The organism is Candidatus Paceibacterota bacterium (assembly GCA_035652395.1).
In the GTDB taxonomy this organism is placed as follows: Bacteria; Patescibacteriota; Minisyncoccia; order Phycocordibacterales; family CAJBRS01; genus JADGRH01.
This window is the reverse complement of record DASRDX010000013.1, coordinates 1-92404: the sequence shown is the minus strand read 5'-3', so window position 1 is coordinate 92404 and position 92404 is coordinate 1. Positions and strand designations below refer to the sequence as shown.

Below are 92404 nucleotides of genomic sequence, written 5' to 3'. Positions count from 1 at the left end.
AGCCCTGTCTTCACCGCAAACAGAAAAAGAAGCTAAAGACATAGCATCAGGAATAAATTGGAGATTGCAACAGCAAAAATCGGTGAAGTAGAGAAGGTAAACAATGCCTTTGGCGGGATTAGAAAAAGGTAAAAATAATTTTATTAATAAGCGTATAAACGACCAAAAAAGTTTTTGGCCAGGATACGTTAAAAAATGGGATGAAGAAAACGGCGGAAAAAGATTTCGTTCAGAGATAATGTCTTTGTCGGAACTTTGGAAGCTTTATTTGACGGGAGTTAGTACGGAGCTTTCAGCGGAAGAAGAAGCTCGTGGTAAAAAACCCGACAAGATAGACAGAATAAGTCAAGTTGTTCCTATAAAAGCATTTGAGTTACCGGGCCGATTTCACGAGCCATACATAACCGAAGACGGGACTAGAATTCACAAGGAAGGTTGGGGATACCTTCATTTCGACCAATGGTTATATGCGCGAGACCAAGCCAGAAAGGATTTGTTTTGGCTGTGTAAAGAAGTCTTCAGTATGGACTTGTATGAAGATGTACATAGGGTTGTATGCAATCAGTTTGTGAGTAAAAATTTCGACGGTGTTTATGAAGAAAATTACTCTCTAAGGGACTTTCATCGCGCTTTGTCTAATCAGAGTCGCGTTCCTACGATTTGGGCGGAAACGAAGCCATATGTGAATGGATATTTTCCTGAAAAAACTCTTGACGATTATGGAAATTATATAAGAGACCCAATAGAAGAAACGAAACAAACAAATTTTGCTAAAACGATGATTCTTTTAGACCCTCGTGGGTTTTTTAAATCATCTATAGACGTTGCTGATTGTATTCAGTGGATTATTAATTGCCCCGACATAAGAATTTTGATTGTTAGCGGAGTTAATAAACTAGCGGCTCAATTTATGGTGGGCGTTAAGCAAGGGCCGAAAGGAAAGTCATTCTATCTTCCGAGAGGGGTTCCGCCGTCTCCGTTTCATTATTTATTTCCTGAATTTGTAGTTCGCGGAGTGGATGGAACTTCAAAAGAAGATTTCCGCGTTAACGAAAATATAAAAAAACATCTAAGTTTGGACCCAACTCTCGGAATTATTTCAGTGGGTTCGTCTTTATCGGGTTTTCACTGCGACGTTTTGAAGTTTGACGATATAGTTACAGACGATAACTGTCTAACAGAAGATGCGCGAGAAGCCATTCTTTTGAAAGCAGACGGCGCGGTCAATTTGTTAATGGATTGGGGTTGGCACGATATTATCGGAACTAGATATTATCCCGATGATTATTACGGCCAAACAGAGGCAACTCACAAGAAAGACCCTGAGATGTTCAATCTTAAATTCTTTCAAAGGGCCTGTTGGACCGTCAAGGAAGAGTTTAAGGACGTAGAAGCTAGAAGTTTATATGACCTTACGGAAGATATGGTCACGTTGACTTTTCCTCAGAAGCACCCTAAAGGTCCGCATTATTCTTGGTTGGAGCTAAGAGCCAAACTTAAGAATGAAAAAAGTTTTAGATGTTTTCCTGCTGGGTCAAAAGTTCTCATGGGTGATTGGACTGAGAAAGCAATAGAGGATATTAGGCCCGGTGACGAAATAATAGGTTTTGATAGCGGCTTAAAGAAGGCTGTTGTTACTCATGTTCACGAGAAGCGAGATTTAGTTTCCAAGTTTCTAACAGAACAGGGGCGTACTATCTTCTCGACAAGAGACCATAAATTTCTTCGACCTAATACAGGAAAAAAGAAAGTTTATGGACCTTTGAAAATAGGAACTAAAGTTGTTTCTGTTTATAGCCCGTCAGGAGAATTGCTTTCCAAACAATGCAGTCGAGATATGGATTGGCTTAGAGGCGGCTCATCTATAGATAAAATTATTTCTATAGAAGATTTGAACGAGCAGCCTGTTTACACTCTCACGACAACTACAGGAAATTATGTTTGCCAAGGTTTTGCTGTGGCTAATTGTCAGCAGCTTAATCAGCCTGTTTGGGGCGAAGAATCCACAATTAGTTTCGACAGGCCGTTATTGGAATCTAGGAAAACTAAAACTTTATCGGAAGTTTTGTCTGTGCCCGGATATGTTTACGGCGCCATTGATTTGGCAAAAGAGAATAAACAGTTTTCCGATTATACCGCTCTAGCTATAGGAAAAGTGTACCAAGAAGGAGTCGGTATAATTCGTCCGGATGAAAACGGTAATCTTCCAGAAAGACCCGACGGAAAATGGGTCATGGTCATATTGGACGTGGAATTCGGAAAGTGGTCTCAAACTGAGATAGCTAACCGAATTGCTAAAATGAACGATAAATGGCGACCTAAAAGATGGTACGGAGAAGACCTTGGCGGATTGCAGACCTTCAAAGAAAAAATAATAGAAGTGTCAAAAACAACTTATGGTCATTGGCCGTATATTCCGTGGGTTACACCCGATAACAACGAAAATTCAAAGAGAAATAGAATTAAGGGCGTTGAAATTCTTCTTAGAGCGTCAAGACTATATTTTCTAATTGCGCCTTGGAATGTGGATGTTTTTGAACAGCTTGAAAATTACAAAGGTCAAAAAAGCACTCGTTATTCTAAAGACGATGTGCCCGATGTAATTTCCCTTCTAACGAAGTTTATTCCGTCTTTGGTCCCTCTATCGAAAAGAGAGATGGAGCAAGTGGCAATTCAAAGAGAGACGGAATACAAAGAATTGCTTAGAAGAGAAATAAAGAAAGTTGTTTTCGGGGACGACGGCGGGGGTTTCGGAGTGAATAATATTAATAGAATATGGACAGAAGTGGAGTCTCCCAAAGAAGACACTAATCGGGGTCCGATGGCGGACATTAGCCGAAAATTTTTCGGCGGTAATGGAATGCGAGCATGACAGAACCGTTAAACGAGCACGCGCATAATGTATTAGAACAAAGAGTGATTACACCTGTAGCAGATATTACTTCTGCGGAAATACACAAAGATAAAGAAACAGGAACGTATCAGTTTTCAGATAGGGCCGCATTAAAATTGGTTCTAGATGATGCTTCTTTGGCTGATAATTATGCGAATATCAATCAGTGGGCATCGCAATGGGCGCAATCATTAATTCTCCTTCAGAGTCCGCAATCAGCGGCGGCTTTCGATGGAGTATTTATGAGTTCCGTTCCGAAGTTTACTCTATCGAATCATATAAGCAGTATTGTGCCTAAAATTATGGAGGGTTTGTTTTATGAAGACCCTCCTTTTTTACTTAGACCCAGACCAGGAACTAAACAGGAACTAGTAAGAGCTAAAACTGCCTTATTTTCCGCCCAATTGTGGGACATGAAGTTTGAGGAAGAGGTTGAGGCGGGTTTAGAGCAAATGGCCCTATTCGGAACTTGCATATTTAAATGGGGATATTTAGAGCGAGATGACACTGTTAAAAAATACAGGAGAAAATCGGAAAAAGTTCCCCTTACTAGTGGTTTATTAAATGATTTAATTGATACTCCAGATAGTGACGATTATGAGATATTGACCGAGGTCGTTAAGATAAGTCGCCCATGGTTTAAATGTACTGACATTCGTACAGTTTTGGTTGACCCCGGCTGTCGTGTTGGAGATATACGAAAGGCGAAGTGGGTAATTTATCGTGACTACGCCACATTTGATGATTTAAATGCTCTTAGAGAAGTTCCCGGCTACGACATCCCCGATGAAGAAGCTTTGAAATCATTCTTTCTATCGAATGAAATGTCGGGGCCGGATAATATTACCATGACAATTCCAGAAGGCATGCGTGGATATTTACAGCAAGCCTTGCCTAGGAATTTCAGAACTTCTGCCGACCATTTACAGAACCCAATGGAAATTTTAGAGCGTTGGGATGCTGATAAAGTTATTGTCGTATTGTCATTCGGCGGAAAAAATATTCTTATCCGAAACGAGCCTAATCCTTACGGAAAAATTCCGTTTTATAGTGCAAATTGGCGTAATTTAGTTGATTCTTTTTACGGTCAGGGATTGGGACAATTAATAGGAGCCGAGCAAGTTGTAGAACAGGGTGTGACAAATCTTTCTCTTGATTTACTAGCTTATGGTTTGCAGCCAACGGCGGTTAGAAAGAAAGGGTTCAATGTTCCTACCCAAATGGTTAGATGGAAGCAGGGTGGAATTATTGACGTTGATGACGACGTAGATAAAGCATTTAAGTTCTTGCAAATGCCGAATGTCCCTGGTGAGGCTTGGGCATTTATTCAGCAAGCTCAGGGTACCGCTCAACAAACATCGGGCGCAAACGAACAGGTTATGATGGGCGCAGGCAGCGCAGGAATTAAAACAACAGGAATGCGTACTGCGACAGGAGCTTCGGCCATCATTCAGGCTAATGCGTCTAGATTGGATGGTCCTAGCGGTCGTTTTGTAAGACAAGTATTTGTTCCTTGGTTGTATCAGATGGATGAACTTAATAATGACCTTCTTCCTACGTCTGTTTTAAGAAGAGTTTTAGGCGAAGAGTTGGGCAATGAATACATGGTTGACCATGTAGAATTTAGAAACGCTAGATTTGAATATGAAGTTTTGGCTGGCGGTCATTTGGGGGCTAAAAAAGAAATGGCCCAATTTTTGCCGATTGTCGTTCAGCTTTTGAACAATCCTACATTTGTGAAAAACGTAAACGATGCGGGTTATCAATTTAATGCGGCGGCAATCTTTAAGGCTTTTGCTGATGCGGCAGGATGGAAGTTTAGTCAGGACTTCTTAGAAAAGATGACGCCGGAGCAACAGCAGAAATATGAAGCAAATTCTCCTGCTGCTTTGCAAGTAGCACAAGCGCAGATAGCGCAACAATTACAGACTCAGAAATTTGAGCAAGAAAAAGAACTAGAAGACCAACGTCAGCTTGGCAAGGCGGGAGCCGAAGTTCTTCGTCAAGCCACCGAACACAGTCTTCAAAGTGAAATAGGCAGAGAACCGCCGCCGGGGAGCTACGGTTTTGAAACAGCACTTTAAAAAAGGATTAAACAATGAATCAAACCCCGTTATTAGCCGATGAACTTACGGCTGCTCAACGTGCTGCATTAGCATCGCTGATACAACATCCTGGATGGGCTGTTGTGGAAGAAATGCACATGGCTGCGTGTAGGAGAGCGACGGAAGATGTTTTAAAGCAAGACCCCGGATTGGAGGGCGCGGAAAAGAAAATTGTCGCCCTTCAACTACGGGCTAGAGAACGAAATGAATTTTCTCTTTTAATTCTTGGCTCTGTTAATTGGCACGCGAAAGCGTTAGCCGTATTAGAGCAAGAGAAAGAGATAAAGATGGACAATCCAATAATAAAAGGACTCAAATAAATGACAGAACAACTTGCTCTTGTCCCAGAGAATATAACTTGGGATATGGTGAACGCATGGGACGGAAAAACCATGCGAAAATATATGTCTATTCCTGAGTACAGAGACGCAATTACCAAAGTAGTTGCATCTAGGTCGTATCAAGAAATTCAAGATTTGGCCGTTAAACAAGAGGAAACGGCATCAGAAGTGAATATTGAAAATTCGGATATTTCTACTAAAGATGCTTTGGCGGCTCCCGCAGCATTGGAAGATGCTGCTTCTAGTAAAACTACTACAGACTCAGCCCCAATTGCCGTGCCTGAACCTCCAAAAAAGATTATAGTGGAGTATCAGGTCAGAGATGAAGATGGAAATCCTATTGGTAGGCCCACGCACTTAGAAGCCTACACCGAAGAAGAAATGCGAAAAAAGATAATCGAGGCGCATGTTCAGGCGACTCGCGCATTTCATCGTTTAAAGAAACAGAAAGTACAAAGCATTCAAGAAATATCTAAACAAGACGAACCGTCTTCTACTTCCCCTCGAACTATGACTGACGAAGAGTTGATGGCCACGTTAAAAGATTTAAGGTCAGACGACCCTCAAATTCAATTGGCGGCCCATAAAAAGTTGATGCAATCTTATGAAGAAAAGGCCAAAGCAGAACGGGAAGCCAAGGAAGCCGAGCAGCGCGAATTTGAAAGGCAGAAGCAAGTAAGTATTGAGTTTTTGAAAAGACACAAACACGATTTTAATAATTGTCAAGCCAACGTGGATTTAATAGGCGAGTATTTTAAGGAAAATAAACTTCCTTGGACGCTTGATAATTTGGAAGTAGCTTTTATAGCTCTTGAAGATAGGCTGGCACCTGTAGCGACGCCAGCGGTAGAGGTATTACCAGAGCCTAATCCGCCTGTTCCTCAACCAACAGCTACGACAACAGCGGCGGCGGTTGTGCAGCCGACACCGACTGTGCCTGTCGCTCCTCCGCAGCCAATTAATTCGGTTGCGGTTCCGAGACCAGGAGTCAATGGGGGTATTGTTCCGGGACAAACTTCAGCACCGCGCCCGTCGCAAAAACCTCAAGGACTAACGATGGAAGAAATCCTTTCTTGGGATGCTCAAACCATGCGAGCGAAAATGCGTTCGCCGCTACGTGCAGAAATAGAGCGCGTAACAATGGAAGCGCGACTAAGAAGAGGACGGTAATCCTAAGCGGCGCGTAACGCCGACTATAGCACGAGGGAACTTCACATGGCTGGAGGCCCAAACCCGGCAATTGCTAATGTCGGGAATATATTAACGGCTCAAAGCATCCTCAAGTAAGGGGCTGTTTCGAGGGAAACAGAAATCTTCTCTGATTGACTTGGAACCTGAAATGGCGACAAGGCGGAAGCGCAAGCACCGTGAGAGACTAAGCGAGAAGACACCTAAAAGGTGATACGATAGTCCGTTCTAATAGGAAAGAAAACTGTTAGGGAAAAACGCTTTGATAAGGAGCTAATCCCGAACTTATTTTTATAGAGTGAAATGCCGAAATTTGATAATCTTACTGGAGTGAAATTCGGACGCCTGACGGTTATAAGCAGAGCACCAGACGCCGTTTCTAAATCTGGTTTCGTATATACAAGATGGAATTGTTTGTGCGATTGCGGAAAAGAGAAAACGATATATGCTGGTTCTTTAAAAAGAGGAGTAACCGTTTCTTGCGGTTGCCAACTTAAACAAGTTTGGCGACGAATAGGTCTTTCCAGTATCAAACACGGCGGCAGTTCAAAAGATGCGTCGGTAGATAAAAAAATACAATTTCAAATTTTACAACATATCCGTCAGCGAGCCAGAGCCAACGGATATGAAACTGATTTAGAATTATCGGATATACCTGAAGTTCCTGATGTTTGTCCGGTTCTCGGAATTAAACTTAAAAAAGGAAAAGGTCCTCTATCTGATTTTTCTGTATCTATTGATAAAATCAATCCTAATTTACCGTATCTTAAAAAATACAAAAATAATTTGCGATTGATTTCATATAGAGCTAATCGTATTAAAAACGACGCTACTATTGATGAATTGGAAAAAATCATTCTATATATAAAAATGAGCCGCTCTGAAGAGAGCGAGAATCTTCTCTGATTGACTTGAAACCTGAAATGGCAACAAGGCGGAAACCGAAAAGGTGCCGTGAGAGACTAAGCGAGAAGACGCCGAAACGGCGATGCGATAGTCCGCTCTAACAAGAATAAAATTGTTAGTTAACAACAGGAAAGGGAGAAACGGATGCATTTGTTGTTGCCGCCGAGCGTCGTGTTCAACCGAATAACACTGGTATTAACCGCCAGTTTTTTCAGTACAATACGCTTGTAGGTGACACAACCCAAGCTGGTGATGGTGTTATCGGAGCACCAGAGTTCATTGGTCAGATTTCATCTCCGGCTCAACTGGGCGAATGGAATAACTATACCAACTTTAGCGCGTTTGTTGTTGCGAGCGCACTAGATGATTTGGTTGGAAACAGCGCAGTTGAACTTGGGTAAAACTTGATGCCCAAGTAAAATCACGTTATATCAGATTAGGTCTTTTTCTAAAAAGATGAGTCTGAGACATTGTATATTGCCTTAAGGCAGAAGAGGAACTAGAAGTGCAAAGAAAATCTTGGCCGTATGTGGCCGGAATATTGGATGCCGAAGGAACTATTGTTATTGGCGAAACAAACGGTGGTTTTTATTCTAAAATAAAAATTTCCAACACCAACAAAAAGTTAATGAAGTGGTTGGTTCAAAATTTTGGAAATGTTTTTTATAAAAACCTAAATTCAAGAAGTAATAGAAGTGTTTTATATGAATGGAATTGTTTAGCCAATCAACAAGAGGCTTTTCTTTTAGGCGTTTTGCCGTTTTTATTGGTTAAGAAACCTCAAGCTTTGACTTTGCTTGAGTTCAGAAGAACCGAATCGTTGGAAGAAAAAAAGAAGTTGTGCGACAGAATAAAACAGCAGAATCAGCGTCTTATTGAGAATAAAACTTCTTTTATTAATTCTCATAACAAAGACCGTTTTAAATATGCTGCCGGATATATGGATGGAGACGGTGGTTTTTATTTCGGAGATTCGAGCCATACAAGAATATATCTAACGAGCATAGATTTTATAATTATAAAATGGTTTTTAGCTAATTTTGGCGGTAAATTCTATAAATACAATTCTTCTAATGAAAATCATTCTGACTACTTTAGGTGGGTTCTTAGCGGACGGAAAAATAAAAAGTTGTTTTTGCTTGGAACTATCCCGTACATGATTTTGAAGAGGGAGCAAGCAAAAAATCTTTTACAAATTATAGATTCTAGTTCTGTTCAAACGACTAATACACGTGAGATTTCCTCGTCGGAAATCAAGAAAGAGTCTTAACTTATTGGTGACAATAAGAGCTTAATTTCTGTGAAGAAAATTAACTAAAAACATTTAATCAGGCTGGCCAAAGCATCTCTCAGTTATACGCTGCCGTTGCAGACAGCGCAGCAACTGTAGATTCTCAGGTAAACCAAAGCAGCTTGTTAACCTCTCCATTTGTTTTGGATTTGGCTACGTTACGTGAATTGAAACAGCAGTTAGTTTCAAAGAACGTACTACCAAACCGAAATGGAAGGTTCGCAGGAGTTATTTCGCCTAACGTTTTGGGCGATATTTTCAACTCGACCACAGTGAACAACTCCATCAACTAAGGTGGACATTTAACGAAAGTTAAATTGAATAAATCAGTTCTAATTGACTCGAACCCTGGGATGGGAACGAGGGCCAAGCGAGACGACGCAGGCTGAGAGAACAAACGAACTGACTCCCAATAGGGAGATGCAATGTTCCGTTCTTGTGAGAATCATTCTTTTGATTGGAGAAAAATTCGGTCGTTTACTAGTTATCAAAAAAGCGTTTTCCAAACATGGACGCTCTCGTTGGATTTGTCAGTGCGATTGTGGTAAAACTTATAACGTTTTAGGTCACAACCTTCGCAAGGGAAAAACTAAAAGTTGTGGATGCTTGCGAAAAGAGTCGGCACGTAATTTAATCAGTTTCGCCAAGGAAAAAAACTTTTTAAGTCCTGGCGAAGCGGCCTTTAACGTTATGTATTATACGTACAAACAGCACGCAAATGAACGAGGATTGGATTTTAGTTTGGAAAAAGATAGTTTTCGGCATTTAACACAAATGAATTGTTATTATTGCGGAGACGAGCCGAAGGATTTTTTCAAGCCTAAAGCTCCTAATGGCGGATACCTAAGTAACGGAATAGACCGAAAAGATAACGCGATGGGATATACAATTGAAAATTGTGTTCCATGTTGTCGAATCTGCAATCAAATGAAAAGTAATAAATCATACGAAGATTTTATTACTCGTTGTTGGAAAATCACAAGAGGCCACAAGCCCTCTACTTTGGTAGAGTAACAACAAGCGTTGACCTGTGGAAATATGCAAATATGGATAAGTTCGATAAAATCGCTGGCGCAGACCAGAAGATGGACATCGAACTTCCCGGCACTTCTATCGTATTACGACAGACGCCTTTCGTAACTACGACGCCTAATTATTCTGGAACGACAAGCACCGCATATCGTACCTATATCTTCGGACAGTACGCAATGATTGGTGTTTGGCAGAATGTACCAGGCGATACCGATTTGGGAGACGGAGATTGGCGCACTATTGACTGCAAGGTAGTTGAGAATGCACCAGCGTCTGCGTTTGACCCGGTTGGTACAATCGGAAGCTGGTGTTCTTATAGATTCCACCAGACGGTAACTCTACCGCCTGCTCGTGGGGCAAACACTCAGCGCCTTCGCTTCATAGATAGCGTACCTGCTATTCAGTAGTAACTTCTTTTTTTTCAATAACTTACAGACGAGTTAGTTACTCGTCTTAGTCGAGGGGCGCTCTTATGACGCGCTCCTCGGCGTTTTTCATAGGGAATAATAATGCAATTACCCGATTCTCTTAGTTTAGCTGGGTTAAAGCCGGGAACCAAGGAATATGCTCGAATGACGGGTCGTAGATATTACTATCGTCACCGTGACAAGGAAAAGGCCCGCACTAAAATTTGGCGATTGTCTAATCCCGATAAATATAAAAAATGGGTTGAGAAAAACAGAATTAAATTAATACAAGCGGCTCGGCGACATGACCATCAAGTTACCTCTGAATGGTTTGAATTAAAATTGAAACAACAAAACGGTCGGTGTGCCATTTGTAATAAAATTCCAAAAAGATTTGATATAGACCACAACCATTCCTGTTGTCAAGGAAGGAAAAGTTGTCATAAATGTAATCGTGGTTTGCTATGTCGAAGTTGTAATACTTTTATAGGGTTGGCAAAAGAATCTACAGATTTTCTTTTGTCCGCTATTAATTATCTACAACAGTATAATAAGGATTGATATGGCTTATATAAAGCCCCCACTGCAAAATTTGCCTAATCCTTGGGAAGGAAGGCACGATTTCAAGGTCACGCGAGAAACAATAAGAAAACTTCTCGCGGGCGGCACCCCCAATTGGGTGAAGTGGCCGAAAGACTATAGAGCAATGGCTCAGGAGGCGTACTTAGCTGATAAAGAAGTATCAGATAAGATGATGTCTCAGTTCAAGATGGAAGACCAAGAGCTTCTGTTGAATGAACAGGCGCGTAAGGTCAATCCAATACGTACTAGAGATTTCATTGATAAGTTACGCAGAAACGGAGTCAAGTGCTACACCATTGATAACGGCTTCCCACCGTCAACAGTGGCACTATGGGCTTTCAAACCAGGAACTGATTGTGTCGTACCAGTGTGCTATCTCCAAGTGCCCGCCATGTACGAATGGTCAGTCCTGCGACTCGACAAACGCGGATTGCCTAATGGAGAGGCATTTCGCGGTTGGCGAACAGTCGAATCCGAACTTATCAAGAAAGGAATCATCTCGGAAGAAAAAGCTAACGAGATTTTTGGTAGGGTGGTTGATGGAGAAGTCAGCCATAGATTCCGAAGAACTATGTACTATTTTCGTAATAGGCGAGAATTAGCATACAGTTCTTAAAGGTCCGTGACCTATATTTTTGGGCCGTGCCCAAGAGGAAAAATCAATGAGTGATAATCAAAATAAAGCCCCTCAATCACCCGACAAGGCAGTATCGTCGGATTTGCTTCAAAGTCTTGTTCAGCTTCTTCTAGAGGAACGACGCGAAGCATTAGAAAGAAGAGAGGAGGCCAAAAAAGCGTTTGAGGCTAGGCGAAAGCAAAGGGAAATAAACGCCGCGCAGAACTTAGCCGATTTAAATCGCATACAATCAATTTGTAGTCATAGAAAAGGCGGAAAAGGGCTAAAAGGACCTAAAGTAGATTATGCCGTCTCATTCCATACTTTTATCAATGGCGAGAGTTACATTCGTTGTCTGATTTGTGGTATGAAGTGGAAGAACCGAGACACCCAAGAGTTTTTGTATCGTCGCGGTAAGAAGATTCCTAATCATACGGGAATGGGTTGGCGCGAGGCATATAACATGGTTCTAGATAGTTCTAACACCGCAACATCATCTGAAGTACAATTGACAGCAACAACGGAACCTTATGAAATTCCAGATTTTGAAAAGAGTCCGCATGCGGTTGAAATCTAAAACATGGGGGCTGATTTACGTCAGCCCCATATTTCACAGATAAATTTTAAGTCGAGTTGGCTAAAAATGGAAATTACGGATTTGGAAAAAAGAGTGGCTCTTTTAGAGCAGAAAGTAAAGAGCTATGAAAAAGATTCTCGTCGCGGTTTGGCAGGTCCTATTGGACCTCGCGGACCTCAGGGACCTCAGGGACCTCAAGGCGAGCGAGGAATCCAAGGAGATAAAGGCGACACAGGTCCGCAAGGTCCGCAAGGTCCGAAAGGTGACACAGGTCCGCAAGGTCCGAAAGGCGACACAGGTCCGCAAGGTCCGCAAGGTCCGAAAGGCGATAAAGGCGATAGAGGCGACATAGGTCCACAAGGTCCGAAAGGCGATAAGGGAGAACCAGGAAGGGACGGCAAAGACGGACTTTCGGGGCCGAGAGGGCCAGCGGGAAACATTGAAGCCGCAGTTCAGGCGGCGATTGATGCCGTTATGAAACTTTTGAAAGAAAAAGGGTTGATAAATGGCTAATTCTCAGAGCACGTTGACGCTACAACAGATGTTGGATAAAATTTTGCCGCTAGGTGATATAAAACCAGTTTTGGCGGATGTTGCTGCGTATCAACTAGAACCATTTGTTACAATTTGTTCTGACGTATACGCAGAAATAGTAGGATTGCCGTTTCCTCATAAATGGAATGAAATAAAACTTCCTCAGTTTTATACAAACAGTTTTCAGCAAGATTATGCTCTTGTTAATTTAGACGGTTCTAGCGTATATAATATTGAATGGCTCGCTCAAGGAATAGCCGTAGAAATTAGTTCTTCCGCTCAACCGAAACCGTGGGGATATGTGGAATGTGGAAGAAGCCAAAGCCAAGCAACTGGAAGTTTATTACAGCCGATGAATTGGTCTTGGCCAACGTTTACTGCTAATTTACTTTATAACTATATGCAGTATTATGGAACTTGGGGTGCGGCGAACACCGGAAATAAAACTTTTGGAAACAACCCAGGTCCAAACTCTGTTTATACGTCGCCGCTTGCTGGAACAACGCAACAAGCCAATCCAATAACTCAAATCCAAGATACAAATGGAAATTTTCAGGTAGTTACTGTATATGGAACATGTGGAAGTACTCAACCTATTTGGCCAGCACCTAACGCTGCGCCAGGAACGCAAACTGTTGATGGAACTACTGTTTGGACAGTTGTTGACCCGAACGGCCTCGGTGTAAGGATTTTGCCAGTTCCATCTCAGACGGGCGTAGTGTTTCAGTTTAATTTAATCGGCCAGAAGCCAGCAATTCAGTTTACAAGTCTCGACCAAACATTCGACCCATTTCCCGACAAATACCAAAGTTATTTGAGGCAGGGAATTATTGCTCAGTGTTATAGATACAGCAGCGACCCTAAGGTTCAGGCTAAGTTTGAAAAAAATTATCAACTTTGGCAAAAGAGTTTATTAGACCTTAGAGAACTTGAAGACCGAGAACTCGAAGAGTATAGATTTGTTCCCGAAAGAACTATATTTGGCGCTGGAACAACTGGTCGAGTAAGTTATGTAGGTCCGGCGTATCCGTTCAATTATCCGTGGAGATAAACAGTGGCAAATCTTCTTAGCGATACTATTAATTATATTCGCCCGTTTTGTCGCTATCAAGAGGCGAATATCGGTACAAATAACATGCCTATTATAGGCATTGCGAATATAGTTCGGAACGTCATATTAGCTGCGCCGATGAGATGGAATTTTAATCGTTCGGAAAATTCATCTTATACTTTATCTACAGGTGTTCAAGATTATACTTTAGCTATATCAGATTTTGGATATTTGGAAAGAGCGTCGGTAAAAGACCCAGATGATGGGAAGTTTTATGAAATACCCGACGTTTTAAATAACGCTTCTTTGGCGCGGTCTAGTTTGCCCACTGGCCGTCCTCAGACAGTTTCTATACATAACATATCCGGCCCAATTTTAAGGTTTTCTGCGGTTCCAAATAAAAATTATTCGTTGTATTTAGTTTATCAGAAAGTTGCATCACAATTTGTAGCAATATCAGACCAATGGTCTCCGATTCCCGATACGCTTTCGGATGTTTATAACAATTTGTGTTTAGGTTATTACATGGACAGTTGTCAAGACCCAAGAGCGCCACAATATATAAGCAAAGGTATTGCCAGTTTATTGGCGCGTCAGAGCGGTTTATCAGAAATGGATAAGGCCATATTTGCCCAAAGTTATATGAATTTGAATTCAGCTTTTATAACTCAGGGCTTGGAAACACAACAAGGTCGTCAAGCACAGGCGGTTAGATAATGGTTGGATTATTTGAAAGCGCGGGAGCACAGCCACGTAATCCATCTCGTGGAAAGCCAATTCATGTTGCGAGAATGGAAACGGGTTTATTCACAAACAGAAATGCCCTTCATGACCCTGCCCAATATGTTATTTCAAAATTTTATGGCGGTTACATTGACGCTTTAATTGACGGAAGTAACATGGAAGTTTCAAATCAATTAAGTTTGATTCGACGCCCAGGCTTATCAAGATGGTCTAGTGTGGCAATACCAGACCAAGTGAATTGGTTCTATAATTGGAGAACCTTAACTCAAGGTTTGAAGGTTATAGTAGACACTGCAACCGCTACCTATCTTCAAACTCCTACAACACAGCTACAATTGTTTACTAAATCTGCGGGCGCGGGGCAGGGATATTATCAAGGCGTCGCAGATACTCTTTATTATGGCGACGGCATAGACCTTCAGAAAGTTCAAGTTAACGGAAATAACAAGATAGGTCCGTATAATTGGGGAATTGCAGCCCCTACGTCTGCGCCCACAGTAACTGAAAAAACCGTAACGGCTGGAACGACGTGGGTAGCCAACACTGTTTGGTCAACGATGGGTATTATTTTTGACGCTACATCTGGAACTTTACAGCAGCTAATTTCCGTTAATGCGTCAGGAACAAATACTACTCAATTCGGAACGTCTGGAACAGGCGAACCCGCGTGGAATTTGACTCCCGGAAATACTACGTCTGATGGAACAGTAACTTGGACTAATTTTGGTCCCGTTAGATTGTGGAAAGCTAATCAACTTTATAATAACTTTAATGTGGGCGGAACTCTTACAAATCCTTGTATGATTTACGACCCTACCACAAACACTTTACAAGGAAATACAAACGCCGGAAACGCTCAAGGAACTTCTGGAACATCCAAACCTGCTTTTAATGCAACTGCTGGTGGAAACACATACGACCCAATTGGGGATGCTCCACCAGGTGTAAAATGGGTTGCCATACCGCCCAATGTGCCTCGAACTATTGATGGTGTCGGAAAATGGGCTAAGAATACTGCATATACTAAATGGGGCGTTTCGGGTTCGACAGCATTTTCTGCGGTTCTCGTTCCTTATACGCTCCCGCCGCCGAACGGGGACGGCTCTCTAGGAAAATCCGACATATTTTTAATGGTTTGTACGACCGCTGGAACGTCTTCTAACACTCCCGTTCAACCACATTTTTCATCGGTTGCCGGAACGCCGACTCCAGACGGTGATTTGATTTGGATGAGCTTGGGTTCGGCTACTTATCAAAGTTCTCATGCTTATACCGCATGGACAGTTCAAGGAGCCGTATTTTCTGCGATAAAAGATTCTAATAATAATATCCAAGTATGTACAACGTCGGGAACGACGGACGTTGCGGCCAATGCGCCAGGAACAACAATAAGCGGAACTATAACAGTGGCCAATGCTGTTGGAGGCAACACGGTTTATACGCTTCCTTCTTCTCAAAGTTTTACAACAGGCCGTCCTGTAGTTATTTCTGGTTTTACAAATGCTGCGAACAACGGTACGTTCAATGTTGTAAGTTCTTCGGGAACCTCTCTTACGGTTAATAATTCGGCTGGAGTGGCCGAAACAAGCGCGGCAACCGTTGTTTATAATCCATTTGGAACAGCATACGGACAATCAACACAAGATGGCTCTGTTGTTTGGGTTTGTGTGGGGAATTCCATGACTTGGGCTGCGAGCACAAAATGGTATTTGCCTAGCGCGGGTTTTGTTCCTCCCGTGGGTTCCGTAACTTATGGCGGAGCATCCGTAATAGATTCAAACAATAATATTCAGTCTGTTATAGCCAGCGGTTTAGGCGGAGCGTCTGCGCCATCTTGGAGCACGGGAATAGGAAATACTACCACTGATAACGCCGCAACATGGATTAATGTGGGAGCAGCTTCGGCAAATTTCTTTACTTGGACTAAAGGTTATCAATACGCATATTCATTTTCGGCTAGAACATCGAATGACCAATTCAATACTACCACTCCGCCTGGTTGGGGATTGCTTCCGAACACGGGCGGCCCGCTAGGACCGCCAACGGGTTCTAAGTCTGGAGGCGTTTCAACTGCATCGCCTTTGGCGACTATTACAGGGCCTAACGGAGGAACTGGAGCGGCCAACTTCTTGCAAGGAGTAGGCTCTACCGACCCACAAGTGGATACAATTATTATTTGGCGAACCTTGGATGGCGGCAGTACATTGTTTTTCTTAACGGAAATTCCGAATCCCGCGCCAAACGGAAACAATCCAGGAAATTGGTCTTTTACTGATTTTCTTTCGGATTCTGTGGTTAATGAATTGATTCCTGCGCCAATTAATCATCAGAATGACCCGCCGCCCGCTGGATTTTTACCGATGGCGTATCATTTTGAAAGGATTTGGGGAGCGGTTGGAAATTTTGTTTTCTGTTCGGGCGGACCTGATGTTCAAACAGGAAATCCTAACGAGTCATTTGACCCCGCAAATTTTTTCGAGTTTCCTAGCCCTGTTACGCGCATAGTTCCCACGGCAACAGGAATTTTGATTTTCTTGACTTCGGATATATACGCCATTCAGGGCGGGCCTGTGTTTGACACATTTTTTCCGACTCCGATGATTCCGGGAGTGGGTTTATTGCATTTCAATGCTTTGGATGTTTATGGCGGGGTTATTTTTATGTACACCGCCGACAACCAACTTATGAGCATTGACCCAAGTAGCGGAGTGAATCGAATTGGCGGACCGATTGCGGATAAATTGCAGTTGTTCGACGCTTCTAAAGTATATGTGACGGTACATCAAAGCGGAAATGATAATGCCGTTTTTGTTTCGGACGGGCAAACGGGATGGTACAGATTAAATCCGAATCAATTTCCGAACGGAAATGCAGTTTGGAGTCCGTTTGCCATGATTACAAATGGAGCGGGAGCGGTTCAATCCATAGAAGTATCTCCAGGAATACATAGATTGTTGGTTGGAGGTATTGGAAATAATACTCACATTTTACAAAGAGACTTTAGCACTTATCAGGATGACGGAACAAATTATACTTGTTTCTTCACTATGGGAAGCATTAATTTAGTTCATCCAGGTCAAATTGCAGGTCTTACTTTTATAAATGTTAGAGCTACTAGAGTCGGAAGTTCTCCGACCGTCTCTTTTTTGCTGAACGAGATAAACGGAACGTTTACAACTTTTCCTGAGTCTCAGCCATATCCTTGGCAGATTTATGGAAGTACCTTACAGCCGACAAGTCTTTATTCAAACGCTTATTATTTCAGGCCGACAGGAGTTCCCGCTTTGGCGGAACATTTGCAGGTTAAAGTAAGTTTTCCAGCCGAAAATTTTGCTAATGAAGTTTTGACGTTAACTATTTTCGGAGTTATCGAACAGCCTCCAGAGGAATAATGAAACTATCTGATTTTTATCCTAATTTCGATAATTGGGTTTCGGCCTCTTCTGATTCTGCGGGACCAAAGCCTCAAATTCCTGACTCAACAACTCAAGTAAATCCGTTTTTAGCCGCGACGGTGCCGCTGCCTTTGCAATATTCTCCCGACTCCTTACGTCAGTATAATAGGCCGGGATTATCAAGTTTTAGGGTTTCGCCTTTATCGCCTAGTTCTTTTCCGTCTATTAACAGTGCGTCTGCAAGCGTAACCAAGACCATTGTTCAAAATAGCGGCAGCGGTCTGCTTTTAAAAACAAACGGAATAGTTAATCCAAATCAAAGTGTGGCAAATTTTCAAGGCACGGGATTATCTATCACATCAGATAGCAGCGGTAATATATCGTTCGTAAGTACTGCGACTGGCGACGGTATAACTCATGGGACTCTTCCGTGGGAATATGACTCGGCCTATGTCATTTTAAGGGATGATTTCTCCAATCTATATAATGGTAGCTTAGACCCCGCAAACGTTAGTGCCCAAATTGGCGAATTGGGGTGGATAAGTACATTTGCATCGGGCATCACTACGCCTCAAACTACCAGCTATGTCTTTCCTTATTTTGGAACTTTTAGTTGGGAAAACAGTACGTCCGCCAATAGTGTTGGCGGATATATTATAAATAGCGTTACTATAAATTCAGCAGGTGTGCCTCAAGTAGCGTGGCCTTTATTGGACTATCCAGGTTGGAAATTGACTTTTGTTTGGAAAGTAGATAGCAGCACGCAGTTTGCGTTTTCAAAAGCAAAAAAGAGTTTGTATGTAGGTCTTTGTGGTAATTTTATTAATAATCTAGCAAATGGGGTTGGTCGGCCTGATGTATTTATGGGCGTCCGTTATGATACGAGCGCCACACCGGGAACACTTACTCTTTCATCTGTTGCGACATCATCGGGCGGAAATGCGACTTATACAGGAACCATTACTGGAGGAGCTAACGGAGCCTATAACGGTATTACTTTTACAGTATCGGGCTTCACTAACGGTGTTAATAACGGAACATTTGTGTGTGTGGGCAGTTCTACCACAACATTAACCTTAGCTAATGCATCTGCCGTTGCTGAAAGCCATGCCGCTACTGCATCGGGAACGGGGTTGAATGACACCAATTATACATTTGAAGTCGTTTCAAATAGGAGCTATACGACAGGCAGCCCTAGACATAATCTTCAAGGTCAAACTTTTATAACTCCGTTTACTCCTACTCAAGGAACTTGGTACAGATTAGAAATTACTAGCACTGCCGTGGGCCAAGTAACTATTTCTATGACCGATGGTAACCAAATAATTTCACAAAATTTTACTGTGCCTTTATTTACTATACTTACAAATGGGGCTATTACGGCTGGCGCATCTATAACTTCGGTAGGTACTTCAACTAATATCGGCTTGGTTAGTAACAGTCCATTATCCGCAACTAGTAATGTACTGACTAATGCAAGTGCGGCTCCTTTCGGACCCGGAAGTAAAGTTACTTTTGCGAATCTTCCGGGGGCGGCTTCTGTTCTTAATGGGCAAACTGTAACTTTAATTCCAAACGCAGAGTCTTCTAATAGGAATTTAACTTTTAATACAACTATTGCTTCATTTGCAAGCACTAACTTAGCGAGTAACTCTTCTGTAATTGGATACCCGGCTTATCAGCCATATTTTGCTTTTGGTAACGATGATACGACAAGTCCGGCAGGAAGTTCTATGCGATTTTTTATGGATTACTTTTCTTTTGTTTGGAATCCAAATTTCGGACCTAACGCGCCGGGCGTTCCAAATTCAGTTAAACCGAGGTATTGGTAAATGAGATTGGAGGCGTCCACAGTTAAGGACATCACTAAGTTAGTAGAATGGATTTCTAACGACTCTTATCATAAGGATTGTTTAAACCCTGAATGGTGGCTGACAGGCAACGGATTATTGAGTTTTTGTATTTACGACGACAACGGACCAACAATGTTTGCGAGAGTTGAAAAAGAGGGAGATTTATTGCGTTTACACTGTCAATTTGGGCCTGAAACGGAAGTTAGTAAATCTCGGACTATCAAATCCCTGTTGTGGGCAATTCCTATAATGGAAAGTCTGGCAAGACAAAACAATTTGGATGGATTGATATATAAATCAACCCACTCATCACTAATCAAATTTATGCATAAGAAATTCGGTTTTACCGAAATTGATTCAAACGACCACGTACTATTTTTCGAGGAAAGTTAATGTGCGGACCTAGTAGCGAAGAAACAATGGCTCAAGCGCAGCAAGCATCGCTCGCTTCTAGCTTGGCGGCAAATTTTAATGAGAATTTTAAAAATCAGAGCGATATTTTGGGAAAGCTCAATGCAATGTGGACGCCCATTGCTGCGGCAGGACCCGTCCAAACAGGAATGGGCGCGGCAGAATTGGCTGCACTAACAACAGGGGCCACCGAAGGCGTTGCTCAAGAATATGCCAAAGCTGGACAGGCTTTACGAACCACCTTGGCGGCTCGCGGCGGCGGTCAAGAGTTTTTGCCTAGCGGAGCTAGAGAATCTCTAGAATCAAGTTTGGCTAGTGCTGCCGCTTCTGAAGCGGCCCGTCAAAAACAGGCCATAACTTTACAGAACTATAATTTGGGTAGACAGAATTGGTTGGCTGCAACGGCTGGATTGCATCAGTTAGCGTCTCAATATAACCCTCTAGGATTTGCTGGCGCGGCGCAGCAAGGGTTTTCAAGTTCGTTCGATATGGCTAATAAAATAGCTCAACAAAGAAGCCAAAAGCAAGCCATGCTTGGAGGCTTGATTGGTTCGGGCCTGATGGATTTGGCCACTTTTGGCGCTGGCGGCCTTGCCAATTTAGGCGCAGGTGAAACTTTCGGAGAAGGAGTGGGAGATTTCTTTAAAGGCGGGTTAAATGCCTTAACGGGACAGGGATAAAAATATGCTAGACCCAAAAGTTAATCCGGCAGGAACGTTATCACAATTGCCCGGAGATAATCCATTAATACAAAATATATTGAGACCGCAAGATGCTGTTTCAACGTTGGCGTCTCCTACATTAGTTGATACAGGCTCAGAACCTTTCACTCCTTTAGCTCCTGCGGTAAAATCTTCTATTCCTTTGGCTCCTCAAGAAACTCAAATTCCACAACGTTTGCCCGTTTCAGGCGGAGCATCACTCGGACAAATTATTGCAACCAAAGGCCAAATTCTGCCTCACGTTCAAGCGATAGGCGACAGCATAAACAGAACAATCAGGTCCAACCCAGAAGTTGCGGCCAAGCCGGGCGGAATTATGAGAGCCGTAGTTGGCGGAGCTTTGGACGCGCTTAAAGGTGTCGGACAATCCATAGGCGATGTTGCGGCAGTCGGTACTGTTCCGGCAGGAGCAGGTGCGCTTACGGGATTTGCTCGAACGATGGCTGCTAGAAATCAGAGACTGTCCCAAGAGAAGCTTTTAAAGACCGAAGAAGATAAAAACAGAGCTTTGATGGCTGAATCTGCGGTCAGGAGAATGCACGAACAGCGATTGGTAAGTAAATTAGATATGGAAGCAAAGCAGGCTTCGGTGGATTCCGGTCTTCGACAAATTCAACTTTACAGGAGTTTGCCGAATCCTGTGCCCGTTCTAGGCGACCATCTCGACAGCGATGAAATTAATCAATATTTAAAAGAAGGAAAACTCGACCCTACAAAAGAGACGGCAATTCCTGATGGATTAAAAACGGTGGGGGAGGATGAGAACGGAAACCCCATTGTTCGCACGACCTATACTTTAATGGGCATTCCGAAGGAAGTTACACTCAATGAAAGTTTACCAGGATATAAAGATGTGTTGGATGAATTAAATAAATATAATCCTCCCGCCCCCGGACAAAAATGGAAGGAAGGACAAACATTTTCAGGGGAGCAATTTAATTTGATGATGCAACACGCTGCGGATGTTCGCGCCGCAACGAAAGCCCGTAACCAAGAATTGATTGACTCTAAGATGGCGGATGAAAAAATGGTTCTAGATTTGGAAGCCGTCAATTTTCGAGGAGTCGAAGATTGGGTTAACGCCTTATCCCACAATAATGGAGACGTTATGGCAGCTAGAAATGCCATGCTTGCAAACCCTCAAATGAGGGCGAAATATCCTAATTTAGATAACGATTTACGCAAGTATTATGGTCAAGATGATAAAGGAAACTATTTTTTTGATAAACTTCTTGAAAAATATCAAGAAAAATTAGGCAAAAATGATACCGATTTAACCGATTTACAGAAAAAGTTAGATGGCGCTCACGGGGCCGAGGCTGCTGCGATAGCTTCGGGAATCCAATCTAGAATAGACGACCCCAACACTCCTAAAGAAATCGTTCCTAAATTACAACAAATGCTTAAACAGGCAACGGCACAATCAGCGGCATCTCTCGCTTTTCAAGAGAAATCGGCAGAAGTTACTAGACAAGCCGAAAGAACAGAAATGCAAAAAGATATAGAGCCTGCCGCGCAATCTATCGCCAATGGAGATTTGACTGATTTGAAGGATATTACTACGGCATTTAAAGGTAATCAGAGACTACTTCTTTATAACAGAGTTAAAGAACTGAATCCTAAATTTAATATATCCGCGTTAAAGCGTCAAATAAAAATAATGGATGATTATACGACGGGTTCGGAAGGCAAACAATTACAATCATTTGGAACTTTTTTGAGGCACGCCGGTGAAGCTGCCGATGTAATTGGGAACCTTCAGTTAACGGATGTTAAATTAGCTAATAAACCGTTGGTGTGGTGGAAAAAGAATATTTCTAGCGACCCTAGGTTTACTTCATATATGACGGCTCTAGAACCTGTGCGAAAAGAGTTTGAAGGATTTTTATTGGGGGGAAGGGCGCTTTATGCGGAAGACCGAAAAGCGGCGGAAACGATACTTTCAGATGATAGTACTCCGTCCCAAGTTGGGGCCGCATTGAAACAGATGGGAAGAACTGTTCAAGCAAGATACGGAGAAATGAACCAAAGGTTTAAAAATCAAATGGGTAAAAACATTTCACAACTTGTTGGACCTTTATCCGAGGACGCACTTGAAGGCGCTAAAAAAATTGGTTTGCCTGTCCAGGATAATGACTTATTGTCAATGAGTTCTGCTTCTCCTGATGCTCAAGCAAAATCTAGTTTGCCCGCTCCTCCTCCGGGGAGAATTTATATTAAAACTCCAAGCGGAACCATTATGACCATTCCTCAGAATCAAAAAGATGCGGCGGTTGCCAATGGAGCTACGGTAATTCAATAATGGAAGACCAAATACAGAATCAAAATTTGGTGATGCAAGACCAAACGCAGAATCAAAATGAGCCTGAGCAGTTGGATATTTCAAAACAATATCCAAGCGCCACGAGAGTAGAGAATGGTGTTGCGTACGACGCGACAGGTAAAGCATTAGGTCCTGTCGCAGTTTCTGCTGTTTCAGCGCCTTCTACTGCGGCATCGGTGCATAAAGACGATAATTTTTTCCTCAAATTAGGGGCGGAACCAACACAAATACTGCAATCACAGCCTTCAAAACCCGATGATTTTTTTATGAAACTCGGCGGCAGTGTTGTTCAGACTGAGCAGCCACGGTCTATTAGTCTTTGGGAAGCCCTTAATAAGCCTGTTGGCGGCGATTTTGATGCGAATAAAAGAGTATATCAAAAATTTAACCAAATGATAACAGATTGGTTAGCTCTTCACGAACCCGAAAAATTGCCGGAATGGGCGAGACAAGCTTCTATTATCGCTGCGAGAGCACCGGCGGATATTATAGGGGCGGGCGTTGAGTCGGCAAGAAGAACTTTATCTCCTCTTGGAATTATGACTTTGGGTTTGGGACCCTTAGCGAAGGGACTCATTTCCGAGGCTCCCGTTTTAATTAAAGGAGGCGTGGGAGCATTAGAAGCGGCAACTGCGGGAGGATTTACTGTGGCGGGAGTGCAACAGGCTTTATCTAAAGGCCCTGAAGGAGAAACCCCGCTAGAGTCTTTTGAGCGTCGAGTATCAGGAGCGGGTCAAGCTTTATTGGGAGTGTTGGGAACTGCTGTTGGCTTACATGAGACAGTAAAACCTTCTACAGATTCCGTTTTAAATAAAGTAGAAAAACACTTCAGTAATAATGATTATAAAGAGGGTTTGAATTTATTAGGAAAAACCGAAATTCCTAATACCATGAAATCTCACGCAGCAACTATTATTTCAAAAGGAACCGTAGCAGACGCTGCGAATTCGTCGTGGAAAACACGAGTAAATGATGCTATGGCCGCGTCTAAACAAGCCGATGAAGCCCGTGAGGCGGCGCATGCGGCAGAACAGGCGGAGCTAAACGGAACGGGAACACGAGAACAAACCATAGAAGCGTATAATAAAGCATCCGAAGCAGCCAAAAATGCAGACAAAGCCATTGATGCGATGAACAAAGCTTCGGAAAATCGCGCCAAAGCGGCGGTAGATGCTTTGAACGCAGTTAAAGCAGCTAAAAGAGCATTTATGGCTCCTAAGATAGTCAAAAACATAGCAACAGTTAAAGAAAACTTTAAAAAGGCTTTTCCTCCGACTTCGCGGGCACCTTACACCGACCAAGATTTAGATGTGGCTCTTTCTCACATCTCCGATTATCATGCTCAGGAAAATATAAGTGATGCCGAGCAACTTCACGACGCATTAAATCGTGCGGAAAATAGAATTGATAATGAGATTGCCAAAGCATCTGCGCCGCATTTGAATCAGCCTATTGCCACAAATCCTACTTTAGATGTTGCTGCGGCTTTGAAGCCTGCCGATTTATTGGAATCGGGGTGGTTAGAACGCGGATTAAATTCCATCGAAGATTTTAATTTGAAGGATATGACAATTGGCGAAGCTCAAGAATTAATTACTAGACTTAACGACCAATTGCGCGGAATTCGTAGAAAAAATCTTTGGGATTGGAGAACAGCTATTTCTAACAGTCCTGAATATGCAGCTAAGGCGGCTTTGGTTGATAGTTTGAGAAAGGGTGTAGCTGAATCGTTGGAAAATTTAGGGGTTTCTGACGTGGCTAAGGCTAGGCTTGAACAAAAGGCTGTAATTAACGTTCGTGACGCGATAGAATCAAAACTTTCTAGAGCAAAGCAGCAAGTTCGAGGAACAGCCAAAACAACTCCGTTTAGGGAATTTTTGTCGAATCAGGCTCGACGCGCGGGCGCAGGCGTAGGAGCGATATTAGGTCGAGGAGCGGGCCACGCGATTCTTGGATGGGAATTCGGAGGAGCGGCAGGAGAAAAATTGGGAAATCTTATTTCTCCGTCCGATTTAACAAGAGATAGAATTGCTGCGGAGGCGGCAAATATTTCGGGAGATATAAATACAAGATTGGCTCAAATTACGACGTCTCCTGCGAGACCGTTACCTTGGGAAAGTCTTCCTCCTCCTGTTTTGAGCGTGTTATCCGCCGACGATATAAGACAATTATTGCGGGAATCCTCTCAATTACACGCGGATTTAGCATCTCATTATGGCGAATATGTCGGAGATACTAGTTACGCAGATTTAGAACAGAGATTTTTAGAGGATGTAGCCAACAAAAAATTACACGGCGTCGAGTTAGATTCTGCCGAGAAAAAATTGCTGTCAAATTTCAATAATCAAAATTTGGCGGATGACGAACTGATTAGAAAGGCCACACAAAAAGCACAAGAAAATGCCGCTGAACAGACCGTTCCTACTGCTACGCTGCCTAAGAACGCCGAACCGTTATTGCATCCTGATATTGAATTTCATAACAATCTTGATACTCAATCTGCGTTAGCGCATGATATAGTGCATAATATCATTGCGAAAATGCGCGGTATTCCTATGCTCGATGAAGTTTGGTCGCACGAGCATCCCGAAATTGGGGACAATGTAATGCTTGCGCCCGTTGATTGGGACGCGGAATTCGGGGACAGGCAAGGCGGCTTCGACTTAGAAAAAGCCGCTAAGAGAATAGACGACATCGCAGATGTGTATGTGGCGGGCGCTGTAGCCAATGATTTGTGGCATGACGTTCCGTTTACAGAGAACGAACATGCTGGCGCAGATATAGCGGCTTTGAGAAAATTTCTTCAAGACGCGGGATTGTCAGATGCGGAAGCTTCTAGAGTTATAGCGGCTGCTGCGGAAAGGGTTCGTGCTGACTTGTCTAGACCGGGAATGAAAGAATTCGTTGAAAGCCACGCATCAGTAAGAGAACCCGGCCTTGACAGAAGTTTACATATCAGCAAAGATAGAATGAATCAAATTTACAAAGATTTGGGATTAGGAGAGAAAAATGAACCAAGTAACAAGCAGCTTGCAGGGCAGCCTGAGCGACATGCTGAAAAAGTTGAGCCAACAACTAAAACAGGCGGAGCCGAAGCAGAAACAGGTGTTCAAGGACGCCCTACTGAAGAGTCAGACCAATCTCCCGAAACCTCTAGGACAGGAGAAGGGACTGCTGAAACAACAGGAGGCCCCAGCGCCAGCATTGCCAAGCCCGAACAACCCGCCTTTTCTAGAGTAGCGGAACTTCCGTTGAAGCACGAGTATCGAGCGCAGATAAAAAGGCAGGGAGAAGAAAAACCCATAATTGAAATTATTCCTGCCCATTCTAGCCATGAAGTATTTGATATTGCTAGAGAAAAATATCCCGATGCCGTAGCTATTGATGTGGGAGAGCCGAAGCCACCAGCATTTGAAGATAAATACGCGGTACCTAAGAAAAAAATTCTTTCGTTGCCTATGCATCGTATTCCCTCAAGAATCCCAATAGAAATTATAAAACACGAACTAGGTCATGCTCTTGTGGGAACTAAAGAAGGCGTGGGTTTAAATGGCATGCTAAGGCATACGTATCCAAAAATGGGCAAGAATTTTATCGCCGCCGTTGATTGGAAAACCGAAGGTCTTTTTGAACCCGGCCCGCACGGCCCTATATTAAAACCTGACAAGGTTATGCCTGTAATAAGGGCCGTTATGGGCGGCATAGCTGCGGATGAAGTTTTTAACAACATTCCACGAAATGAAAATCATAATTTTAATTCAATGCTTACGAGACAGGATTCTGATGGAGGCATGGCTCTAAGATTTCTAAAAGAGGTAGGATACGATAATACCTCAGCCCTAGATGTAATAAATAAAGCCATAGATGAAAATAAACAGTTCTTGACAAACAAGCACGTATCGGACATAATTAATGAGAATGCAGGAGTAAGAGAAGAGGGCTTATCCGAGCAATATCATTACAGCCCGCAACGCATACAACAGATGTATAATGAAATTGTGAGGAGGCAGAATGCAGAACAAGCAGCAGGACCAGCAGAACAAAACGCTGACTACGGAAGAACTAATGGAGAAGGCGATAGAGAGCGCAAAACGGATGTCGCCCGAACAGAAGCGGCAAGTGAGGCAGCAAATAGACAAAGAACTGAATCGGTAAGACCTGAGTCTCCTGCTTTTTCAATTCCAAAAGAAAGAACCACGGGAAACCCCGAACACGACGCTGCAATTAAGGAAGGCGGAGGCGTGCCTGCTGGAGTTATGCGCGGCGACCCTCAGATAGGACTTCCTGAATTAACCTTATTCCACGACCCGCAAACAGGAACTACCTTAGCCCTGAAAACGGCGGATGGAATAGACTCTGAAAAAGTACGTCGAAAACTAGAAGACAGCCGTGCCCAATATGCGAAAAAATAGAAGAAAAGAAAATTAGTGAATTGAGCAAATATGACCAAGCCGCCGCAATATAGGAAATGGTCACAAAGTAAGAAGTTTTTATAACAATATTATAGACCCGTCTAAAATCCTGATGACGTGACCGTGGATACTCATGCGGTTGCTGCGGCCACGCTGATGCCTTTAGGTGCTGATTCCCCGGAAGTTAAAGATAACTTCGGCGCTGCGGGAGAATCTAATTACACTGGTGTTGTCGGAAATTATCCGTTATACGTTGAAGCATATCGCCGAGCCGCTAAAGAACTTGGCCTTCTGAATTGCAATCCGTAGTATGGGAAAAAATAAGGAAATTATTTCCGACTGAGTGGAAGACAAAACAAAACTTAAAAAAGCGGTTAAAAAGGAATGGGAAAAGTACGAAGACGGCAAACAGTCTGCGGAAACCACCCGACAAAAAATTATGGATATGGCCCGAAAAGCAAATATTGACAAACAGCCTGAAACCAAATATACTAAAACAGGACTAGAAACTCTGTCGAAAGGATTAAAATAATGGAAAAAGACATTGTTCTTGAAAAAAAAATGAAGCAAGACAAAATTCCTCTTACTCGTAAAAACTATTTGGAATTAGCTTATTTTGGTAATCCGCCAGATGAATTAAGTGCCGAAGAAGAGGCCGAATTGCCCGAACAATTTAGAAAAATGTCGGAGGAGAATTCAGATGAGTGACTTTGCTTATGTGGATGCGAAAATTATTCCTGGAAAAATAGCCGTTCCCATAGAGGATTTAACCAATGAACAGCGACAGCAGTTGGCTACAGAAGAATTCGAGCGTCTCTTGCGTCGTTATGCCGACTCACAAACGACCCGAAATGTTGGCCTTGGCCTTGGAGAAAATCTCTAATTCGGAAAATCAAGTTGATGACGTAAGAATATTTGCAGATACTGACTGTAATATTGAGGAAGTAGAATTTGTCAGAGATGAGTATTGTCCAAGAGCGTTAATTTTTCATGCCCGTCCGCATGTTTCCGTTCCTTCGGGAATGTGGAACATACTTCAAGCCCTAAAAGCTGGATACGAGACTAAAGCCGAATACGTGTTTCTTATTGAAGAAGACGTATTGGTGGGCCGAAATTTTTTCAATTGGCATTTTACGGCGCAGGCCGCCAATGATTATTTTGCTACGTGCGGTCGAAGAATGCGGCATCTGCCAAGCTATAATCAGTACACTAATCCTGGAAGTTGTTTTAAGCGCGGTTCTTTGTCTTTGGTAGTGGAACACATAAATGACAGTCTATTTGAAAACAGGCAAGCCTATATGGACCGCACCTTTGGGCCGATGCCTGAAGTATCCGATTTAGATGACGGATTGATTAGACGCATAGCTAAATTTTATGGCCTATCCGTTCTTTACCCCGACACGCCACAATGCGCGCATATCGGGTTCAGAGCATATAATCATTACATGGATTGGGTTAATACAGGGAACATAGAGCAAAGAATTTCAAAACTCAGGACCATGCTATCTGAAATAGACCCCAATAACAGGTTTACCGGAGACTTTGAGCCGATTTTACTCTCTTGAGTGCTCTAAAAGCGGCTCGGTTTCGATTTCGTCCCAAGCCTTATTTGGCGTTGGGTTTAAAAGCGTAGTCTGCTCTTCAACCGTTGCGTTTGATTCTTCTTGTTTTTTCATTTTTCTTTCTTTTACGATTCTCAAAATTTTTTACGAAGCTGCCGTGTTTGCATAAGTACGATTCCGGGCACAGTGGACGAGTCAGTTAATTTACGAACCATAAAATCTTTGCAATCGCAGAAATATCTAGCAAAAAGATGGCCTACGCGAGTCACAATGTGAACTTCCGTAGGGTCGGATTCGGACGACACGTAAAAAATTTTACAAAAACCGTCTCCATTTTGTTTTTTAGGCACAGTTAGTTTGATACTCCCAGGGCAAACCCTGGGATTCTGTTTGCCTAGTTGCATTGCTGCACCTCGGTTCCCAGAAACGGGACTACCAATAGGCCCGAATCGGAGCGCACTGAGTCTCCGACTACTCCACCGATAGGCATCGCGCGTCCTGCGACGTTAAATGCCGCGTTAGCGTCTCGGTGGTCATTGTGTCCGCAATGTCCACAACGATATGACTTACCGTTGGGCTTGGTTAACTGATGGCATCGGGAGCACTCCTGCGATGTATACGCAGAATCTACTTCCAGCACCATTACCCCGCGCAAAGCGGCTTTGTAGAGAATGAATTGAAGCAACTGATAGAAAGACCACTGAGACGACTCGCTATAACGGCGAATCTTCCCCTTCCTGACGTTCTCCAATTTCTCTACGTTAATGCACCGACGATGTTTCGCGGCGTAGTCCACAATCTGCTTGGACACGACATGATTTTCGTACTTCGTGCGTCTTGATTGCTTATTACGAATCTCGTGAAGAAGACGCTTCTTCCCAAGACCCTGCAAATTTGCTTTCCGCCCCCTCCAGACTTCTTTTGTCTTTGCTGGGTTGAAACCAAGATGCAAAACTTTCCCGCTTTGTGGGTCTGCCAACGTTGCGACAGCACCAACCGAGTTACGGTCAACGCCCACTGTTCCCGTGCACACGAACTGCTTATCCGCTTTTGCGTTGTAGCAAACTGCTGCGTACCACCCGCCTTTGCGCATAAAAAATTCTGCACTACGGATGAATCCTACAGGCAGTCGCAACCATATAACGGGCAGAATTTCTTTTTTGAATAGTGCAGGGATTCTCAACCCGCCTGCTTCCAACTTAATCTGCCTGCCTTTGTCTCCGGAGATAGGCAACACGAGGTTGGTTACCGATTTGCATTTCTTATTTCTTTGGTACTTCGCAATCAGACTCTTGCTGATTGCGCTCGGTATCTCGTGATAATATTTACTAGAGGACTGGTCGCGATGAGCGAGCATTCTATCAACGCAGGCACGAGCCTTGGGTACCAAGGAATCAAGTACGGGACGAAGAAAATCGGGGCACTTGATTTTGATACAGCAAGTCACTGTGTCTACCATCTTTGTGTGCGCGTCGTCTTTTGCACGAAGTTCCGCAGGAAGCTTCTTGCCGACCTTCCGTTTATTCGTGAGATGCTTACTGGCGTTGTTGATAGCATCGGCTGTGCGGTTGTTGAGTTTGGTGGCGATGCCGACCACATCCACTTTCTTCTCCGCTACCCTCCCACGGCTAACTTGAGCGCAGTTGTTGGCACTCTCAAAAGTAAGAGTGCTTCCGCCTATCTCAGCCGATTTGGTTCCTTCTATTGGGGTCGTCATGCTCGTACTCTTTGGTCTAGCGGTTTCTTCCTTTGCTCCGTAGGTGGAGCGACGTTAGAAATTCTCAAAACGTATGTCAGTCAACAAGGACGCGGCTAACCCAGACTAAAGTCCGGGATTGCGCCCGCGTATCGGTTCATCCAAATTAAAACCTAAACCTGCTTTATTGGCCGCTTCTCTTCTTGCTTCGATTTCTGTTCCGACTTCGGTGTACCTGCCTGTTACGGTAGAATCTTCATGTCCAATCCAAAAATGAACTAGACTGTCGGGAACCCCCTGCATACGCAAATGTGTAACCCTGAATCGCCGTAGACTGTGGAATCCGCCTAAAATGCCGCATTTTGCAAATTCACGTCGGTAAAAGCTTTCGGATTCAGGAAACATTAATCCGTTTTCAATCCTAAAATGCCGCTTTAGATAGTCATTAAGCTCGCTAGGCAAGTCTACTTCTCTAATTCCTGCCTTCGTTTTCGGCGGCATCATTCTTTGGCCATCTCGTTGTCCGAATACGACTATTTTTGATTCGGACGGCACCCAATAATTAAAATTAGGCAGTCTTTCCTCATTCGTGGCCATAGTCAATGCCAAAGCCTCTTGAATTCGCAGCCCAGAACCCGCTAGAACGACCAAAAGGGCTTGGGTATGGCTTGGGGCCTTGGAAGTGCATTTAAATGCGTCTTGAACCGTCTGTGCGCTAGCCACGGGCCTTTTCTGTTGATTCTTATCTACAATGGGCAAGTCCATAAATTCCGTGTTCCATTTATACGGATAGACTTGCTCACCCTCTGAATTAACGATAGAACTTCGTATCTGCTTGATAATATTGACGTTAAGCTGAATCGTGCTGGCCGATAGTCCTTTGGCGGCCAAGATTGCCACAAGTTCTTTAACTTCTTTATTTCCAACGGAATCTACGGCAAGTACGCCTATATTCGGATTCAAATTGGTTTCAATTTGCGATTTATAGGTCTTGACTGTTTCGGGACGAAGCGGATTTCTTTTACGCTTTTGTCCATTTCGTAGCCACACTTCGGCCTGTTCCCTGAATGAAGGAGTTGTCTTGTTCTTTACTTTTGTTATCATCGGACAAACCCTTTCAGTCTGTTTTTGATTTTACGATACAGCAGCATACCGTAAAAAATCATGGCTGTCAAGACCAAAAAAAGTTTTAGTACTACTCGATGAGTTTTATACATTTTGAAAGTAATGCTATATTACATTATCATTTTTAAGGACGGATTCGATGTTCTTTTTTACATTGTTTCTCAGGCTCGATACAATTTTATGCATCGGTCAGATATTCGCGGTTCTTTTCGGCAATCGAAATTAAATCCAAAGGAGGTCTGGCCGTATTACAATAATATACGGCTTTAGCGGACATATATCTAATTATTAAAGACTTGTCGAATGTAGAAGAAGAATTGCGTAGTGCAGATGCCGCTTGATATAATAATGACGCTGGCATACGTAGTCGAGAATTAGAGGAAATCGTCGTGAAATAATTTAAAAGAAGATTTAAAAGTTCGCCGTTGTTAAACCGTACTATTTCATCACTATTAAACACAGTACTGCTAGCTTGGACGAGGGCTAAAGCTCCGAAAATAATAAAATGTTTGTCTTGTACCTTAGGCAGCGGGATTTCTTTTATGGTCTTTAAAGTTTTACATCCTACTTTTAATTGTCCGTCGCGTATGTCAATTTTGCCTTCCGCTTCCCACATTCTAGGATTTTTAAAGTATGCGTGTATCGGGTTAAGAAATACGGCAATAAATGGGTGTTCGTAAGCGTGAATCCATCCCTCGCTACAAATCGGTCCCTTTCCCGTTCCTGAATGTGATACGCCTTCGCCCCACAGGGTTTTATTGTAAGTATAGCCGTTTTCGTTTGTTAATTTATATAGTTTCATTTTTGTATTAGTCAGCGGCTCAGCCCCCAACACCTTAGTCAAAAAGGAGTTGCGGGCTGAGCAGTGTACTTGAGCGGCAATTGTCCGCCAACCCTAGCGCGTTCCTAAGCAAACTGGCAATTCTGAAAGTGTACTTGAGCGGCAATTGTTTGTCAACTCTTAAATTCGGTGTTCCCACAAACTGCTGTTGGCTATCCTATTTACCCTAACAAATGTCGCGCATTTAGGCAAGTCTTTTATGTTTTTAGCCCCGACATAGGCACAGGCCGACCGAATGCCGCCTGTAATTTCTTGAAGAGTGTTTTCTAGCGGACCGCGCCGAGGTAAATTAAATTCCCATCCTTCCGAAGCCCTGTAGTTTTTAAGGCCACCAGCTATCTCGGTAGCGCCTTTTTCTGATGCCATACCGTAAAATTCGGTGCCGTTTTCATCGTGACTGGCCAGCATTGCGCCAAGCATAACAAAATCCGCTCCAGCGGCAAAAGCTTTCACGACATCTCCTGGTGTACCACATCCGCCGTCCGAGATGATGTGGCCGCCGAGACCGTGGGCCGCATCGGCACATTCAATTACTGCGCTTAATTGTGGGTACCCGACGCCAGTTTTAATACGGGTCGAACAAGCTGCTCCGCTTCCTATTCCTACTTTCACGATGTCGGCTCCCGCTAGAATTAAGGCTTCGGTCATTTCTGGAGTGACGACATTTCCAGCCATGATTACAACATCTCTAAATTCAGACCTGATTTCACGAACTTTATCCACAACCGATTCTATGTAGCCGTTCGGTACATCCAAACATAAAAAACAACAATCGTAATTAATATTAGAAACAAAGGAATTGAGACCTATACTTTTGATTAGAAAATCCGAATTAATCGAAGATGAGCCGTTAAAATTCTTCGGCATACAGGCTAACATGCCGCGCTCCGACATAACCCGCGCAACTTCAATAGTCGTGACCGAAGTCATATTGGACGAAATGATTGGCACTCCTGTCCACGTCCAATCAACGTAGCGAAATTTAAAGGTTCGCAACAGATTTATTTCTTTCCGACTCTGAATTGTAGAGCGTTTCGGAACTAGAAGCACATCTTGAAAATCCAATTTTGTGTCTTGTATTAATCTCACCTTTAACTCCAAAGCGGCAAATAATCGATGACACCCTGAACCTGTTTTGGCAATCCGCATATGGCCACGGCAGTTAAAAACTGTCCGTCGCCGTAGGCGGATAAATTTTCGTCATAAAATGCGACGTGACGCAGCTTTTTTGTTTTGGCTAAACGCATAATATGCTGCAATTCTGCCGAATCTCTTGCTTGTAAAATTATTATTGTTGTAGTATAAGCATTTAATAATTTACCATATTCAAAACAAAAAGCCGCAGCGGCATGCGCGGCCTGAGCCGTTTGCCGTCCTTTGGGTTGCTTTATCTTCCCGAAATCCGTTTCTATTGAATTAGCCACCACTACGTAAAGCTGTCTTTTTTCCATGCCTATCCCTTGTTTTAAGCTTCCAAATAGAAATTCTCCTGCCCCGATTTTCGGGTCTGACGCTCTTGACCGTCACTCCCGTATTTATAAATTCGGGCGTATTAAAAACCGCTCCAGCCGCTCCCTTCGTTATAGGCCCGAATTTAGTCTCTTTCATGGCCGATTGGACTTCATCAATTGTAACAAAGCCGTTTCGTTTAGATATTTTTTTAGCAATGTCTCTGGCTTCCTGAATTGGAGAAATTTTCTTTAAAACAAAAGAGGGGAACAAATATTCAGGCATGCCATCTCCGAAATCTAGCTCGATTCCTATATCTTCATAAATTGCTTTAACGCGCCCAATCTTACCTACGTAACAATTCATCGCGCTCGGAACCCAAACATTGTTCCAACCATTTTCATAGCTTTTGGCCTTTCGTGTCACGTAAACTTCGTCACCCACTTTTAATGTGTTTTTCATGCAAGTTTTCCTTTCTGTTCGTTCAAATTCAAACATCTATACCCTAATTTTTCAAATATCGTGCCTTTGACCAAATGAGCAAACCACATCGGAACATTTCTTTGTATTAGAATTTTTCCCTTGAAATTTCGGAATTTGGCCATCATAAGTGCCCTTTCTATGGCGGCATCTTTTGTGTCGTACAAAGCTTCGCCGTTTTTATCAAACCCAATAAATCCCACGCTATCCTCCTTTCTGTTTTTTAACAATCGCATCTCGGAGTTTTCTTCTCATTTCATACGTTGCAAACCAATCTATTTGACCTTCAACTTGCACTAGGACGCCTAAGAGCATATCGGTATATTCGTGATTCACGGCCCCGGCATGCTTTCCCTTTGTTATAGGAATAATCATTTCCTCGGCTTTACCACGATACTCTTTTTGGAGCATTGTGTCAAGTATTTTTTCTTCTGTCGTCCAATTATATCTGTGTTTGGCGTAAATGGCGGGAATATCGTAGCAATCCTTCATCTTATGGCATAGCTCACACGTGGCCTTAAATATGTCAACATAGGGATAGGACGGCGGTAATTTCAAATTGTTGTATATTCGACAATCTTCACAGTACAGCATATACTCACCGTTCCCTGACAAATCTATTGATTAAAATACTGAATGCGCTCGCAGCCACTGTTGGAATCTGTCCGTTTCCAATGGCCGAGATTCTGTCCACGTAATCGGCCACCCCATTGCTTCCTCTGCAAAGTTGGGGTGAGTATATATCGGTTCGTTTTCGCAAATCCTCAATCCCTCGGACATCTTGGCACCACGGTACTCTGTGCTTCCACGGTATCTTTTTCGAGACGAACCTTTGAACTCGTTCTTGCCTATTGTCGGCAGCGAGAATCCAGATGCGTTTTCTTTGATGCCAAGCTCCAACATCGGAGCCTCCGAGCACACACCATTCCGCATCGTACCCCATTTCGGCCAAGTCCCCAAGAACAACGTCGAGTCCTCGACTGGTAAGCGCGGGACTGTTTTCCAAGAACGCGAATCCAGGTCGTACTTCACCAACAATTCTGGCTGCTTCTTTCCACAAGCCGCTTTGTTTTCCTGAGATTCCCGCTCCTTTTCCTGCGACACTAATATCCTGACACGGGAAGCCCGCAGAAACCACGTCAACAATTTCTTTCCAAGGTCGTCCGTCAAAACTTCTAACGTCGTCCCAAATAGGGAAGGATTTGAGAAATCCTTCATTCTGTCTTTTGATAAGAATACTTGCAGGGTAGGGTTCGATTTCAACAGCGCAGACAGTTTTCCATCCCAGGAGTTTTCCGCCAAGTATTCCTCCACCAGCGCCCGCGAAAAGTGCCAACTCATTAAGGGTCTCCATTTTTTATCTCATTTCAATTAATTCACCACAAATCATGGAAAGCGTGTCGCTCTGCCAAATCAATCATGCATTGTTCGTGGGCAGGCCCATGAGGGTCTAGGCTAGATTCGATTGCCGTATAACCCGCAGGAACGTTTATGCGTAATTCCAATTTCTCGTGGCACATTTCGTGCAATAGACTCATGTCGGCTTCTCTTAAGTCAGGATTGAGCCGAGGGTCTATGGATATAAGAACTGAGCCGTCGGGTCTTTTATCCATTCTAGCCATATCATTATAGCGCGACAAATCCGACCATATAACTTTTGTGTTGTTTGGCAACGCTCCGTAAAAGTATTGTTCGTTATAATAATCGAAATCGTTTTGAAGATTGTACTTCGGAGACGCCCCCAATAAATACGATGTTATTAAGGCCAATCCGAATATGATTATGATTTTCTTGATTAAGTTCATAAAATCCCATATAATGACAATAAATATAAAGTTATAAACAATAATACGTCTAACAAAAACCATATTAAGAAGAAGGCTTTTCTTGCTTTCGACATCATGCGATAAACTCCTATTATCGTATTCCAGGATTTACAGTTCCAAAATTTTTCGATGCCTCGGTTTTCATAAATTTATTATTGTCATCAAATTTTTGAGGCGCGGTATTTTCGTAAATGACATTTAGAATAACGGCCCAAGCTTGGTCAATTAAAGCTCCCGTTTTCTGTCGGGCCTTCCTTCGCAAGCGACCGCGAAGCTGTTTGGCGGGCATCGTTTGAATATTCTTTTCTGTAATTTCAGATTTATTTTTCATATTATCCTCATTTCCTCAGGCCGCGCCAGATTAAGTCGCCATCTTCGCCCCTGCCGCGACGAACGGGGCAGGCACGGCCTGAAGCTCGTATAATCTGCCGTCATTTATGATGCGCTCGTATTTATTTGTCAATCCTGAAATCCACCACCATTTCTTTCCAATGAATACCGCTCGGTGATTACATGCATAACATCCTCCACAACGAGAGCAGAGAAATAAATATTCTCCGCCTTTTCCTTGCGAAAAGCAATTATGCTCGGAAGATGTTGTAATGTCCGACATGGCCGAATCCATATTGACCATAAATTTTTTCAGCGATTGCTTTCGCTTCTTGATTGCAACTAGCCTCAAAAGTCTCCACAATTGGAGGGAATGGAACCGGTTCATCCGTTTTTGGATGAAAATCCGAAATTCCGGGAGCATAAATACTAATTTCAAAAATCACGCCGAAAGCCTCCTTTTGCTTCAAAATAATCTCATATTTACTGTGGCTTGTCAAGCCCTTCCTTGTGTACCCGATAAAAAGGCCGCTGTTCTTCTATTAATTGCTCCGTTTCAGAAATTCTTTCGGCCTGCGAGCGAGCAAAATCCAAAAGTTTCGCGGCACTTGCCACGGTTTCGTTATATTGTTTCTTTAATTGGTTGTTTTCTTGTATTAGTTCGTCAAATTTATCTTTAACAGCTTGATACCGATTTCTATAAAAAGATATGGCATCGGCCACGGTCTTCAAATGTTCCGACACTTGTTTCGGATGTCCTTTTAACCATTCTTCCAAAAAACCCAAACTATAGGCAAAATCTTTCTCTTCGACTTCCATATTTATTATTTCTCCAATCGTCCTCTTAGGGCATAACAAAAGAACTGAAGGCTCCGCTTCCAATTTAAATAGCCCGCAATGATGTCGGCATGACACGGTTCCGGCGAACAGTAGCACCCTATTTTGGCATTTTCCGGTATTTCCTTTAATGCCTTTTCTCGCAATTTACGTCCGTCTTCCGAATAAAAGTATAAAGCAAAGGCTTCCACCGCGTTTTTTCTAGGGTTTCCAAAACCCATAAAATTACCAAAAATTGTGGGTCGGCACACGGGAATATCGCAAGACTCTTTTTTAATGTTCACTACCTTTACCGACATAAATAATATCCTCGTCTATGGAAATTCCCCTCGTCTTCAGAAAAAGTATGTCCTGCCAATTACAGTATAATTTATTATAATCCTTGTTTTTAAATTTGTTCTGTTCATCATATCTTTTCATGCTTTCTTGAATTTCAAGAAAATGGTCCGCCTCATGCAGGCGAATCAAAATGTCCAAACCTTTTTCGCTATAACTCCAAAAGTAAGGATTGGGGCAACCTTTATGGCGACACATGTAACAAAATTTAATCATAAATTTGGGGCACGGGCGACGGATACGGAAAATAAACTCTGGCAAGCCAACCCGATAAAAATTTATTTTGATTATTATATGCGGCTATCTGTCTATAAAAATCCTCCCACTCCGCTCGAAACATTGAAGCCACTATTTCAGGCTGTTTGGAGTTACAAGTGTTAATGGTAATCGGTCCGCAAATTCCATCCTGTTTTATGTCCAAAACTTTTTGTAAAACACGAACGGCACCGGATGGAGAATTATTTACAGCCAAACTAAACACGGGAGCGGCCACAATATCGGATTGAATTTCATCTCCTCGTATGGGCACCCAATAAAATTTCTTGTACACCGATTTGGCGTAAGCTACGGCTTGGGCAAACGGCATTGTAGTAAAGTATTCGGAAGGAACATCATTAGCATGATAACGCTGAGTAATTCCAAGCCGAGTTAATCCTGCCCCGTCCCCTAAATCCACGATTTTACCTGGTTCTTTTTTATCGTCTTCTTGGAAAAGAACCCACCTAACAATAGGTTCAAAGTCGGCCATTCATCTTCTCCACGCCCATCCTTTCGCCACGAATTTATCAAATTCTACGGGCATATAATTGGTGTACTCCACGGCAAGCAATCTTTGCCAAGGATATAAAAGTTTTCCTTTTTTGGCCGAAATAAAAAACTCATCTTTTTGTTTTTCGGGGTCGTCGGCAAGAAATCCATCCCAAACATTGTGTAAATGTCCGTGAATATTGATATGAGTACCGCGAGGCAAAGGCGCTCGCCACGGTTTATGCGTAAGCCAAGCGCCGCGATAAATCAGTCCGTCGCAAGCCATATCGAATCCATTTTGTACATACCATTGGCACGATTTTGTGTCGTGGTTCCCGCGAATGAGCCACTTCTTGCCCGGCCATTTTTGCACAGTCGGCATAAATACGTCAGTTTTGCCTATTCCTATATCGCCCAAATGAATCAAAATATCATTCGGACTCACCATTCGACGAATGTTGGCATCAATACGTTCCGTATGGTCATCCGGTCGCTGACAATAGGTCTTAATATTGTTGTGGTTCAAGTGAGTATCAGTAATTAGCCAAGTTTTCATTTTTTTTCTATGTCTCGATACCAAAAAAATCTATGTATTTCTTTATCTCCAAAATTTGCTTCATTTTATTGTGGCCGTCCCAACATCTACGACGAAGCATATCATATCTTGAATCTTTTTTGCTAGGATTATTTTCCTGTGTTTGTATGTTCACTCCGGGAACCCAAACAACTATTCTGCCCGCCTGCTTCATTCTTAAAAACCACAGACCATGCTCTCCGCCTATTTTAATTGATTCGGGCCAATGAATCAACCGATGCGTTCGCGCCAAAAAATAGTTAGCTGCAATATCTACCTTATAGCAGTTGGGGTCGGTATTGTAAAGCGGATTTTTATCGCCATCAAACAAAATCTCTTTTAGGTAAGTTCCTCTAGAATACTCAAGAAACCCCTCATACGGTCTATCATTTACTCTGCCTGCCGCTACGCTCACTTCGGGATTTCGGTCTAAAGTCATTTTGAGTAACTCAACGCCCATTCTAGATTCTTCATCGAAAACAAAATCGTCGCTCGCTAGAAGTAAATATTCAGTCTTGGTATTTTCAATTAGAGCGTTTCTTTTTGCGCCTAAGCCCGAATCGAAGCTTAAACGTACCATTTCTTCACTAGACAAAGGCGGCGGAACGTCTGAATCGTCCGCCACAAGCCACCTGCAATCAGAGAAATTTATTCTGATACCATGCAAAGATTGTCGCAAATATCCGTGACGAAGAAATGATGTTATGCCTATAGTTATATTAGAAAGATTCATTTTAATTTCCACGACTCCCACACCCAAGGATAATTGAAACTCTCGACATGGGTTTTTCTAAGCTCTGTTCTAATTGCTTCTCTAAGAATCTCGGCATTAGGGTAAAATTTGTGAAATTGAATTTGAACATTTCGGCACTTTTGAATGTATCCCGTTTCTATGAGACGAGGCAATATCTCAAACTCCGCGCCTTCTGCGTTAAGACTTATCAAATCGGCTTCAATTATGTTTCGTTCAAAAAATTCGGCTGCATCTACAACATTAGCAATTATCGGAACGGGTTTTCCGTAAACAGGGTCCGGCGGAAGCTCCGGTTGATTTTGTCCGCCGCGAAACAAGCTGCTGTTTTGACCTTGGCTAGCAATGGTTCTATTTCCATTTTTATGCGACAATCCTATATTATGCAGCGTCACTTTAGGATTGTTTTTGAATCTAAAAACGCATGCATGATAAAAATCCTCTATTGGTTCTATTACGTGAACAAAACAATTATATCTTTTTACAATATCGTCCGTAAACGCTCCTCTATATCCACCAACATCTATCACGACACTGTTTTCATTAAGAGGATAGTTTTTCGTATCTTCGTGGTCGGAATACTGCCCCCAATAAATCTGCCTTAATATGTCATCGAATATATAATCTAAATTCTTTGTTATGCCCCAATTCGGATAATGTTTTTTTAATTTGGAAAAATCCGTAATGTAGCATTTGTGGTCTCCCGAACGAGGAACATTTACATATTCTCGTTTTACGGGTTTTCCTATGATGCCTTCCACCTTGGCAATGGCCTCAAGTATTGATATGCTGTTTCCTCTGCCTCCGCCAATATTATAAATTTCTCCTGCTATAGGATTTTTGATTATCTCTTCCACGGCTCGCATAACGTCATAGGAATGGATATTATCTCGAACTTGCTTTCCTTCATAACCAAAAATTTTATACACGCCGTCTGTAGCGGCTGTTTTAATTAAGTGCGAAAGAAAGCCGTGCATTTCAACACCCGAATGCCCCGGACCCGTCAAACAACCGCCTCTAAGAACTACGGTTTTTAAGCCTTTCGCCGCATAAATTTGAACCGTTAAATCTGCTTCGAGTTTATGCCGTCCAAATGTATTATTGGCTCCGATTGAAGTCGTCTCATCGAATCCTCGCCACGCTCTTTTATCAAAACGAGTTTGAAATTCTTCAAATTCCATACTGTTAACGGCATTATCGTAAACTTTATTGGTGCTCATAAATATAAAGACAGCGTTCGGACTATGCTTTAACGTACATTCCAATAAATTCTTGGTGCCCTGAACGTTGACGCCGTAATCTATTTCAGGATTCTTTTCGGCATAATCATGCGAAGGCTGAGCGGCGCAATGAATAACCGCGTCGTATGGTGCGCCTTGAAAAACATAATTTTGCAGCGCATTCATATCCTGAATATCGGCTTCGTGATGTGCATATCTGATAACTTTATGAACCACGCGATGCAAATTCCATAAAATATCCGCCGAATCTCCGAAAAACTTCTTTCGCATGTTATTGTCCACACCTACGATTTCGTGGCCGCGAGAACCAAAATATTCTACTGCTTCGCCTCCAATTAATCCGCCGCTTCCCGTCACTAAAATTTTCATTTAGAATTTCTCCGGTATTAGATATTATATCTACCATCGTGCACAATTAATACGCCGTGTAAAAATACAGCTTTATAACCTTCAGGTATTGTAATAGCCGCATCGGGTCCTTCGTATCCATTGCATCGGTCAGGTTTCACGTCGTCTATCACAATTAAAGAATCGGGCCGTTCCTCAGTAATGATTTTCAATTCCTCGTTTATTTGGTCTCCGTCGTTTTCGGTTGTTCCGCCTGTTATATGAGCATCTAGCCAAAATAGCAGAGGTCCTGAGGGAACATTTGATAATACGCCTCTTAAAATACGCCGACTAGAACCATGATACAATTTAACATGTCTGTCTTCCGCAAACCGTCTCACAACACTATCATATATGGATTTTTGAATCTCAATACTGTGTATCTCAGAAAAGCAATGTTTAACCGCATTAATTGTGCCGCCATAACACGTTCCAGTTTCCACTAGAATCTGAAGATTGAATCTTTCCCCCAATTCTATAAGTAGAGCGTGCTTCCACTCAGCTTGCGGGGATAAAAACGACACAAATTTAGGATTATTCAAATCAATCATAGTTTAATCCACCTTTCAGGAATTATATCTTTTGGATTTTCTGGCGCATTTAAGAACCATTGGGACGGGGCACAAATAATTCCTTTTTGTCTGATTTCTCCGAGCCATGCGCCCCACCAAGCAAATGTAGAATTAGCTATAATGTGATGCCTACACCAAGACATTAAATTAATGTCTAAATGTTCAGTGCCTAAATGTTCCGGCGTTGTTTGGTCAAAGCTACCCATGATTTCAAACGGAACATCGGGAATAATATTCGTAAAATTTTGTTCGCACCATTTCGGTTCGTCAGAGAACACGAAAAACGTAGGATTTTCGGCATTTATAAATTTGGCTGCTGTCCTGTAGTATTCGGCGGGTAAGACGCCGTGAAAATCAGATTTCAAATAATCCGTGCGGCGTATGCAAACTGCGATGCTGTTTTCAACGCTTTTTATTCGGTTTAGCCTGTGATAATAATCTCCTTGTATAGAAACATCAGTAAAAATTGAAAACAAATCTTGCTTTATGTCCCCAAAAGGAACGGACGAACCGAGCGCATCCCAAGAAAAATACTTTTCGGTTTGCCAATATCCGCTTAAAATTTCGTCGCACTTTATGGAATCAACTATGGCTTTATTATACGGCATGCCCGATTCGGAAATTGTGGCCTTCACGTATCCTATTACCGTTTTTTCATTCACTCGTGGAAACAAATTAAGATTGAAACGCCTTAAAGAATCTCCCACAAATGATGAAATATCCAACAATAAATCAGTCTGCCACCTTTTTGCTTGGGCCAATCCCATAGCATATTGGAACATTTGATTTCCAATGCCGCCCCGCAGTCTAGTTACTATTGTCATTATCTTCCTTATACATTAAATCTGGATTCCCCAAGCGAAAACTTCGGTACATCATTTCAGGACAATAAAATCTGTATTTCCGCGTTCTCTTAAAATGCCAAGCGGAATAATTTTCTAATTTGGGAAGATGAGCCGCCGTCATTCTTCCCGATTGTATCTCAGGACCTAGAACTTGGCCTACCCATAAATCTTCCGCCCAAACATCGGGAGTTTTCTTCGCTATAAATTGCGCTGCTTTTTTAGACAAAAAATATCCGACTCCACCACTAGCCCAAGGATGGCAATTTGGATAATATCCTATATGGTCTCTATAATCTTTTGTCTGCCCTATGGGGCAGTGTCTATCCATTGAACCCGAATAGTCATACCTATCATAATCCAAGGACATTAATCGTGTTGGTATTATAAAAGTGTCGTTATCACAGAGATAAATATATTCAAATCTATCTCCCGCCCATTCTAAAATTTTCTTTGTCTTGAGCGGCAAACTAAGATAATCGTCAGGACAATCAAGCAGAACCTCATCGGAAGAGGGAACCACCCCCGTTAAACCACCCATAAAAAATACCATTCGGGATACTTGTTTGCCCCAAGTATCCCTGATAGCTTGATGGTACGATTGATGCTGTTGACAGCTTTTAACGGCTATCAACATGTGTTCAACGGCCATAACTAATTCCATCAATTACAGCGCGGCCTTCCGAAATCGGTAGTACGAATCCAGCGGCATTTTTATGCCCGCCGCCACCAAACTGTCTTGCAATTTCGCTAACGTCTAAATCTCCCCTGCTTCTCAATGAAAATTGAATTTTATTGTCGGCCCGTTCAAACCAAGTCAAACTTAATCCCGTCTCTTCAGTTAATTTTTCTCCTACTTCACTGCAATTTATATAAGGGACATTCAGAATCATCAAATCTAGTTCGTTTTCTCCGACCTTAATTTTTCCTCGCTTAGATTGTTTTGCTACATCATTAACATAATGTTCTATTTGTAAAGTTATGTATCTTCCTATAAAAATTGCTTGTTCCTCGTCGTATTTTACAAGACGGTCCCAAGCTTCCAACGAGCGCGGAAATGTCATAATAAAAGCATTTACATATCGTGAATACGGAAGTTTCCATCTCCACAAATCTCTGTCTTCGACATAATTCACCCACCAAGGGCGCGGCCCATTAAAAAATAATCCCAAGTAATTCCGACTCCGCTCTTATTCATGTCAAAAACAGCATACGGTTCATTTTCGAGTTCCGCCTGTGCGGTTTTATGGTGGTCAAGAATAAGAAAGCTTTTCGACAATTCGGCTAATTTTCTATTTTGTTCTCTTTTTCTCCAAGAAAAATCCACAACTAAAACATCTCTTCCAGAGACTCGATTATACGGAGGCTCCGTACCGTAGTCTAATGGTAATAATTCCGCTTCGGGATATTTCATTTTCGCCACGTAAGCGGCAGAAAAACCGTCTGGACAGTTATTATGATATATAATTATATCCATTATTTTGCGTACCTAAATTTACAAATTTTACTGCTTCTGTGGCGCGTTCCGCAAATTTGACACTTTATCATTTTTCCCAATTCTGGGTGTCTGCCCGAAAAAGAACGAGACCTGATTTCTTTTAATGCTATATCCGCCACAATCTTCACTTTTGTCTTATCTTCATTCATACGGACCTGCCATAATCGTACTTCCGTCCAACCATTGTTGTCAAATCATTTTTTGGCTCTAATCTCAATGAAAGAGGAAACGGAGTTTCATCGGGAGATTTTATCCACTCGGCCCATATTCGGTCGAATTCCTTAACATTAATATAATCAGTCAAAAGTTGGACAAAACACTTTTTGGTGAGAAGATTATACTCTTCCCATCTCTCTCTTGCCGCGTTTTGGCCGCCACCGTAAAGTCCCAACGCTCTGAGAATGTGCTTAGCTTCTATAGTTGGAGACTTCTTGACTTTAACCGTAGTTATGTTTCTTTTTCCATCTCGTGAAATTGTGCGTATTATATCGGGGCCAAAAATCTTAGTAAATTTTTTAACAATGACTCGCCCAGTACCCAAACAATTTTTACAAGATTTTTTGAAACTTTTTCCGTCCAAACAACAATTTAAGCAGACAACAATTTTTTCTATTGTCTTTTTAACTTCTGTGTATTTGGCCAAGCCGAGTTTCACTTCTTCAGCGGCTTTTTCCGATGATATACGCTTGCGGCATCGGCATTTCTCAGGACTTGCAGGCGTATCTTTTTCAAAACCTTTCTTGTGCTGAAAACATGTATGCACAAGTACAGTATCTTTTTCCATTTATCCCCAAATAGCTCCTTTGGACGTAAATTTCGCGCCCCAAAAATTAAATCTTCAATAGGCGGACCGTGTAGTTTTGTTACTTTTTATCCACCCATTTAGTCTTTCTAATATCCTCTTTACTGCTTTTCTTGACATCCCCATTACTTCGGCTGTGGCGGCAGCGGTCAGTCCTACTCGATAATATAAGTAAATGACGCAAACAGTTTTACGGGCCGCTTTATGCTCACGACGATTAGTATTTAATCTAGGAAATCGTTTCTGTATTAACTCTTTCACTTTTGTATCGCTTAATACCCAAGTCGGCACCTTCATCATTCTTTCTGCATGTTTCGTGGCCCCTCCTACATTAATAATGCTGTGGCCGCCATTTACGAATGAGTCTGCGCCATCTAAAGACGTTCTAAGTTTAGAAAGAGCCTCTCTTTCTTTAGACATCTCTAAAAAACTCCGTTTTTAATTTATTTTGTTCTGTCTTAGAAAGAAATTGAAAAGATTCCCAATCATACCCACAATTAACCAAAAACTCAAGAAATTTTTTGATTATAATTTCTTCGTCAATGGATTCTATAAGCTCATCTTCGGCGCACCGCGGCCCAAAAACGGTCTCCCCCAATACAGAACTATGTGGAGCGTTCCCTGATAATTTTTCGCCTGTAGGGAATACTACAAAAGTGTTCATTTTCATTTTATTGCTAATCCTCTTGAAACAGTTCGTCAAATGATTGTTCATCTAATTTGACGAAATTATGCTGTTTGAAAACTTCGTCCCCAAGCACGAACGCTCTAAAATATGCGTCATCTCTATCGTTTCGTGGGTATCTAATTCCAAAAGTTTGTGGCCAATTTCCAGTTTTCCAACAGTTTACAATTTGAACAATCTGTCGAGCCGCGTTTCGGCCCGCATCTTCAGCGGATTGCTCTGTAACAATTCCCGAATTAAATTGCAGCCGTTGTTTGGTCACGGAAGATTTGGGAACACGAACGGCATTTTTTTCTAGCCAAGCCTGCTGTTCGTCGGCTTTAACTTTATCCGTTTCCCTGATTAGGAAATCCGCCATAACTAGCCAAACGAAATCGTCATCAATTTTAGCTGTGATGTATTCTTTTCCGACTTCCAAATTTCCGAAAGATTCTAAAAGTGTAACATTACTTCCTCGTTTTATCCCCAATGGCGATTTCTTGAACCAAAGGAACGCCACATCCCGAATGCCTGTTAGCCAAGAATACCTTCTAAGTTGAGAGTCGAAGGCGGCGATTCCTTGCTGCTCGGGAAAATCTACTGCGCTTGTTTTAATGTCAACAATAAGCGGCCTGACGGCGGCTTGGCACCCATTATCAATAAGAGCGGGATGTTTCGGGTCGGTATAGCATACTATATCAACTTTGCCCGCATCTTCAATTTCTCCGTAATTCGGGTCTCCTGGAAAGACTTCTTTTGCATATTCACGTTGGAAAATAGAATTTGCCCCTATCGGTATCGGAAGTTTTGGTTGAACGGCTGAGTACAACCTAATCATATCCGTTCCAATTTTCAGGCAAGTCTCCCAATTTTTTTCAACATCAGTGTAGGCTATATTTTGGGCATCTTTATATTCAGCCCAACGTCGAGAAAAATCTTGAACCGCGCCTTCTCCATTATGGCTATGATAAAATTCAATACTTTCTTCTAACGCTCGGCCAAATAAAAATCTAGCCTTATTATCTTTTTCCTTCCATCCTAAAACTCGGCGTAAATAATATTTGTAGGGGCATTGGTCGAAATCGTTCCCCGCCGAATAACTGTGTTTTTTCCAAGGTACACCTTTTGAATTAATGTATAAATAAGGCATTACTCCTCTCTACCGAATCTTCTTCGGGCTCATAAAATTTGAACGGCACATCTTCCAAAAACATGCTTTTACTTCCGCTCCAACTTATATGCAAATGCTTGGCGGCGCGACTACAAGCAACGAAGAAAATTCGTTTTTCTTCGGGCAATTCTCCGTTTTTATGGGGCATTATACCCTGTTCCGCTCCGATAATGAAAACATTATCCCATTCCCGTCCCTTAGCTTGATGGACGGTGGCCAAAGTTAAATCTTTTTCTTTTCGGCTCTTTCTTCCATACGTTAACTTTCGTATGTAATTAAGAAATTCGGTCACATTCATGTTTTTCTGAGCCGCTAATTTTACCACGTTATTAAGATTTTCTATGGGGTCGCTATTCATTAAATCGCCCGTATCTCTATATCGGTAATACAAATTGTTATCGGCAATAATTTGTCTCAAAGCAGAACTTGCGTCTTGTTGTTGGTTCACCGTCTTAGCCAAATTCAATAAAACTTTAACTTCGTTCTGCTCCCAAAAATCTTTTTTGCCTAGATTCTTATATTTTATGTTTCTAGCGGCAGCTATTCTTTGAACGTCAAAAAGCTGTCTGTTAGTTCGAGCTATGATTACCGAATTTTCAGGGTCCTCTACTGCCTTATCCAATACTCTTCTTATTTCTATGTCGGTATCAGGATATTGTATAAGAATTGGGTCTTTGCCTTCATCGTTTTCGGTTATCATATGAGACGCGATACCGTTATCAACCGGAAGAATGAACTTAAAAAACTCTACAAGTCTCTTTGTGCTTCTATAATTTTTTCCTAGGTACAACGTTTTGGCTCCAGGAAAAAGCCTTGCAAAGTTGCTTAAATTTCCTGATTGGGCCGAACGCCATTCGTAGATGCATTGATTTTCGTCTCCTACTACAAGAATGTTGCCATTAAATAATAGTTGCAAGAGCCGAAACTGAAGCACATCCGTATCTTGACATTCATCCACGGAAATATACTTCTTTTTATTTCGATTTCGCACCTCTTCATTCGTTTCCAAAAGGCGAACCGCTTCTCTAATCAAAGAATCGAAATCCAACCAACCGCGTTCTCGACACTTTTTTTCATACTCTTCGTAAGCCAACGCCAAATAATACTCACGTCCTACGGCTTCTCGCAGAGCTTGTTCAGGCTCTATTCCGTCTCTTTTCCATGAAGATATGGCTGTTTGCAGAGTTCTAAAATTAGTTACTCCTCTTGATTTATAAATATCCACTAACTCGAAAAGCAGTTGATAATCTTCTCCTCTGACGGGAATTATTTCATCTGTCATTTGGAATGGAACGAATCTTCTTTCACGCTTCATTAAATCCAACGCATAACTATGAAATGTGCGAAAAATCTGTTCCGCGTTCACAAGTCCTACACGGTTTACCATTTCCGTGGCTGCCGCATTAGTGAAAGAAAGATTAAGAATATCTTTATGAGATATTCCCTTTGACAACATATTTAGGTGCCGCTCAACTAAGCAATGAGTTTTTCCTGAGCCAGGGCCTGCTATGACAACCCAAACTCCGTCTATCGCTTCTACAACGGCTTGTTGTTGGACGTTTAATTTCATAGCCCGACCACACTCTCTATGTATTTGATTGTAGATTCAGTTCCCTCACTTTTAATTTTATTTTCTAGCGCCGACAAAAAACTTTCCCATTGTTCGGCTGTTAATTCCGATAAATTTTCTACTTCAGGAAACATAGAAGATGCAAATAATCTCATTTTATCCGAATTGCCCATCCCAAGCTTAGGCAAAAATCCGTTTGGCTCCAAATAATCATTTATAATCCTAAATAAACGTTGCCGGAAAGGCTTAACTTGTTCTACAGATAATTTAAGATTAGATTTCGGAACGGACGGAGGCGGAACGGACGGAGGCGGAATTGGCGGAACAGGAGACGAAACAGAAGACGACTCCATATCCACTATCCGAGGCTTACGTCCGCGTTTTTTGCTTTCCGTTTTTCTTTCAAATTCCGAATCATCGTGTCGCGTTGCTTTTGCTGGTTCGGAATTAGGGGCTAAAGTGGGTTGAGAAAAATTTGACATTTCACCGAATTTAGTCTCGATTGATGATACTGATATACTAGGATTAATTTCGGACTCATCCAAAATTCCAGCGCCAACAAACTGCAAAGTTACTCTGCGGCATGCCCTTGTTTGTGCCGTCATAATCGCATCGTCTAGGGCTTTTCCGCTGAGGTCTTTAATCCATTTCGCCCCAGTGGATATTTCTTGGCGTCCGTTGCTGTCTTTTGCCGTGGCGGTAAACACGATAGAGCCGCCCACCACATCATGCGTAAGATTTATGATGTTAATACCTCTGCTGTTCCGTATAATTTCGGTTGCGCCTCTTTTAGCATAAGCGACTAGACGCTTGGGGCCGTCGCCCTCATCAATATACGCCAACATAACTAAATTAAGTTCTGGCGGCACGCCGATGTAATTACAAACTGCTTTTATATAATCTTGTCTTTGCTGTTCACTCAAAGCATCAAGGTTATATATGGGAATAAACTCAGGACTGTCTAGCATAACGCTCCTCAAAACATAATAATATCATAATGTTAATATTATTGTCAAGATTTTATTTGTGATAAAATGTATCTTCAAAACCTTCAGCGCCTAACGGCAGACTTAGTGCCCAAGATACAGGACGACTCATTATTTTTTCCATTTCGGCGGCCCCCGGAGAAAATGGGTCGGCAGAAGTTAAGCTAATGCCTTCGTCATGTACATGACCGATTATATTTAACCCCTTAGCGTCGAGTTCTAGCAGCTTCTCGGCCAAAACGTCCCTTGCGATAGCTTGTACAATATTTTCAAAAATCTTCCCTCCGTGACTGATTATTAAACCCCATTGTCCTGTTTGCTGATTTTTTCCGTAATAGGTAAACCCTAATTTATATACATCCACATCTTTAATTTCAAATTTTGTTCCTTCGCCACTTTCATCAAACTCAACCGCGATTTCTTTTTTCTTTTTCCACGGCATTTTAACTTCTTGCAAAGACGAGTCAAAATAATGTAAGTATCTACCCGAAGGAAGTTTAATTCTAAGAATAGGATTTCGGTTTTTTATGGTTAGTTTATCAATTACAATACAGTCATCGGGTCCAAGTTTACGAACTGTCCTACTTCCTTTTAGAACGTCCCGAACCGCGTTTTCTAGCAAGTACCATATGCCGCCAGAAAAGCCAATGTTAAGGTCGGGTTGGCCGCCTATTTCCTTATAGGCTTCCCTAAACACTTTCACGACTTGTTGGGCCTGCTCTTTGGTCATATCAACGCCCATATTTTCGGCGTATCCCCAAAGTCCCATCTTAATCACGTCGCCATTTTTATCTTCTCCCCAATCCCCTCCGCTCAAACGATATACGGCACCCAATACGCCTGGCTTGGCAATTTGCCGCATTTGTTTTGCCTTAGCGGTTCTAGCCTTTCCGTCGGATGTTTGTCCTTCAGGTGTTTTTGGAAGAATCTTCAAATCATGCCAAATACTATCATATGTCACGTTAAAAATTTTACTTGCGAAATCTATATACGGGTCTCTTTTATCTTCAAAAACTTTCAAAAGAGGCGAACATTGAGACACCCATGCAGCCACTCTAGTTTCAATAGCATTAAGGTCGCATACATTAAATCTGTATCCGTCGGGAGCAGAAAATACCGTTCTAATAAGATTTTTTATCACTAGAAGGGGCGTATGCGACGGAAACTCCTTTAGAAGAGACTCATAGTCGTTGTCGTAAATATATTTTCTGGCTTTATTTACGTTGTCTATGTTCTCAAATACCGAATCAGGTCTAGCTAAATTTTGAAGCTGAACAGAATTTCCCGACCATCTTCCGCATCTAGAACTGCCCATATAGACAAATTGATTTCTTAAAACACCATCCGATGAAACATTTCTAATCATGGATTGCAGTTTTTTATAGGTTGTGCTCCCCGCTTCCATTCTTGCCTGCAACACTTTTTCCGCTAACGGCTGTAAATTTGGAGCGCGTTCCTGTTTATTTTTAAGAATAATTTCTATGTTAGATTTTCTGAGATTATTCAAAGGATAGCCAAGATTTTGCACCCATTTAAGAAGTTGTATAGGCGAATTGGCGTTCTCTAGTCCAGTTAATCTATTTTGTTCTTCGATTTTTTTCTGTTTATCTTTTTCGGCTATGGAAAAAGCATTGGACACAAAATTCAAATCTAAGGGAATACCTCGGTCGTTTATTTTTTGGTCCAATATCCACACTTCTCTTTCTTTTTTAGGTAGCGGATAGGCTCCCAACAAAGACTCTCGACGTGCTATCTCTCGTTCCGCTCGTATATCCTGTTTGGCATAATTCTTAAATTCTTCCCATTCGTTAGGATGAGTTGTTTTGTCATAAAAAAACACCGCGTCGCTTTTCTTTTTCTTTTTGGGATATGAGAATAGTTCAATCAAGGCTTCTCCGCGCTTATTTTTTTGAAGTTCTGCTGGTAGATTTAAAACGATTCCCACGTCTTCCAAGGACGCGGGTAATGATAAATATCTAGCACTGGCTTGGGGGTCTTGGAACCGAGAAATCGGAATCTCGATTCCAAGAACATACTTCAGAATATACCGTTCAAACGAAGAATTATATGCCACAATATCAACTTTCGGGTCTAACAACATGGAACGGAGCCGTTCGGGCATATCTGATGGAGGCTCCCAAATATTCGGTTCTTCATCACCGACAGCCCATGCCAACATTAACACACTAGTACTTTTGTGTGTGGCATAGTTGTGCAAGCCGACTTCTTCTAAGTCTGCTTCCGATTTAGTCTCGAAGTCAATATATAGGCACATTTTCTATCTTACGCAGATTCCTCGATTGCCACCTTCTAGAATTTTTCTTTCACTATCTAAATTTCTGTTCGCGGCATAAAATTCAGAGAATTTCTCTCCATATCTAGCCTTTAGCTTCGCTATATTTCTTTCTAGTGTTTCTTCCAATGATAGCATACCGGGCACATTGGACACAAGAGCCAAATACCACACAAGGTCCCCCGCTTCTTCCGACAGATTGATTTTATCTAGTGGCCTGCCGTAGAAAATATGTTTCTTCAATTGGTCCGCTAGCTCCCCCAATTCGCTAGCCAAACCCAAAATTGCGTGAAGAAAACGTATGTTATCCACTGTCAGCCGTTCGGAAATCTTATCGAAATCCTTAGATTCGGTTGTTTCCGCTAATTTTTGATACTCATTAATGTTCATCCGCATTCTCCTCCTTTTGTTATGTCGCAAACTGTACTGCCAGATTCCTCGAATACATGTCCTTCTTGAGACAAAGCAACAGCCAAAGGAACAGGATTTAACGGTTGTCCCGGTCTTGAGCCGTCGGGATACACTGTTATTCCTCTTAATTTCGGAAGATATTTTATTAGCATGTCACCAAAATTCCTGACTTTATTTTCATTGTTTAGTTCAGAACCCCATTTTGGAAGATTAATTGTACTACTGATACTATGGTCCACATACTCTTGAACCCATGCTTGAAATGCCACTCTTCTTTCGACATCTTTAGCCAAGTCGTAAGCATCTTCAATCAATTCCAACGGCACTCCTGAATCTAAGAGCCTCTTGGCTGTCGGGTCAACGACATATTGAAAGTGCCAAACATCCCCTTTCAAATATCGTCGCTTATAGGCGGCACAAAATATAGGTTCGATGCCTGTAGTAGTTTCAGCTATGATTCCTATCGTCCCGTTCGGCGCTATTGCTCTAGTTTTTACAGGCTGACTTAGCTCCCATTTTTTGACATAAGGTGCTACCATCTTTCCTGATTTCGCATAAATTTCCAAATATTTTGCTAATTCTTCATCCGGCCCGTACTTCTTTCCTTTCTTTAGGAGCCATTCGTGCAGCCCCATAAGTCCTAGGCCAAGACGACGATTCTTGCTGCGCACTTTATCTATAGCAGCAAATGGAACGTCGGAATACACAGTTCCCGCCAAGAGAAATGCCGAACCAAGTTCAACTACACGCTCCATTTCCTCTAGCGATTCAATTCTAGCCATGTTAATTGAACCTAAATTACAAACGTCGGAATCGTCAGAGCTAGTAATCTCCGTACAATTGGAAATTATAACACCCTCGGCTTGAAAACTGTGTTCATCCACACGAACATCGGCGCAATATACATCCTCCACTCCATCCGATTCGACACTCACTACTTTAATAACAGAGTGGCGGTTGCTCTGTTTCTGTTTTCTCGGCCTTACTCTAATTGTGGGAATCAATTTAGAAAACATATCATTGTACTCAGACATTACCACAAGCTGATAGCCTTGAGACTTGCCAAAAGTAGAAATGCCCGCTTTTGTAACTCCAGCAAAAATTCCAAATTGTTCCAATAATCTAGCTACGCCCCTCAAAAAACTTTCGTGCTTAGATGCTAATCGAATACGATTCTGTTTAGATTCATAATTTCCATCAGAATCAAACAAACCAGCCACGAAACTTAATGCCTTATGTTGGTCATAAGCGTACACATCCTTTGGAAATGTTGATTTGTTTCTGCCCGACCAAAAATCACTTTTCTTAAAATAAGCTCTTAAATATCCTTTGGAGTTGCGGTTCATGCTCGAAAAAATACTAGACCGCGACATGGGTTTAGCACATTTTATGGACTTTTCAGTGCAAAAAGTTATCTCTGCCGTTCCATTTTTATTAAATGTTCCGTCTCCATACATATAACCCAAAATATAAGAATCTAAATGAAACTTAGTTTTTTGTTCGGGATAGTTCAAGGCTGTGTACAAAACATCTCCGGGTTTGAGGTCCTTGGCAGGAACCCTAAAAAATCCTTCGCTGCCCGTTAGAAATTCATGGCTTTCATCGCAACGAATATATCGCCCGCCAGTCATTTTTACTTTAACAATGGGAGCATCGGACTTTGTTTTTTGAAACACGACATTCAACGCCCACCGCTTTCCTGTCCATATTGTCACTGGCTTATTTATTATGGCTTTTACTTCTTTATATCCTTCGGAAGTCAGAACCCAAACATCCCCGCATATTGGCGCGTTACGAAGCGTTTCGCGGGAATTTTTTCCGACGTCAATTGAAAATCCAGGCTCGCCCGTTTCAAGCATGTGCCTGATTGCTGACCAATATACCGACGTTGCCAAAACATGTTGTTCGTGTTTTTCATTATGGTAAGCCTCAAAAAACTCATCATCCAAAAGAACTGATATATTGGTCATATCCAAGACAGCCGGAAAATTGAAATTTTTAGTTTTTTCCAACTTTACAACTTCTGACCAATCTTTCATTCTTATAAACTTCTGTATGTCGGGATGTTTCCAATTAAGTCCAGCCCAAATAGCCGAACGTCGGCTTCCGCCTTGCATAATAAATCGCCCAGCTTCATTGACCATTTGCATAAGAGCCAACGGGCCTGTTGACTTACCGCCTGTTTTTCTGATTATACGTCCTTCTTCCCGCACATCGGAATAGTCAACTCCGATTCCTCCGCCTGTCATTAGAGCTAAGGTAATTTTGTGCATTAAATCCGCCCAACCTTCGCGCGAATCTTCAGCCCTGAACAAGAAACAATTACCCGTAAGGATGTTATCTTCTAGCACAAACTCGTGAGTTTCAGGAACAATTGCACAGAACACTTCTTCAAATCTGTTGGTTTTATTTACTGAAACAACAGACCAAATTGGGGTCTTTTTAATTTTGAAATTTTCCCTGTGCTTAGAAATTAAAAAGAATTTTTTTGAAAGTGTACTAGGTATAAATGGTAAATAATAAATAACAGATGTCTTTTTAGTTAGATTAGAAATTCTTACCTGCTTCCTAATATTTTTAGTGCCGATGCCGATAACGTAACAAATTTCTCTAACACGCTCCAAATTTTTTAGATTTGTAGAAGCTAATTCAATTTTCCCGTCTTTAGACACGCATCCGTCTGCGGCAAAGTATCCACACAGCCAGCCTAAAAGATATGACCTATCATTTTGAAGAGACGGTAAATCCTTATAAGTTTTTGGGAGTCCCGAAACTTTCACTCCCGATTCGTGTTTTTTTAATTTATAACCCTTGAAAAACTTCAAAATCTCAAGGTTCTTCTTTCCACATAACACGACTTCAGAACCGCTACTCCCGAAAACAATGCCGTGCCTAATTCCATCAATACTAATCGGCGTTCTTTTCGCTCCGTATCCGAAAACCTGCCACAACATATCTCCTGGTTTCAGGTCTTTTGTCAATACTTCTACCTTGTGGGCACACCTACCATTGCTATAATACTTGGCTATTCTCCAAGAATGTTCGGGGGTCATGTACAAATCTTTTTCATACTTGTCTCTGCGAATACGCACTCTAAGTAAAGGCTGCTTTCCAAAACTTTTCACGTCTGCCTCTACCCATGTCCCATTTGTGGTCATAAGAGTAGGTTTAGTTCCTGACAATTCTTTAAGGGTCTTGACTCCTTCTTTGGTAACTACCCTAGTTTCTCCTGCGCCGCAATTATTCACTTGGTGAAAGAGTCTGCCAGTACTAGCCAAATACCTGCCGCCGGGAATAAACTTTCGGTTTTCAATTATCTTCCTAGTAGCCTCTATTTGGCTATGAGGCGCACGAACAGCTTGTAAAACTTTTTTGCTCACTCGATAAGCAATGTTTTGCCAATTTTCCACCTCGCCTTCTTTATTAAGATGGCTGTATTTTTGCTTCATTATATCGCTTGCGAATTTACTCATTTCAACAGTCATGCAGTCTCACCCCGCATATATTTTTCGTACTTGCTTAATTCTTCTGATACCCTTTCTTGAGAAAGGAACGTATTTTCCATCGCACCACGTAACTCGTTCTCGCGCCCACGGCGCGAGATTTTCTAAATTTCCTTCGGCCACGAAAATAAAATCATGCTCGAATACCCAAACAGGGGCCGCGTTCTGCTTTAGACATTCCGAGCACCATTCAATAGAACAAGGAACGCCCGGAATACTTGCAACTCCTACGTCTATTCCGCCTGATTCGTTATTGCAAATTTCACACATTTTTTATTTCCCTTTCCTTAAATTGTCTATCTGTCTTTGTTCTGGCACAATATCGTCATACAATATCGGAATGATTCGCTTGAATTCCTCTAACATTGATATGGATATTCTTCTAAAATCAGGATGCGTTTCTTTGGAAGTCCTCATCAAGAAAAAATTTCTCCAATTCCTCAAATTTCCTGTTACGGCAATTGTTGCGGCCATCGAATTAGGCAATACGGCACGAGCCGTTTGCGGTTTCGCCCCCCATTCAAGCATATCAAAATAATTTTCTTCCGCTTGTTGTACAGAACGAAGCCAAGCTACTTCTGTGGTTTGATTCAATTCAACGGGACGAATAAATTCAATTTCGCCATAACGAACGAATCTAGTACTTTCTTGTGTAAAAGAAAATAGCCTATGGCGAACTAACTCGTGTGTAACTCCCCTATCTGTCCTAATAACCGCCGTCACAGATGCGTGTTCTGTAACAGACCAATCCCCGTGACTTATTACAACAGCCTCAATGAACCTGCGCCAAGACTCCGGTGTTTGCTTACTTTCGCTTCTATGACTTATTCTAGCCATTGATTCTATGTGCCAAAGCAATTTTATGCCGTCTTCTGGAGTTAATTTTTCCCCGCTATATGGATTAAGTAGATAAAAATTAGGCTCTATAATCTTCATTCGTCTTCCTCTGGAGGTATTCTCATCAATATAACCTGTTTCGGGTCGCCTTTTACGCCTGAACCAGATTCACAAATCCATCCTGCATTGAGCAGCCCTTTATAAACTCGGTCCCATAAATATGTGCCGTGCTTCAAAGGTCGTAAAGCCCTCTCCAAATCACGCAAATTAAGCTTTCCGCCGTTGCGCTGCAAAATCTGAATGATTTCACCCTGCAACGCGCCTTCTTTGGTGGTACTTTCAAAAGCAGCCAAATATTTCTTAACTGCCAACTCATAGTTAGCTATAGCCAATGCCCGCTCCATGCAGCTTTCGTCTATTTCGTCTTTTCCTAAGTCCACAGCAAAAAATAGGGACATTTTCTCTGCTCGATTCTCAACGCGATTTCCCAAACGATTGATATTCATTTCAAACAAAGTATCGTCAACAATCTTATACAATCCTTTCTGCACAGCCCTTTCAATTAGCTGCCGCGTCTTTTGCGCGGCCTGTACGGTATTAACAAACTTATATGGAGTTAAATCAACCAAAATTTCAGGTTGATATAGAAAGAAAAACCGCTCATCTAATCCGCTGCTTCCCGCCGACATTTTTGACCACAAAGAATGAAAATTTTTATCGGTGGTACAGGCAATCAACGATGCACAGTATGTTCTAGGCTCGAAGCTGTAACTCTCTCTACGACTTTTAATGGTATTGGAAAATTTACCCGATTCATACATAGTAAGAAGACTAGAAACTAGAGTGCTGCTTTCAATACTGGCTTTATTCGTTAGATTACTCAATTCATCGTAGAACATTACAGCATTTCTATTATTTGTTCTAGACATCTCCAACCCCAAACCTTCAGGAGAGCCAGGAGTCCAAATTAAAGATTTACCGGAAGCGTTCCTAGTCGCTGCGCCGCCGTGCTCCACAATTCCAGCCGACTGTAAATAGTCTATCGCGTCCAATACGCTGCTAGACTTTATGACTCGGCCTTTTCTTCCTATGTTAATTGTATAGAAACTGGGTATTATTTGTTTGTCTTCAACTCTGACCTTGAGAGCCAAATAATTTAATACTATAACCATAGCAGGAATAAACATAAATTCTGGATACCTGCTGTTAGCATCACAAATTGGCTTGACAAAACCCTCGTAAATACTAGTGCCTTCCATAGCCCATCTCGGAAACATTGGGTATGGAATTCTAGGTATCTCTAAAGGCTCCGTCTCCGACACAGAAACAGGAGGAAAAACAAGACTTCCCGATTCTTTTATAACATATTTACTTATGGAATTCGCTATTGTCCTAACTTCTTGTTCTGATAGAGGAGGCCGACACTTACGCTGATTTACGGCCATTCCGTAAGCAAACAACTCATCGTAGCCCATTTTCAGGGTTTGTCTGGCTTTTCCCAGAATACTAGTTAATGCCACATTTCGGTTTCCCTCAAAAAAAATCTCGTCGCTGTCGGCGGCAACTTTAATTTTTTCTTCTTTGCTAGATTTCGCGCACCATTCTACTAGCCAATTTGGGGCTTCTAATATCTCTGAGTCTCGCAATATCTCATAACGTCCGCCCGACGTGGGATGATAGCTTCCCGGCGCTACAACATAACGATTATCAACTCTGGCTGACCAACATTCTTTTCCTGAAGCGTCCTTTCCTTGGACGTTTCCTAGTCGTATGCTGGCAGGAGTCTGCCGAAAATAAAAATGGCCTCTTCCGGGAGAGCTACGAACAGCAAAAGTAGGAGGTATCTTTTGTCCTGTTTGTTCTTCGATTTTTTTGGCAAATCCTGCTTGGTCTATTTCGAGGAACCACACTCCTCCTATCTTAGCAAATGCAACACACGCTGCATTGTAATTTTCGTCTTGACGGTCCCATTCCTCTATTATTTTTTCGTCGGTCGTAGCCAAGTCTTGCCAATTAGACAGAAAAGCTACTTTTGTTTTGGGCCGCAGAGGGATTACAGGGACACCACGCGAAATGAGAGGAGCCGCAATTTCTTTTAATAGTCCCATCTTTTTATTTTGGGTTTCTCCGTGATGCAAAGTACCAATCTTTGTATAAAGCTTTGAATTCTTCTAGACTTATATTCTTATACATTAAATCTCTGCCGACTTTCATATACTTTTTAGGGAGGAAAAAATAACAACCTTTTTTTGATGTTTTTACTTCTTCTATAACTACAATTAAAACTGTCGTATTGGGTAATTTAGATAATCGCTCCAACCATAATCTCTGTCCAATCGGCAAAGGACCATCGTGAAATTTAGTTTCTATGAGAAGAAAATTTCCACTAACTTCCAAAATTCCGTCAATGTCGCAAGGAAATAAATTAGGGCCTGGCAGCACACCCTCTAAACTTCCATAATCAATCACAACAGGATTTCTGACGAGTTCTCGCATCGTCGTGTTCCTTTTTGAACTGCGAGATTTGTGTACATCATTTACTTTTTTATCAACAAAAAAAAAGAACAAGCCGCAAAAATTTTTTGAATTTTCTTTCTGCGGCCTGTTCACTCTCAAAATACAACGTCAGGGGTTGCTTGCGACGACGAAACGGGCGGCGCTGACGCGGAATTGACGGCCTGATTCTGAGTTTTTCGTCGGTTCTTGGCCTGTTCCGCCACTGGCTTGTTACGGTCTCGAACAAAATCGCTCGGAACTTTCACAACAACACCAGGGTCTGCTGGGGTAATGCCCAAAATATTAGCATATTCGCGCTGCTCTTGCCCAACCATAACAACGTCGGTTTGGATAAATAAACGACGGGTTAATCCAATTAAACTTTCTGGATTAAGAACGGTCGGAGGCGGGGCGTTCAAAATTTGTTTCACGGCCTTATAAAGATTAGAACGCTCGTGCAAATTAGTTGAGTATCTTGCCGTGACCAACAAAGGCCGACCGTCTTTGCCTTTTGCATCCAAAATCCAAACAAACCTGACCATAGGCTGAACTTTTGCTTGGCCATTATAAACGGTAGTTACTTCGCCCAAATCAACAATATCTGCTAACACCGCGTTATACATCCCAGTTTTCGGCTTCTCAAAATTTCCGCCGCTTCGGGTAGTAAACATTAATTCACTCATTGTTTTCTTTCTCCTTTACAAAAAATATATCTTCTTCTCTCAGGACGGTTAAATCAACCAATCCAACTCTTACTTCCGCTCCTGAATATTTTCCGAACAGGACTCGTTCTCCAACTTTTACGCTGGTGGGGACAAACTCCCCATTTGCAAGAAATCGTCCGGGTCCTACCGCAATTACGATTCCTTCGGCTGGCTTTTCTTTCGCCTCATCGGGCAGATAAACATCGCCGCTTTTTTCTTGAATTTCCTCCCGACACACGATAATCCTATCTTGTATCGGTCGAATCTTCAAATTCTTCAATTGCACTTCTTTTGATTCACGTTTTTTCTCTTCTATTTCTTGCTGCAAACGTTGGTCAACCTGCTGTTTCATTTCTCTAAATTGTTCTTCCGTCAAGCCTTCGGCAATGGCCTTCTGCCTAAGTCTTTCTTCAAAAGCAGAAAGTTGGTCTCCGAAAGCCTCATTCCATTTTTCTTGACTAACGGTAGATTCCGATGCGCGGAATTGCGCCGAAATACCTCCGCGAGCCAATACATCACCACCACTATTTGTCACTATTCTAGTTCCTCCTGTGTCAAATTGCTCAATTCTGTTTTGAATGGCAAAGATTTTGTAAACTCTTCTATATCCTGTTCCTTAACGGCCTTCCACCAAATCTTAAATGATGGATTCCACCTGAATTTTGCCTGTTTTACTAGGTCGTTTTGACTTCTATCCACTAAACTCCTAATAATTACCGTTGGTGATTGCGACCGTTGCAGCAATAAATTAGAATCGTACTTACTTGCTATCAAAAGTACCCCCATAGCATCGGATAACGCGCTGTGAGGAAAATAATTAAGAAAACCGTGGTCGGCCATGACGTGACTAAGCTTACCCACGGGTACATTATACGGTAAATCATAATACAAATCAATCCAAGGTTTGTTTGGGATTTCTACATTTTCTCGTTTTGCCCATTCAATAAGAACTTTTTGGTCGAATCTTCGGCAGTTATATCCAATAACCGCGTCTGCCGATTCTATCATTTCTACTATTGTTGGAAGAATCTCACTTGGAACGTATCCGAACCTATTCAATGCCTGTTTTGTGATTCCCGTCTTCTCCGTAATCTCTGATGAAATCGGCACCTCTGTTTTAAGTAGTACGCCTAAACTATCTAAACACCTATGTTGTTTAGTACTATATAATACGCCTCCAAATTCCGTTGGTTCGTCTCTCAAAGGCTCCGTTCCAGTCGTCTCAAAATCCAATGAACACAATATCATGTGACTACACCATTCTTTTTCATCTCTAAATCAGGGTCTATAAACTCTGATTTCGTAGAAGTAATCGGACTAATTCTACCATGAAGATGGGTTATCATATGCCACGGAACATACATTCTTTGGCCATAATCGTTTTTATCTATTATAGAATCGTCTCGAAAGACAACTAGGCCGGGATTCATAACAAGATTCTTAAATCGGGAATTAAAAATTTCTTTCAGTTCCTGTTCGGAAGAAATTTCAGGATATGTTTCCCTGACGAATACCGAGTGCGGGAAACCGTCGGGTCTTTTTCGCTCATCAATATGTGCCTCAAACTCGATTAGGTAGTCCACTTTAGTTTTATCCTTTTATGATTTCGGGTATTTCTTCGTCTGGCGTAATCATTATTTCTGCGGTTCCACCTTCAGGAATAATAATTTTTTGAAACTTTTTATTTCTTTGAGTAACAGTAACAATTGTTTTGTTATAGTTTTTCAAAGAAAAAATTTGCAGAGCCTGCATAGGGTTTCCAGGATTCGGAAAAAATTGTACGCGAGCCTCAATTCCATTTTCCGCGCACCGTTTGGTAAATTCTTCAACATTTGCCATTATTTTTTAACCTAAAGTTACAGACGCCCCATCATGCAACGCCTTGTTTGCTTTCCTTGCCGCTTCCGCTGCCTTAGCGGCTAAATCAATTTGTTGGGGAGATGCGGCTGAAATTACTCTCCGTTCTTCTTTATTGTGCCTTCCTTCCGCCGCTCCCTTTATCTCACATTCATCGGAACAGTAGGTAAAGGTACGATTATCCAAAGTACCAACATTTCGCACTGCGGCTATCCAAGGATTTTGCCGCGTTGCGTCCTTCTCAGATTCTTGGTCGGCTTGAAATGTTGCTTCTCTTTCGCAGTCGGGACCATCGCATTTTATCGTGACAAAAGTAATTTTAGTAATCATTATTTCTCCTTTGTATATAGTTCGTAAAAACGCTGCAAAAATTTTTCTTCGGCCTGTTCGGGTAACCACTTATGAATACAAACATCTGCCGATATTTCGCCGGGAAGCCAAATCTCAGCCTCCGGGCACTTCGTATTTAATAATTGGGCTTTCTCAGCATATAACATCATGTTATCAGCTATTTTAACTGATTCGGGTTCGGTCTCTTCTAGCCCAAATTTTTTATATATCATACTTTGAAGGGGTTTTTCAACTTCTCTATACGCATCTCCCGCTTCCGTAAAATGCTTTAAAGGTCTGTTCATATCCCCAAGATATGCCTCAGAAGCATCGTGCAACAATCTGTACAAAGCCTCTTCTTCGGAACCTATGTAACTGCAATACCAACTGTGTTGCGCTATACTATAATGATATTTCGTGTGCCCCGTCCAACGACATTGCATGGCTAAAGAGTGCCCAATGTCTAAAATATTTATATCTTCTATATTTGGCTTCAAAAGAAAGAACTGCCTACCCACATAAGTTATTATGTAAGCTTTTTCAAGATTATTCATTTTTTAGTTCCCGTTACCGAATATACTCCATCTTTAATTGCCGTGCGCGTTCCGCATACGGGACACAAAACGGTAATTCTTTTAGGATTCAAAACTTTAACTTCCCAAACGTGACCGTTCGCACATTTAATCATTCCGTCTAAAGACGTTTGTTTACTCATGCAATTTCCTCAAATACTCGAAAAGGGTTATGGCAAACTCCGAAGTTAATGCGGCGTGGCCGTCCGGTATTCGCAAATAAAAATCCCAATTATAATCATCCAACTCTGTTTCTGAAATATGTTTGGGGTCACGGTCTTTGGTCACAAACAAAGAGCCATCGGGATAATATCTTTGTACATTAACCAAATACCCTCCGCGCTTTTTTATTGCTTCGGCTTCGTTCAAAAATCTAACATCCGATATTAGCAAAAAATCCGTATCTTTAGAAATGTTTTCAAATGTCTTATCCGCCCAATAATTCGGATTTTGAGAACGCCTGAATTCGGTTCCCCACCATTGCAAAAGATGAGAATATTTTCCGTTGTCGTGACTCCGACTAATATTGGACGGTATTTCTCGGCCTTCCGTGAAGCCCCGGCTGCCGCCTAGCCATAATTGGCCTTGCTCGGTTTTTAACCAATCGCTGACTTCCTTATATAAGCCTTCCGCAAATCTAGTTATTTCACACCTAGTCACGTGTTTTATTCCGTGTTTTTGTCTCAAACTATTCTGAGCATCGTGCCATTGCTTAATTGCGGCGACGGCGGTATCCTTGCCCTGACGGGCTTTATTCCCAAAACCAATTATTAACATTCCCAACCCTCTTTTTTATAATTTGTGCGCGAACAAACCACCGACAAATCCCGCTATACTACCCCACTTAAATCCGTTTAGCCAAGACTTTCTTTTTTCGGCCTTCAGTTCTTTTACGTCTTTTTCGTGACTCTTCTGTTCTGCCGTTAACGCTTCTTTTCCGCTTAATATTTGAGCATTTAATCCCGTTATAGTGTCCGCTTGTTTGTCCGTTAAAGCCTTACAACTAACTAATTCCGTATTCAAATCTTTAACATCCCCACGAAGCTGCTGCATGTCCTCTAGCATGTCCGCATCGGCATGAGCCGCATCCAAAGAGAAAACCAAAGTGTCAGGCAGTGGTGATTCTTGGGTTTGAACTGTTATAGTTCCAACACCTAACAACTGCCGGATTCTCTCGGCTAATTCCGTTGGGGCACTTTGGTCGTTAATTTGTTTTTGTTTTTGAGTTTGTTCTGCGCGTTGTTGTCTAATTTGGTCTAATTGCTTTTGTTGCGTAATGAATTGCTGTCGCAGCACGTCTAATTGCGCCAACAAAACTTTATTTTTTTGGTCATCTTGATTGAATTTATTGGAGGCTTCTAAGGCATTTTGTTTAGCCGCCTCTGCCGCTGTTCGGTCTCGGCTTATCATATAATCTAAGCCTCTATTATAAAAATGCACGACAAAAAAGCCGATAACTAAAAATAAGACCAAACGCTCGTGAGTCTTAAACCACGTATAATAATCAAATTTCATTTTTATCTCCGTTGGCCTCGCTATTTAATACTGCTTGTGCAGGCGGATTCTCTAAGTAAGCAATGACCGCTCTGAGCCAATCAGGTCGGTCAATGCGCCCTAATTTCCTGTTACAGCCTGCCCACCTTCCGCCGCAAAGCAATCCTCTCACTGCCTCTTTCGATTTTTTTCGGTGGTCATGGTCTATTTCGATTCTCAACCCATTTTCTGATTTAGAGCTTGGAATTACGGCTCTTAATGGTTTTTTACAAATGGCACACAAACCTTTTTGATATTTGTAAATTTTTATCATTTCATCGAGAGTAATTCCATATTTTCTTTTCAGTCTTCTATCTTTTGCTTGTAATTGGTCGGCTCGTTTCTTAGGTTTAGTCATTCGGATGCTCTCTCAATTTCTTTTAACATTTTTGACAAGACTAATAATGCTTCCTGCAAGAAAGCAAAGACTTCCAAGAATGTACAGGACATAGACTAACCCTCTCATTATCATCTGCCAGCTTTGTAATAGAAAACGCATAATCTTTTCAAATGTCGAACCCATTTTCTTTTTGTGTGCTCTCTCGATTTGGGCAACCTACGCCGCACCATCCCTCATGCCACACTCCTACGAATTTCTTTCAAGTCCACTTCGCCATTCAGATACTGAAATAAACGCTTTGTTTGTGCATCCACCAACGCCGCCGATGCGGCGCGGGATGCCGCCAACATCGCATCCCCCAACGGCAACGCCGTCCTTGCGGCATGCGCCGCCTCTCTGGCGGCGCGCGCCGCCGACCACGCTGCCCATGCCGACGCGCACGCCTCCCCCGCCAACCGCGCTGCCTCCCATGCCGCCCCCGCCGCACCACACGCTGCCTTCCACGCCCCTTCGTGAGACGCCGCCAATTCTTCTTCGCTAGCCAAACCGAACGCAAATCTACGTGATACGCGAATTGCGTTAATGCTGCGCTCATCTTTAACTAAGTGTACAACCGATTCGGCGCAATCGCATGCGAAAAGTCTCGCTATCTGTTCGTCCCATTTTAGCTTACGGACCAATCTAGCCTGTTCCACCACACCTTTGTCGTCCCTCCAAATTTGCTTGCCTCGTACTTCCGCCTCAAAGATGGCAGGACCAAGCCACTCAATTAGTTGCTCCGGCTTCAGAACGTGATACCCACGCCTGCACGGCAAAAGACGCTTGATGGGCGGCATCCATTTGCCCTTTCGTTTGCCACTAGGCAGATGCCACCTGCCTCTGCCACCCCAAAACGGAGTTCCGTCCTCATTCAGAACTTTGTAGAGCGTCATCACATTCTCCTTAATTTGGTTTCTCCAAACGAGAAAGCGGTTCATTTAATATGCTTGAATCCGAATGTTCGTTTCCCAAACCCAAGAGAATCAAAACACGCGCATCGGGCACGTAATGATGCTGCCAATGGTGTTCTTCAGCAATTCGTCGCAGCACGATTAATGTATCTTTCCAATCTTTTCAGGGGTCGTAGCCCTTGCTTATAAGAGCTTGCCTTATTTCATTTCTTCGCTTTGCATCGGGCATTTTTTGAATTGGCTTGGCCTCCGCCATCGCAAGCGAACAAATCATTACACCTATAAGGCCGACTAATATTCGTTCTATTTTAAGTTTTCTAGCAGTAAACCACAAACTGCCTTGTGCTTTTGGACGTTCGTGTTTCTTTGCTTCCTTTAGCGTGTCCTTGGCGGGAAACGAAACGAGCCGTGACTTACAATGACCACCTGCTCCCATCACAACGGACGGTGCTATGCAGTGTTGCGTGGAGAATGGGAAATTCACCGCATCACCGCAAGCCCGTACATTTCGAGCTATATAACTTTAGTAGCTTTTTGGCATCTATCAGAATAAATCGCATACAACCTTCTTTCTTTTGGCGTCGTCGGTTCAACCTTTGGGTACTCTTTAATATTTCCAATGGACGAATAAACAATACCGTTTCCATGTCTAGCACATCGTGTCTGAAAATCTAGACTTCTTTGAACATCTCTATAATGTAAAATAGCGCCCAATTTAGGAGGAAACAGTCTTGAAAGTATTTTTTCCAAGATTGTAATCATCTCGTCCTTTCCTGTCCTGTTCCACGGCATAATCAGTAATACGTCGTAAGGCATCCAATTCTTCTTTGGACGCTCCGTCAGGAAATAGCCGAAAAAAATTTATAACTTTAATTTCCAACCCGTCATCAACATTATTTTTCATAGAGTATCCAACCAATCTGCAATACGTCTCAATTCCTTTGCCGCAGCCTTAGGCCGCTTGTCGCAACTTATATAATAATCAATATCTTCAATTATTACTTTATCAGGTCGTTTATTATTATATCCAAACACACCAACAGTAAAGTATTTGAATGCCTTGTACCGTTCGTATGTTTGTTCGTATGTTGGCACGTCCTCCCTCTCTCCCTCGGTTAAGAATTTTCAACGCTCTTTAGAGATAATTTCAAACGGTCTGCAAATCGAACAATAAGGTGCAATGCCGCGCGGAAATTTCGAATTTTCTGGAATGTAAACTCCGTGAGTACATTTTTCGCCGTTAATAACAAGGTCGGTCAAACCCGACGGCGGCACACTTAGAGGTTGCGGCTCTTTAATTTTCGTTTGAGCGCGCCCGATAATTCGAGCGTTGTGCACATCTATCAAACGAAATTTCATCGCGGCATACTCCTATGTTCGAGACAAAATTTTTGAGGATACCTGCCCCGACTGCGCGGAAACTGATTTTTGCACCCCTCCACAGAACATTGGATAAGTTTAGAAGTAGGACTAGTATTAGGCTCCGCCGTGTTAGGCTCTGTAGTGTTAGGCTCTGCCGTGTTAGGCTCTGCCGTGTTAGGCTCTGCCGTATTAGGCTCTGCCGTATTAGGCTCCGCCGTAGGCTCGGTTTGCTGAAACTGCTTCGGCACTTCATATGGCACCCGCGCACAATTTTCGCAAGCATCCAACCAAGGTCCCGATTGAGCAAACTGCCTGCGACGTAAATATCCCGCCGGGCCTTTGCAGCCCTTAAATTGCAATTGGCATTTAACGTTTTCGTATTCTGTCATTTCGCCTCCCTAAAACTTCCAATATTCTACTCAAAGGAATCAGAAAAAGCAAGCAAAAAATTAAAATAATTGGGGCCATTTTTACTCTTTATTTGCCTTATTATTAGGCTTTTTTCTTTGTGCCTCGGCTTTCCGTTGCTCCTCTCTTTCGGCCCAACCGTATGTTCCGGGTTGGTCGTCGGCCCCACGGATGGGCATCAAATACAGCCGTCATACCTTGCCCGTTCCGCGTACCGTCAAAGCGCATTGCTTCGTCGCTTCCATAGAATGACAACACAACTAAATTTGACGGCTTTTCAGAAAACTGTTCGAAAGCCTTCGCAATTTTAGCAAGATACGCCGCATTTAACGCAATGCGAAATTTTGCGTTTTCCCACTTCGGCACAACCGTATCATAATTTGGAAATTGGCCTGATTCAGACTTAGCCGAAAACACTTGAGGACTCTCTAAATCGGTTACAGCAAATGTTGCTTGCGTCTCTCCTAATTCGTTTTGTTCCACGTTAACCGCGACATTCTCAATCTTTGACTTCTTCGGAACAGCCTTGGCAATCTCATTGGCTTTTGCCGCGTCGAGCAAAAAAGGCTTGAAAGTATCCTGTGCACCAGCAAAATTCGGAACAACAGGAAAATGCTTGCTCGAAACAGAATCGGACGAACACCACACCAAATAATGCCCATTGGTGGCTACCGTAGCTTCGGGCTTCACATAAATTGCACTAAGATTATATCTAGAAGAATCTTTGCATATGAACTTAGCCACATTCAAATTATGCTTATTCAACATTTTCTTTTATCTCCCTTCATTTTTTACAAACTTATTGTACCACACCAACCGTTTCCGTACAAAAATGGCCGGAATTGCGTTGGCGTTCCGCCAATTCGCAAAGTGAATTATATAGGCTCGCCTTACTGTAATCTGTACAATTACCAAAGTTTATGATGGACGGCGGATTAGCCGAAAAAACAAAACCTGCCACTAGCATTTTGTGCTTAACGCCTACTTGAATTAAATGTTCCACGGCGGCTCTAACTTCTTCTGATACGCTATATTGAGTTTTCATTTCACCTCTTTTATATTTTTCCCATTTTAAGTAGGGTGAGCGTCCCCACCCTACTAAAACGCGTCACAGCAAAAATTTTTTAAGAACGGCGGGAGTCGAACCCGCATCCAACGCTACGCCCGCGTTTCGGTACTTTTAAGTAGCGTCCGAAAACCCCTTTGAATTTCGGTAAAGGTGTCGTTCTCAAAAACCATAATATATCAATCTCGAATTAAATACAATAGTACTTTAGTTTCATTTTTTAATAGTACTTTTCATCCCATCGCATATACACAATAAATACGCATACCCAATCAGACTTTTACATTTTTCCCATTTTAAGTAGGGCGGGCATCTACCCCGCCCCACTTAATAAGCGGTCTTGGGCCTTCCGCTTCCGGCCATCATATCCCGCACTTATGACTCGTACGAGGTCTAGCGGGTTGATACCACTTATTAAAACCATAGTACACCAATCTAGGATTAAATACAATAGTACTTTAGTTTCATTTTTTAATAGTACTTTTCCTCCCAAAACCAATACCTACTTTCCTTTGAAATTTTCACATCGCATACACAACCCGTGTGTATAAACACGCATATAGGTTGTAAATGCCCCACAATTTTTACACCTAGGTCCGCTCTCTTGAATGTGTTTTTTCTTATTATCATTCTCAAGATGCAAAATCTCGCTGTTAATGCGTTTGGCCAATTTTTCGGCCAAAGAACGGCAAGCTGCTTCGTTTAGCAAATCAACTTCGCCGTACTCCTCTAACCATTCTTGTACTCTTTCAGAAGTAATCAATGGTCTCTCCCAAAATGGTCCGCTTCAATAAATTCGCGTGTCATTTCACTTACGCTTGCCGTGCAATCGTCTCCCTCTTCTCGAAGTTCGGCGGCTATCTGCCGCTCACGAATTTGCCGCAATCTTTCCCGATACTCGCTCTCAAATCGCATCCTTTCGGCCCGAATAAGCTTCGCCATACCAATCAGACTTTTCATGTTTCTTGAACGCATTTTTACCATCCGCCTTTCCTTAACGCAATTGCTTTAAAGCCGATGCAATCTGCCCTTCTCCAATCCGCTTACCGTGGATGATTAATTCCAACACGGAAATGCGCGGAACAATTTCGACGATTGCCCCACTGAGATATGTGCCGCTGAGATTTACGCCTCTAAGATTTGCACCGCTTAGGTCCGCACCATTTAAATGTGTGCCTCTAAGGTTTGCATTAACTAATTTCACACCCGCCTTAATGGCGGTCTCTACTGCGTCCCGTATATTCTCAGCTTTGCATGTATAGAGCACTTCACCCGTTTGAGATTTAATTGTAATCTTCATTTTTCGTCTCTTTCAAAAAATATGCGCCTAAAAGTCTGCGCCGCTGAAGTCTGCGTCGCTAAGGTCTGCGTCACTGAGATTTGCACCACTGAGGTTCGCAAACCTGAAATATACACCGCTAAGATTTGCGCCAATAAGGTTTGCGCCAATGAGATTCGAGTCACTGAGGTCCGCATCTCTGAGATTTGCATCGCTAAGGTTTGCGCCGATAAGGTTTGCGCCTCTGATGTCCGCGTCTCTAAGGTCCGCACCCCTGAAGTTTGTGCCCCTAAGATTTGCGTTCCTGAAGTCCGCACCCTTGAAGTGTGCGCCGCTAAGGTCCGCACCCCTGAAGTTTGCGCCCCTAAAATTTGCATTAGCAAATTTCACACCCGCCTTAATCGCGTCTTCTACTGCATCCCGTACACTTTCAGCTTCGCATGTATAGAGCACTTCGCCTGTTTGGGATTTGATTGTAATCTTCATTTTTTCATCCATTTGTGTAATTTAGAGACACTTACGCCCATAAAGACGAGTGTTATAACCGTAACCACAACGAAAAGCACCAACGGAATCCACAATGGGGAGAGCACCCACCACCAACTCCAATGAATGTACCCAAGAATTTTAAGCGCAATAAACAATAAGGTTAAAAGACCACAAAAAGTTCCGTTATTCATATTTTTTATTCCTAAAATTTTTTGGCACTATTCTCGGCTAGCGCCTGCCGTGAGAAGAGAGTTACATTTTCGATATGGCTACTTGCTCAGCCAAGGACCAAAGGGACCTGTTAAGGTTGATATTTTGGTCTATGCCGCGAACTTCTCTTGTTTTATTGCGTCGGCCATTATTATAGTAACGGTCTCCGCCACGAACGACCGCCTCTTGCACACGATTAAACACATGCCACAGGTCGCTGCCGTTGTCGTCATAACGGCGAACGCGAAGGGCTTTTTCCGCTGTAATAGGCGAACCTTCGGGATAACGAAGTGTCAAGGCTTGTTCGGCAAAGGATTGCTGTTCTGCTTCAGTCAATGTAATTTGCCGCCATGCCGCAATTGCCGATTCAACTATAGGAGCACGCTTAATCAACTCAAAGCTTCCCGTCAAAACATCTTGGACGATATTCCCCATGTGACGAACATGGATTGATTCCGCCATACCATCACTTACAATCATTCCATTAGAACAAACTAGACGAAATACCCCAAGCATAAGCTTATACGCTGAAGTACCGTCATGGGAATTGACCAAAACCAACTCTAACTTGGAATCACCGACCTTTGTCATATCGCCGGCTTGGGATTGGAAACGTATCATATGTTTTGTGAAAAAATGCTTTTCTTCGATGCGAGAATTAGATTGGCTGGCTTGAATAGGATAAAACCCGTTATTTCGCATCGCGTCAATCACTTCGGAAGTGGGAATAAATGCATACCGCTCACTACGCTCCCGCCAAGCTTGCCCAGCAAAAGCACTCGGAGCGAATACCTGTATCTGTTCGTCGGTCAGTGGGGTGTAATTGCGGTTGCCGTTTCTAATCATTTTTTAACTTCCTTTCCAGCCTGTTCGGCTCTTTCAATGTTTTTCCGCTTCCCTGCGTGGTGAAACAAGAATAAACCGATTCTCGATTAAAATCAATAGTACTTTAGTACTGATTTTTAGGCCCTTTCCGAAATTACCGCGCCTCGCGCTCCAATCTAGCGTATTCCGCAAAAGATTTTGAAAATCTCAAAGTACTAATACCGTACTCAAGGACGGGGCAAAAATCATCCGACAAAATCTCTTGTTCCATCTCAAAAGCTTTTTGACGGGCTTTTCCGATATTATGGAAAACAGGCGCGTGCCTAAAGTAATCCACTATATACTTCGGATTCTCTCCGTCAGGATACCAAAGGTTCTCGATTGCCTGAGCATGAATCACTCGAATTTCACCGTCAGCAAAACACCCGATATAAATTCCGTTATCTGCGCTCATTGTCAAACCTCTTTGCCTTTTTCCAACCTGTTCGGCTCTTTTACGACCCTACAAAAAGAAAAAATTTATTGCCTCTCCTGCGGAAACCTTCTAATGCCAAATCTGCGATAGAATGCCCCCACACTCCAAATTTCAGCCGATTCTTATAAATAAGTTTGTAACCCTCTCGTACAGCATTAACAAAAGATTGTAGTGTCCAGCCATTCGGATTGGAATCGAATGCAATTTTCAAGGCGGTTTCCGTTTTAGCCATTTCGTGTTATATAATCTCCTGTGTGGATTCGCCATTGTACATAACTTCGCGCAATGCCCCACGCTTGTCAAGCTAGTACACACAAAATATCTTGTGGTATTTGACGATGATATTTACGAACTAGCTTAAGTCCACAATGTGCCATCTTTTGCGTGAGGCGAGGCGCATTTGCCAAAGACTTGCCAAACGCGCTGTCCAATTTGTTAAAACCACATTCATCAAGCAAATGTGCCCCGTCACACGCATTAGCCAATATTTTGAGTGCTCGATGAATAGCATCAATTTGGGCATCCGTTAAATTTGGCGTATCTTGCTTTGGAGCAGCATTATTCTCTGTTGGCGCGAACGAATAAATTTGTGGCTCCGAAGGAATTACTTTATCGAGAGCCTGTTCGATGTTGGCTTGCTTCTCTACGATTATTTCGACCATTCTGGCGTCCAAGGATTTGTCCAAAACAAGATGTTGCACCAATACAGGGTTGGTTTGCCCGATGCGATGCAATCTGTCTTCAGCCTGTGTGACATTGCCGGGCACCCAATCCAGTTCCGCAAATATTACGGTAGATGCAGCCGTCAAGGTTAATCCGACGCCAGCCGCTTTAATGGTTCCGACGAACAAACGGCAAGACTTGTCATTTTGAAATTTGTCCACGGCAATTTGTCTATCTTCTGCCGCTGTACGGCCATCTACCGTTACACATTGACCGGAGAATTTTTGGGCAATCGCGTCCACCACATCATGATGATGGCACATCACCACCAATTTGTCTGTCTCGTCCAAAGTTTGCTCAATGTGCTCCAAGACAAACGGGATTTTTGCTTTCGCCGTGTCATGGCGAAGATTGGCCAATACGGAGAAAGCCGCCGTTTTGGACTCCAATTCAGCCTGTTCGAAAGCTTCGTAGGCTTTTTTCTCACGCTCGATAATTTCATCCAAACCATCGGACGCCAGCACAATGATTTGACGGCGCTTCGGAGGCAAGTCTGCCAATACATCCTTTTTCAGCCGACGAATCATAATGGACGACCGAAGCTTTTGCTGCAATTCCTCTAGATTGCTCGCGCCAGAAACGTCCAACGCAAAGCCATTATGGTGCGCGTCGCAATAACGTGAAACGTAGTACTTCCAATTTCGTCCTAGTCCGTTTGGTTCTAGAGATTTTAATAGTGGCCACAGTTCGATTGGCCGATTGACAATCGGGGTACCGGTCAGAAAAATTTTGCGTTTCGCTGGTATAGGTTCTATGCGGTCACCACCTTTGCCACCGCCTAAAACCTGACGGGTTCGCGCCGCTTTGTAGTTCTTGAGATAGTGGCACTCATCGCAAATTAGCAAATCCCAATTGATAGAGCGGATAGCGAATTCGTGCTTTCTCAGAATGTCGTAATTGATTATAACAACGTCAGCCGAAGGAAATTCACCGTTAGCGACCGCAATCGTTCGATTGGGAATCGTGTTCCATTTCGTAAATTCACGCATCCAATTAAGTTTGAGACTAGCGGGACAAACAACTAGGACACGCTTTGCTTCAGTGGCGTTTGCAATGCCGATGGCTTGAATGGTCTTGCCGAGTCCCATCTCGTCCGCAATGAGCGTATGTGGCCGATGGATGGCGTAGGCTATGCCCGCTTTTTGATAAGAAAGATAATTAAGACCGCTAGGCGAAGGAATTTCAACGGCCGCGTCGGTGGCACGGCTGGCTTTTTGGCTTTCGGCGGCCCGCTGCGACATTTCATTAAGAATTTTAGCCGCCGCCGCGTCGGCATATTTCGCCATCTTCGCCGCCACGTTGTAATCCGTGGTAAACCACACGCTCTTTATATTCGCGTCCCACCGAAAACCAGCACCCTTGACTGCCTGATAGTCCGCTCGCCAAGCATTGCCCGTGGCAAGCACGGCCTCAAAGCGATTGCGTTCCGCGTGATAGGTTAATTTCATAGCTGGCAGTTTAGCAATTCTTCAGGAAAATAGTCAATGGTACGAAAGTTCTATTACTAAATTTTTTCAAATTGTCCTTCGCGCAAACAAACGTCCCATCCTCCGAAAGCAATAACGTGCCAGCCGCTGCGCTTAAACGTACCTGGACATGGATACAGATATAATCCCAATTGTCCAGGTTCGACCGTTCCACAAGGTTTGCCGCCGCGTCCGGCTTGACCGCGTTCAACGCAATCGGCTTCTACCAAAATTCTGACAGATTCGCCGTATGTCATCTTATTGCCTTTCGCGTCTAATAGGCCAAAAGAAGCCAAATGTTTCTGGGACCTGCCTTTTGAATCGCATTCATTTCAGCCGCGACAAACGGACAAAGATACCTTCCACTCATCAGCCTAGAACACGAAGCCTAGCAAGCAATGCTCGTAGTGCGCGTCGTGCCCCTCTTGCAAGTACTCGCGCGATTCAAGAATCACGGCCTGATGCTCATCACGATAGACTAGCGTTGCCGTGAGCATCTCGTTCCACGTCATGCCAACTCCCTTGGCGCTCCACTTCTCACCAATAGGCGAAAAGCGGAGTTTCTCCCACGTGATGTCAACTGTGCTGAGCGTGCCATCCGCTGACAGCACGCTCAACTTGTGCGCTGGAGGTATGGTCTTGACTTTCTTGACTACTTCTACTTTCATTTGTTCCTCCTGTCGGACTCTTGTCTAGGACTCCGTGGACGCGATAGTACGGCTATCGCGCTTCATCCTGCCTTTCTACTTCAAACCACTCGCTAACAACACGCTCGCCGTTAACAAGCAGTTCGTAAGGCACGGTCACCCACTTTCCATCTATGGTGGCAGACGCAACCATCACGAAACGGTTAAGTTCCGCGTCCCACGCAGCAATCGCATTTTGCTTGCCGTTATGCGCAAGCCTCAGATTTTGAGGATTGGCAGGATTGCTGTAGGCTTCACGAATCACTTCAACGGCAGGTTTTGCTTGCATTGTTCTATCCTTTCTAGGTTTTTATCCAGCAGACCTTACAACACGAATGCCTAGGCCGTTCAGCCTTTGGCAGACCTTTGCATAGGTTGATTGGCTGTAATCCCTATGAAAAACCTGAGCATACTCTTCCGCAAGCAAGTCCGATAATTCAACATCGGGGATAATCTCGTCGTACTCGCCTACTACTCTTTCAACGACATTATCAATTGGATTTAGCGTATAGGTTTTCATTTGCCGCCCATCCTTTTTTTACTCGTAATAAACTCCGCCCAAAGCACCACGGACGCGCTTGAGTCCAAGGTCCGTCAGAATGGCATGACGGTCGCGGCGAGCTCTTCGCTTACTTTGCGGTATTCTTTTTTGGTGAATCCACCGTATGAATCAATCTTTTTCTCTACTACCATGCTCACATAGAAGAGTTCTTCCCAAAGATGCTTGTCCTCTCTTGCGCATAATTCCCTTGACCTATCCAAAAGCACCAAAATCTTGATATACTTTTCCTTGTTCATTGCTGTTTCTCCCTGCCGATGTGAATGATGCGATAGGAATTTAATTTTGTAAATAGTACTTTGGTACCGATTTTTTGGTGGTACTTCTGCCGTGTCCTGTCGCTTATTTTACATATCGGTCTATGCGTATAATAAGCGTCCGTGCCAAAACGGCTTATTAAAGATGGATAAAACACAGACGCGGCAGAGCGTGCTATCGCGTCCCTTCGGGCATGCGGTAGGCTACGCCACCATGCAAAGAACGGACGGGCACTGCGCCGCGACGAATGACGGAATTGCGTAGCGCCTCGGCATAGCGACCAGCATAAGACTTGGCCGTGCCCTTTAATTGATAGTGCAAGTAGGTCTGGATGGTGTAAAAACGGCCTGATGCGGTCGTCTCAAGATAATCTTGCGTGTACTGAGATTCTTTCATTGACTCCCTCCTTTTTCCACGGTTTCCATTCCTTCTGCGCTGAGAATATCGTAGGAAGATTTAATTGTAAATAGTACTTTGGTACTGATTTTTGATAGTACTTCTATTTCCCGAACATGACACTTTTTGTCAAAACGCAATTAGAGCCTATTAGAACGATTGCGACAGGCGAATGAAGGGAGAGCGCTTAAAACAGAATTACGAACGTCCTAGGCGCTCTTTTGGCCGATGGTGCCCGTCCTGGCGAACATCCTGATGCCCGCTGTTAGGCGAAGCGCAGCAATCGGTGGATAACGAATGTGTCTAAACGGTTACTAATTTGGTGGCGAGTTTTGCCACATCGAATCGAGACCGCCCTTCGATAGAAAAATGTGAAATTTTCTGATTGCGAAAATTGGTCAATTTTTGGAAATGCTTGGACAGAATTAAGTCTTTTGTTTTCAACGTACAAATTCTGTCCCAAGATTCTGTCCTAAGAGGGAGACAGACACCTATTTTTTGACCAAAAAATCAATTATTTTTTATATAAAAATGGCACCCATATGCAAATTTTATCGTCTGTAAGTAATTGCAAATAAATATGTTTACTATTATTTTCGTTTTTTCTTCGCCTATTAATAAATGATGATAGGGATATTGGAAAGTGTGTCTCCCACACTACTGACGGCATTTTGTGACAGAATTCGGTTACTGAAAATAAAAGACTTAACATCAAAATGCTGTCACTGGCGCGGTCGGAGTGGGTAGTAACTAGAAAATTACTAGTTGGCCACCACTGTTAATTTTCTAGTTACTACCTTGCAGTCAATTTCCTGCAAAACCCAATAAAAGCCCGTAAGGTCCGACGAAACACCTATAAAAAGCCTATATATTGACCTTATAGGTTGCGGACGAAACAGGCATAAAACCCGAAGAAACGCGGAATATGCATTTTATTAAGTTATTGATTTTATTATAGTTATGATAAAAATTTAGCTAAAAGTGACACTTTTTGTCAATACTTGCGGGGCCATACAGTCATCTTATGAGAGAGAGTCCATGCGGGGCCGCTGGAGACTGAGGAAACAATGCGGCTGGTAAGAGACGGCCCTGGTGGACGGTTTAGGATTCGGACCTTACGGGAACGTGCGCGAACACGTTCTCTCAATATTAGATTGAGACAGTCTCAATATGATACTGAGATAGTCTCATAATTGAGACATATGCTCGACACTTGCGACGATTCTCATTTTTTGTGGCATTTTTGCCACAATTTCGCAAAAAATGTTGTATTTTTACCACAAAACGGGTAAAAATGTTACAAAATTCGGTTTTGCGGTACTAGTACTAATCATTGACATGTAAGATAACCTTACATTTCAAGCTTACAAGTCTAGTATTTACAATAATTTGCAAGAAAAACGAGCAAGAAAAACGGCGGAAAAGTAGCGCGCTGCAAGTGAGTCCGAACGGCAGTCCAGGCCGCAAATCGAGACGACATAAGTCCTTTATTTTCAATGGTAATAGTACTCATAGTATTACTAGTACTCATAGTACGAGGCGGCTTTTAAGGGGGTGTGAAACGCCCCAAGGCCCCTTCGTGGCCGTGGACGTGGACGTTGGTTCATAAATTACAGAAAACAAAGGTACTAGGGGTAAATGACCCTTCCCAACTGACCAAACAGACCTGTTTCTAAAAATGGGGTATATGACTCGGTGTTGTAAAAGAACCACACCCGATTTTAGAACGAACCGAAAATCGTCTCAATTTGAGACAAACAGTTCTCATTATGACACAGACTTTAATTGGCAACACCTATGGGCGTCTCAAAGTGAGACAGTTTTCTCATAGTGAGAAGAATAAGCGGTATTGGCTTTGCGACTGTGATTGCTCAAATGAGACAGGTCAGAATAAACTTGTATTGGCCCGTGAAGATAAACTTGTATCGGGCCGAAAGAAGAGTTGCGGCTGTTTGCGGGCCGAACTTAATTTGAAAAGGCATTTAGAGAAATTAGACCGATTGGCCGAACGTCAGAAGCAGGTTGACTTTAAACTTAGGACTTTAAGGACCACAATTAAAAAGTCTAATTCCTTTCGGACGGGTTCTATAGGGTATAAGCATAGGCTATTAAAGTCAGTCCTCATAGAAAAGCATACCCCTAAAACTGACTTGCTTTGGCACATTAACTTTTATGAGCAACTTTTAAAGGACGGCTGTTATTATTGTAAAGCCGAGCTAGAACCCGAAGGCTGTTCCGTAGATTGGATTGATTCGGAAGTCGGAATGGCCTATAATGCTATTGCGGCATGCCAACGCTGCCGTGAAATTAGACACATACACAACCTTACATTTGATGAGATGTGTTTGTTGTCGCCTGCTTTGGAATTAATACAAATTCAAAGGAAACTTAATGACCGACATAATAAATAAAACACGTCCAAGTTGGGGTATGATGAAAGAAGCCAATCTTTTAAAAGAAGAGGACAAAGACACAACTGATTCGGCGTCCGACCAAGCCGATTTAGCCGCCTTAACCGAACCCGATATAGACCCAACGGCTTATACCGATATGGAAAAAGATTTGAGGTCGTTTATTGATTTTAAAAAATCGGCCAAAGACCTTGAGTTTCGGCAGCAAGTAATAAAAGCGTTCAAACATTTGGGACTTGATACAAGAAAGTTTTTCGGAGAGTAACATGCCTCTAAACGAACAAGAAAAAGCCGCTCTATCTAAAACTCGCGGCAGATTGGCCGCAGGAATTAAAGACCCCGAACAGCGCCGAAAATTTATTGCCGAACAAGGCGAAGTAGATAGAAGGGGCGGAAAAGACACCGACTACGCCGAATTGATGCAAAAGACTCAAGGCGAGGAAACAAAACAGGCTTTAGGCCAAGTCTTAGGTTCTTATAAGCATGGCGGCACGGTTCCTCGCACAGGCTTATATAAATTACATGCCGGAGAAAAAGTAATTCCCGCCGAAAAGAAAACGGATATGTGTTCGGATGAGGCATATCCACAGCGCCCCATGCCGCTTAAATCTAATCATGGCGAAGCCACGGTTCGGCCAAACGCCGCTCTTAAGGCAGCCGAAAAGCAGTATGGCACGGCAGGAAGAAACTAAGAAAGCAATTGAGTTTTGAAAAATTGGTTGACAGGAGAACATGAGCATGCTAAAATTTGTTCTAGTTGTGGTAGGTTTTGCTGTCGGTTTTGGCGTGGGTCGTATCAAGAACGCGGCCAAGCTTTCAAAAATACGTGAAGTTGTTTCAAAATTTGAATCGGGTCTTATAGCCGACGCGAAAAGCGTTATAAATAAAATTAAGCAGCACATTTAATTAAACCGAGGTGTGGATGATGTAACGGCAGCATGGCTCTCTGTGAAAGAGTCAGTGTAGGGTTCGATTCCCACTCTTCACCCCAAAAAAAACTGTTGACAAATTTTAAGAGTTGTTGTAGATTTTTTATCGAAGAGTTATGCTGGGCGTAGTCGAGGCTACAATTAAAAAAAAAACATGCCCGGTTTAAGCCCGCGCCAGCGGGAAAAAACCCGAAAATAGTTCTTGACAAGTTTTCGGGTTGCGTGGTAAAGTAAAGCGCAGAGTGAGGGCCGTGAGGTTTTCTACTACTCCTTACCTTCAACCCACGGCCCTCAAGGCTGAAAGGATAAAAAATTGAAAACGTATAAAATTACCTTGACTCAGAAGATAAAGATTGAAGCCGAGGCCGAAACCCCTCAAGCCGCTTTGCAGCAAGCAAAATCTCAGGTTGAGGGCCGCAAGTTCGAGCCTGATAATTACAGCGTTAAGGAAGTTTAAGGCATGGCAGACCGTAAACAATTCGAGCACGTTCCAACGTCGGACTCGGAGTTGGTTCGCCTTTTGAAGGAAAAGAGTTAAGGGGCCAATGATGATTACGGAATCCGTAGCTGAGCTTGATTTTGAAGAACGTCAAGAAGCATCGGCGTTAGAGTCGGAAATCATGGATGACCCAGAGAGCGCGGCAGTAGCAATTGTTGCCCTTCGTAAGTACTGCCGTCTTTTGGAAACGGGCCTTGGGGCACATGAGGCACGCGAAAGTGTTTGGGGAGGCCATGCGGAATTATATGGTGGAAGAAAGGCCCGAAGAAAGCTTTAAGCAGTCGCCCGTATTCGGCTTGCTGCATGAAGCGGGCCATTCTAGATTCTCAGAAAGTCAAAGTTTCTGTCCCTGTTTGGTGTAGTGGCCGCACCCCTGTCTGAAGAACAGGTAGTCGTGGTTCGATTCCACGGATAGGGGCCATGCTTTTGTGGTGGAACAGGCAGACGCGCCGCACTCAAAACGCGGTGGGCACAGTCCCGTGGGGGTTCGATTCCCTCCAAAGGCACCAAATTTTGCGCTGCTGGCGGAACAGGCAGACGCAGGAGACTTAAAATCTTCGGCCTTAAAACGGCGTGGGAGTTCGATTCTCTCGCAGCGCACCAATTCGATTATCAAGAGGCAATATGCCGCATTACAATATACCCAGGCAAATGAGGTCGGGTAAGTTGCCCGAATCGGACAGGCACACTTTAACTCCGAAGTATTTATTGGGCCATGAAAATAGATTTGACCCAAATGTTTTTACGCCGGAGCAGATGATTCAGAAAGGAATTTTGCGCGGTAAGCCCGCTCCTGTACAGCAAATTTAAGTTTACTCGATAGCGGCGGTCCGCAGCACGCTCTTATAAAGCGTCGGGGCAGATTACCCTTGCTGGAAGGTTCGATTCCTTCATCGAGTACCAATTTTGTGTGATAGAAGGAACAAACGGAGAGTTGTTCCCAACAAAATTTTTAGTCCGCAGGTGTTATGACGGCATTACTCCCTCTTAAGGAGATAGGTGACGGTTTGAATCCGTCGCGGACTACCAATTTTTCGCCTTGTAGCTCAATTGGTAAGAGCACACGCCTTTTAAGCGTCGGGGTTGGAAGTATCCAAATCTTCCCAGGGCGACCAAATTTTAAGCGCGAGCCGTTATATTCCGAATGGAACTTTGGTTTATAAAATTTACGTAAAGCAAGTTTAATGGAGAGGTTGGGGCAACAGGTCGCCCTACCGGGCTGTAACCCCCGGCATCCCAATGTGGATACTGTAGGTTCGAATCCTGCCTTCTCCACCAATTTGTTTCGCAGTCATTTTTAAAAAGTCCCCTTTACAAAAGGGCTGAGGGAAACATGTTAAATGCTAAAATAGCGTGGGATTGGACCGCATCCGACCCGCAAATTGTTTTTGACCATTTTGAAGTTTGGGATGCGGATTTGTCAAATAATGTTGTAGGAACAGCGCCGAGACCTGACGGAGCGGACGTAAAAACTACTCCTACCGATGCCGCGCCGTTGGTTCTTCAATACGCGAACCCAGGCGGTAAGGCGGTCGCTATTTATGCGGTTGATAATCTGGCTCAGAAATCAAGTCCGGTGTTTTTGACTTTTACGCTGACACAGCCAGTCCCAAACCCTGTAACCAACGCCCGTTTCCTTGGCCAGTAATATTCTGGCGTTGGGTTTGCTTGATTAAATATTTTTTGAGAAAGTTAGTGTGCAGACCGCGCAGCGCCCGTTGAGAGGAAGTCGTTCAATTAGTCCGAGGCGTAAAAAGTATCGGCTTGAATTTTTCGTACTCCGCTGATGTAGTGGTAGCATGGATGCCTGATTAGCGTCTCGTCAAGGTTCGAGTCCTTGGTGGAGTACCAAGTTTGGGATTACACTCAGGAATACAAACGGGCGTATTCTTGTGTTAGGTGTGGAGAGTCCGAATCTTGTTGTTTGGGACTCAAGCTTATTATAGAGGAGATTCATTTTGGGCGAGTAGCTCATTCAGGAGAGCGCCGCACTTGCAATGCGGAGGCGGCAGGGGCAGAGCCTGTTTCGTCCACCATACGCTGTTAGCAAACTGGTAGTATGCGCTGGTCCTACAAACCAGAAGGAATGGTTCGATTCCATTACGGCGTACCAAAAGGCTGTTCGTTTAGAGGAAAAGACAGCGGACTACGAATCCGCAGACGCGGGTCCGACTCCCGCACGGCCTTCCAATTTTTAGGACTGTTAGGCTAACGGATAAACCAATGCGCTTCGAACGCATAATTAAGGGTTCAAATCCCTTGCGGTCCTCCAATAGTTATAATGCAGCAGTGCAGAGAAATAGCAAGTGCCGTAGTTATGAGATACTTCTTCTAGTGTGAAAAAAGACTTATAACGCTTGTTGCCTTGCTTTTTATTCCAGTCTGGTCCAATTTGGCAGGACGCTTGGCTGTTAACCATGAAGGTCTGGGTTCGAGTCCCAGGGCTGGAGCCAAATTTTGAAATTTTTAAAGTGTCGTAAAATAATGCACGATTAGTTTAATTGGTAGAATGGCCGTTTTGTAAACGGCGGGAGTTGGTTCAAATCCAACATTGTGCTCCAATTTTTAAGTTTGCTTTGTTGGTCTAGTGGCATGACAGCGGTTTCGTAAACCGCGAGCCGTGGTTCGATTCCACGACGAAGCTCCAAAAATCGCTAAGTTTTTAGTTGACAAAATAAAAGTTTCATGGTACGCTTTGTTAGTTCAATGGTAGAACGCGCCCTTGGTAAGGGTGAAGTGAAAGTTCGATTCTTTCACGAAGCTCCAACGGTGCTAGGGTCAGTTGGTAACGACACGGCCCTGTCACGGCTGAAGTCTGGGTTCGATTCCCAGTAGCACCGCCAAGGCCCTGTCGTCTAAAGGCAGGACATTAGATTCTCAATCTAAGAACAGCGGGTCAGTACCGCTCAGGGTCACCAATTGGATAATGGCGAAGTCGTCTAATGGCCAGGACATCAGCCTTTCAAGCTGAGAACGAGGGTTCGACTCCCTTCTACGCCTCCATTTTGCGTCTGTGGATGGAATTGGGCAGACACGCCAGTCTTAGAAACTGGTGCCTTCGGGCGTACAGGTTCGAGTCCTGTCAGGCGCACCAAATTTATGATTTCGTTCGGAAGCTAATCGGCTAGGCGGCGTTCTCATAAAGCGTGCATGGTTGGTTCGATTCCAACCCGAACGACCAATTGAAGCGGGGATGTGCTCCGGGTGCACACAAGACTCATAACCTTGTGGCTTGTCCAAAGTGGGTTCGATTCCCTCCCCCGCAACCAATTTTAGCGAAGTTAGTTTAGTGGCAGAACAAAACCTTGCCAAGGTTTGAGTACGATTTCGATTATCGTACTTCGCTCCATTTTTGTAGTATATGAGTATTCATTAGATTTAACCGTGAGGTCTCTGATGAGTCGTTCATATAGAAAGCCGTATGCTAGTTTTGTTTGCGGCTCCAATAGTGCTCGTTGGGATAAAACACAAGCAGCGAGAGCCGTTCGTCGCACTCAAAACCAAGCCATTAAGAAAGTTTTATCGAGTGGCGATTGGGACGAGTTTTTGATTCCCGACAGGTATGAGTGCAGTCATAACGATGTTTGGGATTGGAGCCGCGATGGAAAGCAAGTTTACATGGCCAAGGATTCACAGTATAATAATCCTTTTGCTTATGTGAATTATGGGGATTTTGAGTTCGCTGTAAACTGTATGTTGGAAAGACAGAAACATACCGACAATTGGATTGCTAGGCTTTCAAGAAAATAATTTTTCGAGTCGCCAATCGCTGACTTTGTTACAATGTCGTCGAACGCTGACTTTCTACGTCGCTATTTTTTGTCTGGAAAAGGAACGTGCCGACAAGAAAATAATTTTTCGAGCGGGCGTGGTATAAAGGTTGTGCCTCAGCCTTCCAAGCTGAAGAAGACGGGTTCGAGTCCCGCCGACCGCTCCAAGTTTAACGCGAGTCATAGGTGTTAGTGGCAGCATATCGGTCTCCAAAACCGTAGGGTGGGGGTTCAAGTCCCTCATGTCTCGCCAAAAAGTTTTTAAGGCTCTGTCGTTCAACGGACAGGACCGCTGACTTCTAATCAGCGTATGCGAGTTCGATTCTCGCCGGGGCCTCCACGATTTGTCGTTTAATCGGATAAGACAGAAGTTTCCTAAACTTCTTATGCGGGTTCGAGTCCCGCCGAGTCGTCCAAAATCGAGGCACAAATATGAGGCCGTTAAAAGTAATGCTTTGTGCTCTCGTGTCTATCGTGAGTTATATATTAGGTGGTTTATTAAACGTTGCCGCCATATCGGCAAACAACGGTATGATGCCCGTTTATGTAGGAAAATTGACGAATCAAGAAATTTTTCTTGACAATGAGCACGTTTCAATGGCAACATACAGTCATTTGAAGATTTTATGTGACTATATTTCAATCGGAGATACGATAGCAAGTCCCGGAGACGTTTTATTGGTTTTAGGATTCTTGGGACTGATTGTTTCTTTTCTTGTGGCTACATATCTTATTGGAAAAGCCGTAAAGAATAAATTGAATTTGGTGAACTAGGCTATCGCGGAACGGTGGCTCCCTCAAACCGTAAGGTGTCGTCAAGGCGTACCTTGAGCATCGTATTACAGGGGGCGAAATTCCGAGGAAGTTCAGGACACATCTCAACATCAGACCGTGGAAGTTGCGGGCCGAGTAATTGGACGGGTAAGCCTCGATATTCTAATTATTGGCGGATAGTTAGAATCATTGGAGTCGAGAAACTCCCTCTGAGTGCAATGCCAAATAGGGCGGGAGTGAGTTGAGCACGCAGAACGCCGGGTAGGCAGCTTAGATGGATGATGGCCGTTATACAGAATCCTGGCTATTGTTCACCACATTATACGGAGTGCTGGCGAAATTGGTAGCCGCACTTGTTTGCTAAACAAGCGACCGAAAGGTTGTGGAGGTTCAAATCCTTCGCACTCCGCCAATTTTAGAGGGTAGCGGGAGATGGTTCCCAACTAGTCTTGAAAACTAGGCTAACCGAAAGGTTAATCGTTCGACTCGGTTATCCTCTGCCATTTTATAGTGTCACATATTTTACCATAAGCGTTTTACAGTGAAATATGTGACACTTAAGCACGAGTAGCCAAGTGGCAAGGCATTCGTCTGCAAAACGAATATACGAAGGGTTCGATTCCCTCCTTGTGCTCCAATTGCTTTGTCGAATAATTGGCAATTCGCAAGTCTTTGAAACTTGTTATTCAGGTTCGAGTCCTGACGAAGCAACCAAATTTTGAAATTTTATTGCGATGTCATTCAATTGGTAGGATGCTAGTCTCTGAAACTAGTCATCTTGGTTCGAGTCCAAGCGCCGCAACCATATTTGAGTTTTAAGCAGATGAACATATCAAAACAAGCATCAATGGGAAAGTATCTTTCTCATGGCGAGGATTTTCTTCATTTGATAAATAGGAATGGAGAAATACTTTTCTCAATTGATGGAAAAGGCACAGTACACACTCCAAGAATTACGTTTTTTGACGGAACTACTCAAATATCGGCGGCTGCCATAACCGAAACTTCAATTGATGCGGGTACTTTTTAATGAGTCTTAATGTATCTATTCAGCTTTATCGAGGAACGAAATCTAGTTTGTCAACTTTGCCGTCCACGGGTTTTGCGGGTGTACTTGCGTGGACAACAGACACTAATGAAATTTATGTTGATACTGGAAGCGGAACTGGAATACCTGCCGCTTGGTCTAGATTAGCCAATGATGTAAAAGTTTTTACGGCAGCCGACCAAACATCTAGGTTGGCGCTAACTGGTGTTCTTATCGGAGATTTGTGTTTACAAGCCGATAACAATCGTACATACATTTTAACTGACGAGCCAGCGTCGAATAATGTAAATTGGACAGCCATAGGAGTTACATCGGGAACGACTATTCAGGGTTTATCGGCACCTGTAACTCATCAGTTTGTGACATATATTGATAATAACGGTGTTCAGCATTTAGCACAACCTTCATTTGCTGATATTTCAGGCTTACTCGCTCAAACTCAATTACCGACTTCGATTGGAGCAGGCTCAAGCCTAACGAATATAGATTGCGGTAGCTTCTAATGGCTAGAAATGTAGGTATTCAAGTTTTGCGCGGCATTAAAGCAAATATGCCCATATTGCAAACGGGAGAGTTGTATTTTGCAACAGATGAAGCTCAGCTTTATGTCGGAACTTCGTCTGGAAATCAGTTAGTTTTGTTGCATCAGTTGGGTGTAGGTAATGGGGGTATTCAGACAGTACGTGCTCCTCAGAAAGGAACTGGCGACGGGCCGTCTAATCCACGCGATATAGTTGGTTTTTTGAAAATAGTTTTGTCGGGAACTACATATTGGGTTCCTTTAATGCAATAATTTCGAGTCATAGGCGGGTAAATGGAAGCCCTCTGGTTTTGGAAACCAGTGCCTAACGGCCTTGCAGGTTCGAGTCCTGCTGATTCGACCAATTTTTAATCGAGAATTAGAGAAGCCTGGTTGTTCTCGCCTGCTTCGGAAGCAGGAGGTCCAAGGTTCAAATCCTTGATTCTCGACCAATTTCTGACCCCGCTGTTTCAAACGGCGGGGTTTTGTATTTATAGCGGAGAAAACATGACAGCAACACAACAGGCTTTGTATTCACAAAATAGTTCTCAGAACGGCTCGACGGTGGCTACTGCGTGGCCTCAAGTCACTCCCAATGCTGTTGGCGGGCAGAATTTGGATTTGCTTCAGATTGTGGATAATAATGGCGGTAAAGTTCTCTTAAATGTTGATTATACAGGAACGGTTCATAACCCTGCATCTAACTTTACAAATGGCACCCGCATCGGACAGTTTTTAACCCACCTAAGTTCGACGGCCACTACCGCTCAGTTGTTCGCAGATGCTTTTTCTAATCCGTCAAAACTTGATATTTTGCAGGTCATAAACTCTGGCGGAAATATTCACTATTATTTGGATTATTTGGGTGTAGCTCACGGCAGTTAATCTGTGAGGCTTTTATGAGCCTTTTACGTTTTATAGCAACAAGGCTTTGCCCTCGTTGCGGACGTGTTTTAGAACAGCGCGAACACGGTCAAGAAGTTAAATGTGTATGCGGATGGATTTGGAAGTAAATGTCAACCGATAATAAATTGAGAGCTATCGCATTTTTGGGGCAGTATCAGGCCGCAGGCGTTAATTTACAAGACGGAGAAGTTTGTCCGTTGCAGGTGACGCAAGACGGCAAATTGATTACAAACGCTAGCAGTGCGGCTGTTACAAATGTAAATATATCTGAAATTGCGGGGTCGCCTGTTACAATATCAAATGCTCTGCCCGTAGAACTTTCGGATGGAACAAATTTATTTGGTAATCCTTCAAATCCCATTAGTGAAAACATGGCCCAATGGGGCGGAGCCGCAGTAGGTGCGGCGTCGAATATTTCAGGAGATGGCTCACAGGTTGCCCCATTTTACAGGCCCATTCCGAGAAGATATGCCTCTATCTCTACTTCTACTCCTTTAGGAGCGGGAGCAAGTTTTGTGTCGGCTTGGGTGGATACTCAGGCAACTGGAGGTAATTGGGTTGTTTTGCAGCACCGTGCTGATGTTGCCAGCGGGACGGTTTCGATTCAGGGAACAAATGATACATCTGTTCCAAATTTTACAGCAACTCTTAATACTTTAGGACCTGGCGGAAGTGCGGTTCCAAACACTACTTATACTTGGGGAACCTATATTCCAACTAGGTATTGGCGTGTTAACTATATTAATGGCGGCAGTCCGCAAACCACATTTAATTTGACGGCCTTTGAGGCAACAGTTCCTCCAAATTTAGTAATTGGCGGAAATGGAAGCCAACCTCAAATTAGTCCAAATCAAGGCACTTTATCAATTTCGACAACCGGCGCCATTGTCGTGGCAGCCGGAACGAATGTTTCTGGGGCCACGCCTGATAATATTAGAGAAGATGTTCAAAATTCAGGGGGCGCGGCCCGCCCTATGGGTTCGGCGCAAATGCTTTTACAATCCGCAGTTGGAACTCCCACTTGGATTGAAGCCCGAACGCCTAGTACATTTAAGACCGCAATCGCCACGGCGGCAGGAAATACCGCTCTTTGGACTCCAACAGCCGGAAAGAAATTTCGTTTGATGCGATTGGTTTTTCAGCTTACTGGAAATGCGGCGCAAGCCGCAGCAGGCATATTAACAATAGATTTACGAGACAATGTAACTTCAACAAATATCACTTTTAGTGCGTTTGTTCCGAGTACTGGCGGAATAACATTTACTGATGACCATTATACGTATCTTGACCTTGGTAATGGAATTTTATCGGCAGCGGCTAACAATGTTTTGAACATTAATCTTAGCGCCGCTCTTACATCAGGGCATGTTCGTATTATTGCAATGGGAACAGAGGAATAATAATGGCTACACATACATATGTAGTTAGTTCGGCTTCTTATGTTCCTTTGAACGACCCTAATGCGGACCCTCTAGTAACTATCGTGGGTACTGTAGACGGTGTGGATGTTACAGTTCAAATTTGGTTGAGTGCCATAAAACAGGCGGCGCAATCGGGCGGTATGGCAGCCGTAAAAAATTTAATTGCGCCAATTATGTTAAATCAGGCACTTATTAATAATCCGCCTCCGCCGCAGCAGCCAGTTCAATTACCAACCGGAACTTTTGTTCAATAAAGAGGATTTATTATGGCTATATCACAAGTGAATATGTCAACTCCAACGAATCAGTTTGTATTCACTGATTCCGTGATGGGAAATTCTCCCGATGGAGTTAAAGCATCTAGTGCGGTTTTGTATGGGGTTCGCGCCGATAATTCGGCTAACGGAACTCCCGTTTATGTGAAATTGTATAATGCGACTTCAGGAAGCGTTGTTGTGGGCACTACTGCGCCCGATGAAATTATTTATGTCCCAGCCAACTCAGTTGTAACTCGTACATATTTTACTGGCGCTTCGGTTGGAGTGACTTTTGCAACGGCCCTTACGGCGGCTTGTGTAACTTCGGGAGGAACGGCTGGAACTACATCGCCAGCCCTTTCCGTGTCCGTTTCTATTACATACGCATAATTATTCTTTCGGTTTAACCGAAGAAAATCAACTGTCTTTAAACATTGAGCACTTAGACAGTGTGCTTTAGATTATGCCCATTTAGGGCATTTTCTATTAAAGCGGCAGGGAGCGAACATCGTAACTCGAATATCGTAGCCTTGTTCGTATATAAAGGAGAAAAACAAAATGGGTGTAATTAAATCGTATCTTATTAACGGCGGCAACCCCGTAACTGTTGGCGGAGTAGGAACGGCGATTAAGTATTTCGCTAACGTTCCCGGCGCGGCCAATTGGAACAGCGGAGTCAGCGGAGTTAATGCTGGAGTGAGCGGAGCGCAGACTCAGGGTCAAACTCCAAGTTCTACCAGCAATGCCGGAGGTTTGCAGGTTCCGGGTAATAACGAGTTGAACGGCCAATTGTTCCGTGTTACGGCATCTGGAAATATTTTATTCGGTGCGGGCGAAGCTTCTACAACTGGTAAGGTTGGGTTGTATTTGAGCAACGTTGCAGCCGGAGTTGCTCCTAACTATCAGACAATTCTTGAAGAGACTATTACAAACCAGGCTCAGGACGGAGTTTTCTATCCTTGGACAATTGATGTCTATATGCAGGGAGACACAAGTTCGGGCTTGTTGCAGTTCTACAAGAATGCGTGGAGCATGATTAACGGCACTGCCACATCGGCGGCTGCTGGTACCCCGATTAGCGGTATTAGTTTTGCAACCGACCCCGCTTTCGTATTGGTAGTAGGCGTTACATTCGGAGCATCAAACTCTGGAAATAGCGCAAATATGTACCAATTCCAAGTAAGTTTGCCATAAAAAGTTAGAGACTGACGGGGCGCACGGATGAAACGCGCCCCTCGTCATCTAGTCTGTGGAATCCAGAACAGGATGCGCGTGATAGTCGCGCCAAATTAAACGGGACTTAATTATGGCAGACGAACAGAAACAGTTACGCATAGACGTAACAAACGAAACGGCGTATAAGGTTGGGGTTGTTCAAATGTTGCAATTACTAGACGACCGAACAGCCTGTTTAGCCGAAATGAAAAAGAAAGTAGATAGGCACGAAACAATCGTTCAGGTTGGGAAATGGGCGTCTATTCCAATTTTGGGGCTTTTTAATTTAGCAATTAAAAGCATACTTCATAAATTGGGTTGGGGATAAGGAGTGTTTATGCCAGCGGTATCACGCGCACAGCAAGCGGCAATGGCCATTGCTGAACACGAACCAGAAAAATTATATGAACGAAATAAGGGGCTTTTAGAGATGTCTAAAAAGCAGTTGCACGATTTTGCGGCTACTTCTAGAAAGCATCTTCCTTCCTATGCTCATGCCAGAAAAAAGAGGAACGAATAATGGCGGAAAAAAGTTGGCTGAAAAAGATTTCTGCCTTAAAAAGATTAATTTCTGAAGTAGGTCCTTTGTGGCCTAAAAGCACTCGTCTTTCTGGCTATGCCGAAAGCGGACCCTATCATTGCGAAGATTGCGTTTATTTGAAAGGAAAGAAAGAAGGCGAAATTTTTGTGGATAAAGAGGGCCAAGGGCGCTGTATGCACCCCGTTGTTATAGCCGACCGAGAAACTAAAAAGGATAAGAATTTTCTTCCTATCGTTAATATACAAAAAGGCTGTTGTGAATTTGTGGAGCCGCCCGAAGATGAGGAAGAATCGGAGTAATTTATATGCATGCTAAACATGGATTTACAAGAACTACCATAGAACATCATGCGGACGGCAGTTCGACGATAGTACATGAACGCCACGATGGTGAGAAGAAAACTCATGCGGTAGCAGATTTGGATGGAGTGCACGACTCTTTGGAAGACCATCTAAGAGTTCCCGGCGATGAGGAAGAAGCAATGGAAGAAAAAATCCATCCGGGAATTCATGAAGAGATAAAAGAAGGTTTAAAACATGGCTAAGAAAAAACACGCTGGCCACGGCTATCATCGTACTCATATTGAGCATCACCATGATGGCTCTGCTACGGTTCATCATGTGCATGAAGACGGCCCAGAGCACGACAGAAAGCACGCAGTGGCTAATTTAGACAAAATACACGACAGTATTCAAGACCATTTGGGGCAACCGAATCCAGGGGAAGCGGAAGCCGACATGGGAAACCACGGCATTCCTGCGGAGCAAGCAACCGCAGCCGGAGTTCCTGTTGTGCCGTCCCAAACGCCTCAAATGCCCGGAGCATAATCATGGCAGATAAAGTTAAAAATCCTTCGTTGTACAGAGCAATGCATCATCTTCGTAAAGGTGGATTGCACAGAGCGTTGCACGTTCCCGAAGGCGAACCGATTCCTGAGTCTAAACTAGAGGCGGCAACGCATTCGGAAAACGAGCACGTTCGGCACATGGCCAACTTTGCTAAAACAATGAAGGGGTTTAAAAAGGGATAAGCATGTTTGAAAAATTAAAGATTGGATTTGTTGCATTAACCAATAGAAGCCTAGTGGCTCCAATTTTTAATTTGTTTTCTGGCCGATGCACTTTTTTTGCGATTGTTTTTACTGTGGTAGGAATCAAGCTCGCTTTAATTGGTAAATTAGATGCAAACTATGCTTTATTTGTAGGCGCAATTCAGTCATTGTTGGTTTTGCATTCATGGAAAGAGGATATTGCGGAACAAAACGAAATTAAACGTATGAAAAATTCATCCTAGAGGCAGAGATGTGTAATGAGGAAGCCCTTAAAAAAGTTATAGGTATTTTGATGTCTCAACTCGAAGAAGAGCGTCAATTAAGGGAAGACCTCGTAAAGTTCTTGATAACGGGAAAATTTTTCATATCATCAAGAAAAATCATTTCTGAAAAAGATATAGAAAATAAAATTTTGGAGTTGTCGGGAGTCGGGTCGTAAATGGAAAAGACTGTAGCTTTCATAGTTCGTCATGGGTCAACCCGTCTTAACGATGAAAACAAATACAGAGGCCAATTGGATGTTCCATTAGACGAACGTGGAAAAAGAGAAGCTAAGGAAGTTGCAGAGTTTCTGAAAAATCAACCAATAGGACAAGCTTGGACTAGTGATTTAAGACGGGCAAAAGATACGGCAAAAGAAATTCTAAAGGGCCGAGGTTTAAAAGCTATTCCTACGGAAAAATTGCGACCTTTGGATTCGGGAAAATTTGCGGGAAAGAGCAAAGACGAATATAAAGAACAGATGGAATATTATCACGAACATCCAGAAGAGAAAATTCCCGGCGGCGAATCTATTAATGGGGCCAATAATAGGATGAGAAAACCTCTTCTTAAAGCATTTCGCGCGGGATTAAGAGGAAAGCCTAGTCTTGTTTCGGCACATGCTAGTGTGATACACAGCGCGGGGCACTTGTTGCATAATAACCACAAAGCGGCTTTGGTGAAACCTGGAGGAGCCGTAAAAGTTATTTATGATGGAGAGAAATTTAAAGCTCGCCCCATATTTAAAGCTAAGATGGAAGATGAGAAACATTATGCATCTTAAAGAGGTGACACATGGCAGCTCTCGATAATATAGCATCAAAATTGATGGAAGCAAAAGAAACTCTAAGAAAGGCAAAAGAGTGGGCACCGCCATTGAAGATTGGCACACCGATGGCTCCTAGTGTTCATCCTAGCTATGCCAACGCGGCCTATTCGGCTGTGAAAGACGCGGCAAGAAAAGCCCTGTCTTCACCGCAAACAGAAAAAGAAGCTAAAGACATAGCATCAGGAATAAATTGGAGATTGCAACAGCAAAAATCGGTGAAGTAGAGAAGGTAAACAATGCCTTTGGCGGGATTAGAAAAAGGTAAAAATAATTT

Annotated in this window: 115 protein-coding genes and 32 tRNA genes; 82 read left to right on the top strand and 65 right to left on the bottom strand. The window is 42.9% G+C overall.

Annotated elements, in window-relative coordinates:
* Nucleotides 1–103: 103 nt before the first annotated feature.
* The 25 genes from VFA52_04675 to VFA52_04555 all read left to right on the top strand — a co-directional run bounded on the left by VFA52_04675 (nucleotide 104) and on the right by VFA52_04555 (nucleotide 28948).
* On the top strand, nucleotides 104–2872 hold the full coding sequence (locus VFA52_04675) for a hypothetical protein (GenBank protein HZS43452.1): 2769 nt from the start codon (nucleotides 104–106) through the stop codon (nucleotides 2870–2872).
* Nucleotides 2869–4977, top strand: coding sequence for a hypothetical protein (locus VFA52_04670; protein ID HZS43451.1), 2109 nt, complete (start codon nucleotides 2869–2871; stop codon nucleotides 4975–4977). Before VFA52_04675 ends, VFA52_04670 begins: the two co-directional genes overlap by 4 nt.
* Before the next feature lie 14 nt (nucleotides 4978–4991).
* On the top strand, nucleotides 4992–5318 hold the full coding sequence (locus VFA52_04665) for a hypothetical protein (protein HZS43450.1): 327 nt from the start codon (nucleotides 4992–4994) through the stop codon (nucleotides 5316–5318).
* Nucleotides 5319–6509, top strand: coding sequence for a hypothetical protein (locus tag VFA52_04660; GenBank protein HZS43449.1), 1191 nt, complete (start codon nucleotides 5319–5321; stop codon nucleotides 6507–6509).
* Nucleotides 6510–6830: 321 nt separating this feature from the next.
* The gene (locus VFA52_04655) at nucleotides 6831–7433 is read left to right on the top strand and encodes a hypothetical protein (protein ID HZS43448.1); all 603 of its coding nucleotides are present in this window, start codon (nucleotides 6831–6833) and stop codon (nucleotides 7431–7433) included.
* Between the two features lie 529 nt (nucleotides 7434–7962).
* The gene (locus tag VFA52_04650) at nucleotides 7963–8703 is read left to right on the top strand and encodes a hypothetical protein (protein HZS43447.1); all 741 of its coding nucleotides are present in this window, start codon (nucleotides 7963–7965) and stop codon (nucleotides 8701–8703) included.
* A 357-nt stretch (nucleotides 8704–9060) separates the two neighbouring features.
* Nucleotides 9061–9738 (top strand): hypothetical protein, encoded by a 678-nt coding sequence (locus VFA52_04645; protein HZS43446.1) that lies wholly within the window; start codon nucleotides 9061–9063, stop codon nucleotides 9736–9738.
* 32 nt (nucleotides 9739–9770) lie between these two features.
* Nucleotides 9771–10163, top strand: a complete 393-nt coding sequence (locus tag VFA52_04640) for a hypothetical protein (GenBank protein HZS43445.1) — start codon at nucleotides 9771–9773, stop codon at nucleotides 10161–10163.
* Nucleotides 10164–10265: 102 nt separating this feature from the next.
* A complete protein-coding gene (locus VFA52_04635) occupies nucleotides 10266–10724 on the top strand; it encodes an endonuclease domain-containing protein (GenBank protein ID HZS43444.1) in 459 nt (152 codons plus the stop codon).
* A gap of 145 nt (nucleotides 10725–10869) precedes the next feature.
* Nucleotides 10870–11361: a hypothetical protein gene (locus tag VFA52_04630; protein HZS43443.1), complete on the top strand. Its 492-nt coding sequence runs from the start codon at nucleotides 10870–10872 to the stop codon at nucleotides 11359–11361.
* A 46-nt stretch (nucleotides 11362–11407) separates the two neighbouring features.
* A complete protein-coding gene (locus VFA52_04625) occupies nucleotides 11408–11938 on the top strand; it encodes a hypothetical protein (protein HZS43442.1) in 531 nt (176 codons plus the stop codon).
* Between the two features lie 66 nt (nucleotides 11939–12004).
* Nucleotides 12005–12451 carry a hypothetical protein gene (locus VFA52_04620; protein HZS43441.1) on the top strand — a complete coding sequence of 149 codons (447 nt, stop codon included), beginning with the start codon at nucleotides 12005–12007 and terminating at the stop codon, nucleotides 12449–12451.
* The gene (locus VFA52_04615) at nucleotides 12444–13523 is read left to right on the top strand and encodes a hypothetical protein (GenBank protein HZS43440.1); all 1080 of its coding nucleotides are present in this window, start codon (nucleotides 12444–12446) and stop codon (nucleotides 13521–13523) included. Before VFA52_04620 ends, VFA52_04615 begins: the two co-directional genes overlap by 8 nt.
* Before the next feature lie 3 nt (nucleotides 13524–13526).
* On the top strand, nucleotides 13527–14240 hold the full coding sequence (locus tag VFA52_04610) for a hypothetical protein (protein HZS43439.1): 714 nt from the start codon (nucleotides 13527–13529) through the stop codon (nucleotides 14238–14240).
* Nucleotides 14240–17659, top strand: coding sequence for a hypothetical protein (locus VFA52_04605; protein HZS43438.1), 3420 nt, complete (start codon nucleotides 14240–14242; stop codon nucleotides 17657–17659). Before VFA52_04610 ends, VFA52_04605 begins: the two co-directional genes overlap by 1 nt.
* Nucleotides 17659–19494: a hypothetical protein gene (locus VFA52_04600; protein ID HZS43437.1), complete on the top strand. Its 1836-nt coding sequence runs from the start codon at nucleotides 17659–17661 to the stop codon at nucleotides 19492–19494. Before VFA52_04605 ends, VFA52_04600 begins: the two co-directional genes overlap by 1 nt.
* Complete coding sequence (locus tag VFA52_04595) at nucleotides 19495–19908, top strand: hypothetical protein (GenBank protein HZS43436.1); 414 nt, start codon at nucleotides 19495–19497, stop codon at nucleotides 19906–19908. It abuts the gene before it with no gap.
* Between the two features lie 26 nt (nucleotides 19909–19934).
* Nucleotides 19935–20606, top strand: coding sequence for a hypothetical protein (locus tag VFA52_04590; protein ID HZS43435.1), 672 nt, complete (start codon nucleotides 19935–19937; stop codon nucleotides 20604–20606).
* Nucleotides 20607–20610: 4 nt separating this feature from the next.
* Nucleotides 20611–22950: a hypothetical protein gene (locus VFA52_04585; GenBank protein HZS43434.1), complete on the top strand. Its 2340-nt coding sequence runs from the start codon at nucleotides 20611–20613 to the stop codon at nucleotides 22948–22950.
* A 26-nt stretch (nucleotides 22951–22976) separates the two neighbouring features.
* Entirely contained in the window at nucleotides 22977–27383 is a 4407-nt protein-coding gene (locus tag VFA52_04580) for a hypothetical protein (protein HZS43433.1), read from the top strand.
* A 117-nt stretch (nucleotides 27384–27500) separates the two neighbouring features.
* A complete protein-coding gene (locus tag VFA52_04575; protein HZS43432.1) occupies nucleotides 27501–27692 on the top strand; it encodes a hypothetical protein in 192 nt (63 codons plus the stop codon).
* Between the two features lie 34 nt (nucleotides 27693–27726).
* Nucleotides 27727–27915: a hypothetical protein gene (locus tag VFA52_04570; GenBank protein HZS43431.1), complete on the top strand. Its 189-nt coding sequence runs from the start codon at nucleotides 27727–27729 to the stop codon at nucleotides 27913–27915.
* Nucleotides 27915–28091 (top strand): hypothetical protein, encoded by a 177-nt coding sequence (locus tag VFA52_04565; protein ID HZS43430.1) that lies wholly within the window; start codon nucleotides 27915–27917, stop codon nucleotides 28089–28091. Before VFA52_04570 ends, VFA52_04565 begins: the two co-directional genes overlap by 1 nt.
* Nucleotides 28084–28266 (top strand): hypothetical protein, encoded by a 183-nt coding sequence (locus VFA52_04560; GenBank protein ID HZS43429.1) that lies wholly within the window; start codon nucleotides 28084–28086, stop codon nucleotides 28264–28266. The genes VFA52_04565 and VFA52_04560 overlap by 8 nt, the downstream gene beginning before the upstream one ends.
* Nucleotides 28211–28948, top strand: coding sequence for a hypothetical protein (locus VFA52_04555; GenBank protein ID HZS43428.1), 738 nt, complete (start codon nucleotides 28211–28213; stop codon nucleotides 28946–28948). The genes VFA52_04560 and VFA52_04555 overlap by 56 nt, the downstream gene beginning before the upstream one ends.
* Here VFA52_04555 and VFA52_04550 read toward each other — a convergent pair.
* From VFA52_04550 to VFA52_04230, 65 genes are all read right to left on the bottom strand, one after another.
* Nucleotides 28937–29059, bottom strand: a complete 123-nt coding sequence (locus VFA52_04550) for a hypothetical protein (protein ID HZS43427.1) — start codon at nucleotides 29057–29059, stop codon at nucleotides 28937–28939. The two genes, VFA52_04555 and VFA52_04550, sit on opposite strands and share 12 nt — an antisense overlap.
* A 280-nt stretch (nucleotides 29060–29339) precedes the next feature.
* The gene (locus VFA52_04545; GenBank protein ID HZS43426.1) at nucleotides 29340–30662 is read right to left on the bottom strand and encodes a transposase; all 1323 of its coding nucleotides are present in this window, start codon (nucleotides 30660–30662) and stop codon (nucleotides 29340–29342) included.
* Between the two features lie 105 nt (nucleotides 30663–30767).
* Nucleotides 30768–31745 carry a hypothetical protein gene (locus VFA52_04540; protein ID HZS43425.1) on the bottom strand — a complete coding sequence of 326 codons (978 nt, stop codon included), beginning with the start codon at nucleotides 31743–31745 and terminating at the stop codon, nucleotides 30768–30770.
* Between the two features lie 199 nt (nucleotides 31746–31944).
* The gene (locus VFA52_04535; GenBank protein HZS43424.1) at nucleotides 31945–32568 is read right to left on the bottom strand and encodes a hypothetical protein; all 624 of its coding nucleotides are present in this window, start codon (nucleotides 32566–32568) and stop codon (nucleotides 31945–31947) included.
* A gap of 159 nt (nucleotides 32569–32727) precedes the next feature.
* Nucleotides 32728–33696 (bottom strand): IMP dehydrogenase, encoded by a 969-nt coding sequence (locus VFA52_04530; GenBank protein HZS43423.1) that lies wholly within the window; start codon nucleotides 33694–33696, stop codon nucleotides 32728–32730.
* Between the two features lie 2 nt (nucleotides 33697–33698).
* Entirely contained in the window at nucleotides 33699–34058 is a 360-nt protein-coding gene (locus VFA52_04525) for a peptidyl-tRNA hydrolase (GenBank protein HZS43422.1), read from the bottom strand.
* Nucleotides 34024–34518, bottom strand: coding sequence for a hypothetical protein (locus tag VFA52_04520; protein ID HZS43421.1), 495 nt, complete (start codon nucleotides 34516–34518; stop codon nucleotides 34024–34026). Before VFA52_04520 ends, VFA52_04525 begins: the two co-directional genes overlap by 35 nt.
* A gap of 222 nt (nucleotides 34519–34740) precedes the next feature.
* A complete protein-coding gene (locus VFA52_04515; protein HZS43420.1) occupies nucleotides 34741–35028 on the bottom strand; it encodes a hypothetical protein in 288 nt (95 codons plus the stop codon).
* A gap of 106 nt (nucleotides 35029–35134) precedes the next feature.
* Nucleotides 35135–35890, bottom strand: coding sequence for a DNA cytosine methyltransferase (locus VFA52_04510; GenBank protein HZS43419.1), 756 nt, complete (start codon nucleotides 35888–35890; stop codon nucleotides 35135–35137).
* A gap of 22 nt (nucleotides 35891–35912) precedes the next feature.
* The gene (locus VFA52_04505) at nucleotides 35913–36341 is read right to left on the bottom strand and encodes a hypothetical protein (GenBank protein HZS43418.1); all 429 of its coding nucleotides are present in this window, start codon (nucleotides 36339–36341) and stop codon (nucleotides 35913–35915) included.
* Nucleotides 36342–36453: 112 nt separating this feature from the next.
* Nucleotides 36454–36693: a hypothetical protein gene (locus VFA52_04500; protein ID HZS43417.1), complete on the bottom strand. Its 240-nt coding sequence runs from the start codon at nucleotides 36691–36693 to the stop codon at nucleotides 36454–36456.
* 250 nt (nucleotides 36694–36943) lie between these two features.
* Nucleotides 36944–37192, bottom strand: a complete 249-nt coding sequence (locus tag VFA52_04495; GenBank protein HZS43416.1) for a hypothetical protein — start codon at nucleotides 37190–37192, stop codon at nucleotides 36944–36946.
* Nucleotides 37176–37511: a hypothetical protein gene (locus tag VFA52_04490; protein HZS43415.1), complete on the bottom strand. Its 336-nt coding sequence runs from the start codon at nucleotides 37509–37511 to the stop codon at nucleotides 37176–37178. Before VFA52_04490 ends, VFA52_04495 begins: the two co-directional genes overlap by 17 nt.
* A gap of 5 nt (nucleotides 37512–37516) precedes the next feature.
* Entirely contained in the window at nucleotides 37517–37813 is a 297-nt protein-coding gene (locus VFA52_04485; protein HZS43414.1) for a DUF4326 domain-containing protein, read from the bottom strand.
* Nucleotides 37803–38063 (bottom strand): hypothetical protein, encoded by a 261-nt coding sequence (locus VFA52_04480; GenBank protein HZS43413.1) that lies wholly within the window; start codon nucleotides 38061–38063, stop codon nucleotides 37803–37805. Before VFA52_04480 ends, VFA52_04485 begins: the two co-directional genes overlap by 11 nt.
* Before the next feature lie 10 nt (nucleotides 38064–38073).
* Nucleotides 38074–38613 carry a putative peptidoglycan-binding domain-containing protein gene (locus tag VFA52_04475; GenBank protein HZS43412.1) on the bottom strand — a complete coding sequence of 180 codons (540 nt, stop codon included), beginning with the start codon at nucleotides 38611–38613 and terminating at the stop codon, nucleotides 38074–38076.
* The gene (locus tag VFA52_04470) at nucleotides 38614–39168 is read right to left on the bottom strand and encodes a metallophosphoesterase (protein HZS43411.1); all 555 of its coding nucleotides are present in this window, start codon (nucleotides 39166–39168) and stop codon (nucleotides 38614–38616) included.
* A gap of 7 nt (nucleotides 39169–39175) precedes the next feature.
* A complete protein-coding gene (locus VFA52_04465) occupies nucleotides 39176–39919 on the bottom strand; it encodes a glycosyltransferase family A protein (GenBank protein ID HZS43410.1) in 744 nt (247 codons plus the stop codon).
* Nucleotides 39916–41547: an FkbM family methyltransferase gene (locus VFA52_04460; GenBank protein HZS43409.1), complete on the bottom strand. Its 1632-nt coding sequence runs from the start codon at nucleotides 41545–41547 to the stop codon at nucleotides 39916–39918. The genes VFA52_04465 and VFA52_04460 overlap by 4 nt, the downstream gene beginning before the upstream one ends.
* Nucleotides 41548–41564: 17 nt before the next feature.
* Nucleotides 41565–42116, bottom strand: a complete 552-nt coding sequence (locus tag VFA52_04455; protein ID HZS43408.1) for a hypothetical protein — start codon at nucleotides 42114–42116, stop codon at nucleotides 41565–41567.
* Nucleotides 42113–42961, bottom strand: coding sequence for an alpha-1,2-fucosyltransferase (locus VFA52_04450; protein ID HZS43407.1), 849 nt, complete (start codon nucleotides 42959–42961; stop codon nucleotides 42113–42115). Before VFA52_04450 ends, VFA52_04455 begins: the two co-directional genes overlap by 4 nt.
* Nucleotides 42945–43631, bottom strand: coding sequence for a hypothetical protein (locus VFA52_04445; protein HZS43406.1), 687 nt, complete (start codon nucleotides 43629–43631; stop codon nucleotides 42945–42947). Before VFA52_04445 ends, VFA52_04450 begins: the two co-directional genes overlap by 17 nt.
* Nucleotides 43621–44025 carry a DHHA1 domain-containing protein gene (locus VFA52_04440; GenBank protein ID HZS43405.1) on the bottom strand — a complete coding sequence of 135 codons (405 nt, stop codon included), beginning with the start codon at nucleotides 44023–44025 and terminating at the stop codon, nucleotides 43621–43623. The genes VFA52_04445 and VFA52_04440 overlap by 11 nt, the downstream gene beginning before the upstream one ends.
* A gap of 86 nt (nucleotides 44026–44111) precedes the next feature.
* Nucleotides 44112–44456: a hypothetical protein gene (locus tag VFA52_04435; protein ID HZS43404.1), complete on the bottom strand. Its 345-nt coding sequence runs from the start codon at nucleotides 44454–44456 to the stop codon at nucleotides 44112–44114.
* Between the two features lie 166 nt (nucleotides 44457–44622).
* Entirely contained in the window at nucleotides 44623–45261 is a 639-nt protein-coding gene (locus VFA52_04430; protein ID HZS43403.1) for a hypothetical protein, read from the bottom strand.
* 54 nt (nucleotides 45262–45315) lie between these two features.
* A complete protein-coding gene (locus tag VFA52_04425) occupies nucleotides 45316–45699 on the bottom strand; it encodes a hypothetical protein (GenBank protein HZS43402.1) in 384 nt (127 codons plus the stop codon).
* Nucleotides 45692–45943, bottom strand: coding sequence for a hypothetical protein (locus VFA52_04420; GenBank protein ID HZS43401.1), 252 nt, complete (start codon nucleotides 45941–45943; stop codon nucleotides 45692–45694). The genes VFA52_04425 and VFA52_04420 overlap by 8 nt, the downstream gene beginning before the upstream one ends.
* A gap of 13 nt (nucleotides 45944–45956) precedes the next feature.
* On the bottom strand, nucleotides 45957–47093 hold the full coding sequence (locus VFA52_04415; protein HZS43400.1) for a PD-(D/E)XK nuclease family protein: 1137 nt from the start codon (nucleotides 47091–47093) through the stop codon (nucleotides 45957–45959).
* On the bottom strand, nucleotides 47074–48684 hold the full coding sequence (locus VFA52_04410) for an ATP-dependent helicase (protein HZS43399.1): 1611 nt from the start codon (nucleotides 48682–48684) through the stop codon (nucleotides 47074–47076). The genes VFA52_04415 and VFA52_04410 overlap by 20 nt, the downstream gene beginning before the upstream one ends.
* Nucleotides 48681–49652: a hypothetical protein gene (locus VFA52_04405; GenBank protein ID HZS43398.1), complete on the bottom strand. Its 972-nt coding sequence runs from the start codon at nucleotides 49650–49652 to the stop codon at nucleotides 48681–48683. Before VFA52_04405 ends, VFA52_04410 begins: the two co-directional genes overlap by 4 nt.
* Before the next feature lie 52 nt (nucleotides 49653–49704).
* Nucleotides 49705–51945: a DNA polymerase gene (locus tag VFA52_04400; GenBank protein ID HZS43397.1), complete on the bottom strand. Its 2241-nt coding sequence runs from the start codon at nucleotides 51943–51945 to the stop codon at nucleotides 49705–49707.
* A 3-nt stretch (nucleotides 51946–51948) separates the two neighbouring features.
* Nucleotides 51949–52353 (bottom strand): nucleoside triphosphate pyrophosphohydrolase family protein, encoded by a 405-nt coding sequence (locus VFA52_04395; GenBank protein HZS43396.1) that lies wholly within the window; start codon nucleotides 52351–52353, stop codon nucleotides 51949–51951.
* A complete protein-coding gene (locus tag VFA52_04390; protein ID HZS43395.1) occupies nucleotides 52350–55847 on the bottom strand; it encodes an LAGLIDADG family homing endonuclease in 3498 nt (1165 codons plus the stop codon). Before VFA52_04390 ends, VFA52_04395 begins: the two co-directional genes overlap by 4 nt.
* 303 nt (nucleotides 55848–56150) lie before the next feature.
* Entirely contained in the window at nucleotides 56151–56813 is a 663-nt protein-coding gene (gene thyX / locus VFA52_04385; protein HZS43394.1) for an FAD-dependent thymidylate synthase, read from the bottom strand.
* Entirely contained in the window at nucleotides 56810–58852 is a 2043-nt protein-coding gene (locus tag VFA52_04380; GenBank protein HZS43393.1) for a bifunctional DNA primase/polymerase, read from the bottom strand. The genes thyX and VFA52_04380 overlap by 4 nt, the downstream gene beginning before the upstream one ends.
* Entirely contained in the window at nucleotides 58827–59210 is a 384-nt protein-coding gene (locus VFA52_04375) for a hypothetical protein (GenBank protein ID HZS43392.1), read from the bottom strand. The genes VFA52_04380 and VFA52_04375 overlap by 26 nt, the downstream gene beginning before the upstream one ends.
* A gap of 116 nt (nucleotides 59211–59326) precedes the next feature.
* Nucleotides 59327–59893, bottom strand: coding sequence for a hypothetical protein (locus VFA52_04370; GenBank protein ID HZS43391.1), 567 nt, complete (start codon nucleotides 59891–59893; stop codon nucleotides 59327–59329).
* Nucleotides 59886–60185: a co-chaperone GroES gene (locus tag VFA52_04365; GenBank protein HZS43390.1), complete on the bottom strand. Its 300-nt coding sequence runs from the start codon at nucleotides 60183–60185 to the stop codon at nucleotides 59886–59888. Before VFA52_04365 ends, VFA52_04370 begins: the two co-directional genes overlap by 8 nt.
* Before the next feature lie 263 nt (nucleotides 60186–60448).
* Nucleotides 60449–61162, bottom strand: a complete 714-nt coding sequence (locus VFA52_04360; GenBank protein ID HZS43389.1) for a 3'-5' exonuclease — start codon at nucleotides 61160–61162, stop codon at nucleotides 60449–60451.
* Complete coding sequence (locus VFA52_04355) at nucleotides 61159–61497, bottom strand: hypothetical protein (protein HZS43388.1); 339 nt, start codon at nucleotides 61495–61497, stop codon at nucleotides 61159–61161. Before VFA52_04355 ends, VFA52_04360 begins: the two co-directional genes overlap by 4 nt.
* A 7-nt stretch (nucleotides 61498–61504) precedes the next feature.
* Complete coding sequence (locus VFA52_04350; GenBank protein HZS43387.1) at nucleotides 61505–61753, bottom strand: hypothetical protein; 249 nt, start codon at nucleotides 61751–61753, stop codon at nucleotides 61505–61507.
* 6 nt (nucleotides 61754–61759) lie between these two features.
* Entirely contained in the window at nucleotides 61760–62101 is a 342-nt protein-coding gene (locus tag VFA52_04345; GenBank protein HZS43386.1) for a hypothetical protein, read from the bottom strand.
* Nucleotides 62101–62655: a hypothetical protein gene (locus tag VFA52_04340; GenBank protein ID HZS43385.1), complete on the bottom strand. Its 555-nt coding sequence runs from the start codon at nucleotides 62653–62655 to the stop codon at nucleotides 62101–62103. Before VFA52_04340 ends, VFA52_04345 begins: the two co-directional genes overlap by 1 nt.
* Nucleotides 62656–62808: 153 nt before the next feature.
* Nucleotides 62809–63450, bottom strand: a complete 642-nt coding sequence (locus tag VFA52_04335) for a hypothetical protein (protein ID HZS43384.1) — start codon at nucleotides 63448–63450, stop codon at nucleotides 62809–62811.
* Between the two features lie 15 nt (nucleotides 63451–63465).
* Complete coding sequence (locus VFA52_04330) at nucleotides 63466–64188, bottom strand: hypothetical protein (protein ID HZS43383.1); 723 nt, start codon at nucleotides 64186–64188, stop codon at nucleotides 63466–63468.
* On the bottom strand, nucleotides 64178–64564 hold the full coding sequence (locus tag VFA52_04325) for an endonuclease VII domain-containing protein (protein HZS43382.1): 387 nt from the start codon (nucleotides 64562–64564) through the stop codon (nucleotides 64178–64180). Before VFA52_04325 ends, VFA52_04330 begins: the two co-directional genes overlap by 11 nt.
* Nucleotides 64565–64779: 215 nt before the next feature.
* The gene (locus VFA52_04320) at nucleotides 64780–65478 is read right to left on the bottom strand and encodes a hypothetical protein (protein HZS43381.1); all 699 of its coding nucleotides are present in this window, start codon (nucleotides 65476–65478) and stop codon (nucleotides 64780–64782) included.
* 733 nt (nucleotides 65479–66211) lie between these two features.
* Nucleotides 66212–66400, bottom strand: a complete 189-nt coding sequence (locus VFA52_04315; protein ID HZS43380.1) for a hypothetical protein — start codon at nucleotides 66398–66400, stop codon at nucleotides 66212–66214.
* Nucleotides 66401–66621: 221 nt separating this feature from the next.
* Nucleotides 66622–66855 carry a hypothetical protein gene (locus VFA52_04310; GenBank protein HZS43379.1) on the bottom strand — a complete coding sequence of 78 codons (234 nt, stop codon included), beginning with the start codon at nucleotides 66853–66855 and terminating at the stop codon, nucleotides 66622–66624.
* A 495-nt stretch (nucleotides 66856–67350) separates the two neighbouring features.
* Nucleotides 67351–67956 (bottom strand): hypothetical protein, encoded by a 606-nt coding sequence (locus tag VFA52_04305; protein ID HZS43378.1) that lies wholly within the window; start codon nucleotides 67954–67956, stop codon nucleotides 67351–67353.
* Between the two features lie 109 nt (nucleotides 67957–68065).
* Nucleotides 68066–68311 carry a hypothetical protein gene (locus VFA52_04300; protein HZS43377.1) on the bottom strand — a complete coding sequence of 82 codons (246 nt, stop codon included), beginning with the start codon at nucleotides 68309–68311 and terminating at the stop codon, nucleotides 68066–68068.
* Nucleotides 68312–68834: 523 nt separating this feature from the next.
* Nucleotides 68835–69095: a hypothetical protein gene (locus VFA52_04295; protein ID HZS43376.1), complete on the bottom strand. Its 261-nt coding sequence runs from the start codon at nucleotides 69093–69095 to the stop codon at nucleotides 68835–68837.
* Nucleotides 69092–69307, bottom strand: a complete 216-nt coding sequence (locus VFA52_04290; GenBank protein HZS43375.1) for a hypothetical protein — start codon at nucleotides 69305–69307, stop codon at nucleotides 69092–69094. Before VFA52_04290 ends, VFA52_04295 begins: the two co-directional genes overlap by 4 nt.
* Nucleotides 69308–69326: 19 nt before the next feature.
* On the bottom strand, nucleotides 69327–69632 hold the full coding sequence (locus tag VFA52_04285) for a pentapeptide repeat-containing protein (protein ID HZS43374.1): 306 nt from the start codon (nucleotides 69630–69632) through the stop codon (nucleotides 69327–69329).
* A 27-nt stretch (nucleotides 69633–69659) separates the two neighbouring features.
* Complete coding sequence (locus VFA52_04280) at nucleotides 69660–70109, bottom strand: pentapeptide repeat-containing protein (GenBank protein ID HZS43373.1); 450 nt, start codon at nucleotides 70107–70109, stop codon at nucleotides 69660–69662.
* A 243-nt stretch (nucleotides 70110–70352) separates the two neighbouring features.
* Nucleotides 70353–71156, bottom strand: a complete 804-nt coding sequence (locus VFA52_04275; GenBank protein HZS43372.1) for a DUF932 domain-containing protein — start codon at nucleotides 71154–71156, stop codon at nucleotides 70353–70355.
* 133 nt (nucleotides 71157–71289) lie between these two features.
* The gene (locus VFA52_04270; protein ID HZS43371.1) at nucleotides 71290–71589 is read right to left on the bottom strand and encodes a hypothetical protein; all 300 of its coding nucleotides are present in this window, start codon (nucleotides 71587–71589) and stop codon (nucleotides 71290–71292) included.
* A gap of 40 nt (nucleotides 71590–71629) precedes the next feature.
* On the bottom strand, nucleotides 71630–71842 hold the full coding sequence (locus VFA52_04265; GenBank protein ID HZS43370.1) for a hypothetical protein: 213 nt from the start codon (nucleotides 71840–71842) through the stop codon (nucleotides 71630–71632).
* Between the two features lie 67 nt (nucleotides 71843–71909).
* Complete coding sequence (locus VFA52_04260) at nucleotides 71910–73781, bottom strand: DEAD/DEAH box helicase (GenBank protein HZS43369.1); 1872 nt, start codon at nucleotides 73779–73781, stop codon at nucleotides 71910–71912.
* Between the two features lie 56 nt (nucleotides 73782–73837).
* A complete protein-coding gene (locus VFA52_04255) occupies nucleotides 73838–74056 on the bottom strand; it encodes a hypothetical protein (GenBank protein ID HZS43368.1) in 219 nt (72 codons plus the stop codon).
* Between the two features lie 117 nt (nucleotides 74057–74173).
* Complete coding sequence (locus VFA52_04250; GenBank protein HZS43367.1) at nucleotides 74174–74467, bottom strand: hypothetical protein; 294 nt, start codon at nucleotides 74465–74467, stop codon at nucleotides 74174–74176.
* 52 nt (nucleotides 74468–74519) lie between these two features.
* Nucleotides 74520–74774 carry a hypothetical protein gene (locus tag VFA52_04245; protein HZS43366.1) on the bottom strand — a complete coding sequence of 85 codons (255 nt, stop codon included), beginning with the start codon at nucleotides 74772–74774 and terminating at the stop codon, nucleotides 74520–74522.
* 21 nt (nucleotides 74775–74795) lie between these two features.
* Entirely contained in the window at nucleotides 74796–75005 is a 210-nt protein-coding gene (locus tag VFA52_04240) for a hypothetical protein (GenBank protein HZS43365.1), read from the bottom strand.
* A gap of 74 nt (nucleotides 75006–75079) precedes the next feature.
* Complete coding sequence (locus VFA52_04235; protein ID HZS43364.1) at nucleotides 75080–75283, bottom strand: hypothetical protein; 204 nt, start codon at nucleotides 75281–75283, stop codon at nucleotides 75080–75082.
* Between the two features lie 193 nt (nucleotides 75284–75476).
* Nucleotides 75477–75698 carry a hypothetical protein gene (locus VFA52_04230; protein HZS43363.1) on the bottom strand — a complete coding sequence of 74 codons (222 nt, stop codon included), beginning with the start codon at nucleotides 75696–75698 and terminating at the stop codon, nucleotides 75477–75479.
* 2391 nt (nucleotides 75699–78089) lie between these two features.
* Here VFA52_04230 and VFA52_04225 point away from each other — a divergent pair.
* From VFA52_04225 to VFA52_03945, 57 genes are all read left to right on the top strand, one after another.
* Nucleotides 78090–78374, top strand: coding sequence for a hypothetical protein (locus VFA52_04225; GenBank protein HZS43362.1), 285 nt, complete (start codon nucleotides 78090–78092; stop codon nucleotides 78372–78374).
* A gap of 1 nt (nucleotide 78375) precedes the next feature.
* Nucleotides 78376–78801, top strand: coding sequence for a hypothetical protein (locus VFA52_04220; GenBank protein HZS43361.1), 426 nt, complete (start codon nucleotides 78376–78378; stop codon nucleotides 78799–78801).
* Between the two features lie 46 nt (nucleotides 78802–78847).
* Nucleotides 78848–79015 (top strand): hypothetical protein, encoded by a 168-nt coding sequence (locus tag VFA52_04215; protein ID HZS43360.1) that lies wholly within the window; start codon nucleotides 78848–78850, stop codon nucleotides 79013–79015.
* 10 nt (nucleotides 79016–79025) lie between these two features.
* Nucleotides 79026–79100, top strand: a tRNA-His gene (locus VFA52_04210).
* A gap of 251 nt (nucleotides 79101–79351) precedes the next feature.
* Nucleotides 79352–79495 (top strand): hypothetical protein, encoded by a 144-nt coding sequence (locus VFA52_04205; protein HZS43359.1) that lies wholly within the window; start codon nucleotides 79352–79354, stop codon nucleotides 79493–79495.
* Between the two features lie 88 nt (nucleotides 79496–79583).
* Nucleotides 79584–79814: a hypothetical protein gene (locus tag VFA52_04200; GenBank protein ID HZS43358.1), complete on the top strand. Its 231-nt coding sequence runs from the start codon at nucleotides 79584–79586 to the stop codon at nucleotides 79812–79814.
* Nucleotides 79815–79884: 70 nt separating this feature from the next.
* A tRNA-Phe gene (locus VFA52_04195) sits at nucleotides 79885–79958 on the top strand.
* A 1-nt stretch (nucleotide 79959) separates the two neighbouring features.
* Nucleotides 79960–80046 (top strand) — tRNA-Leu (locus VFA52_04190).
* Nucleotides 80047–80052: 6 nt separating this feature from the next.
* Nucleotides 80053–80140: transfer RNA gene (locus VFA52_04185), tRNA-Leu, on the top strand.
* A gap of 211 nt (nucleotides 80141–80351) precedes the next feature.
* A tRNA-Ile gene (locus tag VFA52_04180) sits at nucleotides 80352–80440 on the top strand.
* A gap of 51 nt (nucleotides 80441–80491) precedes the next feature.
* Nucleotides 80492–80566: transfer RNA gene (locus VFA52_04175), tRNA-Lys, on the top strand.
* Between the two features lie 6 nt (nucleotides 80567–80572).
* Nucleotides 80573–80652 (top strand) — tRNA-Lys (locus tag VFA52_04170).
* A 71-nt stretch (nucleotides 80653–80723) separates the two neighbouring features.
* Nucleotides 80724–80815, top strand: a tRNA-Tyr gene (locus VFA52_04165).
* Nucleotides 80816–80870: 55 nt separating this feature from the next.
* Nucleotides 80871–81185, top strand: coding sequence for a hypothetical protein (locus VFA52_04160; GenBank protein HZS43357.1), 315 nt, complete (start codon nucleotides 80871–80873; stop codon nucleotides 81183–81185).
* A gap of 312 nt (nucleotides 81186–81497) precedes the next feature.
* Nucleotides 81498–81573, top strand: a tRNA-Ala gene (locus VFA52_04155).
* A gap of 1 nt (nucleotide 81574) precedes the next feature.
* Nucleotides 81575–81650: transfer RNA gene (locus tag VFA52_04150), tRNA-Val, on the top strand.
* Between the two features lie 2 nt (nucleotides 81651–81652).
* A tRNA-Arg gene (locus VFA52_04145) sits at nucleotides 81653–81727 on the top strand.
* A gap of 7 nt (nucleotides 81728–81734) precedes the next feature.
* A tRNA-Arg gene (locus VFA52_04140) sits at nucleotides 81735–81809 on the top strand.
* 104 nt (nucleotides 81810–81913) lie between these two features.
* Nucleotides 81914–81990: transfer RNA gene (locus VFA52_04135), tRNA-Asn, on the top strand.
* A gap of 33 nt (nucleotides 81991–82023) precedes the next feature.
* Nucleotides 82024–82098, top strand: a tRNA-Thr gene (locus tag VFA52_04130).
* Nucleotides 82099–82110: 12 nt separating this feature from the next.
* A tRNA-Thr gene (locus VFA52_04125) sits at nucleotides 82111–82184 on the top strand.
* A 45-nt stretch (nucleotides 82185–82229) separates the two neighbouring features.
* A tRNA-Thr gene (locus tag VFA52_04120) sits at nucleotides 82230–82303 on the top strand.
* 2 nt (nucleotides 82304–82305) lie between these two features.
* Nucleotides 82306–82380, top strand: a tRNA-Asp gene (locus tag VFA52_04115).
* A 1-nt stretch (nucleotide 82381) separates the two neighbouring features.
* A tRNA-Glu gene (locus tag VFA52_04110) sits at nucleotides 82382–82455 on the top strand.
* Between the two features lie 10 nt (nucleotides 82456–82465).
* Nucleotides 82466–82540 (top strand) — tRNA-Glu (locus tag VFA52_04105).
* A 4-nt stretch (nucleotides 82541–82544) separates the two neighbouring features.
* Nucleotides 82545–82631 (top strand) — tRNA-Leu (locus VFA52_04100).
* A gap of 12 nt (nucleotides 82632–82643) precedes the next feature.
* Nucleotides 82644–82718 (top strand) — tRNA-Ile (locus VFA52_04095).
* Between the two features lie 5 nt (nucleotides 82719–82723).
* Nucleotides 82724–82806, top strand: a tRNA-Met gene (locus VFA52_04090).
* Nucleotides 82807–82812: 6 nt separating this feature from the next.
* Nucleotides 82813–82886 (top strand) — tRNA-Gly (locus tag VFA52_04085).
* A gap of 47 nt (nucleotides 82887–82933) precedes the next feature.
* Nucleotides 82934–83287 (top strand): hypothetical protein, encoded by a 354-nt coding sequence (locus VFA52_04080; GenBank protein ID HZS43356.1) that lies wholly within the window; start codon nucleotides 82934–82936, stop codon nucleotides 83285–83287.
* A 197-nt stretch (nucleotides 83288–83484) separates the two neighbouring features.
* A tRNA-Trp gene (locus tag VFA52_04075) sits at nucleotides 83485–83560 on the top strand.
* A 12-nt stretch (nucleotides 83561–83572) separates the two neighbouring features.
* Nucleotides 83573–83647 (top strand) — tRNA-Arg (locus tag VFA52_04070).
* A tRNA-Arg gene (locus VFA52_04065) sits at nucleotides 83648–83723 on the top strand.
* 58 nt (nucleotides 83724–83781) lie between these two features.
* Entirely contained in the window at nucleotides 83782–84081 is a 300-nt protein-coding gene (locus tag VFA52_04060; GenBank protein HZS43355.1) for a DUF5317 family protein, read from the top strand.
* Nucleotides 84082–84406: 325 nt separating this feature from the next.
* Nucleotides 84407–84493, top strand: a tRNA-Ser gene (locus tag VFA52_04055).
* 149 nt (nucleotides 84494–84642) lie between these two features.
* A tRNA-Cys gene (locus VFA52_04050) sits at nucleotides 84643–84718 on the top strand.
* A gap of 2 nt (nucleotides 84719–84720) precedes the next feature.
* A tRNA-Gln gene (locus tag VFA52_04045) sits at nucleotides 84721–84795 on the top strand.
* Nucleotides 84796–84811: 16 nt separating this feature from the next.
* Nucleotides 84812–84886: transfer RNA gene (locus tag VFA52_04040), tRNA-Gln, on the top strand.
* Nucleotides 84887–84904: 18 nt separating this feature from the next.
* The gene (locus VFA52_04035; protein HZS43354.1) at nucleotides 84905–85111 is read left to right on the top strand and encodes a hypothetical protein; all 207 of its coding nucleotides are present in this window, start codon (nucleotides 84905–84907) and stop codon (nucleotides 85109–85111) included.
* Complete coding sequence (locus VFA52_04030; protein HZS43353.1) at nucleotides 85111–85632, top strand: hypothetical protein; 522 nt, start codon at nucleotides 85111–85113, stop codon at nucleotides 85630–85632. The genes VFA52_04035 and VFA52_04030 overlap by 1 nt, the downstream gene beginning before the upstream one ends.
* Nucleotides 85632–85922, top strand: a complete 291-nt coding sequence (locus VFA52_04025; protein HZS43352.1) for a hypothetical protein — start codon at nucleotides 85632–85634, stop codon at nucleotides 85920–85922. The genes VFA52_04030 and VFA52_04025 overlap by 1 nt, the downstream gene beginning before the upstream one ends.
* Nucleotides 85923–85925: 3 nt before the next feature.
* Nucleotides 85926–86013, top strand: a tRNA-Pro gene (locus VFA52_04020).
* A gap of 9 nt (nucleotides 86014–86022) precedes the next feature.
* Nucleotides 86023–86101: transfer RNA gene (locus VFA52_04015), tRNA-Pro, on the top strand.
* Nucleotides 86102–86156: 55 nt separating this feature from the next.
* Nucleotides 86157–86534 carry a hypothetical protein gene (locus tag VFA52_04010; GenBank protein HZS43351.1) on the top strand — a complete coding sequence of 126 codons (378 nt, stop codon included), beginning with the start codon at nucleotides 86157–86159 and terminating at the stop codon, nucleotides 86532–86534.
* Nucleotides 86535–86662: 128 nt separating this feature from the next.
* Complete coding sequence (locus VFA52_04005; protein HZS43350.1) at nucleotides 86663–87955, top strand: hypothetical protein; 1293 nt, start codon at nucleotides 86663–86665, stop codon at nucleotides 87953–87955.
* Between the two features lie 2 nt (nucleotides 87956–87957).
* Nucleotides 87958–88230 carry a hypothetical protein gene (locus VFA52_04000; GenBank protein ID HZS43349.1) on the top strand — a complete coding sequence of 91 codons (273 nt, stop codon included), beginning with the start codon at nucleotides 87958–87960 and terminating at the stop codon, nucleotides 88228–88230.
* A gap of 33 nt (nucleotides 88231–88263) precedes the next feature.
* A complete protein-coding gene (locus VFA52_03995) occupies nucleotides 88264–88623 on the top strand; it encodes a hypothetical protein (GenBank protein HZS43348.1) in 360 nt (119 codons plus the stop codon).
* 168 nt (nucleotides 88624–88791) lie between these two features.
* Entirely contained in the window at nucleotides 88792–89427 is a 636-nt protein-coding gene (locus VFA52_03990; GenBank protein HZS43347.1) for a hypothetical protein, read from the top strand.
* Between the two features lie 112 nt (nucleotides 89428–89539).
* Complete coding sequence (locus VFA52_03985) at nucleotides 89540–89776, top strand: hypothetical protein (GenBank protein HZS43346.1); 237 nt, start codon at nucleotides 89540–89542, stop codon at nucleotides 89774–89776.
* Nucleotides 89777–89785: 9 nt separating this feature from the next.
* On the top strand, nucleotides 89786–89968 hold the full coding sequence (locus VFA52_03980; protein HZS43345.1) for a DUF3008 domain-containing protein: 183 nt from the start codon (nucleotides 89786–89788) through the stop codon (nucleotides 89966–89968).
* The gene (locus VFA52_03975; protein ID HZS43344.1) at nucleotides 89968–90288 is read left to right on the top strand and encodes a hypothetical protein; all 321 of its coding nucleotides are present in this window, start codon (nucleotides 89968–89970) and stop codon (nucleotides 90286–90288) included. Before VFA52_03980 ends, VFA52_03975 begins: the two co-directional genes overlap by 1 nt.
* 5 nt (nucleotides 90289–90293) lie before the next feature.
* Nucleotides 90294–90533 (top strand): hypothetical protein, encoded by a 240-nt coding sequence (locus VFA52_03970; GenBank protein ID HZS43343.1) that lies wholly within the window; start codon nucleotides 90294–90296, stop codon nucleotides 90531–90533.
* Nucleotides 90526–90816: a hypothetical protein gene (locus tag VFA52_03965; protein HZS43342.1), complete on the top strand. Its 291-nt coding sequence runs from the start codon at nucleotides 90526–90528 to the stop codon at nucleotides 90814–90816. Before VFA52_03970 ends, VFA52_03965 begins: the two co-directional genes overlap by 8 nt.
* 2 nt (nucleotides 90817–90818) lie before the next feature.
* A complete protein-coding gene (locus VFA52_03960) occupies nucleotides 90819–91019 on the top strand; it encodes a hypothetical protein (GenBank protein HZS43341.1) in 201 nt (66 codons plus the stop codon).
* A 2-nt stretch (nucleotides 91020–91021) separates the two neighbouring features.
* Nucleotides 91022–91282 (top strand): hypothetical protein, encoded by a 261-nt coding sequence (locus VFA52_03955; protein HZS43340.1) that lies wholly within the window; start codon nucleotides 91022–91024, stop codon nucleotides 91280–91282.
* A 197-nt stretch (nucleotides 91283–91479) separates the two neighbouring features.
* A complete protein-coding gene (locus VFA52_03950; GenBank protein HZS43339.1) occupies nucleotides 91480–92085 on the top strand; it encodes a histidine phosphatase family protein in 606 nt (201 codons plus the stop codon).
* An 11-nt stretch (nucleotides 92086–92096) separates the two neighbouring features.
* On the top strand, nucleotides 92097–92354 hold the full coding sequence (locus tag VFA52_03945; GenBank protein HZS43338.1) for a hypothetical protein: 258 nt from the start codon (nucleotides 92097–92099) through the stop codon (nucleotides 92352–92354).
* Nucleotides 92355–92404 lie beyond the last annotated feature (50 nt).

What these genes read in the sequence shown, in the direction of transcription:
- VFA52_04250 (HZS43367.1), bottom strand. Translation starts at nt 74,467, where the DNA reads ATGAAAGTAGAAGTAGTCAAGAAAGTCAAGACCATACCTCCAGCGCAC.
- VFA52_04400 (HZS43397.1), bottom strand. Translation starts at nt 51,945, where the DNA reads ATGTGCCTATATATTGACTTCGAGACTAAATCGGAAGCAGACTTAGAA.
- VFA52_04005 (HZS43350.1), top strand. Translation starts at nt 86,663, where the DNA reads ATGTCAACCGATAATAAATTGAGAGCTATCGCATTTTTGGGGCAGTAT.
- VFA52_04550 (HZS43427.1), bottom strand. Translation starts at nt 29,059, where the DNA reads ATGAAAAAACAAGAAGAATCAAACGCAACGGTTGAAGAGCAGACTACG.
- VFA52_04515 (HZS43420.1), bottom strand. Translation starts at nt 35,028, where the DNA reads ATGAAGGATTGCTACGATATTCCCGCCATTTACGCCAAACACAGATAT.
- VFA52_04395 (HZS43396.1), bottom strand. Translation starts at nt 52,353, where the DNA reads ATGAACATTAATGAGTATCAAAAATTAGCGGAAACAACCGAATCTAAG.
- VFA52_04260 (HZS43369.1), bottom strand. Translation starts at nt 73,781, where the DNA reads ATGAAATTAACCTATCACGCGGAACGCAATCGCTTTGAGGCCGTGCTT.
- VFA52_04635 (HZS43444.1), top strand. Translation starts at nt 10,266, where the DNA reads ATGCAATTACCCGATTCTCTTAGTTTAGCTGGGTTAAAGCCGGGAACC.
- VFA52_04350 (HZS43387.1), bottom strand. Translation starts at nt 61,753, where the DNA reads ATGGCAAATGTTGAAGAATTTACCAAACGGTGCGCGGAAAATGGAATT.
- VFA52_04540 (HZS43425.1), bottom strand. Translation starts at nt 31,745, where the DNA reads ATGATAACAAAAGTAAAGAACAAGACAACTCCTTCATTCAGGGAACAG.
- VFA52_04640 (HZS43445.1), top strand. Translation starts at nt 9,771, where the DNA reads ATGGATAAGTTCGATAAAATCGCTGGCGCAGACCAGAAGATGGACATC.
- VFA52_04490 (HZS43415.1), bottom strand. Translation starts at nt 37,511, where the DNA reads ATGGAAGTCGAAGAGAAAGATTTTGCCTATAGTTTGGGTTTTTTGGAA.
- VFA52_04655 (HZS43448.1), top strand. Translation starts at nt 6,831, where the DNA reads ATGCCGAAATTTGATAATCTTACTGGAGTGAAATTCGGACGCCTGACG.
- VFA52_04535 (HZS43424.1), bottom strand. Translation starts at nt 32,568, where the DNA reads ATGAAACTATATAAATTAACAAACGAAAACGGCTATACTTACAATAAA.
- VFA52_04290 (HZS43375.1), bottom strand. Translation starts at nt 69,307, where the DNA reads ATGCGTTCAAGAAACATGAAAAGTCTGATTGGTATGGCGAAGCTTATT.
- VFA52_03980 (HZS43345.1), top strand. Translation starts at nt 89,786, where the DNA reads ATGCCAGCGGTATCACGCGCACAGCAAGCGGCAATGGCCATTGCTGAA.
- VFA52_04555 (HZS43428.1), top strand. Translation starts at nt 28,211, where the DNA reads ATGCCGACTCACAAACGACCCGAAATGTTGGCCTTGGCCTTGGAGAAA.
- VFA52_04615 (HZS43440.1), top strand. Translation starts at nt 12,444, where the DNA reads ATGGCTAATTCTCAGAGCACGTTGACGCTACAACAGATGTTGGATAAA.
- VFA52_04565 (HZS43430.1), top strand. Translation starts at nt 27,915, where the DNA reads ATGGAAAAAGACATTGTTCTTGAAAAAAAAATGAAGCAAGACAAAATT.
- VFA52_04240 (HZS43365.1), bottom strand. Translation starts at nt 75,005, where the DNA reads ATGAAAACCTATACGCTAAATCCAATTGATAATGTCGTTGAAAGAGTA.
- VFA52_04265 (HZS43370.1), bottom strand. Translation starts at nt 71,842, where the DNA reads ATGGCTAAAACGGAAACCGCCTTGAAAATTGCATTCGATTCCAATCCG.
- VFA52_04030 (HZS43353.1), top strand. Translation starts at nt 85,111, where the DNA reads ATGAGTCTTAATGTATCTATTCAGCTTTATCGAGGAACGAAATCTAGT.
- VFA52_04360 (HZS43389.1), bottom strand. Translation starts at nt 61,162, where the DNA reads ATGATATTGTGTTCATTGGATTTTGAGACGACTGGAACGGAGCCTTTG.
- VFA52_04255 (HZS43368.1), bottom strand. Translation starts at nt 74,056, where the DNA reads ATGACATACGGCGAATCTGTCAGAATTTTGGTAGAAGCCGATTGCGTT.
- VFA52_04545 (HZS43426.1), bottom strand. Translation starts at nt 30,662, where the DNA reads ATGACGACCCCAATAGAAGGAACCAAATCGGCTGAGATAGGCGGAAGC.
- VFA52_04270 (HZS43371.1), bottom strand. Translation starts at nt 71,589, where the DNA reads ATGAGCGCAGATAACGGAATTTATATCGGGTGTTTTGCTGACGGTGAA.
- VFA52_04245 (HZS43366.1), bottom strand. Translation starts at nt 74,774, where the DNA reads ATGCAAGCAAAACCTGCCGTTGAAGTGATTCGTGAAGCCTACAGCAAT.
- VFA52_04475 (HZS43412.1), bottom strand. Translation starts at nt 38,613, where the DNA reads ATGGCCGACTTTGAACCTATTGTTAGGTGGGTTCTTTTCCAAGAAGAC.
- VFA52_04470 (HZS43411.1), bottom strand. Translation starts at nt 39,168, where the DNA reads ATGAAAACTTGGCTAATTACTGATACTCACTTGAACCACAACAATATT.
- VFA52_04420 (HZS43401.1), bottom strand. Translation starts at nt 45,943, where the DNA reads ATGAACACTTTTGTAGTATTCCCTACAGGCGAAAAATTATCAGGGAAC.
- VFA52_04660 (HZS43449.1), top strand. Translation starts at nt 5,319, where the DNA reads ATGACAGAACAACTTGCTCTTGTCCCAGAGAATATAACTTGGGATATG.
- VFA52_04500 (HZS43417.1), bottom strand. Translation starts at nt 36,693, where the DNA reads ATGAAAAATAAATCTGAAATTACAGAAAAGAATATTCAAACGATGCCC.
- VFA52_03990 (HZS43347.1), top strand. Translation starts at nt 88,792, where the DNA reads ATGGGTGTAATTAAATCGTATCTTATTAACGGCGGCAACCCCGTAACT.
- VFA52_04600 (HZS43437.1), top strand. Translation starts at nt 17,659, where the DNA reads ATGAAACTATCTGATTTTTATCCTAATTTCGATAATTGGGTTTCGGCC.
- VFA52_04285 (HZS43374.1), bottom strand. Translation starts at nt 69,632, where the DNA reads ATGAAGATTACAATTAAATCTCAAACGGGTGAAGTGCTCTATACATGC.
- VFA52_04220 (HZS43361.1), top strand. Translation starts at nt 78,376, where the DNA reads ATGCCTCTAAACGAACAAGAAAAAGCCGCTCTATCTAAAACTCGCGGC.
- VFA52_04590 (HZS43435.1), top strand. Translation starts at nt 19,935, where the DNA reads ATGGCTCAAGCGCAGCAAGCATCGCTCGCTTCTAGCTTGGCGGCAAAT.
- VFA52_04280 (HZS43373.1), bottom strand. Translation starts at nt 70,109, where the DNA reads ATGGATGAAAAAATGAAGATTACAATCAAATCCCAAACAGGCGAAGTG.
- VFA52_04670 (HZS43451.1), top strand. Translation starts at nt 2,869, where the DNA reads ATGACAGAACCGTTAAACGAGCACGCGCATAATGTATTAGAACAAAGA.
- VFA52_03995 (HZS43348.1), top strand. Translation starts at nt 88,264, where the DNA reads ATGTCAACTCCAACGAATCAGTTTGTATTCACTGATTCCGTGATGGGA.
- VFA52_04455 (HZS43408.1), bottom strand. Translation starts at nt 42,116, where the DNA reads ATGATTGATTTGAATAATCCTAAATTTGTGTCGTTTTTATCCCCGCAA.
- VFA52_03945 (HZS43338.1), top strand. Translation starts at nt 92,097, where the DNA reads ATGGCAGCTCTCGATAATATAGCATCAAAATTGATGGAAGCAAAAGAA.
- VFA52_04410 (HZS43399.1), bottom strand. Translation starts at nt 48,684, where the DNA reads ATGAAATTAAACGTCCAACAACAAGCCGTTGTAGAAGCGATAGACGGA.
- VFA52_04160 (HZS43357.1), top strand. Translation starts at nt 80,871, where the DNA reads ATGTTAAATGCTAAAATAGCGTGGGATTGGACCGCATCCGACCCGCAA.
- VFA52_04425 (HZS43402.1), bottom strand. Translation starts at nt 45,699, where the DNA reads ATGTCTAAAGAAAGAGAGGCTCTTTCTAAACTTAGAACGTCTTTAGAT.
- VFA52_04605 (HZS43438.1), top strand. Translation starts at nt 14,240, where the DNA reads ATGGTTGGATTATTTGAAAGCGCGGGAGCACAGCCACGTAATCCATCT.
- VFA52_04345 (HZS43386.1), bottom strand. Translation starts at nt 62,101, where the DNA reads ATGATTACTAAAATTACTTTTGTCACGATAAAATGCGATGGTCCCGAC.
- VFA52_04585 (HZS43434.1), top strand. Translation starts at nt 20,611, where the DNA reads ATGCTAGACCCAAAAGTTAATCCGGCAGGAACGTTATCACAATTGCCC.
- VFA52_04010 (HZS43351.1), top strand. Translation starts at nt 86,157, where the DNA reads ATGACAGCAACACAACAGGCTTTGTATTCACAAAATAGTTCTCAGAAC.
- VFA52_04310 (HZS43379.1), bottom strand. Translation starts at nt 66,855, where the DNA reads ATGAAATTTCGTTTGATAGATGTGCACAACGCTCGAATTATCGGGCGC.
- VFA52_04080 (HZS43356.1), top strand. Translation starts at nt 82,934, where the DNA reads ATGAGTCGTTCATATAGAAAGCCGTATGCTAGTTTTGTTTGCGGCTCC.
- VFA52_04000 (HZS43349.1), top strand. Translation starts at nt 87,958, where the DNA reads ATGGCTACACATACATATGTAGTTAGTTCGGCTTCTTATGTTCCTTTG.
- VFA52_04320 (HZS43381.1), bottom strand. Translation starts at nt 65,478, where the DNA reads ATGACGCTCTACAAAGTTCTGAATGAGGACGGAACTCCGTTTTGGGGT.
- VFA52_04560 (HZS43429.1), top strand. Translation starts at nt 28,084, where the DNA reads ATGAGTGACTTTGCTTATGTGGATGCGAAAATTATTCCTGGAAAAATA.
- VFA52_03950 (HZS43339.1), top strand. Translation starts at nt 91,480, where the DNA reads ATGGAAAAGACTGTAGCTTTCATAGTTCGTCATGGGTCAACCCGTCTT.
- VFA52_04370 (HZS43391.1), bottom strand. Translation starts at nt 59,893, where the DNA reads ATGAGTGAATTAATGTTTACTACCCGAAGCGGCGGAAATTTTGAGAAG.
- VFA52_04315 (HZS43380.1), bottom strand. Translation starts at nt 66,400, where the DNA reads ATGAAAAATAATGTTGATGACGGGTTGGAAATTAAAGTTATAAATTTT.
- VFA52_04625 (HZS43442.1), top strand. Translation starts at nt 11,408, where the DNA reads ATGAGTGATAATCAAAATAAAGCCCCTCAATCACCCGACAAGGCAGTA.
- VFA52_04520 (HZS43421.1), bottom strand. Translation starts at nt 34,518, where the DNA reads ATGAAAAACACATTAAAAGTGGGTGACGAAGTTTACGTGACACGAAAG.
- VFA52_04405 (HZS43398.1), bottom strand. Translation starts at nt 49,652, where the DNA reads ATGCTAGACAGTCCTGAGTTTATTCCCATATATAACCTTGATGCTTTG.
- VFA52_03970 (HZS43343.1), top strand. Translation starts at nt 90,294, where the DNA reads ATGCATGCTAAACATGGATTTACAAGAACTACCATAGAACATCATGCG.
- VFA52_03985 (HZS43346.1), top strand. Translation starts at nt 89,540, where the DNA reads ATGGCAGACGAACAGAAACAGTTACGCATAGACGTAACAAACGAAACG.
- VFA52_03955 (HZS43340.1), top strand. Translation starts at nt 91,022, where the DNA reads ATGTTTGAAAAATTAAAGATTGGATTTGTTGCATTAACCAATAGAAGC.
- VFA52_04325 (HZS43382.1), bottom strand. Translation starts at nt 64,564, where the DNA reads ATGACTAAACCTAAGAAACGAGCCGACCAATTACAAGCAAAAGATAGA.
- VFA52_04340 (HZS43385.1), bottom strand. Translation starts at nt 62,655, where the DNA reads ATGAATAATCTTGAAAAAGCTTACATAATAACTTATGTGGGTAGGCAG.
- VFA52_04480 (HZS43413.1), bottom strand. Translation starts at nt 38,063, where the DNA reads ATGTGTCGCCATAAAGGTTGCCCCAATCCTTACTTTTGGAGTTATAGC.
- VFA52_04595 (HZS43436.1), top strand. Translation starts at nt 19,495, where the DNA reads ATGAGATTGGAGGCGTCCACAGTTAAGGACATCACTAAGTTAGTAGAA.
- VFA52_03965 (HZS43342.1), top strand. Translation starts at nt 90,526, where the DNA reads ATGGCTAAGAAAAAACACGCTGGCCACGGCTATCATCGTACTCATATT.
- VFA52_04230 (HZS43363.1), bottom strand. Translation starts at nt 75,698, where the DNA reads ATGAAAGAATCTCAGTACACGCAAGATTATCTTGAGACGACCGCATCA.
- VFA52_04390 (HZS43395.1), bottom strand. Translation starts at nt 55,847, where the DNA reads ATGAGTAAATTCGCAAGCGATATAATGAAGCAAAAATACAGCCATCTT.
- VFA52_04505 (HZS43418.1), bottom strand. Translation starts at nt 36,341, where the DNA reads ATGAACTTAATCAAGAAAATCATAATCATATTCGGATTGGCCTTAATA.
- VFA52_04665 (HZS43450.1), top strand. Translation starts at nt 4,992, where the DNA reads ATGAATCAAACCCCGTTATTAGCCGATGAACTTACGGCTGCTCAACGT.
- VFA52_04510 (HZS43419.1), bottom strand. Translation starts at nt 35,890, where the DNA reads ATGGAGACCCTTAATGAGTTGGCACTTTTCGCGGGCGCTGGTGGAGGA.
- VFA52_04215 (HZS43360.1), top strand. Translation starts at nt 78,848, where the DNA reads ATGCTAAAATTTGTTCTAGTTGTGGTAGGTTTTGCTGTCGGTTTTGGC.
- VFA52_04460 (HZS43409.1), bottom strand. Translation starts at nt 41,547, where the DNA reads ATGAAAATTTTAGTGACGGGAAGCGGCGGATTAATTGGAGGCGAAGCA.
- VFA52_04415 (HZS43400.1), bottom strand. Translation starts at nt 47,093, where the DNA reads ATGCCTTATTTATACATTAATTCAAAAGGTGTACCTTGGAAAAAACAC.
- thyX (HZS43394.1), bottom strand. Translation starts at nt 56,813, where the DNA reads ATGAAGATTATAGAGCCTAATTTTTATCTACTTAATCCATATAGCGGG.
- VFA52_04465 (HZS43410.1), bottom strand. Translation starts at nt 39,919, where the DNA reads ATGAATCTTTCTAATATAACTATAGGCATAACATCATTTCTTCGTCAC.
- VFA52_04630 (HZS43443.1), top strand. Translation starts at nt 10,870, where the DNA reads ATGGCTCAGGAGGCGTACTTAGCTGATAAAGAAGTATCAGATAAGATG.
- VFA52_04200 (HZS43358.1), top strand. Translation starts at nt 79,584, where the DNA reads ATGATGATTACGGAATCCGTAGCTGAGCTTGATTTTGAAGAACGTCAA.
- VFA52_04330 (HZS43383.1), bottom strand. Translation starts at nt 64,188, where the DNA reads ATGAAATTTGATTATTATACGTGGTTTAAGACTCACGAGCGTTTGGTC.
- VFA52_04435 (HZS43404.1), bottom strand. Translation starts at nt 44,456, where the DNA reads ATGGATATAATTATATATCATAATAACTGTCCAGACGGTTTTTCTGCC.
- VFA52_04620 (HZS43441.1), top strand. Translation starts at nt 12,005, where the DNA reads ATGGAAATTACGGATTTGGAAAAAAGAGTGGCTCTTTTAGAGCAGAAA.
- VFA52_04235 (HZS43364.1), bottom strand. Translation starts at nt 75,283, where the DNA reads ATGAACAAGGAAAAGTATATCAAGATTTTGGTGCTTTTGGATAGGTCA.
- VFA52_04675 (HZS43452.1), top strand. Translation starts at nt 104, where the DNA reads ATGCCTTTGGCGGGATTAGAAAAAGGTAAAAATAATTTTATTAATAAG.
- VFA52_04035 (HZS43354.1), top strand. Translation starts at nt 84,905, where the DNA reads ATGAACATATCAAAACAAGCATCAATGGGAAAGTATCTTTCTCATGGC.
- VFA52_04445 (HZS43406.1), bottom strand. Translation starts at nt 43,631, where the DNA reads ATGGCCGTTGAACACATGTTGATAGCCGTTAAAAGCTGTCAACAGCAT.
- VFA52_03975 (HZS43344.1), top strand. Translation starts at nt 89,968, where the DNA reads ATGGCGGAAAAAAGTTGGCTGAAAAAGATTTCTGCCTTAAAAAGATTA.
- VFA52_04430 (HZS43403.1), bottom strand. Translation starts at nt 45,261, where the DNA reads ATGGAAAAAGATACTGTACTTGTGCATACATGTTTTCAGCACAAGAAA.
- VFA52_04275 (HZS43372.1), bottom strand. Translation starts at nt 71,156, where the DNA reads ATGATTAGAAACGGCAACCGCAATTACACCCCACTGACCGACGAACAG.
- VFA52_04335 (HZS43384.1), bottom strand. Translation starts at nt 63,450, where the DNA reads ATGTTAATAATTGGTTTTGGGAATAAAGCCCGTCAGGGCAAGGATACC.
- VFA52_04375 (HZS43392.1), bottom strand. Translation starts at nt 59,210, where the DNA reads ATGCGAGAACTCGTCAGAAATCCTGTTGTGATTGATTATGGAAGTTTA.
- VFA52_04300 (HZS43377.1), bottom strand. Translation starts at nt 68,311, where the DNA reads ATGAAAACTCAATATAGCGTATCAGAAGAAGTTAGAGCCGCCGTGGAA.
- VFA52_04025 (HZS43352.1), top strand. Translation starts at nt 85,632, where the DNA reads ATGGCTAGAAATGTAGGTATTCAAGTTTTGCGCGGCATTAAAGCAAAT.
- VFA52_04525 (HZS43422.1), bottom strand. Translation starts at nt 34,058, where the DNA reads ATGGAAAAAAGACAGCTTTACGTAGTGGTGGCTAATTCAATAGAAACG.
- VFA52_04450 (HZS43407.1), bottom strand. Translation starts at nt 42,961, where the DNA reads ATGACAATAGTAACTAGACTGCGGGGCGGCATTGGAAATCAAATGTTC.
- VFA52_03960 (HZS43341.1), top strand. Translation starts at nt 90,819, where the DNA reads ATGGCAGATAAAGTTAAAAATCCTTCGTTGTACAGAGCAATGCATCAT.
- VFA52_04225 (HZS43362.1), top strand. Translation starts at nt 78,090, where the DNA reads ATGACCGACATAATAAATAAAACACGTCCAAGTTGGGGTATGATGAAA.